Source organism: Pseudomonas sp. NPDC087598 (genome assembly GCF_044743525.1).
Lineage (GTDB): Bacteria > Pseudomonadota > Gammaproteobacteria > Pseudomonadales > Pseudomonadaceae > Aquipseudomonas.
On record NZ_JBIUWQ010000025.1, the window covers coordinates 1 to 83,453 of the forward strand.

Genomic DNA, 83,453 nt, shown 5'->3' on the forward strand with positions numbered 1-83,453 from the left:
ACCATCAACTGGTGGCTCAGCGCTTTGACGACAGCCAGGTCATGGCTGATGAACAAATACGTCAGGTTGTACTTGGCTTGCAGTGAACGCAACAGTTCCACCACTTGCCGCTGCACCGTCCGGTCGAGCGCCGACGTCGGCTCGTCCAGCAGGATCAGCGCCGGTTTCAGCACCAAGGCCCGGGCAATGGCGATTCGCTGCCGTTGCCCACCGGAAAATTCGTGGGGGTAGCGGTGCCGGGTTTCCGGATCCAGACCTACCTCCTTCAATGCCGCAATAATCGCCGCTTCCTGTTCGGCCGCGGTGCCCATCTTGTGAATCCGCAGGCCTTCGCCAACGATATCGCTGACGCACATGCGCGGGCTCAGGCTGCCAAACGGGTCCTGAAACACCACCTGCATCTCCCGACGCAACGGGCGAACCTCGTTCTGCGTCAGGCAGTCTAGCTGCTTGCCTTCAAAGCGGATCGCGCCTTTGCTGCCGATCAGCCGCAAAATCGCCAGACCCAGTGTGGATTTACCGGAACCGCTTTCTCCCACAATCCCCAGAGTCTGACCCTGAGGCAGGCTGAAATTGATGCCATCCACTGCCTTGACGTGATCCACCGTGCGCTTGAGCAGGCCCTTCTTGATCGGGAACCAGACTTTCAGGTTCTCGACTTCGAGCAGCGGCGCCCCGATTTTATTGGTCGCCGGGCCTCCGCTGGGCTCCGCGCCGAGCAATTCCCGAGTGTACGGATGCTGCGGTGAACGGAACAGCTCTGCGCACGATGCCTGTTCGACGATGCAACCGCGCTGCATGACACATACGCGATGCGCAATTCTTCGCACCAGGTTCAAATCGTGACTGATCAGTAACAGCGACATGCCCAATCTGGCCTGCAATTCCTTGAGCAAATCGAGGATTTTCAGCTGAACGGTCACATCGAGTGCGGTGGTTGGCTCGTCGGCAATCAGCAGTTCCGGCTCGTTGGTCAGGGCCATGGCGATCATCACCCGCTGACGCTGGCCGCCGGACAATTCGTGGGGCAGGGCCTTGAGGCGCTTGTGCGGCTCGGGGATGCCGACCATCTCCAGTAGCTCCAGCGTGCGCTTGGTCGCGACTTTGCCGGTCAGGCCCTTGTGGATGCCGAGAACTTCGTTGATCTGCTTCTCGATCGAGTGCAGCGGATTCAGCGAGGTCATCGGCTCCTGAAAGATCATCGCGATGCGGTTGCCGCGAATGTGCCGGAGGGTCTTTTCGCTCAGCCCCAGCAGGTTTTGCCCGGAATAGTTGATGCTGCCGGCCGGATGCCGGGCCATCGGGTAGGGCAGCAGGCGCAGGATCGAGTGCGCCGTCACCGATTTGCCCGAGCCGGATTCGCCGACCAGCGCGAGGGTTTCGCCACGCTTGATGTCGAAACTCACGCCTTCCACGACCCGGTGCACGCGCTCACCGAAACCAAATTCGACGGCGAGGTCGCGTACTTCGATCAGATTGTCCTGATTCATTTCACTTCCTCGGGTCGAAGGCATCGCGAGCGGACTCGCCGATAAACACCAGCAAACTCAACATCAACGCCAGCACGGCAAAGGCACTCATGCCCAGCCACGGCGCTTGCAGGTTGGACTTGCCCTGCGCGACCAGCTCACCCAGCGACGGACTGCCAGCCGGCAAGCCGAAACCGAGGAAGTCCAAAGCGGTGAGGGTGCCAATGGCGCCGGTGAGGATGAACGGCATGAAGGTCATGGTCGACACCATCGCGTTGGGCAGGATGTGGCGGAACATGATCGCGCCGTTCTGCATGCCCAGCGCCCGCGCTGCGCGGACGTATTCGAGGTTGCGGCCACGGAGGAACTCGGCGCGCACCACATCGACCAGGCTCATCCACGAGAACAGCAGCATGATCCCCAGCAGCCACCAGAAATTCGGCTGGACAAAACTGGCGAGAATGATCAGCAGGTACAGCACCGGCAAACCCGACCAGATCTCCAGAAAACGCTGGCCAGCGAGATCGACCCAGCCGCCATAGAAACCCTGCAGCGCGCCGGCAATCACGCCGATGATCGAACTCAACACGGTCAACGTCAGCGCGAACAGCACGGAAATGCGGAAGCCGTAAATTACCCGCGCCAGCACATCGCGGCCCTGATCGTCGGTACCCAGCAAGTTGTCCGCAGAAGGCGGGGCAGGCGCCGGGACCTTCAGGTCGTAGTTGATGCTCTGGTAGCTGTAGGGAATCGGCGCCCACAGCACCCACGCATCCTTGGCCTTGAGCAGTTCGCGGATGTACGGGCTCTTGTAGTTGGCCTCCAGCGGGAATTCGCCGCCGAAGGTGGTTTCCGGGTAGCGCTTGATCGCCGGGAAGTACCAATTGTTGTCGTAATGCACCACCAGCGGTTTGTCGTTGGCGATCAGTTCGGCGCCAAGGCTCAGCCCGAACAGCAGCAGAAACAGCCACAGCGACCACCAGCCACGTTTGTTGGCCTTGAACAGTTCGAAGCGGCGGCGGTTGAGAGGGGACAGGTTCATCTCAATGCTCCCGGCTTTCGAAGTCGATGCGCGGATCGACCAGGGTGTAGGTGAGGTCGCCGATCAGTTTCACCACCAGCCCGAGCAGGGTGAAGATGAACAGGGTGCCGAACACCACCGGGTAATCGCGGTTGATCGCTGCTTCGAAACTCATCAGGCCGAGGCCGTCGAGCGAGAAAATCACTTCCACCAGCAACGAGCCGGTGAAGAAGATACCGATGAACGCCGAGGGGAATCCGGCGATCACCAGCAGCATGGCGTTGCGGAACACATGGCCGTACAGCACGCGATTGCGCGTCAGGCCCTTGGCCTTGGCGGTGACCACGTATTGCTTGTTGATTTCGTCGAGGAAGCTGTTTTTGGTCAGCAGGGTCATGGTCGCGAAGTTGCCGATCACCAGCGCCGTCACCGGCAATGCCAGGTGCCAGAAGTAGTCGAGGATCTTGCCGCCCAGGCTCAGCTCATCGAAATTGTTCGAGGTCAGCCCGCGCAACGGGAACCAGTCCAGATAACTGCCGCCGGCAAACACCACGATCAGCAGGATCGCAAAGAGGAACGCCGGAATCGCATAGCCGACGATGATCGCCGAACTGGTCCAGACATCGAAGTGGCTGCCGTGTCGCGTGGCCTTGGCGATCCCCAGCGGGATCGACACCAGGTACATGATCAGCGTGCTCCACAGCCCCAGCGAGATCGACACCGGCATCTTTTCCTTGATCAGGTCGATGACCTTGGCGTCACGGAAAAAGCTGTCACCGAAATCCAGCGTGGCGTAGTTCTTGACCATGATCCACAAGCGTTCCGGGGCCGATTTGTCGAACCCGTACATGTGCTCGATTTCCTTGATCAGCGCCGGGTCCAGCCCTTGCGCGCCGCGATAGGCGGAACCGGCCACCGAGACCTCGGCACCGCCGCCGGCGATGCGGCTGGTGGCGCCCTCGAAGCCTTCGAGCTTGGCGATCATCTGTTCCACCGGGCCGCCGGGCGCGGCCTGGATGATCACGAAGTTGATCAGCAAAATGCCGAACAGGGTCGGGATGATCAGCAACAGTCGTCGAAAAATGTACGCCAGCATCTGATTACTCCGTGCCCACAGGTTCGGCTTGCAGTTGGTTTTGCACTTCTACCGCAGGTTTCGCATCGGGTTTGACCCACCAGGTGTTAATGCCGATGTCGTACTTGGGGGAGACTTTCGGGTGGCCGATGTGGTTCCAGTAGGCTACGCGCCACGTTTTGATATGCCAGTTGGGAATCACGTAATAGCCCCACTGCAAGACACGATCCAGCGCACGGGCGTGGGCCACCAGATTTTTCCGCGAATCGGCGTTGATCAGGTTCTCGACCAGTTGATCGACGATTGGATCCTTCAAACCCATGGTGTTGCGGCTGCTCGGTTTGTCGGCGGCAGCGCTCATCCAGTACTCGCGCTGCTCGTTCCCCGGCGAGTTGGACTGCGGGAAGCTGCCGACCACCATGTCGAAGTCCCGCGAACGCACACGGTTGATGTACTGCGAGACGTCGACGCGGCGAATCACCAGCTCGATACCGAGGTCGCTGAGGTTACGCTTGAATGGCAACAACACGCGTTCGAACTCGGTCTGCGCCAGCAGGAATTCGATGACCACCGGTTTGCCGGTGGCGTCGACCATTTTGTCGTCGACGATCTTCCAGCCGGCCTCTTGCAGCAACTGATACGCCTCGCGCTGTTGCGTGCGGATCATGCCGCTGGCATCGGTTTTCGGGTTCTCGAAGGCTTCGCTGAACACCTGCGCCGGCAGTTTGCTGCGGAACGGATCGAGGATCGCCACCTGTTCGGCATCAGGCAGGCCAGTGGCGGCCATTTCCGAGTTTTCGAAGTAACTGCGGGTGCGGAAGTAAGCGCCGTTGAACAGTTGTTTGTTAGTCCATTCGAAGTCGAACAGCAGACCGAGCGCCTGCCGCACCCGCACATCCTGAAACACCGGGCGGCGCAGGTTGAAGACAAAGCCCTGCATGCCGGTCGGATTGCTGTTGGCGATCTGTTCCTTGATCAAGCGTCCCTCAGTGACGGCAGGGATGTTGTAAGCGTTGGCCCAGTTTTTTGCTGTCATCTCCAGCCAGTAATCGAACTGCCCGGCCTTCAAGGCTTCGACGGCTACGGTGTTGTCGCGGTAATAATCGGTGGTCATCACGTCGAAGTTGTAAAAGCCGCGATTGACCGGCAGATCCTTGCCCCAGTAGTCCTTGACCCGCTCGTAACGCACCGAACGGCCGGCCTTCACCTCGGCGACCTTGTACGGGCCACTGCCGAGCGGGATTTCCAGATTGCCCTTGGCAAAATCGCGGTCGGCCCACCAGTGTTTCGGCAGCACTGGTAACTGGCCGAGGATCAGCGGCAACTCGCGGTTGTTGGTGTGCTTGAACTTGAACAGCACCTTGAGCGGGTCTTCCGCGATGACTTCGGCGACATCGCTGTAGTAACCGCGAAACAGCGGCGAGCCTTCTTTGGTCAGGGTGTTGAAACTGAACACCACGTCGTCGGCGCGCACCGGGTGACCATCGTGGAAGCGCGCTTCGGGGCGCAGGTAGAAACGCACCCAGCTGTTGTCCGGGGCTTTTTCGATCTGGCGGGCGATCAGGCCGTATTCGGTAAACGGCTCGTCGAGGCTGTGCTTGGTCAGGGTGTCGTAGATCTGCCCGACATCATCGGCCGGCACGCCTTTGCTGATGAACGGGTTGAGGCTGTCGAAGCCGCCAAAACCGGCCTGACGGAACACGCCGCCCTTGGGTGCGTCGGGGTTCACGTAATCGAATTGCTTGAAATCGGCCGGGTATTTCGGCGGCTCGTTGTACAGGGTCACGGCGTGTTGCGGGGCGGCGCAGGCCAGCCCGGCGAACAACAGGCCGCTGGCCTGCACGAGCAGGGCGCGGATGGGGCTCATTGATCTTTCTCCGAAGATTTCAGCCACCACGCGCTCAGGCCCAGGGTGTAGGGCGGCGTGGTGACGAAGGCCAACCGGTTGCGGTAGGCCAGACGGTGATAATTGAGGTACCAGTTGGGAATGCTGTAGTGCTGCCAGAGCAGCACGCGGTCGAGCGCCTTGCCGGCGGCGACCTGTTCATCGCGGGTTTGCGCGGCGAGCAATTGTTCGAGCAGATGATCGATCACCGGATTGGCGATGCCCGCGTAATTCTTGCTGCCCTTGACCCCGACCTGACTGGAATGGAAGTACTGCCATTGCTCAAGGCCCGGGCTGAGGGTCTGGTTGAGCGTCATCAGAATCATGTCGAAGTCGAACTGATCGAGGCGTTGTTTGTACTGGGCACGATCGACTGTGCGCAGGCGCGCATCGATGCCGATACTGTTGAGGTTCTCGATGTACGGTTGGAGGATCCGCTCGAGGTTCGGATTAACCAGCAGCAGTTCGAAACTCAGCGGCTGCCCAGCGGCGTTTTGCAGACGCTGGCCATTGAGCTTCCAGCCCGCCTCGGCGAGCAGCGCCAGGGCCTTGCGCATGGTGTCCCGAGGAATGCCGCGACCATCGGTCTGCGGCAGGGTGAACGGCTCGGTGAACAGCTTGGCCGGGAGTTGATCCTTGTACGGTTTGAGTATCAGCCATTCATGCCCGACCGGCAGCCTCGTCGCGGAAAACTCGCTGTTGGGGTAATAGCTGTTGGTGCGCTTGTAGGCGTCGCTGAACAGTGCGCGGTTGGTCCATTCGAAGTCGAACATCAGGCCCAGCGCTTCGCGGGTTTTCACGTCGGCAAACGTCGCGCGCCGGGTGTTCATGAACAGGCCCTGGCTCTGGGTCGGGATCTGGTGCGGGATCTGCGCCTTGATCACCTCGCCACGGCGCACCGCCGGGAAGTTGTAGCCGTTGGCCCAGTTCTTCGCCTGATGCTCGATGTAGATGTCGAACTCGCCGGCCTTGAACGCTTCGAAGGCGACATCGCTGTCGCGGTAGAACTCGACTTCCATGCGATCAAAGTTGTACTTGCCGCGATTGACCGGCAGGTCCTTGCCCCAGTAATCCTTGACCCGCTCGAAGATCAACTGCCGCCCCGGCGTCACCGAGGTAATGCGGTACGGTCCGCTGCCCAGCGGCGGTTCGAAGGTGGTGGCCTTGAAGTCGCGGTCTTTCCAGTAATGCTGCGGCAACACCGGCAATTCACCGAGGCGCAGGATCAACAGCGGATTGCCCGAACGTTTCATCACGAAGCGAATGCGCTGTTTGTTGAGGATGTCGACCCGCAGCACTTCCTGCAGGGCTGTGCGGTACAGCGGATGACCTTCCTTGAGCAGAAGGCGATAGGAGAACGCGACGTCGTAGGCGGTGATCGGTGTGCCGTCGTGAAAGCGCGCTTCGGGGCGCAGATTGAACACGACCCAGCTGCGGTCTTCGCTGTACTCCACCGATTGCGCGATCAAGCCATAACTGGACGCCGGTTCATCACCGGACGGCGAATACTGGCCGGTGCCGACCATCAACGGCTCGTTCAGCTCGTTGATGCCGTATTGAAGGAAATTGGCGGTAGTGACCGGGCTGGTGCCCTTGAAGGTGTAAGGGTTGACCGTATCGAAGGTGCCGAACGCCATCACCCGCAACGTACCGCCCTTGGGCGCTTGCGGGTTGACCCAGTCGAAGTGGGTAAATCTGGCCGGGTACTTGAGCGTGCCGAACTGCGCATAACCGTGACTTTCGGTAATCGTCGCGCTTGCGGTTGAGCTCAAGGCCAGGCTGATCAGGAGCAGGAGGAGGGGACGCTTCAAGTCAGATCCGATCCAGGCGGCTTGGGCTTAGTGGGCCGTACAGTAACAGCTTGTCTGGACAGGAAAAAGATCGGGGCTTAATGCGCTGTTAATTGTGCCCGCAATAGTCCTGACAACAGATTAATTGTGGCGAGGGAGCTTGCTCCCGCTCGGCTGCGAAGCAGTCGCAAAAACTGGTGTGTCGGGTTTGACTGGACGAATGCAGGGGGCCGCTTCGCGCCCCAGCGGGAGCAAGCTCCCTCGCCACAAGGGGCTCATCGGTCACAATAATTTCGGCAATAAAAAAGCCCCTGAAATTTCAGGGGCTCTTCTATCAGCGCGACTGATATACCGTGAGCATCTGCCCCGGCTTCAACGCCTTGCCAGCCCCCGGGTTCCAGCGCTTGAGATGTTGCATCTCAACGTTGAAACGCTTGGCGACCACATACAGCGTGTCGCCGCGTTTGACCTTGTACTGGGTCTGCTGCTTGCTGTCGTCTTTGGCTTTGGACTTGCTGTTGGCCGCAATCACCGTGTTGACCCGACCGCTGTTGCGAGCCGGAGTACGCTTGGTGGTGTCCTGCATGACCAGGGTCTGGCCGACCTTGAGGTTCTTGCCGGTCAGCTTGTTCCAGCGTTGCAGGTCCTTCACTTCGACCTTGTTGGCCTTGGCGATGGAGCCGAGGTTGTCACCACGTTTCACACGGTAGGCGCGTTTGAGTTTCGCCACCTCTGTCGGGTCGGCACCCTCGAACACCGGTTTCAGCGAACGCGTGCTGATCAGCTCTTCCGGGCGCATGGTCTGCAGGCTGGCGGTCAGCAGTTGCGCCTTCGACGTTGGCACCAGCAAATGCTGGGGGCCATCGATGGTGGTGCGCTGCTTGAACGCCGGATTGAGCTGGAACAGTTCGTCTTCGTCGATGTTGGCAACCGCAGCAACCTTGGACAGGTCCATGCGCTGGTTGATTTCGACGACCTGGAAGTACGGTTCGTTGGCGATCGGGTTGAGGTTTACGCCGTAGGCCTCAGGTGCCAGTACCACTTGCGACAGCGCCAGCAGCTTCGGCACGTAAGCCTGGGTTTCCGCCGGCAGCGGCAGGTTCCAGTAGTCGGTTGGCAGACCCAGCTTCTCGTTACGTTCGATGGCGCGGCTGACCGTGCCTTCGCCGGCGTTGTACGCGGCCAGGGCCAGTAGCCAGTCGCCGTTGAACATGTCGTGCAGGCGAGTCAGGTAATCCATCGCTGCGGTGGTCGAGGCGGTGATATCGCGACGGCCATCATAGAAACGGGTCTGGCGCAGGTTGAAGTAACGTCCGGTGGAAGGAATGAATTGCCACAGGCCCACCGCATCGGCGCGTGAATAGGCCATCGGGTTGTAGGCGCTTTCAATCACTGGCAGCAGGGCCAGTTCCAGCGGCATGTTGCGTTCTTCGAGGCGTTCGACGATGTAGTGGATGTAGAGGCTGCCGCGTTCGCCGGCATTCTCGAGGAAAGAGGGATTACTGGCGAACCACAGACGCTGCTGCTCGATGCGCGGGTTCACGCCCAGGCCTTCCTGCAACTGGAAGCCCTGGCGCATGCGTTCCCAGATGTCCTGGGGAACCTGTGGGCTGGGCTTCTCGGTCAGCCAGATCGGCTTCTGCTTGGCTCGCGCAGCGATGTTCGGCGTATGCGTCGCTTCAGTCTGCGGAGCATGGCTGGAACAGCCCGCCAGCGTGGCGGACACAGCCACCGCGATGGCTTGCGCCAGGCGGGTCAATGCGTCTGAATTGACGGACTTACGTATGGATGACGACATTGGCTGGAAGTAAGTTCCGGGCAAAAATGTCGGGCGATTCTAGAAAGCGCACCCCTTGCGGTCAACCATTCAGAATTTTTGTACCAAGCAGTGAGTCACTTAGAACTTATCTTTCCATGCCCGCAAGGCCGCAAAAACCTCGCTCGGCGCCCGGTTTTGAGCGCCTGCCCGTTCGTCCACTTTTTGTGTAACTAATATTTCAGAGGTGCGCAAAAACGGATTTGTGAGCTTTTCCAGGGCCAGGGTCGAAGGCAGCGTCATGACACCGTTTTGCCGTTGCTGGATAACTTTTTCCAGACGGGCGGCAATGTCCGGGTTGCTCGGCTCGACGGCGGTGGCAAACTTGAGATTGCTCAGGGTGTATTCGTGGGTGCAGTAGACCAGCGTGTCTTCCGGTAGAGCGGCGAGGCGACTGAGCGAGTGGTGCATCTGCTCCGGCGTGCCTTCGAACAAGCGGCCGCAACCGGCAGCAAACAGGGTGTCGCCGCAGAACAGCAGGCCGTGGTGGTAATAGGCAATGTGTCCCAGGGTGTGACCGGGCACCGCATAGACATCGAAGTCCCAGCCGAGCACGCTGACGCTGTCGTTGTCCTTGAGGGCCACGTCCCGCGCCGGGATGCTTTCGCTGGCCGGGCCGTAGACTGTCGCACCGCTTGCCGCTTTCAAGCGTTCGACGCCGCCGACATGGTCATGGTGATGGTGGGTGATCAGAATGTCGCTCAGCACCCAGCCGGGATGGGCGGCGAGCCACGCCTGGACGGGCGCGGCATCGCCCGGATCGACCACCGCGCAGCGCTGGGTGCGGTGATCCTGTAACAACCAGATGTAGTTGTCGGTGAACGCGGGCAGGGCACTGATCTGTATCATCGTCGGAATTCGCCAAGCGGAAAACATTGGCGCATCTTAGTAGTTCCTGGCGCGTTGGAGAATGACATGACCGATAAAGCGTTCGCTCAGGCCGATCCCGACTGGCTGGCGTTGATCAGCGCCGCCCGTGAATGGCTGTCGGGCCCGCTCGGGCAGTTTCTGCTGGATGAAGAGCGGCGCATGCTCGAAGACGAGCTGGGCAGGTTCTTTGGCGGTTATCTGGTGCATTACGGGCCATCCGCCGAAACCCCGCCGGCGGCGCCGCAAGTGCAGCGTAATGTGCGCCTCGGTGCGCCGTTGCCGGGGGTCGAGATTGTCTGCGAAGAGCAGGCCTGGCCGCTCAGCGAACACGCGGCCGATGTTGTGGTGATGCAGCACGGTCTGGATTTCTGTCTTTCGCCCCACGGTTTACTGCGTGAAGCAGCGAGCAGCGTGCGCCCAGGCGGACATCTGCTGATCATCGGCATCAATCCCTGGAGCACCTGGGGGCTGCGTCACGTATTCGCCCACGATGCCTTGCGTCAGGCGCGGTGTATCTCGCCGTCGCGGGTCGCCGACTGGCTCAATCTGCTCGGCTTTGCGCTGGAGAAACGCCGCTTCGGGTGCTATCGTCCGCCGCTCGCGTCGCCCAAGTGGCAGGCCCGTCTCGCCGGCTGGGAACGTAAGGCCGGTGACTGGCAACTGTCGGGCGGCGGCTTCTATCTGTTGGTCGCGCGCAAGATCGTGGTCGGGCTGCGGCCGCTGCGTCAGGAGCGTCGCGAGCCGATGGGCAAGCTGATTCCGCTGCCGATGGCCAAGGTCAACCGCCGTCGTATCGAACCGTAAACCTTCTTTTATTTGTGGCCGGGTATGTCCCGGCCCGGGCCATCGTCGATCCGTGATCGGCGAGGCAAACATTTATTCTGGATAGAGTGGCATGAGCGAAAGCGTTGAAAGCGTCGACACCGTAGAACTGTTCACCGATGGCGCCTGCAAGGGCAACCCCGGCCCGGGCGGCTGGGGCGCGTTGCTGGTGTGCAAGGGCGTCGAAAAGGAACTGTGGGGCGGCGAGGCCAACACCACCAACAACCGCATGGAACTGCTCGGTGCCATCCGCGGCCTCGAAGCCTTGAAGCGCCCGTGCGAAGTGCTGCTGGTGACCGACTCGCAATACGTGATGAAAGGCATCAACGAGTGGATGGCCAACTGGAAGAAGCGCGGCTGGAAAACCGCAGCGAAAGAGCCGGTGAAAAACGCTGACCTGTGGAAAGAGCTGGATGAGCAGGTCAACCGCCACAAGGTCACGTGGAAATGGGTGCGCGGGCATATTGGCCATCACGGCAACGAGCGGGCTGACCAACTCGCCAACCGTGGCGTGGATGACGTGCGCGGTTACAAGCAGACCTGAGCTATTCCTGACGTACTGTGGTGCGGCCATTCGCGAGCAGGCTCGCTCCCACAGGGGCTTTGTGCACGACACAGATCCAATGTGGGAGCGAGCCTGCTCGCGAAGAGCGATAACGCGGTTTCACAGGATCAGAATGGCCTCAGCCAGTTGCCGGTCGGTATACACAGAATCCTTCAGCACCTCCCGTATACGCAAAAAAGCCGCCTCCATCCGCACCCCGCGAATCTCCCCGCCACTCGCCACAAACGCCGCCGCATCATCCTTCGCCGCCAGCACAATCTTGTCGTCCTTGAACGATCCACTGGTGCCTTTGCTTGAACTTAGCGTCAGGCTCATGGTGATGTCGGTGCTGATGACGAAGCTGGTGGCATGCGCTTCGGTAACCAGCAAACAGCCGCAGAGCAATAAAACCTGTGCAGTCTTCATGACGCGTTCTAACCCGTGGGAAACAAGCCGCGCACGCTAACAAGCCGATTGCCGGCAGACTTTATGAACATTGCTAATGATTGTTAAAAACTGCATGAGCGCCGATCACCCAGCGGTGCGCGACTCACGCCGCGAGCGTGTTAACATCCGCGTTTTTGCACGATTGACCCGTTGAGAGCTGAGCACTGATGGCCACCAGATCCGTTGTACTCGATACCGAAACCACCGGCATGCCGGTGACCGATGGTCACCGGATCATTGAAATCGGTTGTGTCGAACTGATCGGTCGGCGCCTGACGGGCCGGCATTTTCACGTTTATCTGCAACCGGATCGCGAGAGTGATGAAGGCGCCATCGGCGTTCACGGCATCACCAACGAATTTCTTGTCGGCAAGCCACGTTTTGCCGAAGTCGCCGATGAGTTCTTCGAATTCATCAAAGGCGCGCAGCTGATCATCCACAACGCGGCGTTCGACGTTGGCTTCATCAACAACGAATTCGCCTTGATGGGCCAGCAGGATCGCGCCGACATCACGCAGCACTGCTCGATCCTCGACACCCTGATGATGGCCCGGGAACGTCACCCGGGGCAGCGCAACAGCCTCGATGCGTTGTGCAAACGTTATGGCGTCGACAACTCCGGCCGTGAATTGCACGGCGCTTTGCTCGACTCCGAGATTCTCGCCGACGTTTACCTGACCATGACCGGCGGCCAGACCAGCCTGTCGCTGGCGGGCAACGCGTCGGATGGTAATGGTTCGGGTGAGGGCGCGGACAACTCCGCTACCGAAATCCGTCGTTTGCCGGCGGATCGTCAGCCAAGCCGGATCATTCGGGCTACGGAAGAAGAGCTGGCGGCGCATCAGGTGCGGCTGGAGATCATCGCCAAGTCGGCGGGTGGTCCGGCGTTGTGGACGCAGATTGCCGAGGCTGATGCTCAAGCCTGAGAGATCCTCTGTGGCGAGGGAGCTTGCTCCCGCTCGGCTGCGAAGCAGTCGCAAAACATGTACACGCGTTTTGTCTGAAAGAGTGCAAAAGGACGCTTCGCGCCCCAGCGGGAGCAAGCTCCCTCGCCACAAAAGCCGAGCCAGGCTCAATGAAGCCAAGTGGCCACCCTCGCGCCTTTCGCTGCAACCCTCTACCCTGAGTGCATTGGCGGATTCGAATCCGCCGCCTCAGGACACTGAGCCCCATGTACAAAGATTTGAAGTTTCCGGTGTTGATCGTCCATCGCGACATCAAGGCCGACACGGTCGCTGGTGACCGTATCCGTGGCATCGCCCGGGAGTTGGAGCAGGAAGGTTTCAGTATCGTTTCGGCCACCGACTACACCGAAGGGCGTCTGGTGGCTTCGACCCATCATGGCCTCGCGTGCATGCTGATTGCCGCCGAGGACGCCAGCACGAACTCGCATCTGTTGCAGAACATGGCCGAACTGATCGGTCTGGCGCGGGTGCGCGCACCGGATCTGCCGATCTTTGCCTTGGGCGAACAGGTCACTCTGGAAAATGCTCCGGCCGATGCCATGGCCGAACTCAATCAGCTGCGCGGCATTCTTTACCTGTTCGAAGACACCGTGCCGTTTCTTGCTCGGCAAGTGGCGCGGGCGGCGCGCAAGTATTTGGACGGTCTGCTACCACCGTTTTTCAAGGCGTTGGTGCAGCACACCGCCGACTCCAATTATTCCTGGCACACCCCCGGCCATGGCGGCGGCGTGGCGTATCACAAGAGTCCGGTGGGGCAGGCGTTCCATCAGTTCTTTGGCGAAAACACGCTGCGTTCGGACTTGTCGGTCTCGGTGCCGGAACTGGGTTCGTTGCTCGATCACACCGGTCCGCTTGCGGAGGCTGAGGCGCGGGCGGCGCGCAATTTCGGCGCCGATCACACCTTTTTTGTGATCAATGGCACCTCGACCGCCAACAAGATCGTCTGGCACTCCATGGTTGCTCGCGACGATCTGGTGCTGGTCGATCGCAACTGCCACAAGTCGGTGTTGCACGCGATCATCATGACCGGCGCGATTCCGCTGTACCTGTGCCCGGAGCGCAATGAGCTGGGGATCATCGGCCCGATTCCGCTGAGCGAATTCAGCCGTGAATCGATCCAGGCCAAGATCGACGCCAGTCCGTTGACCAAGGGCCGCGCACCGAAAGTGAAGCTTGCGGTAGTGACCAACTCGACCTACGACGGGCTCTGCTATAACGCCGAGCTGATCAAGCAGCACCTCGGAAACAGCGTCGAGGTGCTGCACTTCGACGAAGCCTGGTACGCCTATGCGGCGTTTCACGAATTCTTCGCCGGGCGCTACGGCATGGCCACTTCACGCAGCGAAGACAGCCCGCTGGTGTTCACCACCCATTCCACGCACAAACTGCTCGCCGCGTTCAGTCAGGCCTCGATGATTCATGTGCAGGACGGCGGTGCGCGACAGCTGGATCGGGATCGATTCAATGAAGCGTTCATGATGCACATCTCGACGTCGCCGCAGTACAGCATCATCGCCTCGCTGGATGTCGCTTCGGCGATGATGGAAGGTCCGGCCGGGCGCTCGCTGTTGCAGGAAACCTTTGACGAAGCCCTGAGTTTCCGTCGTGCGCTGGCCAATCTGCGTCAGCACATCGCGGCCGATGACTGGTGGTTTTCGATCTGGCAACCGCCGGGGGTTGAAGGCATCGAGCGGGTGAAAACCGAAGACTGGCTGCTGCAGCCGGACGCCGAATGGCACGGTTTCGGTGAGGTCTGTGACGATTACGTACTGCTCGATCCGATCAAGGTGACGTTGGTGATGCCGGGGTTGAATGCCGGCGGCGCGTTGAGCGAGAAGGGCATCCCGGCGGCGGTGGTCAGCAAGTTCCTCTGGGAGCGCGGGCTGGTGGTGGAGAAAACCGGGTTGTATTCGTTTCTGGTGTTGTTCTCCATGGGCATCACCAAAGGCAAATGGAGCACGCTGCTCACCGAGTTGCTGGAGTTCAAGCGCAGTTACGACGCCAACGTCAGTCTGGCCACGTGCCTGCCGTGTGTCGCGCAGGAAGACACCGCGCGTTATCGCGGCATGGGCCTGCGCGATCTGTGCGATCAATTGCACGCTTGCTATCGCAGCAACGCCACCGCTAAACATCTGAAACGCATGTACACCGTACTGCCGGAAATCGCCATGAAACCAGCCCACGCCTACGATCATCTGGTGCGCGGTGAAGTCGAGGCAGTACCGATTGACGAGCTGGAAGGCAGAATTGCAGCGGTGATGCTGGTGCCGTATCCGCCGGGTATCCCGTTGATCATGCCCGGTGAGCGCTTTACCGAATCGACCCGCTCGATCATCGATTACCTGAAATTTGCCCGCACGTTCGATAGCAGCTTTCCCGGTTTTGTCGCCGATGTGCATGGACTGCAACACGAAGACGAAGGCAATGGACGGCACTACACCGTCGATTGCGTCAAGGAATGAGGACTTTTCCCAGTATGCAACCGGTCATGAATCCGAAATACCCAGGGCTGTCAGTACGTGTCGCCGATGAAGGCTTTGCGCCTTATATCTGGGGCAGTGACTTCAGTTTTGAAGTCGCCGCTTATGGTGCCGCCGTGATTGGCAAGCCCGTTGAGCAATGGTTGGTGACGCCAATCGTGCCGTATCGCAAGTGCTACGGCATTGATCCCGAGGAATTCAGCAGTTTCCACAATGCTGCCGACAGCGCGATTTTCATGGCGTACCTCGATGACGAGCCGGTCGGTCATCTGGTGATCAGCACCAACTGGAACGGCTTTGCCCATATCGATGAACTCGCCGTGCATGCGCCGGCGCGTCGCCACGGTGTAGCCAAGGCGTTGCTCGATGTCGCGCAGTTCTGGAGCCGCAAGAAGAAGCTGCCGGGGATCATGCTGGAAACCCAGAACAATAACCTCGGTGCCTGCCGGTTGTATGAACGGTGCGGCTACGTGATCGGTGGTGTCGACCAGTTGCGCTATCGGGGGATTGACCCGAACACCGCCGAAGTGGCGCTGTTCTGGTATCGATTGTTCGATAACCCGCTGGAGCACCCGGTCAGCTCGACAGCATCGCCTCGGCTTGTTCCGTGAGGATCGCCAGCAGGGTGTGAATGGCGGCGGGGGTGGGTGCGTGCTTGTAGGTCAGCGCGTAGACACTGATCGGCACGGCCGGTGACAACGGGCACACATCGAGGCCCGAGGTACGGGCGCCGAGGGCGGTGAACGGATCGACGATGGCCAGGCCTTCACCGGCCTCGACCATGCTGCGCATCATCTGATGGGTTTGCACTCGGGTCTGGATGCTCGGCGCCGGGCGCAGCGCCTGGAGTTTGTTTTCCAGCGCCGGGCTCAGTGGATCCTGGCCTTCGAGGCCGATCATCGCTTGTCCGGCCAGATCCTGCAGGGAAATGTATTTCTGCTTCGGTTGCAGCCAGCCGTGGGGCGCAAGTAATTGCAGCTTGCCCTGAGCCAGTGGCTGGCAGTTGATATCGGGATGTTCAGGGTCGTGCAGGCTCAGGCCAAGATCGCTGTCGCGCAATAACAGGTTGCGGACGATATCGCGAGTCGATGCACTCATGAGTGTGCACGGTGCGTCGGGCAAGCGTCGGCGCAGGGCGGCGAGACTTTGTGGCAGTAATTGCTGAGCCAGCGGCGGTGTGCCGATGATGCGTACGGGCGGGGCGAGGTATTGCTTGAGGCTGCCGGCCAAGCGTTGTACCGGCTCCAGCGCTGCATAGACGTGAGCGATTTCGACTTGCAGCGCTCGTGCCTCGGGGGTCGATTGCAGACGTCCGCGAACGCTGGCGAACAGCATGAACCCCAACTGACTCTCGGCTTCGCGCAAACGCTCTTCGACCTCGGCCACCGGCAATTGCAGCCATTCGGCGGCGGTGCCGAGGTGACCGGTCTGCAAGAGCGCCTGAATCACTTCGATATGACGTAAACGCATGCGTGAAGTCCATGTTCAGCAGGTGGGGTCAGGCTGAATCCTACCCCAAGTCTGCGCATATGACTTCTGCTCATAACGGTGAGTTATTGGGCGACAGGAAGTTCTACTTCGCGGGTCAGAATAACGCCCGATTGCACGAGCTTGAATTCAAGTCCGTCGAGTTTCTCTACGCGATCGCCAATGGCCAGCTTGTAGGTGGTGACGGGCTCCATGCCGGTGAGACCGTCTGGCGACGGAGTGGATTCCTGGAACTCATGCACGGAATAAACGCGGCCTTCCGCATCTCTTGCATGGAACTGACCGACGAGTACTGCTGCCATCTGCTTAGAACCTCTGGAGATAAAACGCTTGATTTGCGGCTTGGTAGACCGTCATCAAGGCCTGTAAGTTTTCCTACAGAAAAAAAATAATCAGCACAGGGGAATTTCCCTTGTCTGCTGGTGGAATCGTCACCGGATCATCTATAACTAGTGGCTCCTCCCACGGACCATCGAGAGTCTTCCATGAGCAATGTCTACAACGTCGCTGTAGTGGTCGGTAGCCTGCGCAAAGCTTCGATCAATCGCAAGGTCGCTCTGGCACTGGCAGAGCTGGCCCCTTCGAACATCAAGCTTGAGATTGTCGAAATTGGTGATCTGCCACTCTATAACGAAGACATCGACGGCGATTCACCGCCGGCAGCCTACAGCACTTTCAGGCAAAAAGTGGCTTCATCCGACGCGGTGCTGTTTGTCACCCCCGAGTACAACCGTTCCGTGCCTGCACCGTTGAAGAATGCCATCGACGTCGGTTCGCGTCCGTATGGCAAGAGTGTCTGGAGCGGCAAGCCGGGCGCGGTGATCAGTGTTTCGCCGGGTGCCATCGGTGGTTTTGGCGCTAATCAGCATTTACGCCAGTCGTTTGTGTTTCTTGATGTGCCGTGCATGCAGCAGCCGGAAGCGTATCTGGGTGGGGCGGGTTCGGCGTTTGATGAAGCAGGCAAATTGAGCGAGACGGTGAAACCTTTTCTGCAAAAATTCATCGATGCTTATGGGCAATTTGTAGAACAACACAAAAAATAATCAGCCTGAATGAAAGACCCTGTGGCGAGGGAGCTTGCTCCCGCTTGGCTGCGAAGCAGTCACAAAACCTGAGTATTCGGTATGCCTGAAAGAATACAGAGGGTCGCTTCGCACCCCAGCGGGAGCAAGCTCCCTCGCCACAGGTTTGCTCCACTTCCCGAAATTTTCTATTGAACAAGGCTGTTGCGGATGCTGGCTGCGTCACTGATTTTCCTGCTGACCATTACCCTCGTGATCTGGCAACCCAAAGGCCTCGGCGTCGGCTGGAGTGCGACCTTGGGCGCCGTGCTGGCGCTGATCTTCGGCGTCGTGCACCTCAGCGACATCCCGCTGGTGTGGCAGATCATCTGGAACGCCACCGGCACCTTCGTCGCGCTGATCATCATCAGCCTGTTGCTCGACGAGGCCGGGTTTTTTAACTGGGCGGCGCTGCACGTGGCGCGCTGGGGGCGCGGCAGTGGGCGCAAGTTGTTTGCTTTCATGGTGCTGCTCGGGGCATTGGTCTCGGCGCTGTTCGCCAATGACGGCGCGGCGTTGATCCTCACGCCGATCGTGATTTCGATGCTGCTGGCACTGCGTTTCTCGCCGGCGGCGACGTTGGCCTTTGTCATGGGTGCAGGGTTTATCGCGGATACGGCGAGCTTGCCGCTGGTGGTGTCGAATCTGGTCAACATCGTCTCGGCGGATTTCTTCCATATCGGCTTCAATCGCTATGCGGCGGTGATGGTGCCGGTCAACTTCGTCAGTGTTGCGGCGACGCTGGGCATGCTGTTGTGGTTTTTTCGTCGCGATATTCCGCAGTCCTACGATCCTGAACAGCTCGAACACCCCGAGACTGCGATTCACGACAAAGCCACGTTCTATGCCGGTTGGGCGGTGTTGGCGATTTTGTTGATTGGCTGTTTTGCGCTGGAGCCGCTGGGTATTCCAATCAGCGCGATTTCGGCCGTGTGCGCGGCGTTGTTGCTGGGGATCGCCGCCCGTGGGCACAAGATTTCCACGCGCAAGGTGATGAAAGAAGCACCGTGGCAGATCGTGATTTTCTCGTTGGGTATGTATCTGGTGGTCTATGGCCTGCGCAATGCCGGGCTGACCGGGTATCTGGCGGGATGGCTGGATGTTTTTGCCGGGCATGGCGTGTGGGGCGCGGCGCTCGGGACCGGGGTACTGACGGCGCTGTTGTCGTCGATCATGAATAACTTGCCGACGGTGTTGATTGGTTTGCTGTCGATTGATGCCAGTCAGGCGAGCGGGGTGATCAAGGAGGCGATGATCTATGCCAACGTGATTGGCAGTGATCTGGGGCCGAAGATTACGCCGATTGGCAGTCTGGCGACGTTGCTTTGGCTGCATGTGCTGGAGCGCAAGGGGATTCACATTGGCTGGGGGTATTACTTCAGGGTCGGGGTGGTGTTGACGGTGCCGGTGTTGTTGGTGACGTTGGCGGCTTTGGCTTTGCGGTTGTCTCTTTAAAGCTTTCGCCTGGCGGCGACTTACTTTGGCAAATGCCCCAAAGTAAGCAAAGGTCTTTGCCCTGACGTGCGGCCCTCGCTGGGGCTCGGGTTCCTTCGCTACGCGATTGATCCGGGCGCATCGCCTACGGTTTGCTGCGCTGCACCTCCTCTCGATGCATTTGGCTGCGCCAAACGGTCGCTGCGCTCCCACCCCCGGATCAATCCCTCCACTCAGCCTTCCGACGGGCCTTCCAGATCAAGAACGGTACTCGAGCTAACGCTCATTGTGTTGAGTGGTGAAGATCAAGAACGGTACTCGAGCTAACGCTCATTGTGTTGAGTGGGGCGGCATGCGCCGCGTTTGGGGTGTATTGGCTTTTTGTGGGAGCTGGCTTGCCAGCGATGGGGGGCTGTCAGCCAACCCATTTCCATCGGATGTACTCGATACCTTGTGGGAGCGAGCCTGCTCGTGAATAGGCCGGTATTGGCAAAATAAAATATCAGGCCTGGCCCGGTACATTCGGCCAGAGATCGGAAACGAGGAATAGCCGCTCGGCCTCTTCCCATTCGCCTTGGGCATTCTCGGTCAATCGCACCATAAGCTGCGCCGGCGCCAAGGGCTCCAGTGCCTCCAGCCACATCTGCAAATGCTCATTTCTCCAGGTCTGATCCGCCGGGTAGTGCGCGGGCGCGAGCCAGGCATGGCGGGGCAGGGGTTGCCAGCGGCCGGCGGGGCGTTGCGCGACAAACGCCGACCAATCCTTCTGATGCAACCAACTGCCGCGCAAATGCTGCGGGTGTGCACCGTTCGGTGATTCAGCCTGCCCGGGCCACGGGTATAACAAGTAACCGCCAAGCCACAACTGCGCACTGAACACCTCGATATCCAGCGCCGCCAGCACTTCGCGACTTTCCGGGCGCGCCGAAATTGGCAGTTGATGCTCGGCCAGGTGCGCCAGTTTGCGGTCCAGTCGATCATGGCAGCCCGGGCCTAGCCATTGCGCTGGATCGTGGCCGTCGCCGTTCTGCGGGCCGAGGTAGAGTTTGATCGCCAGTTCCAGGTGATGCACGCCGTCGCGGTCACGCAGCAGCATGTCCAGTTCACCGAGGGTATGGCCCTCGCGGCGGATCGGCAGGTTCGCCGCAATCAGTTCGATCCCTGGCGCGTGCTCCACGGCAAATTGCCACAGACGTTCGTAATACAGGCCCAGACGCCGGGTGCGCGCCTGCGATAACCAGTGCAGCAGGCCATAACTGTCACGGTCGAGCCCACGCAGCCATTGTTCCAGTCGCTCGGGATCATTCACCCAGTCGCTGCCCGCCAGCGGATGGCGCTGTGGCCACGGGGTGGTGGCGAGCATTGGCGGGGCGAGGATGACCCACGCCAGATCACGCACTTCGGGATGGCGTAACTGGTGGGGTAACGAGAGCAGGTCGGGAAATAGGATCATCTTGCGAGCATAGCCTTAAACACGAGGCCATCCTTGAGGCTGAAAGGATTTTGTCTAACGGCGGCTTTCGCCCATAATCGGGTTTTTCGCGTTTTCGATTGTCCGCAGAGGTCCCATGGAGCAATTTCGTAATATCGGCATCATCGGTCGCCTGGGCAGTTCCCAGGTGCTGGATACCGTCCGCCGATTGAAGCGCTTTCTGCTTGATCGTCACCTGCATGTGATCCTCGAAGACACCATCGCTGAAGTCTTGCCGGGCCACGGCCTGCAAACCTCGTCGCGCAAAATGCTCGGTGAAGTCTGCGACATGGTCATCGTCGTCGGTGGTGACGGCAGCCTGCTCGGTGCGGCCCGGGCGTTGGCCAAACACAATATTCCGGTGCTCGGCATCAACCGTGGCAGTCTCGGTTTTCTCACCGACATTCGTCCGGATGAGCTGGAAGTCGAAGTGGCCAAGGTGCTCGACGGCCATTACCTGGTGGAAAACCGCTTCCTGCTGCAAGCCGAAGTCCGCCGCCATGCCGAGGCCATCGGCCAAGGCGATGCGCTCAACGACGTGGTGCTGCACCCTGGCAAGTCGACCCGGATGATCGAATTCGAGCTGTACATCGACGGTCAGTTTGTCTGCAGCCAGAAGGCCGACGGCCTGATCGTTGCCACGCCGACCGGCTCCACTGCGTACGCGCTGTCGGCGGGCGGGCCGATCATGCATCCCAAGCTCGATGCCATTGTGATCGTGCCGATGTATCCCCATATGTTGTCGAGCCGGCCAATTGTGGTCGATGGCAACAGTGAGCTGAAAATCGTCGTGTCGAAAAACATGCAGATTTACCCGCAGGTCTCCTGCGACGGGCAGAACCATTTCACCTGCGCGCCAGGCGACACTATCACCGTCAGCAAGAAAGCCCAGAAGCTGCGGCTGATTCATCCGCTTGACCACAATTACTACGAAGTCTGCCGGACCAAGCTTGGCTGGGGCAGCAAGTTGGGTGGTGGAGGCGACTGATGCTCGATCCCGCGCGCAGTTATGACTTGGTCGGTGACGTGCACGGATGCGCCCTGACCCTCGAACACTTGCTTGACCGACTCGGTTATCACAAGCACGGCGGAGTCTGGCGGCATCCTTCACGCATGGCCGTGTTCGTCGGCGACATCATCGACCGTGGCCCGCGAATTCGCGAGGCGCTGCACATCGTCCACGACATGGTCGAGGCCGGTCAGGCCTTGTGCATCATGGGCAACCACGAATTCAACGCGCTCGGCTGGAGCACTCCGGCGCCACCGGGCAGCGGCAAGCAATTCGTCCGTGAGCACACTCCGCGTCATGCGCGTCTGCTCAACGAAACCCTGACCCAGTTCGAAGGCCATCCCGGCGACTGGCATGATTTCCAGCGTTGGTTCTATCAACTGCCGCTGTTTGTCGATGCCGGGCGTTTCCGCGTGGTGCACGCCTGCTGGGATGCCGGGCTGATCGAGCCATTGCGCGCACTGTTCCCGAATGGCTGCGTCGACGAGCATTTCCTGCAGTCCTCGGCAGTGCCCGGCAGTTTTGCCTGCACCGTGTTCGACCGTTTGTTGCGCGGTACCGACATGCGCCTGCCCGATGGCCAGACCATGACCAGCGGTGACGGTCTGGTGCGTTCGTTCTTTCGCACCAAGTTCTGGGAAGACGACCCGAAAACCTACGGCGATATCGTCTTCCAGCCCGATGCACTGCCGGAACCGGTGGCGCAAACCCCGCTGACTTCAACTGAGAAGAACTCGCTGCTGCGCTACGGCGTCGACGAGCCGTTGCTGTTCGTCGGCCACTACTGGCGCAGCGGCAAACCGGCACCGATCCGGCCGAACCTCGCCTGCCTGGATTACAGCGCAGTGCTCTACGGCAAACTCGTTGCTTATCGTCTGGATCAGGAAACCCGCCTGGATCCGCATAAATTTGTCTGGGTCGATGTCGAGCGGCCGGAGGTGCTGCAATGAGGGCGGCCTGCTCATTCTGTAATTTTAATCCGCAACTGGCTGTCACAAGGATTCACCATGGATGACACGACGCTGGATCAACTGGAGGCCGCGCTGCTGGCCTCGCCGGGAAACGTCGCGTTGCTGACGCTGGTGCTCAAGGCCTGCCTTGAGCGTGGTGACAGCGAGCGCGGCCTCAAAATGCTTCCCGCCGACCTGCACCAGCTGCCGGACGCCGAGGCCCTGAAGCCGATCGCCGCGCAGTTGTACCTTGGCGCCGGGCAGGCTGAAAAAGCCTTGAGCCTGGCGAGCGGTGAGGGCGCCAATCTGCAACTGCTGCGTGCACGTGCACTGGCTGATCTTGATCGTCTCAAGGAAGCGCTGGTCGAATATCGCGCCGCCATCAGTGCCAATCCGGCACTGGAAGACATGGCGCTGTGGCGCCGGTTGAACGTGTCGGTAGTGGAGTTCGCCGCTGGCGAAGGGCGGCCGAAGCTGCGTGTGATCTCCAACGACGACACCGATCAGACCGAAGTCCGCCGACTGTTGGTGCCGGACACCGAAACCGTGACTTTCAACGACATCGGTGGTCTGGACGATCTGAAGAAGACCATCCATAAAAAAATCATCCTGCCGTACCAGAAGCCCGGGCTGTTCGAACGCTTTCGCAAGCGCGTCGGCGGCGGTGTGCTGCTGTACGGCCCGCCCGGCTGCGGCAAAACCTTGCTGGCGCGGGCAACGGCCGGCGAGTGCAAGGCGAAGTTTTTCAACGTGGCTATTTCCGACGTGCTGGACATGTACATCGGCGAGTCCGAGCGCAAGTTGCACGCCCTGTTCGAGCAGGCGAGGGCGCAGGCGCCAGCGGTGATGTTCTTCGATGAAGTGGAGGCGCTGGGTGGCAAACGCTCCAATACCCGCGAGTCGACGTCGTCGAAACTGGTCAGCCAGTTTCTCTCGGAAATGGATGGTTTCACCCACGACAATCATGGCGTGCTGATCCTGGCGGCGACCAACGTGCCGTGGTCGGTGGATTCGGCGTTCCGGCGCCCTGGCCGCTTCGACCGCGTGCTGTTTGTGCCGCCACCGGATCGTGCCGCTCGCGAAAACATGCTGCAACTGATGGTCAAGGGCCGTCCGGTGGCGGCTGATATCGATTTCGCCTTCCTCGCCAAACACACCTCGGGATTCTCTGGCGCCGACCTGAGCGAGTTGGTGGAAACCGCCGCCGATGAAGCGATCGAAGAATCGATCAGTGAAGGTGCCGAGCAGCCGATCTGCGACCGTCACTTCAAGCAGGCCTTGAAAGAAGTGCGTGCGACGACGCTGGAATGGCTGACCACCGCGCGCAACTACGCGCGTTATGCCAATGAAGGCAATCAGTACGATGAAGTGCTGGCCTTCCTCGACAAACATGGCAAGGGACGCTGATGGGCACCCAGAATATTTACCGCATTGAAGACGAACCGCGTCCGGGTGGCCTGGCGCGGTTTGCCGTGTCGCCGTTCTGGCCATTGCTGGCGCTGATGATGGGCGGGCTGTGGCTGGGGTTGCCGTGGTTCGTGCTCAACTCGATTGCCGTGGGCAGCCCAACGCGCAAGCGTGAGTGGATCTGGGTCGGCGTGGGTGCCGTGGGCAGCGTGATCATTGGTCTGGCCTTGATCAGCTTGTTGAAGAACGGCTACCTGAGCACTCAGGCACAGATCCAGTACGCCTTGCTGGTACTGGTGGTGTGGAAACTGAGCGTCGGTTACGTGCTGTACACCCTGCAGAACTCGACCATCGAGCTGTATCAATACTATGGCGGCGTGCTCAATCGTTTCGCGCCGCTGGTCGCGCTCGCAGGCGCCTTCTTGCTCAAAGGGATCGTGGTCACGCTGGTGCCGGCGACCCTTTGGTATCTGGTGGTGAGCTGATGAATACCTCCTATCTGCTGCAAGTGGCTTATCAGCGACTGCAATCGGGGCACAACGACGGCGCCATCGACAGCCTGCGACAGTTGCTGGCCGATGACCCGGAATGTGCTGAAGCGCACGCATTGCTGGCGTTGTGCCTGATGAACATGCGGCGTCTGCATGCCGGGCGCCACGAAGCCTCGATGGCGTTGGCGATGGACCCGGCGCTGCCGTTGGCGCATTACGCCGCCGCGCATATCGACATGGCGTCGCGGCAATTCAAGAGTGCCGAACAGCACCTGTTGCAACTGCTCGACATGGAACCCACGGAGCCGCGTTATTACCGCAGTCTCGCCGATCTGTTTCAACTCACCGGTCGCTTGAGCCAGAGCCAGCCGCTGCTCGACAAGGCGCTGGAACTGCAACCGGATGATCCGGCCAATCTGGTGGCGATGGCGGAATATCATCAGGCCTGTGGCCACTGGCAGCAGGCTGAAAGCTTTGCCCGTCAGGCACTTCAGGCCGATCCCGGGCATACCGGGGCTGTGGTGGTGCTCGGTCGTTTGCTGCTGCGTCAGGGCGATATCAACGGTGCGCGCGAACACGCGATCTGGGCCTTGCAGGAAAACGCCAGCAATGTCTCGGCACTGAGCCTGCTGACCGCTGTCAAGGCGCGCAGCAACGTGTTCATGGGTTTCTGGTGGCGGTTCAACAGCTGGATGACCGAGCGCAGCACTACGGGCGCGATCATCTTGTTGCTGGCGATGTTTGTGGTGTATCGCGTTACCGTGATCACCCTCACCGCACAGGGCTACCCCGGCGCTGCCGAGGTTATTGACTGGGTGTGGCTGGCGTTTGCACTTTATACCTTCACGGCTCCGCAGATTTTCCGGCGTGCGCTGGAAAAGGAACTGACCCAGGTAAAACTTTCAAGGGAGTTCTAGGGCGTCGGGCGTTGCGCCCGTCGACCCGCTCGCTGACCTGATGCCCGGCAGTGTCTTGCCGCTTCAGCGCCGTTAAACTAGCGACATTTATTGGAGAGTGTTCAACCATGTCGTCTTTTGTCGAAATGATCAAAAACATCACCCCGGACATCTACGAGAGCCTGAAACTGGCCGTGGAGATCGGTAAGTGGTCCGACGGTGGCAAGCTCACCGCCGAACAGCGCGAGCTGTCGTTGCAGGCGATGATCGCCTGGGAAATGCAGAACCTGCCTGAAGAACAGCGCACCGGTTACATGGGCCCGCAAGAATGTGCGTCGAAGTCGATCGAAGTGCCGAACATCCTGTTCAAGTCGGATGCCATCCATTGATCGAGATTGGCCGCGGTGCAATCAGCAAAATGTCGGCGCGCCTGGACGGGCCGAATGTGCAATACGCGTTTCGTCTGGATGACGTCGAGGTGCCGGTCAACCCGTTGATCGGTACGACGGTGCGTCTGGAATACCTGGGGGCGATCCACTGCACCCATTGCGGGCGCAAGACCAAAACCAGTTTCAGCCAGGGTTACTGCTACCCGTGCATGACCAAACTGGCCCAGTGCGATATCTGCATCATGAGCCCGGAGCGCTGCCACTATGACGCTGGCACCTGCCGCGATCCGGTGTGGGGCGAGCAGTTCTGCATGACCGATCACGTGGTTTACCTGGCCAACTCGTCGGGCATCAAGGTTGGCATCACTCGTGCTACTCAGTTGCCGACCCGTTGGCTCGATCAGGGCGCGAGTCAGGCGTTGCCGATCATGCGCGTCTCGACGCGGCAGCAGTCGGGCTTCGTTGAAGATTTGTTCCGCAGTCAGGTGGCCGACAAGACCAACTGGCGTGCACTGCTCAAGGGCGATGCCGTGGCGGTGGATCTGGCGCAGGTGCGCGATCAGTTGTTTGAAAGCTGCGCCGAAGGCCTGCAAGGCTTGCAAGAGCGATTCGGCCTACAAGCGATTCAGACGATTGCCGATGTAGAACCTCTCGAAATCCGCTATCCGGTCGAGCAATACCCGGCCAAAATCGTCAGCTTCAACCTGGACAAGAACCCGATTGCCGAAGGCACGCTGCTGGGGATCAAGGGCCAGTACCTGATCTTCGACACCGGCGTGATCAACATTCGTAAATACACGGCTTACCAGCTCGCCGTGCATCAATAAGGACTCCAGCATGCGCACCGAACAACCGAAGATGATTTACCTGAAGGACTATCAGGCGCCCGAGTACCTGATTGACGAAACACACCTGACCTTCGAGTTGTTCGAGGACCACAGCCTGGTCCACGCGCAACTGGTGATGCGCCGCAACCCGGCACGGGGCGCTGGCCTGCCGCCGCTGGTGCTGGATGGCCAACAGTTGGAACTGCTCTCGGTGACCCTTGCCGATAAAGAACTGGCAGAGGGCGACTATCAGTTGTCCGAGAACCATCTGACCCTGCAACCGGTCAGCGCAACCTTCACGATCGACACCAGCGTCAGGATTCACCCGGAAACCAACACCGCTCTGGAAGGCCTGTACAAATCCGGCACGATGTTCTGCACCCAATGCGAGGCCGAAGGTTTCCGCAAGATCACCTATTACCTCGACCGCCCGGACGTGATGAGCAAGTTCACCACCACCGTGGTCGCCGAACAGCACAGCTATCCGGTGTTGCTCTCCAACGGCAACCCGATTGCTTCGGGTCCGGGCGAAGACGGCCGGCACTGGGCAACGTGGGAAGACCCGTTCATGAAACCGGCGTACCTGTTCGCGCTGGTGGCCGGCGATTTGTGGTGCGTTGAAGACACCTTCACCACCATGACCCATCGCAACGTCGCGCTGCGCATCTACGTCGAGCCGGAAAACATCGACAAGTGCCAGCACGCGATGAACAGCCTGAAGAAATCGATGCGCTGGGACGAAGAGGTTTACGGTCGCGAGTACGATCTGGACATCTTCATGATCGTCGCCGTCAACGACTTCAACATGGGCGCGATGGAGAACAAGGGTCTTAACATCTTCAACTCCAGCGCCGTACTGGCCCGCGCCGAAACTGCCACCGACGCCGCGCATCAGCGCGTCGAGGCGATCGTCGCCCACGAATACTTCCACAACTGGTCGGGCAACCGCGTGACCTGCCGCGACTGGTTCCAGCTGTCGCTGAAGGAAGGCTTCACGGTGTTCCGCGACGCCGGTTTCTCTTCGGACATGAACTCGGCCACGGTCAAGCGCATTCAGGACGTGGCGTACCTGCGTACCCACCAGTTCGCCGAAGATGCCGGCCCGATGGCTCACGCGGTGCGCCCGGACAGCTTCATCGAGATTTCCAACTTCTACACCCTCACCGTGTACGAAAAGGGCTCGGAAGTGGTCGGCATGATCCACACCTTGCTCGGCGCCGAAGGCTTCCGTAAGGGCAGCGATCTGTACTTCGAACGCCACGACGGTCAAGCCGTGACCTGCGACGACTTCATCAAGGCCATGGAAGATGCCAATGGTGTCGACCTGACCCAGTTCAAACGCTGGTACAGCCAGGCCGGTACACCGCGTCTGGCGGTGAGCGAGTCTTACGACGCCGCGGCGAAAACCTACAGCCTGACCTTCCGCCAGAGCTGCCCGGAAACCCCGGACAAAGTGGAGAAACTGCCGTTCGTGATCCCGGTCGAACTCGGCCTGCTCGACAGCAAGGGCAACGAAATTGCCCTGCGTCTGGCCGATGAAACCTCGGCGCAAGGCACTACTCGGGTGATCTCGGTGACTGAAGCCGAGCAGACCTTCACTTTCGTTGATGTCGCAGAACAGCCACTGCCTTCCCTGCTGCGCGGCTTCTCGGCGCCGGTGAAACTGAGCTTCCCGTATAACCGCGATCAATTGATGTTCCTGATGCAGCACGACAGCGACGGCTTCAACCGCTGGGACGCCGGTCAACAACTGTCGGTGCAGGTGCTGCAGGAGCTGATCGCCCAGCAGCAGAAGGGCGAGAGCCTGGTGCTCGATCCACGTCTGATTTCGGCGCTGAAAACAGTGCTCTCCGACGAGTCGCTGGATCAGGCGATGGTCGCCGAAATGCTCTCGCTGCCGGGTGAGGCGTACCTCACCGAAATCAGCGAAGTGGCTGACGTTGATGCCATCCATATCGCTCGCGAGTTCGCCCGCAAGCAACTGGCGGACAATCTGTTCGAAGCGCTGTGGCTGCGTTATCAAGCCAACCGCGACCTGTCGAAGCAGACTCCGTACGTGGCCGAGGCCGAGCATTTCGCCCGTCGTGCGCTGCAGAACATTGCGCTGTCGTACCTGATGCTCAGCGGTAAACCGGAAGTGCTGGCAGCGGCGCTGGAGCAATTCGAAACGGCCGACAACATGACCGAGCGCCTGACGGCGTTGGCGGTGTTGGTCAACTCGCCGTTCGAAGAGCAGAAAGCACTGGCGTTGGCGAGTTTCGCCGAGCACTTCAAGGACAACCCGCTGGTCATGGATCAGTGGTTCAGCGTCCAGGCCGGCAGCACTTTGCCCGGCGGTCTGGAGCGCGTGACAGCGTTGATGCAGCACCCGGCGTTCAACATCAAGAACCCGAACAAGGTGCGGGCGCTGATCGGTGCATTTGCCGGGCAGAACCTGATCAACTTCCATGCGGCGGATGGTTCCGGCTATCGCTTCCTCGCGGATCTGGTGATCGAACTGAACAGCTTCAACCCGCAGATCGCTTCGCGCCAACTGGCGCCGCTGACTCGCTGGCGCAAATATGACAGCGCACGGCAGGCGTTGATGAAAGGGGAGCTGGAGCGGATTCTGGCGTCGGGGCAGTTGTCGAGTGATGTGTATGAGGTGGTGAGCAAGAGCTTGGCTTAAGGTGTTTTAACACCAAGCCCTGTGGGAGCTGGCTTGCCAGCGATAGCGGTCTATCAGTCAACATTGAAGTTGAATCTGCTGCCGTCATCGCGGGCAAGCCCGCTCCCACAGTTGTTTTGCGTTACTTCAAATCAAACCGGTCGAGGTTGGTGACTTTCGTCCAGGCCGCCACGAAATCCTTGACGAACTGCTCCTTGGCATCCGAACTGGCATACACCTCGGCCAGCGCCCTTAATTGCGCATTGGAACCAAACACCAGATCAACCCGCGTCGCCGTCCATTTCACATTGCCGGTTTTGCGCTCACGTCCTTCGAACTCATCCGCATCCCTGGAAGTCGGCTTCCACTCCACGCCCATGTCCAGCAGGTTGGTGAAGAAGTCGTTGGTCAGCGCTTCAGTCTGGCTGGTGAACACACCATGACGCGTGCCCCCGACGTTGGTGTTCAACACCCGCAAACCACCCAGCAGCACGGTCATTTCCGGCGCGGTGAGGGTCAGCAGTTGCGCTTTGTCGATCAATAGCGCTTCGGCCGAAACGGTGTATTTGCCCTTGCTGTAGTTGCGGAAACCATCGGCAATCGGCTCCAGGAAACCAAACGAATCGACGTCGGTTTGCTCTTGCGTAGCATCGGTACGCCCCGGTGTGAACGGCACGCTGACCGAATGTCCGGCATTTTTCGCCGCTTGTTCGACCCCGGCGTTACCCGCCAGCACGATCAGATCCGCCAGCGAGACTTTCTTGCCGGAGGCGCCACCGTTGAACTCGCCCTGAATCCCTTCAAGAGTTTTCAGCACGTTGGCCAATTGCTCAGGCTGGTTGGCTTGCCATGACTTTTGCGGCTCCAGACGCAGACGGCCACCGTTGGCGCCGCCACGTTTGTCCGAACCACGGAAGGTCGATGCCGCGGCCCAGGCAGTCGAGACCAGTTGCGACACGGACAGTCCCGACGCCAGTACTTTGCTTTTCAGTGCGGCCGCGTCGTTGTTGTCGATCAATGGATGAGTGGCAGCAGGAATCGGGTCTTGCCACAACAGCTCTTCGCTTGGCAGTTCCGGGCCAAGGTAGCGAGACAGCGGGCCCATGTCGCGGTGGATCAATTTGTACCAGGCGCGAGCAAACGCGTCGGCCAGTTGATCCGGGTTGGCGAGGAAGCGCCGCGAAATCTGCTCGTAGGCCGGGTCGAAACGCAGCGCCAAGTCAGAGGTGAGCATGGTTGGCGAGAGTTTTTTGCTCGGGTCATGGGCATGTGGAACAGTTCCGGCACCCGCACCGTTTTTCGGTATCCACTGATGCGCGCCGGCCGGACTTTTGGTCAACTCCCACTCGAAGCCGAACAGGTTTTCCAGGTAGTTGTTGCTCCACTGGGTGGGCGTGGTGGTCCAGGTCACTTCGAGGCCGCTGGTGATGGTGTCGGCACCTTTACCGGTGCCAAAGGCGTTACGCCAGCCGAGACCTTGTTCTTCAAGGCCGGCGGCTTCTGGCTCGGGGCCGACATTGTCGGCAGGGCCGGCGCCATGGGTCTTGCCGAAGGCGTGACCACCGGCAATCAGTGCCACGGTTTCCTCATCGTTCATGGCCATGCGGCCGAAGGTTTCGCGGATATCCAGGGCCGACTTCACCGGGTCCGGGTTGCCTTCCGGGCCTTCCGGGTTCACGTAAATCAGGCCCATTTGTACGGCGGCGAGCGGGTTTTCCAGATTGCGTTCGCCTTGGTCGGTGCGGCTTTCTTCTTTGCCGTGCAGATCGGGTTCTGCCACAAGCGTACCGTCGCCGGGCTCCTGCATGGCGGACTTGTCCTTGCCGTAACGGCTGTCGCCGCCCAGCCATTCATGTTCCGAGCCCCAGTACACGTCTTCGTCCGGCTCCCAGACGTCGGGACGGCCGCCGGAGAAACCGAAAGTCTTGAAGCCCATCGATTCCAGCGCGACGTTACCGGTGAGCACAATCAGGTCAGCCCATGAGATGTTGCGGCCGTATTTCTGTTTGATCGGCCACAGCAGACGGCGGGCCTTGTCGAGGCTGACGTTGTCCGGCCAGCTATTAAGCGGGGCGAAACGTTGTTGCCCCGAGCCCGCACCGCCACGGCCATCGGCCGTGCGATAGGTGCCGGCGCTGTGCCAGGCCATGCGGATGAAGAGCGGGCCGTAGTGACCGAAGTCGGCGGGCCACCAGTCCTGGGAGTCGGTCATCAGGGCGCGCAGGTCTTGTTTCAGCGCCTGGAAATCCAGGCTTTTAAAGGCTTTGGCGTAGTCGAAGTCCTTGCCCAACGGATCGGACTTGGGCGAGTGCTGACTCAGGATTTTCAGGTTGAGTTGATTCGGCCACCAGTCACGGTTCGTCGTACCACCACCGGCGGCGTGGTTGAACGGGCATTTCGATTCGTTTGCCATGTTCGGATCCTTATCAGGTCTGCTACGGCCGGCTCGTGCCGACTTCGGACTAGTAAGGCTAGACCCGACTGGGTGAGTCAGCTAATAGCCCGACTATTGGAGGCTGATAGGCGCAGTCTTTCAGGATTTTTTGGCGCCCGTCGCGATGGCCTGACGTATCCACGCCGGGGCTGAAATCCGCGTCCTTGAGCGCTTGGTGACAGGCAAAAAGTCAAAATCGTAATGACAGAATGGAATGTTATTGTATAACATTAAATTCGTTTCATTCTGTTTCTGCCGGCGTGTTGTGCAAAAACGCCGCAGCGATGTTCACTTTTCTGCTCACGGAAGTTCTGAAATGCCTGCCCGTTCCCAGCCCATGCAACGACGACTGACTCCCTTGGCAGCCGCGCTGCTGATTGCTTCACCGGTATTCGCCGCTGACACCCTCGAATTGCAACCGCAAGTGATTACCGGCAATCCCTTGGGCAGCCAGACGCTGGCCTCACCGACGACAGTGCTCAGTGGCGATGACCTCACGCTGGCACAGAAGGGCAGCCTCGGTGAAACCCTGAATAAACAGCCCGGCGTGTCATCGTCGTATTTCGGCCCGGGGGCCAGTCGCCCGATCATTCGTGGTCAGGACGGTGACCGGATTCGCATCCTGCGCAACGGTGTCGGCGCGCTGGATGCTTCGTCGCTGTCTTACGATCACGCGGTGCCGCTGGACCCGGTCAACGTCGAACGCATTGAAATCGTCCGTGGCCCGGCAGCGCTGCTTTACGGCGGCAGTGCCATCGGCGGGGTGGTGAACACCTTCGATAATCGCATTCCCACCGAAGCCATCGACGGCATCCATGGCGCTGGCGAACTGCGTTACGGCGGCGCCGATACCACCCGCAGCAGCGCCGGCAAACTCGAGGCGGGTAACGGTGAATTCGCCTTGCACCTGGATGCCAGTGCCCGGGAATTCAATGACCTGAAAATTCCCGGTTACGCGAAGACCGGCGCTGAGCGCGCCAACGATGACGGGGATTCACGCAAGCATCGTCTGGCCAATAGTGACGGTCGTCAGGACGGCGGCGCGGTCGGCGGTTCGTACACTTGGGATGACGGCTACGCCGGTCTTTCGTACAGCAATTACGACTCCAACTACGGCTCACCCGCCGAAGATGATGTGCGCATCCGCATGGAGCAAGAGCATTACGCCTTTGCCTCGCAGATACGCAATCTCGACGGGCCGTTCAGCTCGATCAAACTCGATGCCGGATACACCGATTATCAACATCGGGAAATCGAGGGCGGTGAGGTGGGTACGACGTTCAAGAACAAGGGTTATGAGGCGCGGGTCGAAGCCCGGCACCAGCCGCTGGGGCCATTCGATGGGGTGATCGGCGCACAGGTCAGCCGCAACGAGTTTTCCGCGCTGGGTGAAGAAGCGTTTGTGCCGCAGACCGGTACGAATGCCGGTGCGCTGTTCATTCTTGAGGAGCTGCAAGCCACCGAGCGACTGTTGTTCACCCTTGGCGGACGACTTGAGCACACCACGGTTGACCCGGATGCCAAAGGCAACGAGCGCTTCGCCAATGCCGACCGCTCGAGCAGTTTCACCGCCGGCAGCCTGTCGTCCGGTGCGGTGTACACGTTGACGCCGGTTTGGTCGGTTGCCGCCACCCTCGGTTACACCGAGCGCGCCCCGACGTTCTATGAGTTGTACGCCAACGGTGCGCATGTCGCGACCGGCACTTATGAAGTCGGCGATGCCGGGCTGTCGAAAGAGAAAGCCGTCTCCAGCGACCTCGCACTGCGTTTCGACAACGGCACGCACAAGGGCAGCGTCGGTGTGTTCTACAGCCACTTTTCCAACTACATCGGCTTGCTCGGTACCGGCCGAACGCTGAATGACGAAGGCGAGGAGGACGGCAGCGGCATTCCTGAATACGCTTACTCGGGTGTGCGGGCGCGCTTCAGTGGCATAGAAGCCCAGGATCGCTGGAGCCTCGGCGAGAATGCCTACGGCAAGTTTGCCCTGGAGTTGTCGGGTGATTACACCCGCGCGAAGAACCTGGATAACGGTGAGGATTTGCCGCGCATCGCGCCGCTACGTTTGAACAGCGGTTTGCTGTGGGAACTGGATCGTTGGCAGGCGCGGATCGACATCGAACACGCCAGTTCGCAGCATCGCGTGCCGGCCAATGAAAGCAGCACGGATGGCTACACCACGCTGGGTGCCAATGTGGGTTATCACTTTGACGTCGGTCAGAGCAAATGGCTGGCCTTCGTCGATGCCGATAACCTGACCAACCAAACCGTGCGCTACGCCAGTTCGATCCTTCGCGACGTTGCACCGGCGCAAGGCCGGAGCATTCAGGTGGGCTTGCGCACCACGTTCTAAACCACTCCCCCGTGTAGGAGCTGCCGCAGGCTGCGATCTTTTGATCTTGTCTTTTAAAAACAACATCAAAAGATCGCAGCCTGCGGCAGCTCCTACAGAGGAGGCGTTCCCGGGCCAAACGTGGGAACGATCAAGAGGGACGGGTGATCAGGTGGACTGCGCGGCTTCGTCTTCCGGCACGTCGTCGAGCATGTCTTCCTGGCCGGGCAGTTCCGTGATCACGCTGAAATCCGTGACCTCGACGGCCCCGAGGCCATAACCCAGCAGATGGAACGAAAAGGCTTTGCGCGGCAGCGGGTTTTCGAAGCTGAAATCCATCTCCAGTGGCTGATCGGCTGTGGCGACCATTTCCGCCGGCAATCCCAGTTGCACGTCCTGTTCGAATTCCTTGGCCTTGAGCTGAATGTACGCCGCCTGCTGCGGATCCACCGAGCGCACGGTCAGGCGTACGCGGGTGTGCGAGCCCTTGGGCATCTCCAGGTATTGGGCACCGATCAGGTTGTCGGCCCAGTCGTCGTTGATCTGCGCTTGTAGCGGAATGACGTTGTTGCTGCCGAACTGATAACGATGATTGAGCGGGGTGCGCAGCAGCGACAGGTCGAGTGCGGTGGCGCGGGCCGCAATCTGGCGGGCGCGCTGGCCGCTGTAGGTGCCTTTGAAGGTGGCGCTCTCGGCGATGAAACCGGCACTTTCGTAATAGCGGCAGCGGCGCGGCATGTCACATTCGGCGAAAATCCCCTTGCCGTCGTGATAGCGCAGTTTGCCGTTGGTGAACGACATGATCTCGCGTCCGGAATCGTAGTCGCGAAACAGCGAGCGCCCGCTCAGCGCGGTAGGCACCGGCAGGTCGAAGTAATCGAGGATCGACGTGCTCAGGTCGACATGACCATACACCCCGGCGTTGAGTCGCGGCAGTTGTTCTTGTTCAGGCGCCAATGTCAGGTTGAAACCCCAGGAAGAGGCCAGACGCACGCCGTCGATGCCGTGGGATTCATCCGAGGTGATCACCACCAGCGTGTCTTTCAACACACCCTGACGCTCGAGACCGCTGAGGAACTGATCCAGCGCATCGTCCAGATAACCGACAGCAGCCTGTTTCGGCGTGTCGTAGCGCTCCAGATAATCTTCCGGCGCGGAGTAGGGCTGATGGGTGCCCACCGTCAACAGCGTCAGCATCCACGGTTGCTTTTGCTTTTTCAGTTGGCTGACATAATCCAGCGCACCTTCGAAGAACGCCTTGTCATCCTTGCCCCACGGGAACTCCAGATAGTTGGTGTTGGTGAACCACTCCAGACCATGCGTCGCATCAAAACCGATGTGCGGCATGATCTTGTCTTTGGCCATGAAGCGCAGGCCGGCGCCTTGCAGATAGTGGGTGGTGAAACCATTCTGGCGCAGTTGCGCCGGCAGACAGGCCTGATTACGTTCCTTCTGGGTGAGCATTTCCACGCCTTTGGGCGTGCCGTTGTTCAGTTTGTCGTAGTCACCGCAGAGCATGGCGTACAGACCGCGAATGGTCTGGTGCGTATGCAGGACGTAGTCCGGAGTGTTCATGCCGCGCTCGGCCCAACGGCTGAGTCTGGGCATCAGGCCTTCCTGATAATGGCTGCCGATGGCCTCGCGATTGGCGCGGATGTAGGCGCCGGGAATACCTTCAAGGGTGATGATCAACACGTTGCGTGCCTGACCCGGAGCGGCCAGTAGCTTGTGGCCATCGAGATCGACATCGGTGAGTCCGGCCATGGGTGGCGCGACTTCTTCGACATCACCGTCCAGCCACTCCTCGGCCTGGATTTGCACATCGGCGACCTGGGTGGCCAGCAGTTGATGGGGCAAGTTGTACGCTCGCCATGGATCTTCTTCGCTCGGCCACAGATTCTGTGCACCCCAGTGCGCGGTGAACAGCGCCAGCGGCGCAGCCCAGAAGGCGCGGGGCAGGGCCGGGCGGGCAATGCCGCGTCCGACAAACTGTGTCAGCAGCCAGACCATCAACGCCAGCAACAACGTGATGCCCACTGCCGGATGTGCCAGCCCACCGCCCGTGGAGTTTTCGACAAATTGCGGATCGAACAGGTAATGCAGATCGGTCGGACCGGGCAGTCGGCCGACGGCGCTGACCAGCTCGGCAGTCGCCACCGCCAGCAATCCCCAGAACAACAGCACTGGCAAAGCCAGCCACCACGCACGGCGATGTAGCAACAGCACCAGCAGGCTGCCGATGGCCAGGTCGGACAAATAACCCAGCGCTGTCGACCAGCCAAGCGCGGCACGCAGGCACACCGGCACGATCAACAGGAGAAAAATCAGCGAAAAGAGGCGGGCAGAGGGATGCCGTAACCCATTCAAAAGAACGCTCACAAAAAAAGACCTTCCAGTCATTAAATCGTCAAAAAAGTGTGCGCGATGATACCAAGGGAGAGCTGTCTGATCGCCTTTTTAAACGCACAGGTGATGCGTTCGGCGGATTTATTGTTTCAGGCTGTTTACGCCTGTAGGCGTTGCGGCACGCTGCGATCTTTTGATTCAAGAACACGATCAAAAGATCGCAGCCTCGTTGCACTCGACAGCGCCTACAAGGTTTTTGTTTGGCGGCGATCCTTTGATCCACTAACGCTGCATTTGCGAACCCTTCGGATTTACAATGCCTGACCTCTGATGGAGATCGACCTCGGTGGATGTTCTCGCGCAAATTCATGCTCATCTTGAACGGTGGGTCATCACCCCGGTTACCGGGCAATTTGTCGGCCTGTTCGACTTCAACGGTCGCGTCGGTGTGGTGTTCATCCTTGCGTCCTACAGCGTCGCCTACCTGCTGTTTCGCTACAGGTCATCTCGCGGACTGACGCCAGCACGTTCCTTTTGGCAATTCATCGGTGGCGGTGGTGTATTCGGCCATCGCTCGGCGTGGCTGGATTATCGCTACTACTTCATCAAAGCCATTCTCAAAGTCGTATGGGTGCTGCCGATCGTGGCGCTGGTCGATCCCTACCTTTTGCATTCCGGCGACTATCAACGGTTTTTCAGCCAACTCTGGGGCGCTCGTGAGCAGTTGCCCGATTACCCGTTAATTGCGCTGTTTTACGGATTGGGCGTGTTTTTGCTCAAGGACTTCCTGCATTACTGGGTTCATCGTGCGTTTCATTCGCGGTATCTGTGGGCATTCCATAAGGTTCATCATTCGGCACCGGTTTTGGTGCCGGCCACCGCAAGCCGGATCCACATTGTCGAAACGCTGGTCGAAAGGTTGGTCATGACGGCGGGGATCGCGGCATTTTTCGGAGGGGTCTGGTATGCCTGCGGGGGAGAGGTCAGTCGCTATACCTTGTTCGGTGTGACGTGGCTGGTGCTGATCCTCAACAGTCTGGCGGCGAGTCTGCGGCACAGTCATGTGTGGTTTTCGTTTGGCCCCAGGATCGAGCATGTGCTTAACAGCCCCGCTCAGCATCAAATCCACCACAGCGATGCCCCACGCCATTTCAACAAAAACTTCGCCACCAACCTGTCTGTGTGGGACTGGATGTTCGGTACGTTGTACGTCACCACGGCGACGCCGGAGAAGTTGCACTTCGGCACGGGGGAGGCCGATCACGAACGCTACCTCACGCTGTACAGCCTGATCGTCAGGCCCTTCGTAGAGGCGGCGCGACACCTGCCAGCGAAGCGACCGGCTATCGATCTGCGATAGCCGGTCTTGATAGCCAGTGCGGTTCAGCCCAACCCGTCATCAAAGATGCTTTCAATCGGCATCTCGAACGCTCGGGCGATCTGAAAAGCCAGCGGCAAACTCGGATCGTAGCGCTCGTTCTCGATGGCATTGATCGTCTGGCGCGACACGTTCAGCCGTTCCGCCAGATCAACCTGCGACCATTTGCGTTCGGCGCGCAGTGCCTTGAGGCGGTTTTTCATTGGTAGCGGCGCCGGGCGATTTGCAGGCCAAGGATCCACATCAAGCCCATCACGGGCCACACGCAAGTCCATGGAATATGCGGGGCACCGACGTTTTCCAGAAAACCGTAGCTGAACGTCAGCAGTGCCGAGGCGGCGAAGGCGAAACCCAGCGCTTCGAACTGGATGCGCAGGTGCATTTCGTCCATACGCCGCATGTTGCGCACGATGGCCCAGCACATCAATCCCGCCGGAATCATCGGCGTCACCGCGACAACTGAGCGCAGCACAATATTGGCCTCCATCAGGTACTGCGAGGCGATCAGTGATGCAGTCAGCACCAGCATATAAAGGATCAATGCGGCGCCCAATTCGAGGTAATAGCGGTTCATGCTTCACTTCCCATGTAAAAGACCCTTTACATACTCGCTGAAGCGTTTTCCGATGTAAAGTGTGCTTTCCATAAAGATTGAGAGCACCTAACTTTTCTTGAGGCAAAAAAAACGGGGCGGCCCGATCAACGATCAGGTCACCCCGTGGGTCTTGCAGTCAGTCAGATCAATGCATTTTGCTGTGATCGTGGCCTTCCATGTTGGTCAGCGAACGCACGGCGGCCTTCACTTCAATGGTTTGTTTCTCGCCCTTGGCGTTTTCCACGGTCAGGGTCAGAGGCACTGTTTCGCCTTCTTTCAACTGACCGGTCAGGCCCATCAGCATCACGTGGTAGCCATTCGGATCAAGCTTGACGGCTTTGCCGGCCGGCAATTCGACGAACTTCACCGGGCCCATGCTCATGACGTCGTTCTTCATGGTCATTTCGTGGATCTGCACGTCTTTGGCCACCGGCGTCGCGACGCTGAGCAGCTTGCTGTCGCTGTCGGCGGTGAGGGTCATGAACGCGCCGCTGGCGGACTGGGTCGGTACGGTCGCGCGCACCCAGGCATCGTCGACCCGGGTCTGCGCCGAAACCTGAAATGCCAGGCCCAGCAGGGACAGAGCGAGTACGCCGCGTTTGATGTGGTTCAGAACAGGTTGCATCAGCAAACCTCCATAACAGTAAGCAAATCTTCCGTGCACTCTTCTGCCGAAAGCGAGGTGGACAGACCCAGGCGCAAGCCGCCGTTGGAGTCGTAAACGTAGCTGGTGGCGGTGTGCGAGATGGTGTACGTGTCGCCGGCCGGGACTTTCTCGTAGAACACGTCGAATTCCTTGGCCGTGGCCTGGGTTTCCTCGAGCGTGCCGTACAGCGCAACGAATGTCGGGTCGAAGGCCTTCATGTAGGCGTCGAGGATTTCTGGCGTGTCGCGCTCGGGATCGAGGGAGATGAAAATCACCTGCAAGCGATCACCATCGGCGCCCATCAGCTTTTTGATTTTCGCCGCGCGGGCCAGGGTGGTCGGGCAGACTGCCGGGCACTGGGTGAAGCCGAAGAAGACCATCGGCATCATGCCGCGAAAGCTCGACAGCGTCATGGTTTCGCCATCGGTGTTCTTCAGCTTGAAGGTGCGCCCCATGATCTTGTTACTCAGATCCTTGCCGTACTTGTACGACAATTGGCCGCGGGTATCGCAACCGGCGAGCAGGCCGAGCCCGAGTACGCCCATTCCCGCAAGCACCTTGCGGCGAGTCAACAAAGCCGTCATCTAATACCGCCTTTTGCAGCCCGTCAGTCGACAGGACTGGCGGGGGGTTAACCGTAAAAGCGGCGCATGATACCAAACTGAACCGATGAGTCGGTTTTTGATCGGCTGACAGGTTGTCGCAGTACGACAAAAGGTGTAAGAAAAAGTGACGAGTGCTTAATGAGTCGTCGCTTCTGCTGCCCGCCAACCGCCGCCCAGCGCGGTGTACAGATTCACTTCGGCGACCAGTTGCGCGAGGCGGTCAGTGATCAGCCCTTGCTGGGAACTGAACAATGAACGCTGGGCATCGAGAAACACCAGGCTGCTGTCGACGCCATTCTGATAACGGTGTTGCGCCAGGTTGTAATAATCCTGAGTGGCTTGCACCAGATCGCGTTGCGCCTGCAATTGCTGTTGATAAGTGCTGCGTGCCGCCAGCCCGTCGGCGACTTCCTGAAACGCTGTCTGAATCGATTTTTCGTATTCGGCCACGGCCACGTCTTTTTGCAACTTCGAATAATCAAGGCTGGCGCGCAGGCTGCCGGCATTGAATATCGGCAGGCTGATCTGCGGCTGAAAGGTCCACGCCCCGGAGCCGGCGCCGAACAAACCCGACAGATCGCGACTGGAAGTACCGGCATTGGCCGTCAGACTGACGCTGGGAAAAAACGCCGCCCGTGCCGCGCCGATGTTGGCGTTCGCCGCTTTGAGTTTGTACTCGGCCTGGAGAATGTCCGGGCGTCGTTGCAGCAGATCCGACGGCACTCCGGCCGGCAGTTGCTGCACCAGATCGCTGGCCAGCGGACGTGCGGGCAAGGACTCCGGCACTGGCGCGCCGACCAGCAGCGTCAGGCTGTTCAGGTCCTGCGCAACCTGGCGTTGATAACGCGCCAGATTGGCCCGTGAGGTATCAACGCTGGTCTTCGCTTGCGCCTGCTCCAGCGCCGACGACTTGCCGGCCTCGCGGTTGCGCGTGGTCAGGTGCAGGCTCTGCTCATCGGCGACGAGGGTCTCGCGGGTCAGGGCCAGCAGTTCTTGATCGGCGCGCCAGGTCAGGTAGGCGTTGGCAACGTTGGCCACCAGGCTCAACTGTGCACTGCGCCGCGCTTCTTCGGTGGCCAGCCAGGTTTGCAAGGCTTGTTCGCTGAGGCTGCGCACGCGGCCGAAAAAATCCAGCTCATAGGCACTGATGCCGAGGTTGACCGCGTAGGTCGAGTTGATCATGGCTTTGCTGCGAGTCACGCTTGGCGGCATGCGTTGTCGCGATTCGCTGGCATTGGCCGACACCGCCGGCAGCAGGTCGGCGCGCTGAATGCGGTATTGCGCCTGAAAGGCTTCGACGTTGAGTGCCGCTACGCGCAGGTCGCGGTTGTTGATCAGCGCGCTTTCGATCAACTGTTGCAGGGCCGGGTCGTTGAACAGCGTGCGCCAGTCTTCGTCGGTTGTTGCAGCCTGCGGGCCTTGCGGATATTGCGCGGCACTCGGTGAGGCGGGGCGTTGATAGTCGGGAATCAGAGAGCAACCAGCCATCAGCATGGCTATGGACAGCAGGGAAATTCGCAGGGTGGACATCGAACAGCCTCATGCATGAAAGAAGGGGTCTGCGTTTATCGGATCATTTGTGGCGAGGGAGCTTGCTCCCGCTGGACTGCGCAGCAGGCCCATCTTTTCAGCATGAAGACAGGGGCCGCTCCGCGCCCCGGCGGGAGCAAGCACCCTCGCCACATAAAGGCATTCACACGTTCAGTTCAAATCACGCCCCGGCCATCCATTTCGCCAGGCCATGCCGGCCACTGACACCCAATTTGGCCGTGGCGCGTTTGAGATAGGTCTCGATCGAACTGTTCTTGACCCGCAGTTTTTCCGCCATGTGCGGTACGGTGCCGCCGGTCAGCAGGCCCAGGCAGACTTCTTTCTCGCGCGCCGACAGAACAACGTCGCTCAACATCAGGCGCTCGTCGAACACCAGCGCAAGCGGTGCCTGATCCAGGTCGATCGAGGGCTGGCGCGGTTGTTTGGCGATGGTTTGTCGACTGATCTGCGCATGTCGCTCAATCAGCGGCAACAGGGTGTCGGACAGGCTCTTGAGAAACGACAACTCCGGCAGGGAAAACACCCGTTGGGTATGCGGACGGTAAAACGAGATGACGCAGCGGCGGTTCGACGTGCGTGACACCAGATTGCACTGGTGGACGCTGTGTTGCGGGTGGCGGGGCGGAAGCGAGGCTTTCAATTGGATCAACAGTGAATCATTCATCTCGATCATTTTTTGCAACAACGGGTGATCGTCCGGGCTCTCCAGAGAATCCGGCGGCGGGAAGGTCCGTGCCGGACCGGCACTGCCCAACGGCTTGATCTCGACCACGCTGGCCTGACGCTCATCCAGCGTCCACTCGGTCAGATCGACGCGATTGACCGGCACCAGGGTGTCGACCAACTGGAACATGTTCGTGGCGAAGTGATCATCGCCCGTGCTTGCAATCAACTCCCCTAGTTGCCAGTAGAAGTGCGGGTTTTCCTTGTTGCGAATGCTGCCGGTCAGATTCATATCCTTGTCATCCCTGGTACAGAGCCATCACTGAATCGTCTGCCGTCTATGTAAAAGCCGCCCACGCAGTCATTTCTCCTTGAACATGATCTGGAGCGGGATTTAAGCCTATGGATTTGTCCTACGTCTGTAGGGGAAACCGGGGACACAAAGTGCCACTATTTCTGATTGTTGGCGCCGGGGTTCTGACGGGATGGGTGGCTAGAAAGTCGGTCAGCGTGACTCTTCAGTCACTGTAAGGGCCCGCAAACTCGGGAGATGGTGTTCCCCGATCGTCGACCCTCGGGCAAATGGCGGCATTGGTATGTGGTTCTTTTCCTACAAGCTTTTCAGTATTTCCTCTCCGAAAACCTCGACAAGACCTATGCGAATCAAGCCGATATGCACTGTCGGGCACGCATGGGGGCGGTGGTTGTCCGGGTTTCGGGTGTCATGTCGGCGCCGGAGCCGATGCTTGAATACGGGTAAAACCTCATGAGAAGGATCTTATGCCGCCTATTTCTGCCACTGCGGCGGACACCTCGTCCGCTTCGCCCGTGACCTTTCCACTGACCGCCGCACAACTGGACATCTGGCTCGATCAATTGAGCCGGGGTGACTCGCCGCTGTACAACATCGGTGGATACATGGAGTTGACTGGCCCTCTGGACCCGGCGCGGATGCAAGCGGCACTCATCCATCTGGTGAGACTGCATGACACGATGCGTATCGAGTTGGTGCCGAGCACCGGCGTGGACGGACTGCCACGGCAACGTTTTGTGCCATCAATGCCGGGGCCACTGATGACGTGGGATGTCTCTGCCCAGGCAGATCCGAAAGCGGCGGCGCGAGCGCTGATTCAGGAGCGGATCGATCAGCCGTTCACGCTGGACGGCGGGCCGCTGTACCGTTTTTTGCTGATCCGGCTCGATGACGATCTGCACTGGTTCTCCATTCTGGCTCACCACCTGATCGTCGATGGCTGGGGCTTCGCCGAGATGATCAAGTCGTTGGCTTCCCTCTATAACGCACTGGCGGCCGATCAGGCAGTGCCTGACACCGCGCTGTCCTACGTTGATTTCATCGAGGACGATGCGCGTTATTACCAGTCACCCCGTTATGCGCAGGATCGCGCGTATTGGCTGGACAAATACCGCCTCTTGCCCGAACCCCTGCTGGTGCCGCGATATCAGGAACGCTTCGTCGGGAATACGCCGTCCAGTCGGGTCGTGGCGCGGACGTTCCCCGCCGTGCTGCATGAGCGCATGAAACAGCTTGGCCAAGGGCTTGGCGCATCGGCGTTCCATGTACTGCTGGCGGCGCTTCATGTGTATTTCAGCCGTACAGCACAGCGTGACGAATGGGTGTTGGGGATGCCGATCCTCAACCGCTCTGGTGCCCGATTCAAATCGACCGTCGGCTTGTTCACCCAGGTCAGTGCGGTGCGCATGGGGTTCGGTCGCGACCTCGCATTCACCGAATTGATCAGGGCGATTCGCGATGAGCTGAAAGAAAACTTTCGCCACCAGCGGTTTCCCCTGAGCGAGATGAATCGCGCCTTGGGCTTGCTGCGCGAGGATCGCGCGCAACTGTTTGAGCTGACGGTTTCTTACGAACTGGATGATCAAGAGCATATTTACGGCCAGGCACGAGGTCACGTGGTCAAGGTTTCCAATCATCAGGAGGCTGCCCCGCTGGCTATTTATTTGCGCAGTAACCGCTTCGACGAACAGGCCTGGTTGCACATTGCCTACTCCCCGATGTATTTCGAGGAAGGTGAAGTCGAGGCGTTTGCCGAGCGACTGTTGTCGTTACTGGAGCAAGGGCTGGAAAACCCGCAAGTGCAAATGACCGAATTCGATTTGCTCTCGCCAATGGAAACCATGCTGCTGCTGCAATGGAACGACACTCGCGTCGTTTATCCGCAGGGGTTGACCATCGTCCAGCGTTTCGAGAACCGAGCGGCGCAACAACCGCAGGCAGTGGCGGCGGTTCAAGAAGGACAAGCGCTGACCTATGCCGACTTGAATCATCAGGCCAATGCGTTGGCACATCAACTGCTCGGGCTCGGCGTGCAACCGGATGACCGAGTGGCAATTGTCGGCCGCCGAGGGCTCGACACGCTGGTTGGCTTGCTGGCGGTTCTGAAAGCCGGAGCCGGTTATGTGCCGATCGATCCGGCGCATCCCTCCGAGCGTTTGAACTATCTGCTCAATGACAGCGCACCGGTTGTCGTCCTCACGCTCAGCGACCTGCGCGCACGTTTGCCGAAACTGGATGTGCCAGTGATCGAGCTGGATCAACGCGACGGGCCGGCCGACAACCTTGCCAACCCGAGAGTGCCCGGCCTGACCACGGCGAACCTCGCTTATGTGATCTACACCTCCGGTTCGACCGGCCAACCCAAAGGGGTGATGGTCGAGCACGGGACACTGGGCAATCTGGTTGATTGGCATTGCGACGCCTTCGATCTGCGCGCCGGTCAGCACACCTCAAGCCTCGCCGGTTTCGGTTTCGATGCCATGGCGTGGGAGGTCTGGCCGGCGTTGTGCGCGGGCGCGACCCTGCATCTGGCCCCCGCCACTGGCCGCAACGAAGACATCGACGCGCTGCTCGACTGGTGGCGCGCGCAGCCGCTGGATGTGAGTTTCCTGCCGACACCCATTGCCGAGTACGCCTTCGGCAAGCATCTCGACCACCCGACCCTGCGTACGCTGCTGATCGGCGGTGATCGCCTGCGTCAGTTCAATCGGTCGCAATCGTTCGAGGTGATCAACAACTACGGCCCGACCGAAGCGACGGTGGTTGCCACTTCGGGGCGCATCGAAGCCGGGCAGGCGCTGCACATTGGCCGTCCGGTGAGCAACGGCACGGTGTACTTGCTCGATGAACAGCAACGTCCGGTGCCGATTGGCGTGACGGGCGAGTTGTATGTCGGCGGCGCCGGAGTCGCCCGGGGTTACCTGAATCGTCCGGAACTGACGGCCGAGCGCTTTCTGCGCGATCCGTTCAGTGATGATCCGCAGGCGCGCATGTATCGCACCGGCGACCTCGCACGCTGGCGTGCCGACGGTAACCTCGACTATCTGGGACGCAATGACGATCAAGTGAAAATCCGCGGTGTTCGCATCGAACTCGGCGAGATCGAAACCGCACTCGTCAGCCATGATGCCGTGCAGGAAGCGGTGGTGCAGGTGCGCGACGGGCAACTGTTGGCGTGGTTCATCGAGCGTGAGCCGCTCGACATCAATGCATTGCACGCCCATCTGAAAACCCGTCTGACCAGCGCCGTGTTGCCGAGCGCTTATGTGCGCCTGACGGCATGGCCGATGACGGCCAATGGCAAGCTTGATCGCAAGGCTTTACCGGCACCGGGGCCGGGGGCATTGATCCGCCGCGAATACCAGGCGCCGCAGGGTGCAGTGGAAATGGCGCTGGCGCAGATCTGGGCTGAATTGTTGCAGGTCGAGCGGGTCGGTCGCCACGACCATTTCTTTGAGTTGGGCGGGCACTCATTGATGGCCGTGATGCTGATCGAACGTATGCGCCAGCTCGATCTGAGCAGTGACGTCCGGGTGCTGTTCAGCCAGCCGACGCTGGCGGCGCTGGCCGCTTCGGTGGGCACCGGGCGTGAGGTAGCGGTGCCGGAAAATCGTATCGCAAGCGATAGCACACATATCACCCCGGAGCTGTTGACGCTGGTGCAACTGGATCAGCCGACCATCGACCGTATCGTCGCCACGGTGCCGGGCGGCGCGGCCAATGTGCAAGACATCTACCCGCTGGCACCCTTGCAGGAAGGCATTCTCTACCACCACATCACGGCAGCGCAGGGCGACCCCTACCTGCTGCAATCACGGCTGGCGTTCGACAGTCTCGAGCGGGTCGAAGCCTTCGCCGAGGCGTTGCGTCAGGTCATGGCGCGGCATGACATTCTGCGCACCGCCGTGGTCTGGGAGGGGCTGACTACCCCGGTACAGGTGGTGTGGCGCGAGGCGATTCTGCCCGTTCAGGAAGTGCATCTTGACCCTGCCGATGGCGCGATCATCGATCAGTTGCACGCGCGCTTCGATGCCCGGCGCTATCGCCTCGACGTCAGCCAGGCTCCGTTGATTCGTCTGGTGTATGCCCGTGATCCGGCGCTCGACCGGGTGGTTGGCATTCTGCTGTTTCATCATCTGGCGATGGATCACGTTGCGCTGGAAGTGATGCGCGGCGAGATGCAGGCCAGTCTGTCCGCTCAGGTCCAGCCGCTGGCTATACCGGTGCCCTATCGCAACTATGTGGCGCAGGCGCGCCTGGGTGTCAGCGAACAGGAACACGAGGCGTTCTTCCGCGAGATGCTGGCGGATATCGATGAGCCAACGCTGCCGTTCGGTTTGCAGGAAGTGCAGGGCGATGGTCGCGGCATTGACGAGGCTCGGCAAATGCTTGATGACGGTTTGTATCAACGCTTGCGCAGTCAGGCGCGGCAGGCCGGCGTCAGTGTCGCCAGCCTGGTTCACTTGGCGTGGGCGCGGGTGTTGGCGGCGACTTCCGGTCAAGAACATGTGGTGTTCGGCACCGTGCTGATGGGGCGCATGCAGGGCGGCGCGGGGGCCGATCGCGCACTGGGAGTGTTTATCAATACCTTGCCGCTGCGCATCGATGTTGATACGGCTGTTTTGCCCGGGGTGCAGGCGACTCATGCGCGATTGACCGCACTGCTTGGGCACGAACACGCCTCGCTGGCACTGGCTCAGCGCTGCAGTGGTGTTGCATCGCCGTCGCCATTGTTCAGTGCGTTGCTCAATTACCGTCACACCGATCCGAGTGAACTGCTCGAACCTTCGGATCAAGCCTGGCAAGGCATCGAAACCCTGGCCAATGAGGAACGCACCAATTATCCGCTGACGCTGAGCGTGGATGACCTGGGCAGCGATCTGCGGCTGACTGCCAGAACCGTCGCGGAGATTGGTGCGCAGCGAATCTGCGCATATGTACACGCAGCGTTGAACGGGCTGGTGAAGGCGCTGGAGCAGGCACCGCAACAGCCTTTGAATCGCTTGCCGATTCTGCCTGCCGAGGAGTTGCAACGGTTGCTGGTCGAGTTCAACGCCACCGAGGTCGCTTGCCCGTTGGAGCAGCCGATTCAGGTGTTGTTTGAACAACAGGCTCGTCTCAAGCCGGATGCCATCGCGCTGCAATCCGGGCAAGGAGAGCTGACTTACGGCGAGCTCAATGCGCGTGCCAACCGACTGGCGCATCATCTGCGCGAACAAGGCGTGCAGCCGGATACGCGTGTGGCGATCTGCGTCGAGCGCGGACTGGATCTGGTGGTCGGTCTGCTCGGTATTCTCAAGGCGGGCGGAGCGTATGTGCCGCTTGACCCGGACTACCCGTTGGAGCGCCTGAGCTACATGTTGCGCGACAGCGCGCCGATCGCCGTGCTGGTGCATGCCGCCACCCGCGATCTGCTCGGTGAGCGCGAGGTGCCGCTGATCGATCTCGACCGTGGCAGTTGGCAGTACAACCCCGAGAGTAATCCGCAGGTGCCGGGCCTTAGCGGCTCAAACCTTGCCTACATGATCTACACCTCAGGCTCCACCGGCTTGCCGAAAGGCGTAATGATCGAGCATCGCAGCGCCTGCAACATGGTGCACTGGGGCTCGCGGATCAGTGCGCCCACCGAGCACGGTGCGCTGCTGCAAAAAGCGCCGTTCAGCTTCGACAGCTCGGTGTGGGAGATCTTCTGGCCGCTGTGTTCCGGCCTGCGCCTGGTGCTGGCGCGGCCCGACGGCAACCGCGATTCGGCTTATGTGGTGCAGACGATTCGCGAGCATCAGGTCACGGTGGTCAAGTTTGTTCCGGCGTTGCTCCAGCAGTTCATCGAGCAGGACGACGTCGAGCAGTGCACCAGCCTTACCGACGTACTCAATGGTGGCGGAGAACTCAGCGCAGCGCTGGCCCGTCAGGTGCGTCAGCGCCTGCCATGGGTGCGTTTGCACAATGTCTACGGCCCTACCGAAACCACAGTCGACAGTACTGGCTGGACGCTGGAGCCGGGTAGTCCGGTGCCGGACAGTGTGGTGCCGATCGGCAAGGCACTGAGCAACACTAGGCTGTACGTACTCGACGCCCACGATCAGCCAGTGCCGTTGGGCGTCAGTGGTCAGTTGCACATTGGTGGCGTTGGTGTCGCGCGTGGGTATCACGGACTGCCTGACATGCAGGCCGAGCGCTTCGTCGACAGTCCATTCGTGCCGGGTGATCGGCTGTACCGCACCGGCGATCTGGTGCGCTACAAAAACGACGGCAACCTCGAATTCCTCGGTCGCAACGACTTTCAGGTCAAGTTACGTGGTTTGCGTCTGGAGCCCGGTGAAATCGAAGCGCGGCTGATCGAGCATCCAGCAGTGCGTGAAGCGGTGATCATGGTGCGCGATGAGCGTCTGGTCGCTTGGTACACCGTGCGTGGCGGTATTGCTACGCCAGATCTGGAGACGCTGCGCGCTCATATGCTGGAGCGGTTGCCGGAGTACATGGTGCCGGGCGCTTTTGTGTTGCTGGATGCATTACCGCTGACGCCCAACGACAAGATCAACCGCAAGGCTTTGCCTGAACCGGGAGCAGAGGCGGTGCTCAATCGCCCGTATCAGGCACCCGAAGGCGAAGTCGAAGCGGCGTTGGCGCGGATCTGGGCCGAGGTGCTCAACGTCCATCAGGTCGGGCGTCACGACAACTTCTTCGAGTTGGGCGGGCATTCGTTGCTGGCGGTGAGCCTGGTTGCGCGCATGCGCCAGACCGGGTTGCACACCGACGCCCGGTCGCTGTTCAGTCAGCCGACGCTGGCGGCACTGGCGGCCAACACCCGCAGCCAGGCACAGCAACTGGAAATCCCGCAGACCACCATCCCGAGCCTCAACCGCAAACGCCGGCTCTGAGGGTTCAACCGGTAGACGCCGCCGAAGGCTGCGATCTTTTGACTTTGATGTTTTAAAAACAAGATCAAAAGATCGCAGCCTGCGGCAGCTCCTACAGGGGGATTAAAAGGGTTACGGCCTATGGGGCGAAGGATTGTCCCTGCTTCCCATGTCAGCTCCCCAAGCCTCGATGTTTTAGTTTTTCCAGGCTGCGCGCATCTCGCACGGACTCGCGGCTGCGCGCTCCTTTTTCTCGTATTTACAGCAGGTTATCCCATGCATTTCAGCGAACTGATGGCTGTTATTTCGACCCATGCGATCCGCCTTCAACAGGAAGATGAAGACCTGGTCATTCTGGGCAGCGACGACGCGCTGGATGACGCGTTGTGGGACAGCCTCGCCGAACACAAGTCGCAGCTGTTGGAACTGGTCACCAGCCATGGCGGCGACTGGTTGAGCCCGGCTTTTCGCATCACCCCGGACATGCTGCCGCTGGTGCAACTGGATCAACCGACCATCGACCGCATCATTGGCGATGTGCCGGGTGGTGCCGCCAACCTGCAAGACATCTATCCGCTGGCGCCGTTGCAGGAAGGCATGCTCTATCTGCATTTGTCCGCTGCGGCAGGCGATCCTTATGTGTCGCAGGCGCGCTTCGCCTTCGATAGTCGCGAACGTCTGGACGCCTTCGCGCTGGCATTGCAATGGATGGTCGAACGTCACGACATCTTGCGCACCTCGTTCATCTGGGAGCGGCTCGACGAACCCTTGCAAGTGGTGCAACGCCATGCGCCGCTGTTCTGCGAAGAAGTCGAGCTCGACGCCGACGGTGACGTACTGACGCAGTTGCTGGAACGTCATGACCCACGGTTTTTCCGTCTCGATGTGCAGCAGGCACCGTTGCTGCGTCTGGTGTACGCCGCCGATCCGGACAATGATCGCGTGGTTGCGTTGTTGCTGTTCCACCACTTGATCATGGACCACGTCGCCCTCGACGTGGTGCGCCGCGAAACCCGGGCATACCTTCTTGGACACGCGGAGCAGGTCGGCCCGGCCGTGCCGTATCGCGATCACCTGGCCAAGGCACGCCTGGGCCTGAACGAGCAGGCCCAGACAGCGTTTTTCCGCGAGATGCTCGCCGACATCGATGCGCCGACTTTGCCCTGCGGCTTGCAGGATGTGCAGGGCGACGGTCGAGGTATCGAAGAGTCGTCGCTGCTGCTCGACAGCACATTGAGCCGGCAACTGCGCACGCAGGCCAGGCAGCTCGGTGTTAGCGTCGCAAGCCTGCTGCATCTGGCGATGGCGCGAGTGCTCGGCCAGTTGTCCGGGCGTACGGCGGTGGTGTTTGGCACTGTGCTGCTGGGACGCATGGAGGCGGGCGAGGGAGGCGAACAGGCGTTGGGGATGTTCATCAATACGCTGCCGCTGCGGGTGGATGTCGGTCAGGAAGGCGCGCGCGCCGCCGTCTTGACGACGCATCGGCGTTTGACCGCGTTGCTCGCGCATGAGCAGGCCTCGCTGGCCCTGGCTCAGCGATGCAGTGCTGTTGCGGTGCCGACGCCGCTGTTCAGTGCGATCCTCAACTATCGCCACAGCAGCGCCGAAGAAGTCGCCGAGGTCAGCGAGCTGGCAACCGGCGTGCAAGTATTGGGCGCCCGTGAGCGCACCAACTATCCGTTGACCGTCAACATCGATGACCTCGGCGAAGACTTGCGTATGACCGCACTGGCTGATGTCGCTCTCGGAGCCGAACGCATCACACGCTACCTGAACACCGCGCTGCACAGCCTGGTACAGACGCTGCAATCAACGCCAAATGCGCCGCTGCACAACCTCGACATCTTGCCGCCGCAGGAGCGCGAATACCTGCTGCACGGAGTCAATTCGCCGTTGCCACGCTTCCCCGAAACGCCGCTGATTCACCAGCAGTTCGAAACCCATGCGCAGGCGCGGCCAGACGCTACAGCACTGATGTTCGAGGGGCGCACCGTCAGCTATGGCGAGCTCAATCGCCGCGCCAATCAGGTTGCGCATCAACTCCTGGCGCGCGGCATTCGTCCCGATGACCGGGTGGCAATCTGCGTCGAACGCGGACCGCAGATGATCATCGGCCTGCTCGGTGTGCTCAAGGCTGGCGCGGGTTACGTGCCGATCGATCCGGCGTATCCGCTGGAGCGCATCGCCTACACCCTTGAAGACAGTGCCCCGGTGGCGCTGTTGATTCAGGCGCAAACCCTTGATCGAGTCGGTGCACCCGACATGCCGATCATCGACCTCGACAGTGCGCAGTTGCAGGCTGAACTGAGCAGTAATCCACAGATTCCCGAGCTGACCCCGAGTCATCTCGCCTATGTGATTTACACCTCTGGCTCCACCGGTCTGCCGAAAGGCGTGATGGTCGAGCATCGCAACGTGGTGCGGCTGTTCTCGGCGACTCATGACTGGTTCAACTTCAACCCCCGAGACGTCTCGGCGCTGTTCCATTCCTTCGCGTTCGATTTCTCGGTGTGGGAAATCTGGGGGGCGTTGGCATTTGGCGGGCAACTGTTGCTGGTGCCGCAGGCGGTCAGCCGTTCCCCGGACGACTGCTACGCATTGCTGTGCCGCAGCGGCGTGACCGTGCTCAACCAGACCCCGAGTGCATTCCGCCAACTGATCGCCGCACAGGGTCGCAGCCCGTTGCAGCACTCGCTGCGCGAAGTGATTTTCGGCGGCGAAGCCCTGGAGCCTGGCCTGCTCAAACCGTGGTATGCGCGGGTGGGTAATGCCGGCACGCGCCTGGTGAATATGTACGGCATCACCGAAACCACCGTGCACGTGACCTATCGCCCACTGGCGGCAGCCGATGCGCAACTGGTTGGCCGCAGCCCGATTGGCGTCGGCATTGCCGATTTGCAACTGTACGTGCTGGACACGCAACGCGAGCCGGTGCCGGCGGGCGTTGTCGGCGAGTTGTACGTGGGCGGTGCCGGGGTGGCCCGGGGTTACCTCAATCGCGAGGCACTGACCGCCGAGCGCTTTATTGCTGACCCGTTCAGTGGCCGTGCCGAAGCGCGCTTGTATAAGACTGGCGACCTCGCACGGTGGACGGCCGACGGCAGCCTCGAATACCTCGGACGCAATGACGATCAAGTGAAGATTCGCGGTTTCCGCATCGAACTCGGTGAAATCGAAGCGCGCCTGGCCGCCTGCGACGGCGTCCGCGAAGCCGTGGTCATTGCTCGTGAAGACGGCCCCGGCGACCAGCGTCTGGTGGCGTACTGGCTGGCGGCCGAAGGTGCTGAGCCCAGCGCCGCGCAACTGCGCGAACAACTGCTGGCGTCGCTGGCCGAGTACATGGTGCCGAGCGCTTTTGTGCGCCTCGATGCCTATCCACTGACGACCAACGGCAAGCTCGACCGCAAGGCGTTGCCGCAGCCCGACAGCGAAGCGTTTGCCCGTCGCGGTTTCGAAGCACCGGTCGGCGCCGTGGAGACGCTTATCGCCGACATCTGGCAGACCTTGCTCGGTGTCGAGCAGGTCGGCCGGCATGACAATTTCTTCGAGCTGGGTGGCCATTCGTTGCTGGCGGTCAAGCTGATCGAGCGCATGCGCCAACACGAATTGCATTGCGACGTGCGCGTGCTGTTCGGCCAGCCAAGTGTGGCAGCACTGGCGGCAACGCTGGGCGCAGCGCAAACCATCGTGGTGCCGGACAACCTGATCGAGCCTGGCTGCGCGCGCATCACCCCGCAGATGTTGCCGCTGGCCGCGCTGGATCAGGCAGGCATCGACCGTGTCATCGCAACGGTGCCCGGTGGTATCGCCAACGTGCAGGACATCTATGGCCTGGCACCGTTGCAGGCGGGGATTCTGTACCACCATCTGGCAACCCATGCCGGTGACCCGTATGTGTTGCAGGCGCAATTCGCCTTCGACGGTTTGCCGCAGATCAAAGCCTTCGTCCGCGCCATGAACGCGGTGATCGCCCGTCACGACATCCTGCGCACCAGCGTGGTCTGGGAGGGTCTGGAAGAACCGGTACAAGTGGTTTGGCGCCAGGCTCCGCTGGCGCTGGAGCGAGTCGATGCCGACCTGCTGGAAGGCGATGTACTGGAGCAGATGCAGGCCCGTTTCGATCCGCGACACTATCGACTGGATCTCAATCGTGCACCGATGATGCGTTTCGCCTACACCGAAGATGTGCCGCACCAGCGCTGGGTTGCCATCCTGCTGTTTCATCACATTGTGCTCGACCACACGGCACTGGAAATGCTGGTGGCCGAAATGGATGAGGCCATGCGCGAGCAATCGAGCGATCTGCCGGCTCCGGTGCAGTACCGTCAATACGTAGCACAGGCGCGGCTCGGCGCAGATGCTGACGCCCACGAAGCATTCTTTCGCGACATGCTTGGCGACATCGACGAACCCACCCTGGCCTTCGGGTTGCAGGATGTACACGGCGATGGCAGCACGATTGTCGACACCGAACAGGCGCTGGATGCCGGCGTTGCCGAGCGTCTGCGTGAACAGGCGCGCCGGCTCGGCATTAGTGTGGCGAGTCTGGTGCATCAGGCGTGGGGCCAGGTATTGGCGCAAATGTCGGGCCGCGATGAGGTGGTATTCGGCACGGTACTGCTGGGGCGGATGCAGGGCGGCGCGGGTGCTGATCGCGCGCTGGGCATGTTCATCAACACGTTGCCGTTGCGCGTCAGCGTGGGGCCAACCACGGTGCAAGAGGGCGTGCGTGCCACGCACGAACGTCTGGCGCAACTGCTCGGGCATGAACAGGCCTCGTTGGCGCAGGCCCAACGTTGCAGCGGTGTGTCCGGATCGCTGCCGCTGTTCAGCACTTTGCTCAATTTCCGCCACAGTGCGCCGCAATCCGCCGGCGTGGCGTGGGACGGTATTCAGATTCTTAGCTCCCGCGAACGCAGCAACTACCCGTTGGTCATCAACGTCGATGACCTCGGCGAGGGCTTTCGTCTGGGGGTGCAGGCATTGCCGCAAGTGGATGGCGCACGGGTCTGCGATTACCTGCACACCGCGTTGCACAATCTGGTGAAGGCGTTGGAGTCGCACCCGACCACGCCGTTGCAGCAGTTGTCGATCCTTTCGCCGAGCGAGCGGCAACGGGTGCTGGTCGGCTTCAACATTACCGGCCGGGATTACCCGCGTGAGCAAACCGTGCAGCGCCTGTTCGAAGCCCAGGCAGCGCTGCGTCCGCAGGCACTGGCGGCGATGCAGGACAGCCAGCAACTGAGCTATGAAGAACTGAACCGCCGCGCCAATCGTCTGGCTCACCACCTGATCGGACTCGGTGTGCAACCGGGGCACAGCGTGGCGACGTTGCTTGAGCGCTCGCTGGATCTGCTGGTCTGCATCCTCGCGATCAACAAGTGCGCGGCGGTGTACGTGCCGCTGGACATCAACGCCCCGGCCGAGCGTCAGGGCTTCATGGTGCAGGACAGCCGTGCGGTGCTGTTGCTGACGCAGAGCGACGCAGCCGTCGAATACTCGGCGCGACGTCTGGACCTCGACACGCTGTTACTGGGCGAGTATCCCGCGCACAACCCGAATCTGCCGCAGTCCGCAGAATCGCTGGCCTACATCATGTACACCTCGGGTTCCACCGGCGCGCCAAAAGGTGTACTGGTGCCGCATCGGGCAGTCACGCGATTGGTGATCAACAATGGCTACGCCGATTTCAATGCCGGCGACCGCATAGCGTTCGCCTCGAACCCTGCATTCGACGCCAGTACGCTGGAGGTCTGGGCGCCGCTGCTTAACGGCGGCGCGGTGGTGGTGATCGGGCAAGACCAAGTGCTGTCTCGCGAGAGCTTCCTCAACGTGTTGCTGACGCAGGCCGTCAACGTGCTGTGGTTGACCGCTGGCCTGTTCCACCAATACGCCGATGACTTGATGCCGGCGTTCCGTCGCCTGCGTTATCTGCTGGTCGGCGGCGACGTTCTCGATCCTGCGGTGATCGCCCGCGTGCTGCGTGATGGCGCACCGCAGCATCTGCTCAACGGCTATGGCCCGACCGAAGCCACGACATTCACCACCACCCATGAAATCCGCGCACTCGAAACCGGCAGCATTGCCATTGGCCGACCGATCGGCAACGCCCGCTGCTATGTGCTCGATGCCCGTCAACAACCGCTCCCGGTGGGCGCAGTCGGTGAGCTGTTCATCGGCGGTGCCGGGGTGGCGAAGGGGTATCTGAATCAGCCCCAAATGAGCGAAGAGAAATTTCTGGCCGACCCGTTTGCCGACGTGCCGGGTGCGCGGATGTACCGCACCGGTGATCTGGTTTGCTGGCTGGCCGACGGCACGTTGCAGTACCTGGGGCGCAATGACCAGCAAGTGAAAATTCGCGGCTATCGCATCGAACTGGGGGAGATCGAAACCCGCCTGTGTGCTTGCGCCGGGGTCCGCGATGTCGTGGTACTGCTGCGCGAAGACGTGCCGGGCGATAAGCGTCTGGTGGCGTGGTTCACCGCACAGGACACTGCTCATGTGCCTGCAATCAGCGAGTTGCACGCTCAATTGCAAGGGCAGTTGCCCGACTACATGCTGCCCTCGGCCTATGTGCGACTGGACGCATGGCCGCTGACGGCCAATGGCAAACTGGATCGCAAGGCGTTGCCGGCGCCCGATCAGGACGCGCTACTCAGCCGCGAGTTCGCGGCACCGCAGGGCGAGGTGGAAGTCGCTCTGGCGGGAATCTGGGCCGACCTGCTCAAGGTCGAGCGCATCGGTCGGTTTGACCACTTCTTTGAACTTGGCGGCCATTCGCTGATGGCGGTGAGCCTGATCGAGCGCATGCGTCAGCTCGGCCTCAGTGCCGATGTGCGCGTGCTGTTCAACCAGCCGACCCTCGCTGCATTGGCGGCGGCGGTGGGCAGCGGTCGCGAGATAGAGGTACCGGCCAACCTGATCCCGGCCGGATGCACGCACATTACTGCGGACATGCTGAGCCTGACTGAACTTGATCAGGCCAGTATCCAGCGCATCGTCGCCACGGTGCCGGGCGGCGCGGCCAACGTGCAGGACATTTATCCGCTGGCACCGTTGCAGGAAGGCATCCTCTATCACCACCTCAGCGCCGAACAGGGCGATCCGTACCTGCTGCAATCGCGCCTCGCATTCGACAGCCTTGAACGTTTGCACAACTTCGCTGACGCTTTGCAGCAGGTCATCGTCCGTCACGACATTCTGCGCACCAGCGTGGTCTGGGAAGGCCTGCCGAGCGCTCACCAGGTGGTGTGGCGTCAGGCGCAACTGGTGGTGCAAGCGGTGCCGCTGGACCCGGCGCATGGCGATATTCTCGAGCAGTTGCATCAGCGCTTCGACGCTCGACATCACCGCATCGACCTGACCCAGGCGCCGTTGCTGCGCATCGTTTATGCCGAGGACCCGGCGCAGCAACAAGTGGTGGCGATTGTGCTGTTCCAGCACTTGATCCTCGATCACACCGCCATGGACGTGGTCGGTCAGGAAATGCGCGCGATCATGTTCAACCAGGCGCACACCCTGACAACGCCGATGCCGTATCGCAACTATGTGGCGCAGGCGCGTCTGGGTGCTGACGAGCAAGCGCACGAGGTGTTTTTCCACGAGATGCTCAGCGATATCGATGAGCCGACATTGCCGTTCGGCTTGCAGGATGTGCAGGGCGATGGCAGCGATATAGAAGAAGCCCTGCAAGCGGTCGATGCCGATCTGAACGTGCGGTTGCGCGAGCAGGCCAGACAGTTGGGCGTCAGTCCGGCGAGCCTGATGCACCTGGCCTGGGCGCAGGTGCTGGGCGTGTTGTCGAATCGCCGCGATGTGGTATTCGGCACCGTGCTTATGGGACGTATGCAGGGCGGCGAGGGCGCGGATCGCACCCTTGGCGTGTTTATCAACACTTTGCCCTTGCGCGTGGATGTCAGCGAAGGCGTGCGCGCTGGCGTCAAGCGTACCCACGCCCGGCTGACTGCGCTGCTGGGCCATGAACATGCATCACTGGCGCTGGCCCAGCGTTGCAGCGCGGTGTCCGGCTCGACGCCGTTGTTCAGTGCATTGCTCAACTACCGCCACAGTGCCGCAGACTCCCAAGTACAAGCGGGGCAGGGGATTTGGGAGGGCGTACGGCACTTGGGCGGCGAAGAGCGCAGCAATTACCCGCTGACGCTGAGCGTTGATGATCTCGGCGAGGGTTTTGCCTTGGCGGTGCTGGCCGTAGGGCAGATCGGCGCGCAACGAATTTGCAGCTACATGCACACCGCGCTCGAACATCTGGCGACGGCGCTGGAACAGGCGCCGCAACGCCCGCTCAATCGTTTGCCGATTCTCTCGGTCGCGGAGTACGAGCACTTGCTGGTCGGTTTCAACCAGCATTCAGCAGCGTATCCACGTGGCGCGACGATCCATCGTTTGGTGGAAGCTCAGGCCGAGCAGCAGCCGGATGCTCTGGCGGTGGTTCAGGGCGCGCAGCAGTTGACCTACGCTCAGCTCAATCAGCGCGCCAATCGCCTCGCTCATCACTTGCTCGGCCTCGGCGTGCAGCCCGATGACCGCATTGCCGTGTGCCTGCGCCGCAGCCCGGACATGCTCGTGGCGTTGCTGGCGATTCTCAAGGCCGGGGCGGGTTATGTGCCGGTCGATCCGGCGTACCCGGCGCAGCGCATTGCTTATCTGTTGCAGGACAGCGATCCCGTGGCGGTGCTGGCGCAGGCTTCGACCCGAGAGCTGCTGGGGCGGATGCCGATAATTGATCTGGACAACCCCACCTGGCAACACCTGTCCGAGGCCAATCCGCAACTGCCGACCCTGACGCCCGCGCATCTGGCCTATGTGATCTACACCTCCGGCTCCACCGGTGAGCCGAAAGGCGTGATGGTCGAGCATGCGACGCTGGAAAACCTCGTGCACTGGCACTGCGAGGCCTTCGATCTACAGGCCGGCAGCCACACCGCGAGTGTCGCCGGTTTCGGTTTTGATGCGATGGCCTGGGAAGTCTGGCCGGCGCTGTGTGTGGGGGCGACTCTGCATCTGCCGCCGCAATCGGTGAGCAACGAGCACCTCGATGACTTGCTTGACTGGTGGCGCGCACAGCCGTTGCAGGTAAGTTTCCTGCCGACACCGGTGGCCGAATATGCCTTCAGTCGCGACCTTGGGCACCCGACTTTGCGCACGTTGTTGATCGGTGGCGACAAGTTGCGGCAGTTCCCTCGGAATCAGACCTTTGCGGTGATCAACAACTACGGCCCGACCGAGGCTACGGTGGTTGCAACGTCCGGCGCGGTCGAGGCCGGGCAGGTGCTGCACATCGGTCGACCGATGGCCAATGCCAAGGTGTATCTGCTCGACGAACAACAACGGCCGGTGCCGGTGGGCGTCGCAGGTGAATTGTTCGTTGGCGGTGCCGGCGTGGCGCGCGGTTATCTGAATCGGCCCGAGCTGAGCGCCGAACGCTTCCTCGAAGACCCGTTCAGCGACGAACCGCAGGCGCGCATGTACCGCACCGGCGATCTCGCCCGCTGGCTGGCCGACGGCAATATCGAATATCTGGGGCGTAACGACGATCAGGTCAAACTGCGTGGTGTGCGCATTGAACTGGGTGAAATCGAAGCGGCGTTGAGCAGCCACGATGCCGTGCAGGATTGCGTGGTGTTGGTGCGCGATGGGCAACTTCTGGCGTGGTTCACCGGACAGTTGGGCGTCGAGATCGAAGATCTGCGCAGTCATCTGCAAGCGCAGTTGCCGCCAGCGCTGGTTCCGGCAGCCTATGTGCGACTGGACAACCTGCCGCTGACCGCCAACGGCAAGCTCGACCGCAAGGCCTTGCCCGAGCCGGATCAGAACGCCTGGCTCAGCCGCGAGTACGAAGCGCCACAAGGCGTTGTCGAAGCGACGTTGGCGCAGATCTGGTCTGAGGTACTGCAGGTCGAACAGGTCGGCCGTCACGACAACTTCTTCGAACTGGGCGGGCATTCGCTGCTGGCGGTGACGCTGATCGAGCGCATGCGTCAGGCCGGTTTGAGCACCGACGTGCGCGCATTGTTCAGCCAGCCAACCCTGGCCGCGCTGGCCGCTGCGGTGGGCAGTGGCCGCGAGGTCGAAGTACCGGCCAATCTGATTCCGGACAATTGCGCGCACATCACCCCGGACATGTTGCCGCTGGTGCAACTGGATCAGGCCAGCATCGAGCGCATCGTCGCCACGGTGCCGGGCGGCGCGGCGAATGTGCAGGACATTTATCCGTTGGCGCCGTTGCAGGAAGGCATTCTTTATCACTACATCACCGCCGAGCGCGGCGATCCGTACCTGCTGCAATCGCGTCTGGCGTTCGACAGCCTTGAACGTCTGCAAGCCTATGCCGGCGCATTGCGCCAGGTCATGGCGCGTCATGACATCCTGCGTACCGGGGTGGTCTGGCAAGGGTTGGCCGCACCCGTGCAGGTGGTCTGGCGCGCTGCTGAACTGCCGGTGCAGGAAATCGCCTTCGACCCGGCTGCGGGCGATGTGCTGGCGCAGTTGCATGAGCGTTTCGACGCACGGCATTTCCGTCTGGACATCAGCCAGGCGCCATTGACGCGTCTGGTGTATGCGCAGGACCCGCTCAATGATCGCGTGGTGGCGATGCTGCTGTTCCATCACATCGTCATGGACCACACCGCGCTGGAGGTTGTGCAGCAGGAAATGCTGGCGATCCTTTTGGGGCATGGCGAGCCGCCAATGCCTGCGGTGCCTTACCGCAACTATGTGGCCCAGACGCGGTTGGGCATCAGCGAGCAGGAACACGAAGGGTTTTTCCGCGAGATGCTTGGCGCCATCGACGAGCCGACGCTGCCATTCGGTATGCTCGATGTGCGCGGTGACGGCAATGACATTGAAGAAGTCCGCCAAAGCGTGCCCGAGGCGTTGGCCATGCGCCTGCGCAGTCAGGCGCGGCAGTCAGGCGTGAGCGTTGCCAGCCTGTTCCATCTGGCGTGGGCACAAGTGCTGGCGGCGACTTCGGGTCAGGACCGCGTGGTGTTTGGCACTGTGCTGCTGGGGCGGATGCAGGGTGGCTCCGGCGCTGATCGTGGCTTGGGGATGTTCATCAATACCTTGCCGATACGCGTGGATGTGGGTGACACGCCAGTGCGTGCGGGCGTCAGGGCGACGCATGCGCAACTGACTGCATTGCTCGGCCACGAACATGCATCACTGGCGCTGGCCCAGCGTTGCAGTGGTGTGACCGCGTCATCGCCATTGTTCAGCGCCATGCTCAACTACCGCCACAGCGTCAGCGAACAACAGCAGCAAGCGACTCGCCTGACCTGGCAAGGCATCGACAGCCTCTCCAGCGAAGAGCGCACCAACTATCCATTGAGCCTCAACGTCGATGACCTCGGTCAGGGCTTTTACCTGACCGTCATGACCCCTTCGAACATCGGCGCAGCGCGGGTTTGCGGCTACATGCTGCGGGCCTTGTCGAGCCTCGCCGAGGCGTTGGAGCAAACACCGCAGGAGCCGTTGAACCGCCTGCCGGTGTTGCCGGAGACAGAGCGGCAGAAGTTGCTCGGCGAATTCAACGCCACCGAAGTCGATTACGATCTTCAGCAAACGCTGCATGGCCTGTTCGAGGCGCAGGTACAACGATCGCCGCAGGCACCAGCCGTGGCGACGGCTGCGCAACAGTTGAGCTATGCCGAGCTGAACGCCCGGGCCAATCAACTGGCGCGGCACCTGCGAGAGTTGGGGGTGCAAGCGGATTCGCGGGTGGCGATCTGCGTCGAACGCAGCCTCGAAATGGTGGTTGGCCTGTTGGCGATTCTCAAGGCGGGCGGCGGTTATGTACCGCTGGATCCTGCATATCCGTTGGAGCGTCTGGCCTACATGCTCAAGGACAGCGCGCCGGTGGCGGTGCTGGTGCAGGGTTCGACGCGTGCGTTGCTGGGCGAGGTTGATGTGCCGGTGATCGATTTCGATCAAGCGCACTGGCAATCGCAACCGACGGACAATCTGTCCGACGCTGGATCGACTCCACAACACAGCGCCTATGTGATCTACACCTCCGGCTCGACCGGCCAGCCGAAAGGCGTGGTCAACGAGCATGCCGGGGTGGTCAACCGTTTGCTGTGGATGCAGGACGCTTACCGTCTGACGGCAGCCGACTCGGTGTTGCAGAAGACCCCGTTCAGTTTCGACGTTTCGGTGTGGGAGTTCTTCTGGCCGTTGATGACCGGCGCGCGCCTGGTCATGGCCCAACCCGGCGGGCACAAGGATCCGCAATACCTTGCACAAGTGATTGAGGCCGAGAACATCACCACGCTGCACTTTGTGCCGTCGATGCTCGACGTGTTCCTCGCCAACAGCGACACCAATCGCAGCAGCGGTCTGCGGCAGGTGATGTGCAGCGGTGAAGCGTTGCCGGGCAGTCTGGTGCGACGTTTCAAACTGCAATTGCCGGGCAGCGAGTTGCACAACCTTTACGGCCCGACCGAAGCGGCCGTGGATGTCACTGCGTGGAGCTGCGCCGGGCCAATCGAGCAAACGCCGGACAACACCCCGATCGGCAAACCGATTGCCAACACCCGTATGTACATCCTCGACGCTCAGCAACAACCGGTGCCGCAAGGCGTGATCGGTGAGTTGTACATCGGTGGTGTGCAGGTCGCACGCGGCTACCTCAATCGCCCGGAACTGAATGCCGAACGCTTCCTTGACGATCCTTTCCGTCCCGACGGCCGGATGTACCGCACTGGCGACGTCGCCCGCTACCTGCCCGACGGCAATATCGAGTACCTGGGCCGTAACGACGATCAGGTGAAACTCCGCGGCCTGCGTATCGAGTTGGGTGAGATTCAGGCGCGTATGACCGCGATCGCTGGCGTGCAGGAAGCCGCCGTGCTGGCCCGTGAAGATCAGCCGGGGGACAAGCGTCTGGTCGCGTATTACACCGGCGAGCGTCTGGAAATCGACGTGCTGCGCAGTCATCTGCTTGAGCATCTGCCGGACTACATGGTGCCGATGCTGTTCGTGCACCTGGACGCGTTGCCGCTGAGCCCCAACGGCAAACTCGACCGCAAGGCCTTGCCGGCACCGGATCAGAGCGCGCTGAAAACCCGTGAATACGAAGCCCCGGTCGGCGAAGTCGAAATCATCCTCGCACGGCTTTGGGCCGAGCTGCTCAACGTCGAACGAGTCGGGCGTCACGACCATTTCTTTGAACTGGGTGGTCACTCATTACTGGCGGTCAGCCTCATCGGCCGGTTACGCCAGGAAGGCATGGAAGCTGATGTCAGGGCGCTGTTCGAACAGCCGACCTTGGCCGGCTACGCCGCAATTACGGAAAGAATGGAGATCGTCCTGTGAATGTGATCGAACTGTTGGCAACCCTGAAAAGCAAAGACATTCAGTTGGCGGTCAGCGACGACCAGTTGCGCGTAAACGGCAACAAGCAGGCCTTGAGCGATCCGGCATTACTGGCAGCGCTGCGTGAACACAAACCGGCGCTGATCGAACTGATCAACGCCGGGCAGTATTCGGCCACCAAGGCCGGCCAGATCGACGTGCCGGCCAATGGCATTCGCCCCGGCACCACGCACATCACACCGGAAATGCTGACCCTCGCCGACATTGATCAAGCGACCATTGACCGCTTGATCGCCGACGTCCCCGGCGGCGCGGCTAATGTGCAGGACATCTATCCACTGGCGCCGTTGCAGGAAGGCATTCTCTATCACCACGTGAGTAACGAGCAGGGCGATCCGTACGTCATGCAGTCGTACTTTGCGTTCAGCAATCGTCAGCGGTTACAGGCGTTTGCTCAGGCCTTGCAAACGGTGATCGATCGCCACGACATCTTGCGCACGGCGGTGCATTGGGAAGGCCTGGATACGCCGCTGCAAGTGGTCTGGCGCGAGGTGCAACTGCCCGTGGAAGAGGTGCTGCTCGACAGCGAAGGCGATACCTTGCAGCAACTGCACGAACGCTTTGACGCACGGCATTTCCGTCTCGACGTCACCCGTGCACCGCTGATGCGTCTGGCCTACGCCTGGGATCAGGCCGGGCAGCGAGTGGTCGCGACGTTGCTGTTCCATCACATGGCGCTGGACCACTCGGCACTCGACGTGGTGCGTCACGAGTTGCACGCCTGCCTCACCGGTCAGCAACAATCGCTTGGCCGGCCGGTGCCGTTTCGCAACTATGTGGCGCAAGCGCGGCTAGGCATCTCGGAAGCCGAACATGAGGCGTTTTTCCGCGACATGCTCGGTGATATCAGCGAGCCGACGCTGCCTTATGGATTGCACGATGTGCAGGGCGACGGGCTGGGTATTGCCGAACTGAGCCTGCCGATCAACCCGCTGCTCGGCCAGCGTCTGCGGGCGCAGGCGCGGCAGCTCGGGGTGAGTGCCGCGAGCCTGTTCCATCTCGGTTGGGCGCAGGTGCTGGCGGCACTGACCGGCAAGCCCAACGTGGTGTTCGGCACCGTGTTGATGGGCCGTATGCAAGGTGCCGAAGCCACCGAGCGCGCACTGGGGATTTTCATCAATACCTTGCCGCTGCGGGTCGATGTCGATGCGCAGGGCGTGCGTGCTGCGGTGGATGCAACGCACCAACGCCTGACCACGTTGATGCGCCACGAACACGCGCCGCTGGCGTTGGCGCAACGTTGCAGCGGCGTGGCCGCACCCACGCCGTTGTTCAGCGCCTTGCTCAATTACCGCCACAGCCACACGGCGGCGACGGCGAGTGCCGAGACCCTCGCCGCGTGGGCGGGCATCAGCACCCTCAGCTCCGAAGAGCGCACCAACTACCCGCTGACCCTGAGCGTCGATGATTTCGGCGATGCGTTCAGTCTGACTTTGCTGGCGACCACTGAGGTCGAACCGCAGCGCATCTGCGAGTACCTGCACTGCGCGCTGGAAAGTCTGGTGCTGGCGCTTGAGCAGGCGCCGGACACCGCGCTCAACCAATTGCCGATTCTACCGGCGGCCGAGCGTGAGCAAGTGTTGCTGGCGTTCAATGCCACCCACGCCGATTTCCCGGCAACGCTGACTATCGCGCAACGTTTCGAGGCGCAAGTCGCGCAGCGGCCGGAAGCCGTGGCGGCGGCTTTTCTCGGTGAGCAATTGAGCTATGCCGAACTCAATCGGCAGGCCAATGCACTGGCCCATCAGTTGATTGAACTCGGGGTGAAACCTGACGATCGTGTGGCCATCGTCGCCCGGCGTGGCCTCGATACGCTGGTCGGGCTGGTGGCGATTCTCAAGGCCGGCGCCGGTTACGTGCCGATTGACCCGGCGCATCCGGCAGATCGTCTGCACTACTTGCTGAGTGACAGCGCCCCGGTTGCTATCCTCACCCAGAGCATTTTGCGCGAGCGCTTGCCAGCGCTGCATGTGCCGGTAATCGACCTCGATCAGCGCAGCTGGCCGCTGAGCGTGACCGCTGATCCGCAGGTGCCGGGCCTGACCAGCGCGCACCTGGCGTATGTGATCTACACCTCCGGGTCCACCGGGTTGCCGAAAGGCGTGATGGTCGAACACCGCACGTTGTCGAATCTGGTCGACTGGCATTGCACAGCGTTTGATCTGTGCGCCGGTCGTCACACATCAAGCCTTGCCGGGTTCGGGTTTGACGCCATGGCCTGGGAAGTCTGGCCGGCGTTGTGTGCCGGCGCGACCCTGCATCTGGCGCCGACTCACGAAGGCAGCGAAGACATCGACGCGCTGCTCGACTGGTGGCGCGTGCAGCCGCTGGACGTGAGTTTCCTGCCGACGCCAGTGGCCGAATATGCCTTCAGCCAGAACCTTGAACACCCGACCTTGCGCACCCTGCTGATTGGTGGCGACCGCTTGCGGCAGTTCAACCGCAACCAGCAGTTCGACGTGATCAACAACTACGGCCCGACCGAAGCCACGGTGGTCGCGACCTCTGGGCGGATCGAGGCGGGTGAGGCGCTGCACATCGGCAAACCGGTGGCCAACGCCACGGTGTATCTGCTCGATGAGCAGCAGCGCCCGGTGCCGATTGGCGTCATGGGCGAGTTGTACGTCGGTGGCGCGGGTGTTGCGCGAGGCTATCTGAACCGCGCCGATCTGACTGCCGAGCGCTTCCTCGATGATCCCTTCAGCAGCGCGGCGAATGCGCGCATGTATCGCACCGGTGACCTCGCACGTTGGCGGGCCGACGGCACGATTGACTACCTGGGTCGCAATGACGATCAGGTGAAAATCCGTGGCGTGCGCATCGAACTTGGCGAAATCGAAACTCGCCTCAACCAGTTGCCCGGCATCCAGGAAGCGGTGCTGCTGGCACGCGAAGACGAACCCGGCCAGCCGCGGCTGGTCGCCTATTTCACCGAGCAAGCGCAGGTCGAACCGCTGGCGGTGGCCGAGTTGCGTGCGCACCTGTTGACGCAGTTGCCGGACTACATGGTGCCAGTAGCCTTCGTCAAACTCGACGCGCTGCCACTGACCGCCAATGGCAAGGTCGACCGCAAGGCGCTGCCGAAGCCTGATCGTGCGGCACTGTTCACCCGCCAATACGAGGCGCCCCACAATGAACTGGAAACAGCGCTGGCGCAGATCTGGGCGCAAGTGCTGCAGGTTGAGCGAGTAGGGCGTCAGGATCACTTTTTCGAACTCGGCGGCCATTCGCTACTGGCGATGCGCATGGTGTCGCAGGTTCGCCAACGTCTCGGGGTAGAGCTGGCGCTGGGCGATCTGTTCGCCAATGCCGAACTGGCGGCGGTCGCCGCAGCGGTGGCGCAAGCCGGGCGTAGCACGCAACCGGAGATTGTGCCGGTGGCCCGTGACGGTGCGTTGCCGCTGTCTTTTGCCCAGCAACGTTTGTGGTTTCTGGCGCAAATGGAAGGTGCCAACACCGCCTACAACATCCCTATCGGTCTGCGCCTGCGTGGCCATCTGAACGAAGAGGCGCTGCAACAAGCGTTGGGGCGCATCGTTGCCCGCCACGAAACCCTGCGCAGCCGTTTTGCCCAGTTCAACGACGAAGCACAGGTATTGATTGCCCCGGTCGACAGCGGTTTGCTGTTGCGCGTCGAAGATCTGCGGCAACACCCGCAACCTGACAAAACCTTGTTGGCGCTGATTCAGGGCGAAGCTTCCGGGCCTTTCGACTTGCAGGACGACCCGCTGATTCGCGGGCGGCTGGTGCGTCTGGCCGATGACCACCATGTGCTGCTGCTGACCCTGCATCACATCATCTCCGATGGCTGGTCGATGGGGATTTTGACCCGTGAACTGATGGCGTTGTATCAGGCGTTCAGCCACGGCCAGCCCGACCCGCTGCCACCGCTGGCGCTGCAATACAGCGATTACGCGGTGTGGCAGCGCCGCTGGCTCAGCGGCGAGGTGTTGCAGCGTCAGAGCGAGTACTGGCAACAAACGTTGGCCGGCGCGCCGGCGCTGTTGATGCTGCCGACCGATCGACCGCGCCCGGCAGAACAGGATTTCGCCGGCAGCACCGTCGATGTGCTGCTCGACGAGCGTTTGAGTGCCGGGCTCAAAGCCCTGTCCCAGCGCCACGGCGTGACGATGTACATGCTGATGATCAGCGCGTGGGCGAGCCTGTTGAGTCGTTTATCCGGTCAGTCCGAAGTGGTCATTGGTTCGCCTGTGGCCAACCGCAGCCGCGTCGAGATCGAAGGGTTGATCGGCATGTTCGTCAACACCCTCGCGCTGCGTATCGACACCTCCGGTGAATTGAGCAGCGAGGCATTGCTGGCGCGGGTCAAGGCGCAAACCCTGGCGGCGCAGGCGCATCAGGATCTGCCGTTCGAGCAAGTGGTGGAAATCACCAAACCGTTGCGCAGCATGGCGCACAGCCCGTTGTTCCAGGTGATGTTCAGTTGGGACAGCGGCCACGGCACCGGCCTGAGCCTGGGCGACCTGACGCTGGAAAGCGTCGCCGAGCCAAGCCATTTTGCCAAATTCGATTTGTCGTTGACCCTCGCGGAGGCCGCCGACGGCATTCGCGGTTCGCTGGAATACGCCATTGCCTTGTTCGATGAGGTGACGATCCAGCGTTATGTCGGTTACTTCCTGCGCTTGCTGCAAGCGATGGTCAGCAACGATCAAGCGGTGCTTGCGCAGGTCGAGCTGTTGGCGGATGAAGAGCGCCAGCATTTGCTGGTTGATCTGAACTCGACCGCAACCGCGGATGATCTTGGGCAGACTGTCCATGGCCGCTTCGAGGCGCAGGTTTTGCGCACGCCAGAAGCTGAGGCCGTGGTGTGCGCCGAGTTGCATTTGAGTTATGGCGAGTTGAACCGCCGCGCCAACCAGCTCGCGCATCACCTGCGCCAATGCGGTGTGGGCAGCGATTCGCGGGTGGCGATCTGCGTCGAGCGCGGGCCGCAACTGCTGGTCGGTTTGCTGGCCATTCTCAAGGCCGGCGGCGCTTATGTGCCGCTGGACCCGGGTTATCCGGCCGAGCGCCTGGCCTACATGCTTGAGGACAGTGCGCCAGCGGCAGTGCTGGTGCATTCGGCGACGCGTTCGCTGATCGGCGAGTCCGCTGCGGTGCTGATCGATTTCGACCATTGCACCTGGCAAAACCTGCCCGAGAGCAATCCGCAGGTGCCAGACCTGAGCGCTGTGAATCTGGCGTATGTGATTTACACATCAGGCTCCACTGGCACCCCGAAAGGCGTGATGGTCGAGCACCGCAACCTGAGCAATCTGCTGCACTGGAGCGCCAGCCTGTGTCCGCTGTCGACCGGCGCTGCGCTGTTGCAGAAAACCCCGTTGAGTTTCGACGCTTCGGTCTGGGAGCTGTTCTGGCCATTGACTACGGGCATGCGTCTGGTGCTCGCCGGCCCCGATGGGCACCGCGATCCGGCGGCTCTGGTGCAGCTCATTCGCGAGCAACAGATCAATGTCATTCAATTTGTGCCGGCGCTGTTGCAGCAGTTTCTCGAAGTCGAGGACGTTGGCGAATGCAGCAGCCTCAGCGATCTGTTCTGTGGTGGCGGTGAGTTGACCGCCGCGTTGGTGCGCAGTGTGCGCGAGCGTCTGCCGCACGTTCGCCTGCATAACGTCTATGGCCCGACTGAGGCCACCGTCGACAGCACAGTGTGGACGCTGGAGCCGAATACGCCGGTACCGGAAGGCGCGCCACCGATCGGCAAACCGTTGTGCAATACCCGCGTGTATATATTTGATGCTCACCAGCAACCCGTGCCCTTCGGTGTCGTCGGCGAGATGTATCTCGGCGGCGTGCAGGTGGCGCGGGGTTATCTGAATCGGCCGGAGTTGAGCGCCGAACGCTTCCTCAATGATCCGTTCAGCGATCAAGCGGACGCGCGCCTGTACCGCACTGGCGACGTTGCGCGATATCTCGCCGACGGCAATATCGAATACCTGGGGCGTAACGACGACCAGGTCAAGATCCGTGGTTTGCGTATCGAACTCGGGGAGATTCAGGCGCATCTGGCGCAGGTCGACGGTGTGCGCGAAGCCGCCGTACTGGCCCGAGAAGACGTGCCGGGCGATCAACGACTGGTGGCGTACTACAGCGGCGAACCGTTGCAGATCGATCAGTTGCGCAGTGAATTGCTCACGCATCTGCCGGAATACATGGTGCCCGCCGTGTTCGTGCATCTGCCAGAATTGCCGCTGAGTCCCAACGGCAAACTGGACCGCAAGGCCTTGCCGGCACCGGACCAGACGGCGCTGTTGAAGCGCGAGTACGAAGCCCCGGTCGGTGAAGTCGAAACAGTGATTGGCGGGCTCTGGGCCGAGCTGTTGAAGGTCGAGCGGGTAGGGCGTCACGACCACTTCTTTGAACTGGGCGGCCATTCGTTGATGGCGGTCAATCTGGTTGCACGCATGCGCCGGGCCGGCCTGTCGGCGGATATCCGCGTGCTGTTCGGCCAACCGACACTGGCGGCGTTGGCCGCAGCCGTGGGCGGAGAACCTGAGGCAACTGTCCCGGCCAATCTCATCCCGCCGAGCTGCACGCGCATCACTCCCGAGTTACTGCCGCTGGTCGCGCTGGATCAGGCGACGATCGACAGAATCGTTGCGAGTGTCCCCGGAGGCGCTCTGAATGTTCAGGATATCTATCCGCTGGCACCGTTGCAGACCGGGATTCTGTTCCATCATCTGTCGACGGCTCAGGGCGATCCATATGTGCTGCAAGCACAGTTTGCCTTCGCCGACGAGCAGCGTTTGCAGGCATTTATCGCGGCTCTGCAGAGTGTGATCGAACGGCATGACATTCTGCGCACATCGCTGTTCTGGGAAGGCCTGGAACAACCGGTGCAAGTGGTCTGGCGTCAGGCTTCTCTGAGCTGTGAGCCGCTGGAAACAGACGCTGATCCGGCTGATGCGCTGAGCCAATTGCGCGCGCGCTTCACCATCGAAAATTACCGCATGCCCGTCACCGAAGCACCGCTGATGCGTGTGGTGTACAGCCGGGATGCAGGCAATCAGCGCGTGGTCGCGTTGCTGTTGTTCCATCATCTAGTGATGGATCACGTCGCCCTGGAAGTGCTGCAACACGAGATGCAGGCGTTTCTGCTTGGCCAGCCGCAGCGTCTGAGCGAGCCGGTGCCGTACCGCAATTACGTGGCGCACACCCGTTCCGGGTTGAGCGAGCAGGATCACCAGGACTTCTTCCGCGAGATGCTCGGCGACATCGATGAACCGACCCTGCCGTACGGCCAGAACCTGGCGGATGGCGGGCCTGCGCAAGAGGCGCAGCTGACGCTGGAGAGCAAGCTCAGTCACAGCGTACGTCAGCAGGCACGGCGCCTGGGTATCAGCGCCGCGAGCCTCATGCACCTGGCCTGGGCGCAAGTTTTGGGCCAGTTGTCCGGGCGTGAGCAAGTGGTATTCGGTACGGTTCTGCTCGGCAGATTGCAGGGCGGTGAAGGATCAGAGCGAGCGCTGGGTGTGTTCATCAACACCTTGCCGCTGTGCATCGAATTGAACGCGCACAGCGTCAAAGGCGCGGCACTGGCAACCCATGAACGCTTGAGTCAGTTACTGGCCCATGAACATGCGCAATTGGCGCAGGTACAACAGTGCAGCGCGATGCCGTCGGGCACGCCGCTGTTCAGCACATTGCTCAACTATCGTCACAGCGCACCGGTCGGGCCGATATCCGCCGAGGTGCAAGCCGCGTGGCACGGCATGCAATTGCTTGCGGCCGAAGAGCACAGCAATTATCGCCTGACGCTCAGCGTTGACGATCTCGGCGAAGATTTCAGCTTGAAGGTGTTGGCCGGTGCCGGCATCGATGCACAGCGGATCTGCGGATACATGCACGCTGCGTTGCACACCTTGCTCGAGGCGCTGGAACATACGCCGCACGCAGGTTTCGATCGCCTTTCAGTGATGCCTGCCGCAGAACGTCATCAGTTACTGGTCGAGTTCAATGCAACCGAGCATGAATACCCGCAATCGCTGACGGTGCACGGCCTGTTTGAGCGCCAGGTCGTAGCGCAAGCTCATGCCGTGGCAGCGGTGCAGGGTGAGCAATCGTTGACTTACTTAGAGCTGAATACCCGGGCCAACCAGTTGGCCCATCACCTGATTGCCCAAGGTGTGCAACCGGGCAGCCATGTGGCAATCCTGATGCCACGCTCGCTGGACCTGCTGGTCGCGCAACTGGCGATTGCCAAGTGCGCGGCAGCCTACGTGCCGCTGGACATCAACGCGCCGAGCGAGCGTCAGGCGTTCATGGTTGAAGACTGCCAGGCCGTGGCACTGCTGACGCTGAGCCGCGAAGTGATCGACTACACGGCATCGCGCATTGACCTGGACAGGCTGACGCTCAGCGGACAGCCGACGCATAACCCGAATCTGCTGCAATCCTCGGAATCGCTGGCGTACATCATGTACACCTCCGGCTCCACCGGCACGCCGAAAGGCGTGATGGTGCCGCACCGTGGCATCGGCCGCTTGGTGATCAACAACGGTTACGCCGATTTCAATCCGCAGGACCGCGTGGTGTTTGCCTCGAACCCGGCGTTCGACGCCAGCACCATGGATATCTGGGGGCCGTTGTTGAATGGCGGGCGAGTGGTGGTCATCGACCATGAAACCCTGCTCGATCCGAATGCTTTCGGCCGAGAACTGAGCAGCTCCGGGGCGACGATCCTGTTCGTCACCACCGCGCTGTTCAACCAGTACGTGCAACTGATTCCGCAGGCGCTCAAAGGCTTGCGCATTCTGCTGTGCGGCGGTGAGCGCGGCGATCCGTCTGCGTTCCGCCGACTGCTGGCCGAGGCACCAGAGTTGCGCATCGTGCATTGCTACGGCCCGACCGAAACCACCACCTACGCCACGACCTTCGAAGTACACGAAGTGGCCGAAAACGCTGAAAGCGTGTCGATTGGCGGACCGATTTCCAACACACAGGTTTATGTCCTCGACGCCCATCAGCAACCGGTGCCAATGGGCGTGACCGGCGAGCTGTACATCGGCGGCCAGGGCGTAGCGCTGGGCTATCTGAATCGGCCTGACCTGACCGCGGAGAAATTCCTTCTCGATCCGTTCAGCGACAAACCCGGTGCGTTGCTCTATCGCACCGGCGACCTTGCGCGCTGGCTGGCGCCGGGGCAACTCGACTGCATCGGGCGCAATGACGATCAGGTGAAAATCCGCGGTTTCCGCATCGAACTGGGCGAAATCGAAACGCGTCTGCTGAACTGCCCGGGCATCAAGGAAGCGGTGGTGCTGGCGCGCCGCGACGGCCAGGAAACCACGCGTCTGGTGGCGTATTACACGGTCACCGGTGAGACTCTCGACAGCGCTGATTTGCACGCTCAGTTGCAAGCGCGACTGCCGGAATACATGGTGCCAACGGCGTGGGTGCAGCTCGATGTGCTGCCGCTGAACAACAATGGCAAGGTTGATCGTAAAGCCTTACCCAAACCTGATGAGGCTGCGTTGCTTAGCCGAGAGTACACAGCGCCGCAAGGCGATTTGGAAAGTGTCCTGGCGCAAATCTGGATCGACGTGCTGCAGGTCGAGCAGGTCGGTCGTCACGATCACTTCTTCGAACTGGGCGGCCATTCGTTGCTGGCGATGCGCATGGTCTCGCTGGTACGGCAGCGCCTCGGTGTCGAGCTGGCGCTGAGCGATCTGTTTGCCGACGCGCAACTGTACGCCGTGGCTGCGACGCTGAATCGCGCCGGACGCAGCACGTTGCCGGAAATCCTCCCGGCGCCCCGTGATGAAGCGTTGCCAATGTCTTTCGCCCAGCAACGCCTGTGGTTTTTGGCGCAGATGCAGGGTGGCAACTCGGCGTACAACATTCCCATCGGCCTGCGTCTGCGCGGCCGTCTCGACGCTGATGCGCTGCAACGGGCGCTGACGCGGATCGTTGCTCGTCACGAAACCTTGCGCAGCCGTTTTGTCAGCATCGACGACACCGCGCAGGTGTCGATTGCGCCGGTCGGCAGCGATTTGCTGCTGCGTGTTGAAGACCTGCGCCAACACCCGCAGGCCGAACCTGCCTTGCAGACATTGATGACGCAGGAAGCCTCGGCCGCATTCGATCTGCAAACCGATGCGCTGATTCGCGGACGGCTGGTGCGTCTGGCCGACGATCACCATGTGCTGCTGGTGACCGTGCATCACATTGTCGCCGACGGCTGGTCGATGGGCGTATTGACCCGCGAACTGATGGCGTTGTATCAGGCGTTCAGCCATGGCGAGCAAGATCCATTGCCAGCGCTGACCTTGCAATACGGCGACTACGCCGTGTGGCAACGGCGCTGGCTCAGCGGTGAAGTGCTGCAGCGGCAAAGCGATTACTGGCAGCAAACCCTCGACGGCGCGCCGGCGCTGTTGACCCTGCCGACCGATCGGCCGCGTCCAGCGCAACAGGATTACACCGGCGGCAACGTCGAAGTGCTGTTGGACGAGCGCTTGAGTGCGGGACTCAAGGCCTTGAGTCAACGTCATGGCGTGACCCTGTTCATGACCATGACCAGTGCCTGGGCGCTGTTGATGAGTCGTCTTTCCGGGCAAGCCGACGTAGTGATCGGTTCGCCGGTGGCCAACCGTACCCGTGCCGAGATCGAAGGGCTGATCGGCATGTTCGTCAACACTCTGGCATTGCGCATCGACACCTCGGGCGAGCCAAGCGTCGAAGCGTTGCTGGCGCTGGTCAAGGCGCGGACTCTGCAAGCTCAGGCGCATCAGGACCTGCCGTTCGAGCAGGTGGTGGAAATCGTCAGACCGGTGCGCAGCCTGGCGCACAGCCCGTTGTTCCAGACCACGTTGAGCTGGGACAGCAGCGTCGGGCCGCAACTGGTGTTGGCGGACCTGACTCTGGAAGGCGTGACCGGGGAGGGCGATGTCGCCAAGTTCGACCTGACGCTGACGCTGGGCGAAGTCAACGGGGAGATTCGCGGATCGCTGGTGTATGCCACGGCGCTGTTCGACGAGTCGACGATCCAGCGCTATGTCGGCTACTTCCAGCGGCTGCTGGAAGCGATGGTCGGCGACGATCAAACCGTGCTGGAGCAGGTGCAGCTGCTGGCGCCGGATGAGCGTCAACGGCTGTTGACGGACTTCAATGCCACGGCGCGTGAATATCCGCAGACGCTGACCGTGCACGGGATTTTCCAGCAGCAGGTCGCGGCGCATCCGAAGGCTGTAGCGGCGGTCCATGGTACGCACTCGCTGAGCTACTTTGAGCTGAACGCTCAGGCCAATCGGCTGGCCCATCACCTGATCGGCCAAGGCGTGCAACCGGGTGATCACGTGGCGATCCTGTTGCCACGCTCGCTGGAATTGCTGGTCGCGCAAATTGCCATTGCCAAGTGCGCGGCGGCCTATGTGCCGCTGGACATCAACGCGCCGAGCGAGCGTCAGGCGTTCATGGTCGAAGATTGTCAGGCGGTGGCATTGCTGACGCTGAGCAGCGAAGTCATCGACTACACGGCATCGCGCATTGACCTGGACAGGCTGAAACTCAGCGGACAGCCGACGCATAACCCGAATCTGCTGCAATCCTCGGAATCGCTGGCGTACATCATGTACACCTCCGGCTCCACCGGCACGCCGAAAGGTGTGATGGTGCCGCACCGTGGCATCGGCCGCTTGGTGATCAACAACGGTTACGCCGATTTCAACCCGCAGGATCGCGTGGTGTTCGCCTCGAACCCGGCGTTCGACGCCAGCACCATGGACATCTGGGGGCCGTTGCTCAACGGCGGGCGAGTGGTGGTCATCGACCATGAAACCTTGCTCGATCCCAATGCTTTCGGCCAAGAACTGAGCAGCTCCGGGGCGACGATCCTGTTTGTCACCACGGCGTTGTTCAACCAGTACGTGCAACTGATTCCGCGGGCGCTCAAAGGCTTGCGCGTTCTGTTGTGCGGCGGTGAGCGCGGCGATCCGTCTGCGTTCCGCCGACTGCTGGCCGAGGCACCAGAGTTGAGCATCGTGCATTGCTACGGCCCGACCGAAACCACCACTTACGCCACGACCTTCGAAGTACACGAAGTGGCCGAAAACGCCGAAAACGTGTCGATTGGCGGGCCGATTTCCAACACGCAGGTGTATGTCCTCGACGCCCATCAGCAACCGGTGCCAATGGGCGTGACCGGCGAGTTGTACATCGGCGGCCAGGGTGTGGCGCTGGGCTATTTGAACCGGCCGGACCTGACCGCAGAGAAATTCCTTCGCGACCCGTTCAGTGACAAACCCGACGCGTTGCTCTATCGCACCGGCGACCTCGCGCGCTGGCTGGCGCCGGGGCAACTCGACTGCATCGGGCGCAATGACGATCAGGTGAAAATCCGCGGTTTCCGCATCGAACTGGGCGAAATCGAAACGCGTCTGCTGAACTGCCCGGGCATCAAGGAAGCGGTGGTGCTGGCGCGCCGCGACGGCCAGGAAACCACGCGTCTGGTGGCGTATTACACGGTCACCGGTGAGACTCTCGACAGCGCTGATTTGCACGCTCAGTTGCAAGCGCGACTGCCGGAATACATGGTGCCGACGGCGTGGGTGCAGCTCGATGTGCTGCCGCTGAACAACAATGGCAAGGTTGACCGCAAGGCGCTGCCGGCTCCAACGCAGGAGGCAATGCTCAGCCGCGCTTACGAGGCACCGGCCACTCCGCTGGAAGCACGCCTTGCCGACGTCTGGGCTGAAGTGTTGCAGGTCGCGCAGGTCGGTCGTCACGACAACTTCTTCGAACTCGGCGGCCACTCGTTATTGGCGATGCGCATGCTCTCCCAGGTACGTCAGCAGATGGGCGTGGAACTGGCGTTGGCCGATCTGTTCGCCAATCCGCAACTGGCTGCCGTCGCCGAAGTCCTCAGTCGGGCAGGCCGCAGCACGCTACCGGACATTCTGCCGGCACCGCGTGATCAAGTGCTGCCGCTGTCGTTTGCCCAGCAACGCCTGTGGTTCCTCGCACAGATGGGCGGCGGCAGCTCGGCTTACAACATTCCGATCGGTCTGCGTCTGCGCGGGCGCCTTGACGAAGACGCCTTGCAAAGGGCGTTGGCGCGAATCGTCGCCCGACATGAAACCCTGCGCAGCCGTTTCACCCCGCACGACGATCAGGCGCAAGTATTGTTTGTGCCGGTCGACACCGGTCTGCTGCTGCAAGTCGCAGATCTGCGTGAGCATCCGCAAGCCGATGAGGCTTTGCAGCAACTGAGCGAAGCCGAAGCGTGCGCACCGTTCAACCTGGAACATGATCCGCTGGTCCGCGGCCGACTGGTGCGTCTGGCCGACGATCACCATGTGCTGTTACTGACAATGCACCACATCATCTCCGACGGCTGGTCGATGGGGGTGCTGACCCGCGAGCTGATGGCGCTGTATCAAGCGTTCAGCCAGGGTGAAACCGATCCGCTGCCACCGCTGGCTCTGCAATACACCGACTACGCGGTGTGGCAGCGCCGCTGGCTCAGCGGTGAAGTGTTGCAGCGTCAATCTGATTACTGGCAACAGAACCTCGCCGGCGCTCCGGCATTGTTGAGCCTGCCGACCGACCGTCCGCGTCCGGCGCAGCAGGACTATAGCGGCGCCAGTGTCGAAGTGCTGCTGGACGAACAGACCAGCGCCGGCCTCAAGACGCTTTGCCAGCGCCGCGCCGTGACGCCGTACATGGTGATCATGAGTGCGTGGGCGATATTGCTCGCGCGCTTGTCCGGCCAGGACGACGTGGTCATCGGTTCGCCGGTTGCCAACCGAACCCGCGCCGAAATCGAAGGTTTGATTGGCATGTTCGTCAACACCCTAGCGCTGCGCATCGACACGTCGGGCGAGCTGAGCGGTGAGGCGCTGCTGGCGCGAGTCAAGGCGCAGACCCTGCAAGCCCAGGCGCATCAGGATTTGCCGTTCGAACAGGTGGTGGAAATCACCAGGCCGGTGCGTAGCCTGTCGCACAGCGCGTTGTTCCAGACGCTGTTGAGCTGGAACAACAACGACGGCCCAAGCCTGACCCTCGGCGACATGACGCTCGAAGGCGTCGCCAGCCCGAGCCGCTTTGTGAAATTCGACCTGTCGTTGACCCTCGGCGACTATCCGGGCGGGATTCGCGGTGCGCTGAACTACGCCACGGCGCTGTTCGACGAGTCGACTATCCAGCGCTTTGTCGGGTACTTCCAGCGACTGCTGGCGGCGCTGGTCAGCGATGATCAAGCGGTACTGGAACACCTGCCGTTGCCGGCACCGGAGGAGCTTCAGCGATTGCTGGTCGAGTACAACGCGACCGAAGCCGATTGCCCGCTGGAGCAGCCGCTTCAGGCCTTGTTCGAAGCGCAGGTACGGCGTAAACCGGAAGCTGTTGCCGTGCAATCCGAACAAGGCTCCCTGACTTATCAAGCGCTCAATGCGCGCGCCAACCGACTGGCTCATCATCTGCGCGAAATCGGTGTACAGCCGGACACGCGCGTGGCGATCTGCGTCGAGCGCGGACTGGATCTGGTGATCGGTCTGCTCGCCATTCTCAAGGCGGGCGGGGCGTATGTACCGCTGGATCCGGGTTATCCGGCGGAGCGTCTGGCCTACATGCTCAAGGACAGCGCACCGGTGGCCGTGCTGGTGCAGTCGGCAACCCGCTCGTTGTTCACAGCGTCTGCGGTTGCGCTGATCGACCTTGATTGCAGCATCTGGCAGAACCAGTTCGAATACGATCCGCAAGTGCCAGGTCTGAGTGCATCCAGTCTTGCCTATATGATCTACACCTCAGGCTCCACCGGTCTGCCCAAAGGCGTGATGATCGAACATCGCAGCGCCTGCAACATGGTGCACTGGGGCTCGCAGATCAGTGCGCCCACCGAACACGGTGCGCTGCTGCAAAAAGCGCCGTTCAGTTTCGACAGCTCGGTGTGGGAGATCTTCTGGCCGCTGTGTTCCGGCCTGCGTCTGGTGCTGGCACGACCTGACGGCAACCGCGATTCGGCTTATGTGGTGCAGACGATTCGCGAGCATCAGGTCAGTGTGGTCAAGTTTGTTCCTGCATTGCTCCAGCATTTCATCGAACAGGACGACGTCGAGCAGTGCACCAGCCTCACCGATGTACTCAACGGGGGTGGCGAACTCAGTGCGGCGCTGGTTCGCCAAGTGCGTCAGCGCCTGCCGTGGGTGCGTTTGCATAATGTCTACGGGCCGACCGAAACCACCGTCGACAGCAGCGGCTGGACGCTGGAGCCGGGTAGTCCGATACCGGACAGCGTGGTGCCGATCGGCAAGGCGCTGAGCAACACTCGCTTGTACGTCCTCGATGCCCACGATCAGCCAGTACCACTGGGCGTCAGTGGTCAGTTGCACATCGGTGGCGTTGGTGTCGCGCGTGGCTATCACGGACTGCCCGACATGCAGGCCGAGCGCTTCATCGACAGCCCGTTTGTGCCGGGTGACCGGCTGTACCGCACCGGCGATCTGGTGCGCTACAACAACGACGGCGACCTCGAATTCCTCGGCCGCAACGACTTTCAGATCAAGTTGCGTGGCTTGCGCCTGGAGCCGGGAGAAATCGAAGCGCGGTTGATCGAACACCCGGCGATCCGCGAAGCGGTGGTCATGGTGCGCGACGAGCGCCTGGTCGCCTGGTACACCCTGCGTGCCGACGTTGCCGCGCCGGATCTGGAGGTGTTGCGCGCCCATGTGCTGCAGCGTTTGCCGGAATACATGGTGCCGGGGGCTTTTGTGTTGCTTGACGCTCTGCCGCTGACGCCCAATGACAAGGTTGATCGCAAAGCGCTGCCTGAACCGGGTGTGGAAGCGCTCATCAACCGTCCTTACGTGGCGCCGCAAGGCGCAGTCGAAACGGCGTTGGCGCAGATCTGGGCCGAAGTGCTGGGCATCGAGCAAGTCGGGCGTCACGACAACTTCTTCGAGTTGGGCGGGCATTCGCTGTTGGCGGTGCGTCTGGTCAATCTGATGCAGCGAGCAGGGTTGCCAGTGTCGCTGGCGCAGTTGTTCCAGCACCCGAGCGTCGAGTCCGCCGCTGCGCTCCTCAAGCAGGACCGCGACGCTGCCGGACAGCCCGACGGACTGGTCGTGGTGCGCGCCGGGGATCACGGCACGCCGTTGTTTCTGATGCACGAGTTCAGCGGTCGCGACGTGTATTTTCCGGCATTGGCCATGCACATCGATGGAGCGTTCCCGATTTATGGTTTGCCTGGTGTGCCACTCGGCCAGCCGCAACTGCGTACGATCGAGTGCATGGCCCGGCGTATGGTCGAGATCATCCGTTCGGTGCAGCCGCACGGGCCGTATCGTCTGGCGGGATGGTCATTCGGCGGGGTGTTGGCCCTTGAGGTTGGCCAGCAATTGCTTGGTCTTGATGAGCCGGTTGATTTCATCGGCATGCTCGACAGCTATGCGCCCAACCCACTGGCTCAGAACAAGGCGATGTGGAGCGGTGAAGGGTTGGACAAGCGTCAGTTGCTGGGCCATTGCCGGGGTCGTTCGATGATGCTCGGGGCAGAGGGGCAAACCGCGTTGGCGCGTGTGCAGGCGCTGGAGGCTGAAGTCGGGCAACTGGATTTCAATGAGCTGTTCCGGCGTTGCCTGGCGCAGCAACTGACTGATCCGGAACTGTCGACCGTCAGCGCCGCAGATGCCAGGTACTACTTCGAGCGCGAAGCCGCGCACCGGCTGGCATTGGCGCATTACCGGGTCAGCCCGGCCAGCCAGACAATCCATCTGTTCCGCGCTCGGGAATTGATGGACGGGCAATCGATGCCGAGTCCGACACGCGGATGGGAAGAACGTTTTGCCAGCGAATGGCTGCACTGTATCGATATCCCGGGCGATCACCGCACGATGATGAAAAACCCGCACATCCAGGCCCTCGGACATGCCATCAGCCAGGCGCTGGAAGCTGTCGTGGCGCCAGAGCCTGAGCTGTATCAGCCAATGCTGACCATCCAGACCGGGCACGTCGGGCATGCGCCGATCTTTTGTGTGCCGGGGGCAGGGGACAGCGTGACCGGGTTCATTCACCTGACCGAGGCGCTGGGTCCGGAATGGCCGATCATCGGTCTGCAACCGCGAGGTCTGGATGGCAGCAGTGTGCCGCACAGTCAGGTGGAGGCGGCTGCCGCGTTTTATCTGCAGGCAATTAAGCAGGTTTATCCGCAAGGACCGGTGCACCTGATCGGCCACTCGTTCGGCGGTTGGGTCGCTCACGCCATGGCGGCGCAGTTGCAGGCTGCCGGGCGTGAAGTGGCGTCGTTGACGTTGATCGACAGTGAGGCGCCCGGCGGCGACGGCACGGCCGGTAAACCGTATACGGCGACTGCTGCGCTGGAGCGTCTGATCGAAACGCTGCAGTTGTCCAGCGGCAAATCTCTGGGTATTGATCCGCTGACCTTTGCCGATGCCGATGACACGACGCAGATGCGTCTTCTGCATGCCGGCATGGTGCACGCCGGTGTGCTCTCGGAAAAGGCAGCGGCGGACGCCATGCACGGCCCGGTGCGGACCTTCGCCACGGCGTTGCGCACGGTCTATCAACCGACACTCGCCTATCACGGGCCGGTCAGGTTGGTGTTGGTCGATGACCCGACGCTGGACGCCTGGGGCAATCAGCGTGAGCAGGCCGCGATCCTGGAAGGCTGGCAGCGTCAGGTCAACGACTTGGCGGTGTGGTACGGGCCAGGCAACCACTTCACGATTCTCAAGGCGCCCAACGTCTTCAGTCTCGCGGCGTGGTGGCATGACGGCCTGTCGGTGCCGGTCAACGAAACGCTGTCCTGAATGTTGTTTCTCTACCTGAGCCCGGCCGCTGGCCGGGCCCACTCCTGAACGGACTTGTGGTCATTTATGGAAAAGTCGAAGTTGCGCAAAGTCGGTATGGGATTGGCGTTGGCCGCGGTGGCCGGATTGGTGTTCTACACGGTGCAGGCTCCGGCCGAGGCACCGCAATACCTGACCGCCACGGTCGAACGCAGTGATATCGAAAACGCGGTGCTGGCCACCGGGTTGCTCGAAGGCATCAAGCAAGTGGACGTTGGCGCACAAGTGTCCGGCCAGTTGAAGTCGCTCAAGGTCAAGGTCGGCGACAAAGTGAAGAAGGGCCAGTGGCTGGCGGAAATCGATCCGCTGGTGTTGCAGAACACCTTGCGTCAGGCCCAGGTCGATGAGGAAAACCTGCAAGCGCAAAAGCGCGCCACGCAGGCGCAACTCAAGCAGACCAAGGCGATTTACGAACGCTATAAAAACCTGCAGGACGATGCGTCGATCTCACGTCAGGATTTCGAAACCGCACAGTCGGACTACGAAGTACAGCAGGCCAATCTGTTGTCGCTGGACGCGCAGATCAAGAGTGCGCACATCCAGATCGACACCGCCAAGGTCAACCTGGCGTATACGCGGATCGTCGCGCCGATTGATGGCGACGTGGTCGGCATCGTCACCCAGGAAGGTCAGACTGTGATCGCTAACCAGTTGGCGCCGATCCTGCTGAAACTGGCGGACCTGGACACCATGACAGTCAAGGCCCAAGTCTCCGAGGCCGATGTGATTCACATCGCCCCGGGGCAGGAGGTGTATTTCACCATTCTCGGCGAGGACAAGCGCTATTACGGCAAGCTGCGCGGCACCGAACCGGCGCCGCAGAACTTCCTGGAAGCGCCGCCCGCCGGCACCCCCAAGCAAAACTCGGCGGTGTTCTATAACGCGTTGTTCGAGGTGCCCAACCTCGACCATCGCTTGCGCATTTCGATGACTGCGCAAGTGCGCATCGTCCTCGACACGGCCAAGTCAGTGCTGACCGTGCCGGTGGCGGCGCTCGGGCCGCGCAATGCCGATGGCAGTTTTCCGGTACGGGTGCTGGACGCCAAGGGTCATGCGCAGTCACGCAACGTGCAGACCGGGATCAACAACAACGTCAAGGTGCAGGTCAATGACGGCTTGGCCGAGGGCGATCGCGTGGTGATCGGTGATCCAGTGACCAACGTGGCAGGGGCTTGAACATGACCCAACCGCTGCTGCAACTCACGGGCATCACCCGCAGTTTTACCGCCGGTGACCGCGAATTTCTCGCGCTGAAAAACATCAACCTGACGATCAATACCGGGGAAATGGTGGCGATCATCGGCGCCTCGGGCTCGGGTAAATCGACGCTGATGAACATTCTTGGCTGCCTCGATTACGCCACGGCCGGCAGCTACAAAATCAACGGCCAGGAGACGCGCGATCTGGACAATCAGGCGCTGGCCGAGCTGCGCCGCGATTACTTCGGCTTCATCTTCCAGCGTTACCATTTGCTGCCGCACCTGAGCGCCATGCACAACGTCGAAATGCCAGCGATCTACGCAGGTATTCCACAACTGCAGCGTCATGCCCGAGCCCGTGAGTTATTGGCGCGACTGGGCTTGCAGGAACACTTGAGCCACCGGCCGAGCCAACTGTCGGGCGGGCAGCAACAGCGAGTGAGTATCGCCCGCGCCTTGATGAACGGCGGCGAAGTGATTCTCGCCGATGAACCGACCGGCGCGCTCGATACCGCCAGCGGCAAGGAAGTGATGCGCATCCTGCTGGAACTGCACGCGGCCGGGCACACGGTGATTCTGGTAACCCACGACCCGAAAGTCGCGGCCAACGCCGAGCGCATCATCGAGGTCAGTGACGGCGAAATCCTCAGCGATCGCAGCAACGTGCGTGACACCACACAATTGCCGGACGAAGACACGGTGACACCCAAAGCCACGGCTTCACGGCGTCTGGTCGCCAGCCTCGGCTTGTTCAAAGAGGCGTTCAGCATGGCCTGGGTCGCGCTGATCTCGCACCGCATGCGCACGTTGCTGACCATGCTCGGGATCGTCATCGGCATCACTTCGGTGGTGTCGATCTCGGCGGTGGGCGAGGGCGCCAAGCGCTACGTACTGAAGGACATCGCGGCCATCGGCAGCAATACCATCGATATCTATCCCGGCACCAGCTACGGCGACAAGCGCGCAGCCGCCATCGAAACCCTGTTGCCCGCCGACGTCACGGCTCTCAATCAGTTGTATTACGTCGACAGTGCCACGCCGATGATCGGTCGCAGTCTGTTGCTGCGTTATCGCAATATCGATCTGGACGCGCAGGTCAATGGCGTCAGTCATCAATACTTCCAGGTACGCGGGATCAAAATGGCCGAGGGCATCCCGTTCAGCGAAAGCGATGCGCGGCGCCAGGCGCAAGTGGTGGTGATTGATCACAACACCCGTCAGCGCTTGTTCGGTGCCGGTGTCGACCCGTTGGGACAAGTGATCCTGATCGGCAATCTGCCGTGCACAGTGATCGGCGTGGCGGCGGAGAACAAAAACCTCTTCGCCTCGGGCAAGACCCTTAATGTCTGGGTGCCCTATGAAACTGCAGCCGGGCGGGTACTGGGCCAGCGTTATCTGGACAGCATCAGCGTGCGCATGAAGGACGGTCAGCCGAGCAAAGTCGTCGAAGAACATGTCACGCAGTTGTTGCTGCAACGTCATGGCATCAAGGATTTCTTTACCAACAATCTCGACAGCGTCTTGCAGACCGTGCAGAAAACCAGCCGCTCGCTGGCGTTGCTGCTGTCGTTGATCGCGGTCATTTCGCTGGTGGTCGGTGGGATCGGGGTGATGAACATCATGCTGGTGTCGGTGACCGAGCGTACCCGCGAGATCGGCATCCGCATGGCGGTCGGCGCGCGGCAATCGGACATTCGCCAGCAGTTTCTGGTGGAGGCGGTGATGGTCTGTCTTTTAGGCGGGGCGATCGGGATTACGTTGTCCTACGCCATCGGCCACCTGTTTTCGGTGTTTATCAAAGAGTGGGAAATGGTCTTCTCGCTGACGTCGGTGCTGACGGCGGTGGTCTGCTCGACGCTGATCGGCATCGTGTTTGGCTTCGTGCCGGCAAGAAATGCCTCGCGACTAGACCCGATCGAGGCGTTGGCCCGGGATTGAAAACGGCCCTCACCCTAACCCTCTCCCAGTGTATGTACCGGAGACATGGTGGACACATGTTCGGAGACATGGTGGACGGTTTTAGATCTTCTTACCTGCCGTCACGATCTGCAAGTTCAAGT

General features: G+C 61.0%; 41 protein-coding genes. 22 read left to right on the forward strand and 19 right to left on the reverse strand.

Features of this window, described 5'->3' with window-relative positions; translation table 11 throughout:
- The 7 genes from ACIOWE_RS15455 to gloB all read right to left on the reverse strand — a co-directional run.
- Positions 1–1,490, reverse strand: a 1,490-nt coding sequence (locus ACIOWE_RS15455) for an ABC transporter ATP-binding protein (protein ID WP_401392871.1), incomplete at its 3' end; no start/stop codon positions are given.
- 1 nt (position 1,491) lies between these two features.
- Entirely contained in the window at positions 1,492–2,511 is a 1,020-nt protein-coding gene (locus ACIOWE_RS15460) for an ABC transporter permease (RefSeq protein ID WP_401392874.1), read from the reverse strand.
- Position 2,512: 1 nt separating this feature from the next.
- On the reverse strand, positions 2,513–3,586 hold the full coding sequence (locus tag ACIOWE_RS15465) for a microcin C ABC transporter permease YejB (protein ID WP_401392877.1): 1,074 nt from the start codon (positions 3,584–3,586) through the stop codon (positions 2,513–2,515).
- A 4-nt stretch (positions 3,587–3,590) separates the two neighbouring features.
- Entirely contained in the window at positions 3,591–5,432 is a 1,842-nt protein-coding gene (locus ACIOWE_RS15470) for an extracellular solute-binding protein (protein WP_401392880.1), read from the reverse strand.
- The gene (locus ACIOWE_RS15475; RefSeq protein ID WP_401392883.1) at positions 5,429–7,261 is read right to left on the reverse strand and encodes an extracellular solute-binding protein; all 1,833 of its coding nucleotides are present in this window, start codon (positions 7,259–7,261) and stop codon (positions 5,429–5,431) included. Before ACIOWE_RS15475 ends, ACIOWE_RS15470 begins: the two co-directional genes overlap by 4 nt.
- A gap of 313 nt (positions 7,262–7,574) precedes the next feature.
- Entirely contained in the window at positions 7,575–9,038 is a 1,464-nt protein-coding gene (locus ACIOWE_RS15480; protein WP_401392885.1) for a transglycosylase SLT domain-containing protein, read from the reverse strand.
- A gap of 99 nt (positions 9,039–9,137) precedes the next feature.
- On the reverse strand, positions 9,138–9,905 hold the full coding sequence (gene gloB, locus ACIOWE_RS15485) for a hydroxyacylglutathione hydrolase (protein ID WP_401392888.1): 768 nt from the start codon (positions 9,903–9,905) through the stop codon (positions 9,138–9,140).
- Positions 9,906–9,971: 66 nt separating this feature from the next.
- Between gloB and ACIOWE_RS15490 the strand changes: the two genes are divergently transcribed.
- Entirely contained in the window at positions 9,972–10,730 is a 759-nt protein-coding gene (locus ACIOWE_RS15490) for a class I SAM-dependent methyltransferase (RefSeq protein WP_103303504.1), read from the forward strand.
- A 91-nt stretch (positions 10,731–10,821) separates the two neighbouring features.
- Complete coding sequence (gene rnhA / locus ACIOWE_RS15495; protein WP_201232755.1) at positions 10,822–11,292, forward strand: ribonuclease HI; 471 nt, start codon at positions 10,822–10,824, stop codon at positions 11,290–11,292.
- Positions 11,293–11,412: 120 nt separating this feature from the next.
- Here the strand turns inward: rnhA and ACIOWE_RS15500 are convergent, their stop codons facing one another.
- A complete protein-coding gene (locus tag ACIOWE_RS15500) occupies positions 11,413–11,718 on the reverse strand; it encodes a DUF2388 domain-containing protein (protein ID WP_401392892.1) in 306 nt (101 codons plus the stop codon).
- A gap of 188 nt (positions 11,719–11,906) precedes the next feature.
- On the opposite strand from ACIOWE_RS15500, the gene dnaQ reads away from it, so the two are divergent.
- The 3 genes from dnaQ to ACIOWE_RS15515 all read left to right on the forward strand — a co-directional run bounded on the left by dnaQ (position 11,907) and on the right by ACIOWE_RS15515 (position 15,795).
- Positions 11,907–12,665: a DNA polymerase III subunit epsilon gene (gene dnaQ, locus ACIOWE_RS15505; protein WP_401392895.1), complete on the forward strand. Its 759-nt coding sequence runs from the start codon at positions 11,907–11,909 to the stop codon at positions 12,663–12,665.
- A 245-nt stretch (positions 12,666–12,910) separates the two neighbouring features.
- A complete protein-coding gene (locus ACIOWE_RS15510; RefSeq protein WP_401392898.1) occupies positions 12,911–15,166 on the forward strand; it encodes an Orn/Lys/Arg decarboxylase N-terminal domain-containing protein in 2,256 nt (751 codons plus the stop codon).
- Between the two features lie 14 nt (positions 15,167–15,180).
- Positions 15,181–15,795 (forward strand): GNAT family N-acetyltransferase, encoded by a 615-nt coding sequence (locus tag ACIOWE_RS15515; protein ID WP_201237921.1) that lies wholly within the window; start codon positions 15,181–15,183, stop codon positions 15,793–15,795.
- Here ACIOWE_RS15515 and ACIOWE_RS15520 read toward each other — a convergent pair.
- Complete coding sequence (locus ACIOWE_RS15520) at positions 15,761–16,654, reverse strand: LysR family transcriptional regulator (protein WP_401392901.1); 894 nt, start codon at positions 16,652–16,654, stop codon at positions 15,761–15,763. The two genes, ACIOWE_RS15515 and ACIOWE_RS15520, sit on opposite strands and share 35 nt — an antisense overlap.
- 83 nt (positions 16,655–16,737) lie before the next feature.
- Positions 16,738–16,974 (reverse strand): hypothetical protein, encoded by a 237-nt coding sequence (locus ACIOWE_RS15525; protein ID WP_401392904.1) that lies wholly within the window; start codon positions 16,972–16,974, stop codon positions 16,738–16,740.
- A gap of 183 nt (positions 16,975–17,157) precedes the next feature.
- Here ACIOWE_RS15525 and ACIOWE_RS15530 point away from each other — a divergent pair, with 183 nt between their 5' ends.
- Together ACIOWE_RS15530 and ACIOWE_RS15535 are read left to right on the forward strand one after the other, a co-directional pair.
- Positions 17,158–17,715 carry an NADPH-dependent FMN reductase gene (locus tag ACIOWE_RS15530; RefSeq protein ID WP_401392907.1) on the forward strand — a complete coding sequence of 186 codons (558 nt, stop codon included), beginning with the start codon at positions 17,158–17,160 and terminating at the stop codon, positions 17,713–17,715.
- A 189-nt stretch (positions 17,716–17,904) separates the two neighbouring features.
- Positions 17,905–19,188: an arsenic transporter gene (locus ACIOWE_RS15535; RefSeq protein ID WP_401392910.1), complete on the forward strand. Its 1,284-nt coding sequence runs from the start codon at positions 17,905–17,907 to the stop codon at positions 19,186–19,188.
- Between the two features lie 481 nt (positions 19,189–19,669).
- Here ACIOWE_RS15535 and ACIOWE_RS15540 read toward each other — a convergent pair whose 3' ends face one another.
- Entirely contained in the window at positions 19,670–20,620 is a 951-nt protein-coding gene (locus ACIOWE_RS15540; protein ID WP_401392913.1) for a DUF1853 family protein, read from the reverse strand.
- A 115-nt stretch (positions 20,621–20,735) separates the two neighbouring features.
- On the opposite strand from ACIOWE_RS15540, the gene ACIOWE_RS15545 reads away from it, so the two are divergent.
- The 8 genes from ACIOWE_RS15545 to pepN all read left to right on the forward strand — a co-directional run bounded on the left by ACIOWE_RS15545 (position 20,736) and on the right by pepN (position 29,275).
- Positions 20,736–21,626, forward strand: a complete 891-nt coding sequence (locus ACIOWE_RS15545; protein WP_003224174.1) for an NAD(+) kinase — start codon at positions 20,736–20,738, stop codon at positions 21,624–21,626.
- Positions 21,626–22,597 carry a metallophosphoesterase gene (locus ACIOWE_RS15550; RefSeq protein WP_401392916.1) on the forward strand — a complete coding sequence of 324 codons (972 nt, stop codon included), beginning with the start codon at positions 21,626–21,628 and terminating at the stop codon, positions 22,595–22,597. Before ACIOWE_RS15545 ends, ACIOWE_RS15550 begins: the two co-directional genes overlap by 1 nt.
- Positions 22,598–22,654: 57 nt before the next feature.
- On the forward strand, positions 22,655–24,004 hold the full coding sequence (locus ACIOWE_RS15555) for an AAA family ATPase (protein ID WP_401392919.1): 1,350 nt from the start codon (positions 22,655–22,657) through the stop codon (positions 24,002–24,004).
- Positions 24,004–24,489 carry a hypothetical protein gene (locus ACIOWE_RS15560; protein WP_401392922.1) on the forward strand — a complete coding sequence of 162 codons (486 nt, stop codon included), beginning with the start codon at positions 24,004–24,006 and terminating at the stop codon, positions 24,487–24,489. Before ACIOWE_RS15555 ends, ACIOWE_RS15560 begins: the two co-directional genes overlap by 1 nt.
- Positions 24,489–25,412: a tetratricopeptide repeat protein gene (locus tag ACIOWE_RS15565; protein WP_401392925.1), complete on the forward strand. Its 924-nt coding sequence runs from the start codon at positions 24,489–24,491 to the stop codon at positions 25,410–25,412. The genes ACIOWE_RS15560 and ACIOWE_RS15565 overlap by 1 nt, the downstream gene beginning before the upstream one ends.
- A 107-nt stretch (positions 25,413–25,519) precedes the next feature.
- On the forward strand, positions 25,520–25,780 hold the full coding sequence (locus ACIOWE_RS15570) for a YeaC family protein (protein WP_401392928.1): 261 nt from the start codon (positions 25,520–25,522) through the stop codon (positions 25,778–25,780).
- On the forward strand, positions 25,777–26,607 hold the full coding sequence (locus tag ACIOWE_RS15575) for a DUF2797 domain-containing protein (RefSeq protein ID WP_201237933.1): 831 nt from the start codon (positions 25,777–25,779) through the stop codon (positions 26,605–26,607). Before ACIOWE_RS15570 ends, ACIOWE_RS15575 begins: the two co-directional genes overlap by 4 nt.
- A 10-nt stretch (positions 26,608–26,617) precedes the next feature.
- Positions 26,618–29,275, forward strand: coding sequence for an aminopeptidase N (pepN, locus tag ACIOWE_RS15580; protein ID WP_401392931.1), 2,658 nt, complete (start codon positions 26,618–26,620; stop codon positions 29,273–29,275).
- A 121-nt stretch (positions 29,276–29,396) separates the two neighbouring features.
- Here pepN and katG read toward each other — a convergent pair whose 3' ends face one another.
- Positions 29,397–31,667 carry a catalase/peroxidase HPI gene (gene katG / locus ACIOWE_RS15585; RefSeq protein ID WP_401392934.1) on the reverse strand — a complete coding sequence of 757 codons (2,271 nt, stop codon included), beginning with the start codon at positions 31,665–31,667 and terminating at the stop codon, positions 29,397–29,399.
- Between the two features lie 337 nt (positions 31,668–32,004).
- Between katG and ACIOWE_RS15590 the strand changes: the two genes are divergently transcribed.
- Positions 32,005–34,041: a TonB-dependent receptor gene (locus tag ACIOWE_RS15590; protein WP_401392937.1), complete on the forward strand. Its 2,037-nt coding sequence runs from the start codon at positions 32,005–32,007 to the stop codon at positions 34,039–34,041.
- Between the two features lie 147 nt (positions 34,042–34,188).
- Here ACIOWE_RS15590 and ACIOWE_RS15595 read toward each other — a convergent pair whose 3' ends face one another.
- On the reverse strand, positions 34,189–36,420 hold the full coding sequence (locus tag ACIOWE_RS15595) for an LTA synthase family protein (RefSeq protein ID WP_401392940.1): 2,232 nt from the start codon (positions 36,418–36,420) through the stop codon (positions 34,189–34,191).
- A 292-nt stretch (positions 36,421–36,712) separates the two neighbouring features.
- Between ACIOWE_RS15595 and ACIOWE_RS15600 the strand changes: the two genes are divergently transcribed.
- Positions 36,713–37,726 carry a sterol desaturase family protein gene (locus ACIOWE_RS15600; protein ID WP_401392943.1) on the forward strand — a complete coding sequence of 338 codons (1,014 nt, stop codon included), beginning with the start codon at positions 36,713–36,715 and terminating at the stop codon, positions 37,724–37,726.
- Positions 37,727–37,749: 23 nt separating this feature from the next.
- Here the strand turns inward: ACIOWE_RS15600 and ACIOWE_RS15605 are convergent, their stop codons facing one another.
- From ACIOWE_RS15605 to ACIOWE_RS15630, 6 genes are all read right to left on the reverse strand, one after another.
- Positions 37,750–37,947 carry a helix-turn-helix transcriptional regulator gene (locus ACIOWE_RS15605; RefSeq protein WP_401392946.1) on the reverse strand — a complete coding sequence of 66 codons (198 nt, stop codon included), beginning with the start codon at positions 37,945–37,947 and terminating at the stop codon, positions 37,750–37,752.
- Positions 37,944–38,318: a hypothetical protein gene (locus tag ACIOWE_RS15610; RefSeq protein ID WP_401392949.1), complete on the reverse strand. Its 375-nt coding sequence runs from the start codon at positions 38,316–38,318 to the stop codon at positions 37,944–37,946. Before ACIOWE_RS15610 ends, ACIOWE_RS15605 begins: the two co-directional genes overlap by 4 nt.
- A 166-nt stretch (positions 38,319–38,484) precedes the next feature.
- Complete coding sequence (locus ACIOWE_RS15615; protein ID WP_401392951.1) at positions 38,485–38,964, reverse strand: copper chaperone PCu(A)C; 480 nt, start codon at positions 38,962–38,964, stop codon at positions 38,485–38,487.
- Entirely contained in the window at positions 38,964–39,569 is a 606-nt protein-coding gene (locus tag ACIOWE_RS15620) for an SCO family protein (RefSeq protein WP_201237946.1), read from the reverse strand. The genes ACIOWE_RS15615 and ACIOWE_RS15620 overlap by 1 nt, the downstream gene beginning before the upstream one ends.
- 156 nt (positions 39,570–39,725) lie before the next feature.
- A complete protein-coding gene (locus ACIOWE_RS15625; protein WP_401392954.1) occupies positions 39,726–41,120 on the reverse strand; it encodes an efflux transporter outer membrane subunit in 1,395 nt (464 codons plus the stop codon).
- Between the two features lie 181 nt (positions 41,121–41,301).
- Positions 41,302–42,096, reverse strand: a complete 795-nt coding sequence (locus tag ACIOWE_RS15630; RefSeq protein ID WP_401392956.1) for a helix-turn-helix transcriptional regulator — start codon at positions 42,094–42,096, stop codon at positions 41,302–41,304.
- Between the two features lie 488 nt (positions 42,097–42,584).
- Here ACIOWE_RS15630 and ACIOWE_RS15635 point away from each other — a divergent pair, with 488 nt between their 5' ends.
- The 5 genes from ACIOWE_RS15635 (at position 42,585) to ACIOWE_RS15655 (ending at position 83,331) form a co-directional block, all read left to right on the forward strand.
- Positions 42,585–48,998 (forward strand): amino acid adenylation domain-containing protein, encoded by a 6,414-nt coding sequence (locus ACIOWE_RS15635; RefSeq protein WP_401392958.1) that lies wholly within the window; start codon positions 42,585–42,587, stop codon positions 48,996–48,998.
- Positions 48,999–49,253: 255 nt separating this feature from the next.
- On the forward strand, positions 49,254–62,309 hold the full coding sequence (locus ACIOWE_RS15640) for an amino acid adenylation domain-containing protein (protein ID WP_401392961.1): 13,056 nt from the start codon (positions 49,254–49,256) through the stop codon (positions 62,307–62,309).
- Entirely contained in the window at positions 62,306–80,155 is a 17,850-nt protein-coding gene (locus tag ACIOWE_RS15645; RefSeq protein ID WP_401392964.1) for a non-ribosomal peptide synthase/polyketide synthase, read from the forward strand. The genes ACIOWE_RS15640 and ACIOWE_RS15645 overlap by 4 nt, the downstream gene beginning before the upstream one ends.
- A 66-nt stretch (positions 80,156–80,221) precedes the next feature.
- Positions 80,222–81,370, forward strand: coding sequence for a macrolide transporter subunit MacA (gene macA, locus ACIOWE_RS15650; protein WP_201237956.1), 1,149 nt, complete (start codon positions 80,222–80,224; stop codon positions 81,368–81,370).
- A 2-nt stretch (positions 81,371–81,372) separates the two neighbouring features.
- A complete protein-coding gene (locus ACIOWE_RS15655; RefSeq protein ID WP_401392967.1) occupies positions 81,373–83,331 on the forward strand; it encodes a MacB family efflux pump subunit in 1,959 nt (652 codons plus the stop codon).
- The last annotated feature ends 122 nt before the right edge of the window (positions 83,332–83,453 follow it).

Coding starts and splice junctions, on each gene's coding strand:
- ACIOWE_RS15515 (WP_201237921.1), top strand. CDS start 15,181: ATGCAACCGGTCATGAATCCGAAATACCCAGGGCTGTCAGTACGTGTC.
- ACIOWE_RS15595 (WP_401392940.1), bottom strand. CDS start 36,420: ATGACTGGAAGGTCTTTTTTTGTGAGCGTTCTTTTGAATGGGTTACGG.
- ACIOWE_RS15555 (WP_401392919.1), top strand. CDS start 22,655: ATGGATGACACGACGCTGGATCAACTGGAGGCCGCGCTGCTGGCCTCG.
- ACIOWE_RS15530 (WP_401392907.1), top strand. CDS start 17,158: ATGAGCAATGTCTACAACGTCGCTGTAGTGGTCGGTAGCCTGCGCAAA.
- ACIOWE_RS15520 (WP_401392901.1), bottom strand. CDS start 16,654: ATGCGTTTACGTCATATCGAAGTGATTCAGGCGCTCTTGCAGACCGGT.
- ACIOWE_RS15560 (WP_401392922.1), top strand. CDS start 24,004: ATGGGCACCCAGAATATTTACCGCATTGAAGACGAACCGCGTCCGGGT.
- gloB (WP_401392888.1), bottom strand. CDS start 9,905: ATGATACAGATCAGTGCCCTGCCCGCGTTCACCGACAACTACATCTGG.
- ACIOWE_RS15480 (WP_401392885.1), bottom strand. CDS start 9,038: ATGTCGTCATCCATACGTAAGTCCGTCAATTCAGACGCATTGACCCGC.
- pepN (WP_401392931.1), top strand. CDS start 26,618: ATGCGCACCGAACAACCGAAGATGATTTACCTGAAGGACTATCAGGCG.
- ACIOWE_RS15550 (WP_401392916.1), top strand. CDS start 21,626: ATGCTCGATCCCGCGCGCAGTTATGACTTGGTCGGTGACGTGCACGGA.
- ACIOWE_RS15655 (WP_401392967.1), top strand. CDS start 81,373: ATGACCCAACCGCTGCTGCAACTCACGGGCATCACCCGCAGTTTTACC.
- ACIOWE_RS15640 (WP_401392961.1), top strand. CDS start 49,254: ATGCATTTCAGCGAACTGATGGCTGTTATTTCGACCCATGCGATCCGC.
- ACIOWE_RS15625 (WP_401392954.1), bottom strand. CDS start 41,120: ATGTCCACCCTGCGAATTTCCCTGCTGTCCATAGCCATGCTGATGGCT.
- ACIOWE_RS15465 (WP_401392877.1), bottom strand. CDS start 3,586: ATGCTGGCGTACATTTTTCGACGACTGTTGCTGATCATCCCGACCCTG.
- macA (WP_201237956.1), top strand. CDS start 80,222: ATGGAAAAGTCGAAGTTGCGCAAAGTCGGTATGGGATTGGCGTTGGCC.
- ACIOWE_RS15545 (WP_003224174.1), top strand. CDS start 20,736: ATGGAGCAATTTCGTAATATCGGCATCATCGGTCGCCTGGGCAGTTCC.
- ACIOWE_RS15615 (WP_401392951.1), bottom strand. CDS start 38,964: ATGCAACCTGTTCTGAACCACATCAAACGCGGCGTACTCGCTCTGTCC.
- ACIOWE_RS15620 (WP_201237946.1), bottom strand. CDS start 39,569: ATGACGGCTTTGTTGACTCGCCGCAAGGTGCTTGCGGGAATGGGCGTA.
- ACIOWE_RS15500 (WP_401392892.1), bottom strand. CDS start 11,718: ATGAAGACTGCACAGGTTTTATTGCTCTGCGGCTGTTTGCTGGTTACC.
- ACIOWE_RS15570 (WP_401392928.1), top strand. CDS start 25,520: ATGTCGTCTTTTGTCGAAATGATCAAAAACATCACCCCGGACATCTAC.
- ACIOWE_RS15635 (WP_401392958.1), top strand. CDS start 42,585: ATGCCGCCTATTTCTGCCACTGCGGCGGACACCTCGTCCGCTTCGCCC.
- ACIOWE_RS15460 (WP_401392874.1), bottom strand. CDS start 2,511: ATGAACCTGTCCCCTCTCAACCGCCGCCGCTTCGAACTGTTCAAGGCC.
- ACIOWE_RS15610 (WP_401392949.1), bottom strand. CDS start 38,318: ATGAACCGCTATTACCTCGAATTGGGCGCCGCATTGATCCTTTATATG.
- ACIOWE_RS15605 (WP_401392946.1), bottom strand. CDS start 37,947: ATGAAAAACCGCCTCAAGGCACTGCGCGCCGAACGCAAATGGTCGCAG.
- ACIOWE_RS15565 (WP_401392925.1), top strand. CDS start 24,489: ATGAATACCTCCTATCTGCTGCAAGTGGCTTATCAGCGACTGCAATCG.
- ACIOWE_RS15470 (WP_401392880.1), bottom strand. CDS start 5,432: ATGAGCCCCATCCGCGCCCTGCTCGTGCAGGCCAGCGGCCTGTTGTTC.
- ACIOWE_RS15540 (WP_401392913.1), bottom strand. CDS start 20,620: ATGATCCTATTTCCCGACCTGCTCTCGTTACCCCACCAGTTACGCCAT.
- ACIOWE_RS15490 (WP_103303504.1), top strand. CDS start 9,972: ATGACCGATAAAGCGTTCGCTCAGGCCGATCCCGACTGGCTGGCGTTG.
- ACIOWE_RS15630 (WP_401392956.1), bottom strand. CDS start 42,096: ATGAATCTGACCGGCAGCATTCGCAACAAGGAAAACCCGCACTTCTAC.
- dnaQ (WP_401392895.1), top strand. CDS start 11,907: ATGGCCACCAGATCCGTTGTACTCGATACCGAAACCACCGGCATGCCG.
- katG (WP_401392934.1), bottom strand. CDS start 31,667: ATGGCAAACGAATCGAAATGCCCGTTCAACCACGCCGCCGGTGGTGGT.
- ACIOWE_RS15535 (WP_401392910.1), top strand. CDS start 17,905: ATGCTGGCTGCGTCACTGATTTTCCTGCTGACCATTACCCTCGTGATC.
- ACIOWE_RS15525 (WP_401392904.1), bottom strand. CDS start 16,974: ATGGCAGCAGTACTCGTCGGTCAGTTCCATGCAAGAGATGCGGAAGGC.
- ACIOWE_RS15510 (WP_401392898.1), top strand. CDS start 12,911: ATGTACAAAGATTTGAAGTTTCCGGTGTTGATCGTCCATCGCGACATC.
- ACIOWE_RS15590 (WP_401392937.1), top strand. CDS start 32,005: ATGCCTGCCCGTTCCCAGCCCATGCAACGACGACTGACTCCCTTGGCA.
- rnhA (WP_201232755.1), top strand. CDS start 10,822: ATGAGCGAAAGCGTTGAAAGCGTCGACACCGTAGAACTGTTCACCGAT.